Source organism: Streptomyces sp. NPDC007991 (assembly GCF_042958445.1).
In the GTDB taxonomy this organism is placed as follows: domain Bacteria; phylum Actinomycetota; class Actinomycetes; order Streptomycetales; family Streptomycetaceae; genus Streptomyces.
This window is the reverse complement of the sequence record NZ_JBIBJD010000008.1, coordinates 1-114,163: the sequence shown is the minus strand read 5'-3', so window position 1 is coordinate 114,163 and position 114,163 is coordinate 1. Positions and strand designations below refer to the sequence as shown.

103 protein-coding genes and 2 riboswitches (1 of these 105 cut by a window edge) are annotated in these 114,163 nt (G+C 71.3%); of the genes, 36 read left to right on the top strand and 67 right to left on the bottom strand.

What is annotated here, in order from left to right:
• From ACFZDA_RS23670 to ACFZDA_RS23655, 4 genes are all read right to left on the bottom strand, one after another.
• A protein-coding gene (locus tag ACFZDA_RS23670; RefSeq protein WP_391084929.1) for an AAA family ATPase crosses the window boundary here: on the bottom strand, positions 1–567 show its 5' portion. It extends 147 nt beyond the left edge of the window; 567 of the gene's 714 nt are visible here — the first part of the coding sequence; the start codon lies at positions 565–567; its stop codon lies off the left edge, out of view.
• Between the two features lie 56 nt (positions 568–623).
• Positions 624–1,445, bottom strand: coding sequence for an ABC transporter permease (locus tag ACFZDA_RS23665; RefSeq protein WP_391084927.1), 822 nt, complete (start codon positions 1,443–1,445; stop codon positions 624–626).
• Positions 1,446–1,581: 136 nt separating this feature from the next.
• Entirely contained in the window at positions 1,582–2,556 is a 975-nt protein-coding gene (locus ACFZDA_RS23660) for an ATP-binding cassette domain-containing protein (RefSeq protein WP_391085716.1), read from the bottom strand.
• Between the two features lie 123 nt (positions 2,557–2,679).
• A complete protein-coding gene (locus ACFZDA_RS23655; protein WP_391084925.1) occupies positions 2,680–3,891 on the bottom strand; it encodes an NYN domain-containing protein in 1,212 nt (403 codons plus the stop codon).
• Between the two features lie 222 nt (positions 3,892–4,113).
• Between ACFZDA_RS23655 and ACFZDA_RS23650 the strand changes: the two genes are divergently transcribed.
• Complete coding sequence (locus ACFZDA_RS23650) at positions 4,114–4,278, top strand: hypothetical protein (RefSeq protein ID WP_391084922.1); 165 nt, start codon at positions 4,114–4,116, stop codon at positions 4,276–4,278.
• Positions 4,279–4,379: 101 nt separating this feature from the next.
• Here the strand turns inward: ACFZDA_RS23650 and dnaE are convergent, their stop codons facing one another.
• Positions 4,380–7,919: a DNA polymerase III subunit alpha gene (dnaE, locus tag ACFZDA_RS23645; RefSeq protein ID WP_391084919.1), complete on the bottom strand. Its 3,540-nt coding sequence runs from the start codon at positions 7,917–7,919 to the stop codon at positions 4,380–4,382.
• Positions 7,920–8,135: 216 nt separating this feature from the next.
• On the opposite strand from dnaE, the gene ACFZDA_RS23640 reads away from it, so the two are divergent.
• The 4 genes from ACFZDA_RS23640 to ACFZDA_RS23625 all read left to right on the top strand — a co-directional run bounded on the left by ACFZDA_RS23640 (position 8,136) and on the right by ACFZDA_RS23625 (position 12,935).
• Positions 8,136–9,485: a DUF2252 family protein gene (locus tag ACFZDA_RS23640; protein WP_391084916.1), complete on the top strand. Its 1,350-nt coding sequence runs from the start codon at positions 8,136–8,138 to the stop codon at positions 9,483–9,485.
• A gap of 93 nt (positions 9,486–9,578) precedes the next feature.
• Positions 9,579–10,274: a hypothetical protein gene (locus ACFZDA_RS23635; RefSeq protein ID WP_391084913.1), complete on the top strand. Its 696-nt coding sequence runs from the start codon at positions 9,579–9,581 to the stop codon at positions 10,272–10,274.
• Positions 10,275–10,352: 78 nt separating this feature from the next.
• Positions 10,353–11,171: a thioredoxin domain-containing protein gene (locus tag ACFZDA_RS23630; RefSeq protein WP_391084910.1), complete on the top strand. Its 819-nt coding sequence runs from the start codon at positions 10,353–10,355 to the stop codon at positions 11,169–11,171.
• A gap of 93 nt (positions 11,172–11,264) precedes the next feature.
• On the top strand, positions 11,265–12,935 hold the full coding sequence (locus tag ACFZDA_RS23625; protein WP_391084907.1) for an alkaline phosphatase D family protein: 1,671 nt from the start codon (positions 11,265–11,267) through the stop codon (positions 12,933–12,935).
• On the opposite strand, the gene ACFZDA_RS23620 is transcribed toward ACFZDA_RS23625, so the two are convergent.
• Positions 12,920–13,501, bottom strand: a complete 582-nt coding sequence (locus ACFZDA_RS23620) for a dienelactone hydrolase family protein (protein ID WP_391084904.1) — start codon at positions 13,499–13,501, stop codon at positions 12,920–12,922. The two genes, ACFZDA_RS23625 and ACFZDA_RS23620, sit on opposite strands and share 16 nt — an antisense overlap.
• A gap of 107 nt (positions 13,502–13,608) precedes the next feature.
• On the opposite strand from ACFZDA_RS23620, the gene ACFZDA_RS23615 reads away from it, so the two are divergent.
• Positions 13,609–14,712 (top strand): mechanosensitive ion channel domain-containing protein, encoded by a 1,104-nt coding sequence (locus ACFZDA_RS23615; RefSeq protein ID WP_391084900.1) that lies wholly within the window; start codon positions 13,609–13,611, stop codon positions 14,710–14,712.
• Between the two features lie 146 nt (positions 14,713–14,858).
• Here the strand turns inward: ACFZDA_RS23615 and ACFZDA_RS23610 are convergent, their stop codons facing one another.
• The 5 genes from ACFZDA_RS23610 to ACFZDA_RS23590 form a co-directional block, all read right to left on the bottom strand.
• Positions 14,859–16,445 (bottom strand): Na+/H+ antiporter, encoded by a 1,587-nt coding sequence (locus ACFZDA_RS23610; protein WP_391084897.1) that lies wholly within the window; start codon positions 16,443–16,445, stop codon positions 14,859–14,861.
• 141 nt (positions 16,446–16,586) lie between these two features.
• Complete coding sequence (locus tag ACFZDA_RS23605) at positions 16,587–17,057, bottom strand: GNAT family N-acetyltransferase (RefSeq protein ID WP_391084894.1); 471 nt, start codon at positions 17,055–17,057, stop codon at positions 16,587–16,589.
• Positions 17,054–17,998 carry an RluA family pseudouridine synthase gene (locus tag ACFZDA_RS23600; RefSeq protein ID WP_391084891.1) on the bottom strand — a complete coding sequence of 315 codons (945 nt, stop codon included), beginning with the start codon at positions 17,996–17,998 and terminating at the stop codon, positions 17,054–17,056. The genes ACFZDA_RS23605 and ACFZDA_RS23600 overlap by 4 nt, the downstream gene beginning before the upstream one ends.
• Before the next feature lie 86 nt (positions 17,999–18,084).
• A complete protein-coding gene (gene lspA / locus ACFZDA_RS23595; RefSeq protein WP_391084888.1) occupies positions 18,085–18,702 on the bottom strand; it encodes a signal peptidase II in 618 nt (205 codons plus the stop codon).
• Positions 18,703–18,791: 89 nt separating this feature from the next.
• Positions 18,792–19,970: a TraR/DksA C4-type zinc finger protein gene (locus ACFZDA_RS23590; RefSeq protein ID WP_391085714.1), complete on the bottom strand. Its 1,179-nt coding sequence runs from the start codon at positions 19,968–19,970 to the stop codon at positions 18,792–18,794.
• Between the two features lie 1,120 nt (positions 19,971–21,090).
• Here ACFZDA_RS23590 and ileS point away from each other — a divergent pair.
• Complete coding sequence (gene ileS, locus ACFZDA_RS23585) at positions 21,091–24,234, top strand: isoleucine--tRNA ligase (protein ID WP_391084885.1); 3,144 nt, start codon at positions 21,091–21,093, stop codon at positions 24,232–24,234.
• A 218-nt stretch (positions 24,235–24,452) separates the two neighbouring features.
• Here the strand turns inward: ileS and ACFZDA_RS23580 are convergent, their stop codons facing one another.
• The 17 genes from ACFZDA_RS23580 to rsmH form a co-directional block, all read right to left on the bottom strand.
• Complete coding sequence (locus ACFZDA_RS23580; RefSeq protein ID WP_338777624.1) at positions 24,453–25,583, bottom strand: DivIVA domain-containing protein; 1,131 nt, start codon at positions 25,581–25,583, stop codon at positions 24,453–24,455.
• A 53-nt stretch (positions 25,584–25,636) separates the two neighbouring features.
• Complete coding sequence (locus ACFZDA_RS23575) at positions 25,637–25,921, bottom strand: YggT family protein (RefSeq protein ID WP_391084880.1); 285 nt, start codon at positions 25,919–25,921, stop codon at positions 25,637–25,639.
• 59 nt (positions 25,922–25,980) lie between these two features.
• Positions 25,981–26,622 (bottom strand): cell division protein SepF, encoded by a 642-nt coding sequence (locus ACFZDA_RS23570; RefSeq protein ID WP_010039366.1) that lies wholly within the window; start codon positions 26,620–26,622, stop codon positions 25,981–25,983.
• Between the two features lie 129 nt (positions 26,623–26,751).
• Positions 26,752–27,471 carry a YggS family pyridoxal phosphate-dependent enzyme gene (locus ACFZDA_RS23565; protein ID WP_391084877.1) on the bottom strand — a complete coding sequence of 240 codons (720 nt, stop codon included), beginning with the start codon at positions 27,469–27,471 and terminating at the stop codon, positions 26,752–26,754.
• Between the two features lie 6 nt (positions 27,472–27,477).
• The gene (pgeF, locus tag ACFZDA_RS23560) at positions 27,478–28,209 is read right to left on the bottom strand and encodes a peptidoglycan editing factor PgeF (protein ID WP_391084874.1); all 732 of its coding nucleotides are present in this window, start codon (positions 28,207–28,209) and stop codon (positions 27,478–27,480) included.
• Positions 28,210–28,219: 10 nt separating this feature from the next.
• The gene (gene ftsZ, locus ACFZDA_RS23555) at positions 28,220–29,413 is read right to left on the bottom strand and encodes a cell division protein FtsZ (RefSeq protein ID WP_391084870.1); all 1,194 of its coding nucleotides are present in this window, start codon (positions 29,411–29,413) and stop codon (positions 28,220–28,222) included.
• 288 nt (positions 29,414–29,701) lie between these two features.
• The gene (locus tag ACFZDA_RS23550; protein ID WP_391084867.1) at positions 29,702–30,496 is read right to left on the bottom strand and encodes an FtsQ-type POTRA domain-containing protein; all 795 of its coding nucleotides are present in this window, start codon (positions 30,494–30,496) and stop codon (positions 29,702–29,704) included.
• A 26-nt stretch (positions 30,497–30,522) separates the two neighbouring features.
• Entirely contained in the window at positions 30,523–31,620 is a 1,098-nt protein-coding gene (murG, locus tag ACFZDA_RS23545) for an undecaprenyldiphospho-muramoylpentapeptide beta-N-acetylglucosaminyltransferase (RefSeq protein WP_391084864.1), read from the bottom strand.
• Positions 31,621–31,626: 6 nt separating this feature from the next.
• Positions 31,627–32,991: a putative lipid II flippase FtsW gene (gene ftsW / locus ACFZDA_RS23540; RefSeq protein ID WP_391084861.1), complete on the bottom strand. Its 1,365-nt coding sequence runs from the start codon at positions 32,989–32,991 to the stop codon at positions 31,627–31,629.
• A gap of 132 nt (positions 32,992–33,123) precedes the next feature.
• Positions 33,124–34,575: a UDP-N-acetylmuramoyl-L-alanine--D-glutamate ligase gene (gene murD / locus ACFZDA_RS23535; protein WP_391084857.1), complete on the bottom strand. Its 1,452-nt coding sequence runs from the start codon at positions 34,573–34,575 to the stop codon at positions 33,124–33,126.
• Positions 34,557–35,648, bottom strand: a complete 1,092-nt coding sequence (gene mraY, locus ACFZDA_RS23530; protein ID WP_190904418.1) for a phospho-N-acetylmuramoyl-pentapeptide-transferase — start codon at positions 35,646–35,648, stop codon at positions 34,557–34,559. The genes murD and mraY overlap by 19 nt, the downstream gene beginning before the upstream one ends.
• Positions 35,648–37,063, bottom strand: coding sequence for a UDP-N-acetylmuramoyl-tripeptide--D-alanyl-D-alanine ligase (gene murF / locus ACFZDA_RS23525; protein WP_391084854.1), 1,416 nt, complete (start codon positions 37,061–37,063; stop codon positions 35,648–35,650). Before murF ends, mraY begins: the two co-directional genes overlap by 1 nt.
• A 28-nt stretch (positions 37,064–37,091) precedes the next feature.
• Positions 37,092–38,612 (bottom strand): UDP-N-acetylmuramoyl-L-alanyl-D-glutamate--2,6-diaminopimelate ligase, encoded by a 1,521-nt coding sequence (locus ACFZDA_RS23520; protein ID WP_391084851.1) that lies wholly within the window; start codon positions 38,610–38,612, stop codon positions 37,092–37,094.
• 267 nt (positions 38,613–38,879) lie between these two features.
• The gene (locus ACFZDA_RS23515; protein WP_391084848.1) at positions 38,880–40,847 is read right to left on the bottom strand and encodes a penicillin-binding transpeptidase domain-containing protein; all 1,968 of its coding nucleotides are present in this window, start codon (positions 40,845–40,847) and stop codon (positions 38,880–38,882) included.
• 211 nt (positions 40,848–41,058) lie between these two features.
• On the bottom strand, positions 41,059–41,397 hold the full coding sequence (locus ACFZDA_RS23510; RefSeq protein ID WP_391084845.1) for a hypothetical protein: 339 nt from the start codon (positions 41,395–41,397) through the stop codon (positions 41,059–41,061).
• Positions 41,398–41,709: 312 nt separating this feature from the next.
• A complete protein-coding gene (locus ACFZDA_RS23505; RefSeq protein ID WP_391084842.1) occupies positions 41,710–42,159 on the bottom strand; it encodes a septum formation initiator family protein in 450 nt (149 codons plus the stop codon).
• 45 nt (positions 42,160–42,204) lie between these two features.
• Entirely contained in the window at positions 42,205–43,206 is a 1,002-nt protein-coding gene (gene rsmH / locus ACFZDA_RS23500) for a 16S rRNA (cytosine(1402)-N(4))-methyltransferase RsmH (RefSeq protein ID WP_391084839.1), read from the bottom strand.
• 380 nt (positions 43,207–43,586) lie between these two features.
• Here rsmH and ACFZDA_RS23495 point away from each other — a divergent pair, with 380 nt between their 5' ends.
• The 4 genes from ACFZDA_RS23495 (at position 43,587) to ACFZDA_RS23480 (ending at position 49,211) form a co-directional block, all read left to right on the top strand.
• The gene (locus tag ACFZDA_RS23495) at positions 43,587–44,138 is read left to right on the top strand and encodes a carbonic anhydrase (RefSeq protein ID WP_391084836.1); all 552 of its coding nucleotides are present in this window, start codon (positions 43,587–43,589) and stop codon (positions 44,136–44,138) included.
• A gap of 278 nt (positions 44,139–44,416) precedes the next feature.
• Positions 44,417–45,457 (top strand): AAA family ATPase, encoded by a 1,041-nt coding sequence (locus tag ACFZDA_RS23490; RefSeq protein ID WP_391084833.1) that lies wholly within the window; start codon positions 44,417–44,419, stop codon positions 45,455–45,457.
• The gene (locus tag ACFZDA_RS23485) at positions 45,457–46,818 is read left to right on the top strand and encodes a DUF58 domain-containing protein (RefSeq protein ID WP_391084830.1); all 1,362 of its coding nucleotides are present in this window, start codon (positions 45,457–45,459) and stop codon (positions 46,816–46,818) included. Before ACFZDA_RS23490 ends, ACFZDA_RS23485 begins: the two co-directional genes overlap by 1 nt.
• Entirely contained in the window at positions 46,818–49,211 is a 2,394-nt protein-coding gene (locus ACFZDA_RS23480; protein ID WP_391084827.1) for a transglutaminaseTgpA domain-containing protein, read from the top strand. Before ACFZDA_RS23485 ends, ACFZDA_RS23480 begins: the two co-directional genes overlap by 1 nt.
• Positions 49,212–49,372: 161 nt before the next feature.
• Here the strand turns inward: ACFZDA_RS23480 and ACFZDA_RS23475 are convergent, their stop codons facing one another.
• From ACFZDA_RS23475 to ACFZDA_RS23465, 3 genes are all read right to left on the bottom strand, one after another.
• Positions 49,373–49,780, bottom strand: a complete 408-nt coding sequence (locus ACFZDA_RS23475) for a DUF3040 domain-containing protein (RefSeq protein WP_391084824.1) — start codon at positions 49,778–49,780, stop codon at positions 49,373–49,375.
• Between the two features lie 284 nt (positions 49,781–50,064).
• A complete protein-coding gene (locus ACFZDA_RS23470) occupies positions 50,065–50,865 on the bottom strand; it encodes a methyltransferase (RefSeq protein ID WP_391084821.1) in 801 nt (266 codons plus the stop codon).
• A gap of 209 nt (positions 50,866–51,074) precedes the next feature.
• Positions 51,075–51,638, bottom strand: coding sequence for an SAV_6107 family HEPN domain-containing protein (locus ACFZDA_RS23465; RefSeq protein ID WP_391084818.1), 564 nt, complete (start codon positions 51,636–51,638; stop codon positions 51,075–51,077).
• A gap of 178 nt (positions 51,639–51,816) precedes the next feature.
• Here ACFZDA_RS23465 and ACFZDA_RS23460 point away from each other — a divergent pair, with 178 nt between their 5' ends.
• From ACFZDA_RS23460 to ACFZDA_RS23445, 4 genes are all read left to right on the top strand, one after another.
• Complete coding sequence (locus ACFZDA_RS23460; RefSeq protein ID WP_391084815.1) at positions 51,817–52,599, top strand: ATP-binding cassette domain-containing protein; 783 nt, start codon at positions 51,817–51,819, stop codon at positions 52,597–52,599.
• A complete protein-coding gene (locus tag ACFZDA_RS23455) occupies positions 52,571–54,655 on the top strand; it encodes a YhgE/Pip family protein (protein WP_391084812.1) in 2,085 nt (694 codons plus the stop codon). Before ACFZDA_RS23460 ends, ACFZDA_RS23455 begins: the two co-directional genes overlap by 29 nt.
• A 71-nt stretch (positions 54,656–54,726) precedes the next feature.
• Positions 54,727–55,356 carry a TetR/AcrR family transcriptional regulator gene (locus ACFZDA_RS23450; RefSeq protein WP_307174672.1) on the top strand — a complete coding sequence of 210 codons (630 nt, stop codon included), beginning with the start codon at positions 54,727–54,729 and terminating at the stop codon, positions 55,354–55,356.
• A 532-nt stretch (positions 55,357–55,888) separates the two neighbouring features.
• A complete protein-coding gene (locus ACFZDA_RS23445; protein WP_391084807.1) occupies positions 55,889–57,403 on the top strand; it encodes an FAD-dependent oxidoreductase in 1,515 nt (504 codons plus the stop codon).
• Positions 57,404–57,430: 27 nt separating this feature from the next.
• Here the strand turns inward: ACFZDA_RS23445 and ACFZDA_RS23440 are convergent, their stop codons facing one another.
• The 6 genes from ACFZDA_RS23440 to ACFZDA_RS23415 all read right to left on the bottom strand — a co-directional run bounded on the left by ACFZDA_RS23440 (position 57,431) and on the right by ACFZDA_RS23415 (position 62,524).
• A complete protein-coding gene (locus tag ACFZDA_RS23440) occupies positions 57,431–58,381 on the bottom strand; it encodes a hypothetical protein (protein ID WP_391084804.1) in 951 nt (316 codons plus the stop codon).
• A gap of 56 nt (positions 58,382–58,437) precedes the next feature.
• Positions 58,438–59,361: a methylenetetrahydrofolate reductase [NAD(P)H] gene (gene metF, locus ACFZDA_RS23435; RefSeq protein WP_391084801.1), complete on the bottom strand. Its 924-nt coding sequence runs from the start codon at positions 59,359–59,361 to the stop codon at positions 58,438–58,440.
• A gap of 95 nt (positions 59,362–59,456) precedes the next feature.
• A complete protein-coding gene (thiE, locus tag ACFZDA_RS23430) occupies positions 59,457–60,137 on the bottom strand; it encodes a thiamine phosphate synthase (RefSeq protein WP_391084798.1) in 681 nt (226 codons plus the stop codon).
• Between the two features lie 320 nt (positions 60,138–60,457).
• On the bottom strand, positions 60,458–60,823 hold the full coding sequence (locus ACFZDA_RS23425; protein ID WP_020274483.1) for an Rv2175c family DNA-binding protein: 366 nt from the start codon (positions 60,821–60,823) through the stop codon (positions 60,458–60,460).
• A gap of 77 nt (positions 60,824–60,900) precedes the next feature.
• A complete protein-coding gene (locus tag ACFZDA_RS23420) occupies positions 60,901–62,142 on the bottom strand; it encodes an FAD-dependent oxidoreductase (protein ID WP_391084793.1) in 1,242 nt (413 codons plus the stop codon).
• Between the two features lie 28 nt (positions 62,143–62,170).
• Positions 62,171–62,524, bottom strand: a complete 354-nt coding sequence (locus ACFZDA_RS23415; protein WP_391084790.1) for a hypothetical protein — start codon at positions 62,522–62,524, stop codon at positions 62,171–62,173.
• 55 nt (positions 62,525–62,579) lie between these two features.
• A riboswitch (TPP riboswitch) is annotated at positions 62,580–62,691 on the top strand.
• Here ACFZDA_RS23415 and thiO point away from each other — a divergent pair.
• The 5 genes from thiO (at position 62,689) to ACFZDA_RS23390 (ending at position 67,908) form a co-directional block, all read left to right on the top strand.
• The gene (gene thiO, locus ACFZDA_RS23410) at positions 62,689–63,858 is read left to right on the top strand and encodes a glycine oxidase ThiO (RefSeq protein ID WP_391084786.1); all 1,170 of its coding nucleotides are present in this window, start codon (positions 62,689–62,691) and stop codon (positions 63,856–63,858) included. (Overlaps the previous riboswitch by 3 nt.)
• Positions 63,855–64,055: a sulfur carrier protein ThiS gene (gene thiS, locus ACFZDA_RS23405; protein ID WP_086565092.1), complete on the top strand. Its 201-nt coding sequence runs from the start codon at positions 63,855–63,857 to the stop codon at positions 64,053–64,055. Before thiO ends, thiS begins: the two co-directional genes overlap by 4 nt.
• Positions 64,056–64,057: 2 nt before the next feature.
• Positions 64,058–64,855, top strand: a complete 798-nt coding sequence (locus ACFZDA_RS23400; protein WP_391084783.1) for a thiazole synthase — start codon at positions 64,058–64,060, stop codon at positions 64,853–64,855.
• A 174-nt stretch (positions 64,856–65,029) separates the two neighbouring features.
• Positions 65,030–66,967 (top strand): Stk1 family PASTA domain-containing Ser/Thr kinase, encoded by a 1,938-nt coding sequence (gene pknB / locus ACFZDA_RS23395; protein WP_391084780.1) that lies wholly within the window; start codon positions 65,030–65,032, stop codon positions 66,965–66,967.
• A 59-nt stretch (positions 66,968–67,026) separates the two neighbouring features.
• Positions 67,027–67,908 carry a deoxyribonuclease IV gene (locus tag ACFZDA_RS23390; RefSeq protein WP_391084777.1) on the top strand — a complete coding sequence of 294 codons (882 nt, stop codon included), beginning with the start codon at positions 67,027–67,029 and terminating at the stop codon, positions 67,906–67,908.
• 15 nt (positions 67,909–67,923) lie between these two features.
• On the opposite strand, the gene ACFZDA_RS23385 is transcribed toward ACFZDA_RS23390, so the two are convergent.
• Positions 67,924–68,574 carry a molybdopterin-dependent oxidoreductase gene (locus ACFZDA_RS23385; RefSeq protein WP_391084774.1) on the bottom strand — a complete coding sequence of 217 codons (651 nt, stop codon included), beginning with the start codon at positions 68,572–68,574 and terminating at the stop codon, positions 67,924–67,926.
• Positions 68,575–68,749: 175 nt separating this feature from the next.
• On the opposite strand from ACFZDA_RS23385, the gene bfr reads away from it, so the two are divergent.
• The gene (gene bfr, locus ACFZDA_RS23380) at positions 68,750–69,226 is read left to right on the top strand and encodes a bacterioferritin (RefSeq protein WP_391084770.1); all 477 of its coding nucleotides are present in this window, start codon (positions 68,750–68,752) and stop codon (positions 69,224–69,226) included.
• Between the two features lie 16 nt (positions 69,227–69,242).
• Here bfr and ACFZDA_RS23375 read toward each other — a convergent pair whose 3' ends face one another.
• A complete protein-coding gene (locus ACFZDA_RS23375) occupies positions 69,243–69,476 on the bottom strand; it encodes a (2Fe-2S)-binding protein (protein ID WP_391084767.1) in 234 nt (77 codons plus the stop codon).
• A gap of 149 nt (positions 69,477–69,625) precedes the next feature.
• The gene (locus ACFZDA_RS23370) at positions 69,626–70,978 is read right to left on the bottom strand and encodes a class II 3-deoxy-7-phosphoheptulonate synthase (RefSeq protein ID WP_086565086.1); all 1,353 of its coding nucleotides are present in this window, start codon (positions 70,976–70,978) and stop codon (positions 69,626–69,628) included.
• A 110-nt stretch (positions 70,979–71,088) separates the two neighbouring features.
• On the opposite strand from ACFZDA_RS23370, the gene ACFZDA_RS23365 reads away from it, so the two are divergent.
• A complete protein-coding gene (locus ACFZDA_RS23365; RefSeq protein ID WP_082319877.1) occupies positions 71,089–71,145 on the top strand; it encodes a trp operon leader peptide in 57 nt (18 codons plus the stop codon).
• A gap of 112 nt (positions 71,146–71,257) precedes the next feature.
• Positions 71,258–73,123 (top strand): chorismate-binding protein, encoded by a 1,866-nt coding sequence (locus ACFZDA_RS23360; protein WP_391084764.1) that lies wholly within the window; start codon positions 71,258–71,260, stop codon positions 73,121–73,123.
• Positions 73,124–73,174: 51 nt separating this feature from the next.
• Here the strand turns inward: ACFZDA_RS23360 and ACFZDA_RS23355 are convergent, their stop codons facing one another.
• From ACFZDA_RS23355 to ACFZDA_RS23340, 4 genes are read right to left on the bottom strand one after another with little or no spacing between them, the layout of a single operon-like run.
• Positions 73,175–74,203 (bottom strand): ATP-dependent 6-phosphofructokinase, encoded by a 1,029-nt coding sequence (locus tag ACFZDA_RS23355; protein WP_391084761.1) that lies wholly within the window; start codon positions 74,201–74,203, stop codon positions 73,175–73,177.
• Positions 74,204–74,255: 52 nt separating this feature from the next.
• Positions 74,256–74,945 (bottom strand): response regulator, encoded by a 690-nt coding sequence (locus ACFZDA_RS23350; protein ID WP_391084759.1) that lies wholly within the window; start codon positions 74,943–74,945, stop codon positions 74,256–74,258.
• Positions 74,942–76,168, bottom strand: coding sequence for a MacS family sensor histidine kinase (macS, locus tag ACFZDA_RS23345; protein WP_391084756.1), 1,227 nt, complete (start codon positions 76,166–76,168; stop codon positions 74,942–74,944). Before macS ends, ACFZDA_RS23350 begins: the two co-directional genes overlap by 4 nt.
• 27 nt (positions 76,169–76,195) lie before the next feature.
• Positions 76,196–77,017: a 1-acyl-sn-glycerol-3-phosphate acyltransferase gene (locus ACFZDA_RS23340; protein WP_391084753.1), complete on the bottom strand. Its 822-nt coding sequence runs from the start codon at positions 77,015–77,017 to the stop codon at positions 76,196–76,198.
• Positions 77,018–77,219: 202 nt separating this feature from the next.
• Here ACFZDA_RS23340 and ACFZDA_RS23335 point away from each other — a divergent pair, with 202 nt between their 5' ends.
• Entirely contained in the window at positions 77,220–78,017 is a 798-nt protein-coding gene (locus tag ACFZDA_RS23335; RefSeq protein ID WP_391084751.1) for an alpha/beta fold hydrolase, read from the top strand.
• Positions 78,010–78,660 carry a hypothetical protein gene (locus tag ACFZDA_RS23330; protein WP_391084748.1) on the top strand — a complete coding sequence of 217 codons (651 nt, stop codon included), beginning with the start codon at positions 78,010–78,012 and terminating at the stop codon, positions 78,658–78,660. The genes ACFZDA_RS23335 and ACFZDA_RS23330 overlap by 8 nt, the downstream gene beginning before the upstream one ends.
• Here the strand turns inward: ACFZDA_RS23330 and ACFZDA_RS23325 are convergent.
• The 6 genes from ACFZDA_RS23325 to ACFZDA_RS23300 form a co-directional block, all read right to left on the bottom strand.
• Entirely contained in the window at positions 78,657–79,403 is a 747-nt protein-coding gene (locus tag ACFZDA_RS23325; protein WP_391084746.1) for an endonuclease/exonuclease/phosphatase family protein, read from the bottom strand. The two genes, ACFZDA_RS23330 and ACFZDA_RS23325, sit on opposite strands and share 4 nt — an antisense overlap.
• A 133-nt stretch (positions 79,404–79,536) precedes the next feature.
• Positions 79,537–80,490, bottom strand: coding sequence for an ROK family glucokinase (locus ACFZDA_RS23320; protein WP_391084742.1), 954 nt, complete (start codon positions 80,488–80,490; stop codon positions 79,537–79,539).
• A 134-nt stretch (positions 80,491–80,624) separates the two neighbouring features.
• Positions 80,625–81,125: a DUF5304 family protein gene (locus tag ACFZDA_RS23315; protein ID WP_391084739.1), complete on the bottom strand. Its 501-nt coding sequence runs from the start codon at positions 81,123–81,125 to the stop codon at positions 80,625–80,627.
• A gap of 56 nt (positions 81,126–81,181) precedes the next feature.
• Positions 81,182–82,357, bottom strand: a complete 1,176-nt coding sequence (locus ACFZDA_RS23310) for an ArsA-related P-loop ATPase (RefSeq protein WP_391084736.1) — start codon at positions 82,355–82,357, stop codon at positions 81,182–81,184.
• A gap of 134 nt (positions 82,358–82,491) precedes the next feature.
• On the bottom strand, positions 82,492–82,932 hold the full coding sequence (locus ACFZDA_RS23305; protein ID WP_391084733.1) for a DUF2505 family protein: 441 nt from the start codon (positions 82,930–82,932) through the stop codon (positions 82,492–82,494).
• A 111-nt stretch (positions 82,933–83,043) separates the two neighbouring features.
• Positions 83,044–83,841 carry a metallophosphoesterase gene (locus tag ACFZDA_RS23300; RefSeq protein ID WP_391084730.1) on the bottom strand — a complete coding sequence of 266 codons (798 nt, stop codon included), beginning with the start codon at positions 83,839–83,841 and terminating at the stop codon, positions 83,044–83,046.
• A gap of 297 nt (positions 83,842–84,138) precedes the next feature.
• Here ACFZDA_RS23300 and ACFZDA_RS23295 point away from each other — a divergent pair, with 297 nt between their 5' ends.
• Positions 84,139–85,935 (top strand): AMP-binding protein, encoded by a 1,797-nt coding sequence (locus tag ACFZDA_RS23295; RefSeq protein WP_391084727.1) that lies wholly within the window; start codon positions 84,139–84,141, stop codon positions 85,933–85,935.
• A 13-nt stretch (positions 85,936–85,948) separates the two neighbouring features.
• On the opposite strand, the gene ACFZDA_RS23290 is transcribed toward ACFZDA_RS23295, so the two are convergent.
• Together ACFZDA_RS23290 and ACFZDA_RS23285 are read right to left on the bottom strand one after the other, a co-directional pair.
• Positions 85,949–87,535, bottom strand: a complete 1,587-nt coding sequence (locus ACFZDA_RS23290; protein ID WP_391084724.1) for a GMC oxidoreductase — start codon at positions 87,533–87,535, stop codon at positions 85,949–85,951.
• A gap of 190 nt (positions 87,536–87,725) precedes the next feature.
• Positions 87,726–88,868, bottom strand: a complete 1,143-nt coding sequence (locus tag ACFZDA_RS23285; RefSeq protein ID WP_391084721.1) for a glycosyltransferase — start codon at positions 88,866–88,868, stop codon at positions 87,726–87,728.
• A 118-nt stretch (positions 88,869–88,986) separates the two neighbouring features.
• Here ACFZDA_RS23285 and ACFZDA_RS23280 point away from each other — a divergent pair, with 118 nt between their 5' ends.
• On the top strand, positions 88,987–90,225 hold the full coding sequence (locus ACFZDA_RS23280; RefSeq protein ID WP_391084717.1) for a glycosyltransferase 87 family protein: 1,239 nt from the start codon (positions 88,987–88,989) through the stop codon (positions 90,223–90,225).
• Here the strand turns inward: ACFZDA_RS23280 and ACFZDA_RS23275 are convergent.
• Entirely contained in the window at positions 90,183–91,508 is a 1,326-nt protein-coding gene (locus ACFZDA_RS23275) for an MATE family efflux transporter (RefSeq protein ID WP_391084714.1), read from the bottom strand. The genes ACFZDA_RS23280 and ACFZDA_RS23275 overlap by 43 nt on opposite strands.
• A 97-nt stretch (positions 91,509–91,605) precedes the next feature.
• Here ACFZDA_RS23275 and ACFZDA_RS23270 point away from each other — a divergent pair, with 97 nt between their 5' ends.
• Complete coding sequence (locus ACFZDA_RS23270; protein WP_391084711.1) at positions 91,606–92,136, top strand: helix-turn-helix transcriptional regulator; 531 nt, start codon at positions 91,606–91,608, stop codon at positions 92,134–92,136.
• Between the two features lie 16 nt (positions 92,137–92,152).
• Here the strand turns inward: ACFZDA_RS23270 and ACFZDA_RS23265 are convergent, their stop codons facing one another.
• From ACFZDA_RS23265 to ACFZDA_RS23245, 5 genes are all read right to left on the bottom strand, one after another.
• Positions 92,153–93,337: a hypothetical protein gene (locus tag ACFZDA_RS23265; RefSeq protein WP_391084708.1), complete on the bottom strand. Its 1,185-nt coding sequence runs from the start codon at positions 93,335–93,337 to the stop codon at positions 92,153–92,155.
• Between the two features lie 33 nt (positions 93,338–93,370).
• A complete protein-coding gene (locus ACFZDA_RS23260; protein ID WP_391084705.1) occupies positions 93,371–94,384 on the bottom strand; it encodes an NlpC/P60 family protein in 1,014 nt (337 codons plus the stop codon).
• A 221-nt stretch (positions 94,385–94,605) separates the two neighbouring features.
• Positions 94,606–95,646 (bottom strand): NlpC/P60 family protein, encoded by a 1,041-nt coding sequence (locus ACFZDA_RS23255; RefSeq protein WP_391084702.1) that lies wholly within the window; start codon positions 95,644–95,646, stop codon positions 94,606–94,608.
• A gap of 245 nt (positions 95,647–95,891) precedes the next feature.
• Complete coding sequence (locus tag ACFZDA_RS23250; RefSeq protein WP_391084699.1) at positions 95,892–97,241, bottom strand: NYN domain-containing protein; 1,350 nt, start codon at positions 97,239–97,241, stop codon at positions 95,892–95,894.
• 34 nt (positions 97,242–97,275) lie between these two features.
• Positions 97,276–97,515 carry a hypothetical protein gene (locus ACFZDA_RS23245; protein WP_391084696.1) on the bottom strand — a complete coding sequence of 80 codons (240 nt, stop codon included), beginning with the start codon at positions 97,513–97,515 and terminating at the stop codon, positions 97,276–97,278.
• A gap of 159 nt (positions 97,516–97,674) precedes the next feature.
• On the opposite strand from ACFZDA_RS23245, the gene ACFZDA_RS23240 reads away from it, so the two are divergent.
• The 7 genes from ACFZDA_RS23240 (at position 97,675) to ACFZDA_RS23210 (ending at position 103,998) form a co-directional block, all read left to right on the top strand.
• Positions 97,675–98,427, top strand: coding sequence for a rhomboid family intramembrane serine protease (locus ACFZDA_RS23240; protein WP_391084693.1), 753 nt, complete (start codon positions 97,675–97,677; stop codon positions 98,425–98,427).
• Positions 98,424–98,705 (top strand): Lrp/AsnC family transcriptional regulator, encoded by a 282-nt coding sequence (locus ACFZDA_RS23235; RefSeq protein WP_010048935.1) that lies wholly within the window; start codon positions 98,424–98,426, stop codon positions 98,703–98,705. Before ACFZDA_RS23240 ends, ACFZDA_RS23235 begins: the two co-directional genes overlap by 4 nt.
• 97 nt (positions 98,706–98,802) lie before the next feature.
• Positions 98,803–99,129, top strand: coding sequence for a small secreted hydrophilic protein (locus tag ACFZDA_RS23230; RefSeq protein ID WP_391084689.1), 327 nt, complete (start codon positions 98,803–98,805; stop codon positions 99,127–99,129).
• The gene (locus tag ACFZDA_RS23225; protein WP_391084686.1) at positions 99,053–100,570 is read left to right on the top strand and encodes an ATP-binding protein; all 1,518 of its coding nucleotides are present in this window, start codon (positions 99,053–99,055) and stop codon (positions 100,568–100,570) included. The genes ACFZDA_RS23230 and ACFZDA_RS23225 overlap by 77 nt, the downstream gene beginning before the upstream one ends.
• Complete coding sequence (locus ACFZDA_RS23220; RefSeq protein WP_391084682.1) at positions 100,567–101,226, top strand: winged helix-turn-helix domain-containing protein; 660 nt, start codon at positions 100,567–100,569, stop codon at positions 101,224–101,226. The genes ACFZDA_RS23225 and ACFZDA_RS23220 overlap by 4 nt, the downstream gene beginning before the upstream one ends.
• Positions 101,227–101,361: 135 nt before the next feature.
• Positions 101,362–102,777, top strand: a complete 1,416-nt coding sequence (locus ACFZDA_RS23215; RefSeq protein WP_391084679.1) for an SLC13 family permease — start codon at positions 101,362–101,364, stop codon at positions 102,775–102,777.
• 12 nt (positions 102,778–102,789) lie between these two features.
• A complete protein-coding gene (locus ACFZDA_RS23210) occupies positions 102,790–103,998 on the top strand; it encodes a glycerate kinase (RefSeq protein ID WP_391084677.1) in 1,209 nt (402 codons plus the stop codon).
• Here ACFZDA_RS23210 and ACFZDA_RS23205 read toward each other — a convergent pair.
• The 6 genes from ACFZDA_RS23205 to ACFZDA_RS23180 all read right to left on the bottom strand — a co-directional run bounded on the left by ACFZDA_RS23205 (position 103,953) and on the right by ACFZDA_RS23180 (position 111,046).
• Positions 103,953–105,320, bottom strand: coding sequence for an aminotransferase class V-fold PLP-dependent enzyme (locus ACFZDA_RS23205; RefSeq protein WP_391084674.1), 1,368 nt, complete (start codon positions 105,318–105,320; stop codon positions 103,953–103,955). The genes ACFZDA_RS23210 and ACFZDA_RS23205 overlap by 46 nt on opposite strands.
• A 134-nt stretch (positions 105,321–105,454) precedes the next feature.
• Positions 105,455–105,571, bottom strand: a riboswitch (SAM riboswitch).
• Positions 105,572–105,645: 74 nt separating this feature from the next.
• The gene (gene trpD, locus ACFZDA_RS23200; protein WP_391084671.1) at positions 105,646–106,710 is read right to left on the bottom strand and encodes an anthranilate phosphoribosyltransferase; all 1,065 of its coding nucleotides are present in this window, start codon (positions 106,708–106,710) and stop codon (positions 105,646–105,648) included.
• Positions 106,711–106,846: 136 nt separating this feature from the next.
• Positions 106,847–108,469: a cytochrome b N-terminal domain-containing protein gene (locus tag ACFZDA_RS23195; protein WP_391084668.1), complete on the bottom strand. Its 1,623-nt coding sequence runs from the start codon at positions 108,467–108,469 to the stop codon at positions 106,847–106,849.
• Positions 108,466–109,539 (bottom strand): Rieske 2Fe-2S domain-containing protein, encoded by a 1,074-nt coding sequence (locus tag ACFZDA_RS23190; RefSeq protein ID WP_391084665.1) that lies wholly within the window; start codon positions 109,537–109,539, stop codon positions 108,466–108,468. The genes ACFZDA_RS23195 and ACFZDA_RS23190 overlap by 4 nt, the downstream gene beginning before the upstream one ends.
• A complete protein-coding gene (locus ACFZDA_RS23185) occupies positions 109,536–110,348 on the bottom strand; it encodes a c-type cytochrome (protein ID WP_391084662.1) in 813 nt (270 codons plus the stop codon). The genes ACFZDA_RS23190 and ACFZDA_RS23185 overlap by 4 nt, the downstream gene beginning before the upstream one ends.
• Before the next feature lie 77 nt (positions 110,349–110,425).
• Positions 110,426–111,046: a heme-copper oxidase subunit III gene (locus tag ACFZDA_RS23180; RefSeq protein ID WP_020272940.1), complete on the bottom strand. Its 621-nt coding sequence runs from the start codon at positions 111,044–111,046 to the stop codon at positions 110,426–110,428.
• Positions 111,047–111,191: 145 nt separating this feature from the next.
• On the opposite strand from ACFZDA_RS23180, the gene ACFZDA_RS23175 reads away from it, so the two are divergent.
• Positions 111,192–111,593 carry a hypothetical protein gene (locus ACFZDA_RS23175; RefSeq protein ID WP_391084658.1) on the top strand — a complete coding sequence of 134 codons (402 nt, stop codon included), beginning with the start codon at positions 111,192–111,194 and terminating at the stop codon, positions 111,591–111,593.
• A 76-nt stretch (positions 111,594–111,669) separates the two neighbouring features.
• Here ACFZDA_RS23175 and ACFZDA_RS23170 read toward each other — a convergent pair whose 3' ends face one another.
• From ACFZDA_RS23170 to ACFZDA_RS23160, 3 genes are all read right to left on the bottom strand, one after another.
• Positions 111,670–112,920: an Ig-like domain-containing protein gene (locus ACFZDA_RS23170; RefSeq protein WP_391084655.1), complete on the bottom strand. Its 1,251-nt coding sequence runs from the start codon at positions 112,918–112,920 to the stop codon at positions 111,670–111,672.
• 131 nt (positions 112,921–113,051) lie between these two features.
• Positions 113,052–113,450 (bottom strand): cytochrome c oxidase subunit 4, encoded by a 399-nt coding sequence (locus ACFZDA_RS23165; protein ID WP_391084652.1) that lies wholly within the window; start codon positions 113,448–113,450, stop codon positions 113,052–113,054.
• On the bottom strand, positions 113,447–114,163 hold a 717-nt coding region (locus tag ACFZDA_RS23160), incomplete at its 5' end, for a cbb3-type cytochrome c oxidase subunit I (RefSeq protein ID WP_391084650.1). The genes ACFZDA_RS23160 and ACFZDA_RS23165, both read right to left, overlap by 4 nt.

Here is a 114,163-nt window from a genome sequence, read left to right as displayed (position 1 = left end):
CGCGGAGAACGTCACCCCCCGCCCCACATCCCGCGCACGCGCGACGACATCCTCCGCGGGCCCGAGCCACACCCCGACCCGCCAGGCCAGCAACGACCCGAGCAGCCCCCCGACGGCCAGCCCCACCACCAGCGGTACACCCCCGCGCCGCCGCAGCAGGAACACGACCAGGGCGCTGACAACCCCGAAGGCCAGCCCGAGCAAGGCGAACGTGCCGTCGACCCCGACGGCCTGCTCCCCCTCGGTGTCCTTCAGGTAGACGATCCACTTCCCCTCGACCACGTCCCCGACCAGCGGCACATGTGGCGCGAGCCACCACCACAGCACACCGAGCAGCACCCCGCCGAGCGCCACCGCCACGGCGACCAGGCCGGCCTCGCGCACTTCCGTCTTCATGCCCGGCCCGTCCTGCCCGTACCAGCCGTGCCCGGTGTACGCGGCGTACTCGGCGTGCTGAGACCCGGGAGCCTGGGGTCCGTGCGCCCCGGACCCGGCGCCCGGCGGCGGCCACGCATCCTGTGCGGAACGTTCATGCGGCGGCGGTGGCGGATTCAGTGGTGCGGTCACCCTGCCATCGTGCCAGGCCTGCCTGTGTCCCGCGTCACCGGACGATCCCTCCCCGCTCACCGCACGGCCGCCCGGCGGTACGCCCAGGTCGCCACGGCCAGCGAGACGACACCCACCAACCCGCACACGGCGAGGTCACCGAGCACGAAGGCCCAGTCGGGACGCGGCCCGAACGTCCGCGCGAAGGCCTCCACGCCGTACGTCGACGGCAGCAGGTCCCGCGTGAACCGCACCGCCTCCGGCATCCGCTCGGCCGGCAGCACGCCCAGCAGCAGCGCCGCCGACATGCCCAGCTGCCCGAGCAGCGTGGCCAGCTCCGGCCGGGGCGCGAGCAGCCCGAGCGCCGCCCCCAGCCCGGCGAGCGCGGCGCCCGCCAGCGGGATCACGGCCGCCAGGACCCACAGATGGGCCAGCGGCAGCCCGAAGAGCACACAGCCGAACACCGCCGTCACGACGGTCCCCGGCACGGTGAACGACGCGTACGCGCCCGCCGCGCCCAGCACCACCGCCGCCGGCGGCACCGGCAGCGTCGCGTAGTGGTCGAGCCCGCCGCTGGCCCGCAGCTGCCCGAAGTACTGCGCGAGCAGGTTCAGCGCCACGAAGGCCACCACCAGCACGGACGACCCGGCGACGACGGCCTGCGCCTCCGCCCCGTCGTCCACGACCCCGCGCATCAGGACCATGATGCCGACCGACTGGAACGTCGCCACGAACAGCAGCGGGATCCGCGCGACCCGCGCCCGGGACAGCTGCGCCCGGTACACGGCCGCCAGCGACGGCCACAGCCGCGCCCGGGGTCCGAGCTCGGCCGCGCACACGGCGGGCTCGTCCACGGCCAGGGCGCTGCCCGGCAGGACATCGGCGGGTACGACACTCACGTCGCGCTGCTCCCCTTCGTCGGGTCCACTGCGGCAGTCGCCCTGTTCGGCACGTATGCGTTCGGTGCGTATCCACACGGTACGTACGTGCTCGGTACGTACGCACCGGCCCGCGTACTCAAAGCCTTCATACTCCTCACGCCTTCACCAGCCCCTGCTGCGCGGCACCGCCCAGGGCCAGGTACACGTCCTCCAGGCTCGGCGTGGCCAGCGTGAAGTCGTCCAGGGCGGCGAAGGCGGCTCCTCCGGTGACGGTGGCGACGACCGCCCTGGCCTCCTCGGGCCCGAGCCGGAGCGTCCACAGGCGGCCCGACTCCACGACCCGGTCCCGCAGCGCGGCCACCTCGGGGACGTGTACCGGCGCCGTGTCCCGCCACACCAGGTCCACCCGCACCTCACCGGCGACCTGCTCCTTGAGCCCGGCCGGGGTGTCGCAGGCGATCACCCGTCCACGGTCGAGGACCGCCACCCGGTCCAGCACGGTCTCTGCCTCGATGACGTTGTGGGTGACGAGCAGCACGGTCGTCCCGCGCTCGGCCCGCCGCCGGTCGACGGCGGACCACACGGCCCGCCGCGCCACCGGGTCCATGCCGGTGGTCGGCTCGTCGAGCACGAGCAGCGGCCGCTCCCCCACCAGCGCCGCGGCGAAGCACGCCAGGCGCCGCTGGCCCCCGGAAAGCTTCTTCAGCGGCCGCCCGGCGAGGGGCGCGAGCCCCAGCTCGTCGAGGACGTCGTCCCGCTCGGCCCGGGCCCGCCGGACGTCCAGGCCGCGCAGCCGCCCGGTGGTCTCGGCGGCGAGCGACACGGTCAGCTCGTCGAGGGCGGTCGACTCCTGACCGAGGTAGGCGAGGATGCGCGCGGCCCGCTCCGGGTGGCGCACGATGTCGTGCCCGAGGATCTCCACGCTGCCGCGGTCGGGCCGCATCAGCCCGGTGAGCTGCCGTACGAGGGTGGACTTGCCGGCGCCGTTCGGCCCGAGCAGGCCGAAGATCTCGCCGCGCCGGATGTCCAGCGTCACGTCGTCCGTGGCACGGACCTCGGGTGTTCCGGGCGCGCCGCGCCGGCCGCGGACGGCCGGGTAGGTCTTGGTCAGCCCGCGCACCGCGCACACGATGTCACCACCGTGCCGAAATGCCTGTGCCGCGCGCTTACTCACAAGCAACGAGACTACGGGGTCGACAGCCCCGGTCCGCTCTCGGGTCGGTCCACAACGGGAAATCCGTCGGCAAAGTCCTCATTCGCCGACGGGGGCGTGCTCCACTCCCGTGCGCACGCCGATCTCCTTCCAGAAGCCGGCCCGGATGGCGTACCGGTCGCGCTCGTCGATCTGGTCGTCCTTGTGGGCGAGCAGGCCGAAGCGGGCGGCGTAGCGCAGCAGCTCCCCGTCGACGCGGTGCGGGATGCGCGGGTACATCCCGGACAGCTTCTGCAGGTGGCTCTGGTCGCCGAGGCGCTCGACCCAGCGCCGGGCGAAGACCTGCCCGACCTCGTAGGGGTCGCCGCCGACGGTGGTGATGTCCTCCTCGCGGTCGGCCCACCGCTGCTCGGCCGTGGTCAGCTGGGCGAGCGTCGGCATCAGGGCGGCCTCGGGGGGCTCGGCCGTGGGCCGGTCGACCCAGCCCTTGTCGGAGGACCAGCGGAGAGTGGCGGAGGCGGGCTGCTGGGCGGACTGGGGGCCGGGGGCGCGCAGGGCGGCCAGGTCTTTGGGCGTGGGGACGCCTTTGGCGGCGGGCGCCCGTTCCTCCGCGCCGTTGTGCCCGGGGCCGGCCGCGGGGTGCTGCGGCTGTGGGGCGGGGCGCTCGGCCGCGGCGGCGAGCGCGGACTCGGGCAGCGGGGCGGAGAGGATCGCGGCGATCTCGGGCCGGGGCGCCGGCTGCGGGGCGCACACGGCGGTGTGCTCCTTGGCGCGGACGGCCTTGGTGATCCAGGTCCGGTCCAGGACGCGCCGCTCGTCGGCCTCGGCGACCAGGTCCTCGGACTGGTTGTAGTCGCCGTCGGCGGCCTGCACGGCCCACAGGTGGACGGCGACGCCGTGCTCCTTGGCGGCCATCATGCCGGGCAGCAGATCGCCGTCCCCGGTGACGAGGACGACGTCGGAGCAGGCGCGGTTGCGGGCCAGCTCGGTGAGCTCGGCGTGCATCGCGGCGTCCACGCCCTTCTGCGCCCAGCGGCCGTCGCTGCGGGTCAGGGCGCCCAGCCGGACGGTGACCCGGGGCATCACGCGCAGCCTGCGGTGCTCGGGCTGCGGGACGCGGTCGGGGGCGCCGTCGAACCAGTAGATCCGCAGCAGCGGCTGCTCCGTGTCCGACTCGGCGCGTTCGCGCAGGCCCTGGATGAGGGCGGTGTGGTCGACGGTGATCCGGGATCGTGAGGGCTCCCCGGCGAGGAGACTCGCCGCCGCCCCCAGCAGATACCCCGCGTCCACCAGGACGATGCAGCGGTCCACACGACTCACCCTCTTCCCGGGAGGTTTGCTTCGGGCTTGCTTCGAGTCTGCCCGACGGCGCGGAGGTTAACGGCCGGAACTCGATCTTCGGCGTGGCGTTTCGCGCCGGCCTGCTCCGACTGCCCCTGTCACGCAGGGTAATTGTCCGACATGCGATCGTTGTCGGCCTGTGTGAATCTGGTCCCGGCCCTGGCCCCTAGATCCCCCACAGGAGGCATCACCATGGCCAAGAACAAGAACCGTGACCGTAAGCAGCAGCGTCCGACCGAGCGCGGGCAGCGGGCGGACCGCCGCCCCGCGGCCGAGGCGGAGCCCCAGCCCGAGGTCGAGCTGACCCCCGGCGACGTGGCGTCCCGCAAGCGGAAGCGCAGCTTCGGCCACAACTGACATCCGCGGAACGGGTTGTTGAGACCCACGCACCTACGTGAGGGGCGTACCAGGTACCGGGTACGCCCCTCACGCGCGTCAAGAGCCGTGCGCGGCCTCCGTCAGCCCGCCAGGCAGGACGGCCCGAGCAGCACCTTCAGATCGCCGAAGAGCGCCGGGTCGGGCTTCACCCGGTGCCGGTCCAGGCGCAGCACGGTCGTCTTGGTCGGTCCCTGGAGCTTGATCCGGACCTCGCTGTCGCCCTTGTGGTGACTGAGGACCTCGCCGAGGCGGCTGACCAGCGGCGGGGTGACCCGGGTGGCCGGGATGGTGAGGATCACGGGCGCGTTGGTGCCCGCGTTCGACAGGTCGGGGACCTGCAACTCCATCGCGACCAGCCGCGGCACGTCCTCGCGCTTGTCGAGGCGGCCCTTGACGAACACCACGGCGTCCTCGACGAGTTGGGTCGAGACGAGCTGGTACGTGGCGGGGAAGAACATGCACTCGATCGAGCCGGCGAGGTCCTCGACGGTGGCGATGGCCCAGGCGTTGCCCTGCTTGGTCATCTTGCGCTGGAGGCCGGAGATGATGCCGCCGATGGTGACGACCGCGCCGTCGGAGTGCTCCCCGCCGGTCAGCTGGGAGATGCCCGCGTCTGCCTTGTCGGACAGGATGTGCTCCAGGCCGAACAGCGGGTGGTCGGAGACGTACAGACCGAGCATCTCCCGCTCCTGGGCGAGCAGATAGGTCTTGTCCCACTCCTCGGTGGTGAACTCCACGTCGAGCCCGAAGCCGGGCTCGCTGGTCTCGGCCTCGCCCATGCCGCCGAAGAGGTCGAACTGCCCCTCGGCCTCCTTGCGCTTGACCGCGACCACGTTGTCGATCATCGGCTCGTAGTGCGCGGTGAGGCCCTTGCGGGTGTGCCCCATGGCGTCGAAGGCGCCGGCCTTGATCAGTGATTCGGTGGTGCGCTTGTTGCAGACCACCGCCTCCACCTTGTCGAGGTAGTCCGGGAAGGAGACGTACTTCCCCTTGGCCTTGCGGCACCTGATGATCGACTCGACGACGTTCGTACCGACGTTGCGGACGGCGGAGAGGCCGAAGAGGATCACGTCGTCGCCCTGGGCCGCGAAGTTGGACATCGACTCGTTGACGTCCGGCGGGAGCACCTTGATGCCCATGCGGCGGCACTCGTTGAGGTAGACGGCCGACTTGTCCTTGTCGTCCTTCACGGACGTCAGGAGCGCGGCCATGTACTCGGCGGGGTGGTTCGCCTTGAGGTACGCCGTCCAGTACGAGACGAGTCCGTACGCGGCGGAGTGCGCCTTGTTGAAGGCGTAGCCGGCGAAGGGGACCAGCACGTCCCACAGCGCCTGGATGGCCTCGTCGCTGTAGCCCTTCTTGCGGGCGCCCTCCTGGAACAGCACGAAGTTCTTCGCCAGTTCCTCGGGCTTCTTCTTGCCCATCACGCGACGGAGGATGTCGGCTTCGCCGAGCGAGTAGCCGGCGATGATCTGCGCGGCCTTCTGCACCTGCTCCTGGTAGACGATCAGGCCGTGGGTGACGTCCAGGACCTCCCTGAGCGGCTCCTCCAGCTCGGGGTGGATCGGCGTGATCTCCTGCTGGCCGTTCTTGCGCAGCGCGTAGTTCGTGTGGGAGTTCATGCCCATCGGGCCCGGGCGGTACAGGGCCGACACGGCGGAGATGTCTTCGAAGTTGTCCGGCTTCATCAGCCGGAGCAGGGAGCGCATGGGGCCGCCGTCGAACTGGAAGACGCCGAGGGTGTCGCCGCGCTGGAGCAGTTCGAAGGTCGTGGGGTCGTCGAGCGGGAGGCTCAGGAGATCGATGTCGATCCCCTTGTTGGACTTCACCATCTTGACGGCGTCGTCCATGATCGTCAGGTTGCGCAGGCCCAGGAAGTCCATCTTCAGCAGGCCGAGCGACTCACAGCTCGGGTAGTCCCACTGCGTGATGGTCACGCCGTCGGTGTGCCTGACCCAGACCGGGACGTGGTCGGTGATGGTCTCGCTGGACATGATCACGCCGGCGGCGTGCACGCCCATCTGCCGGACCAGGCCCTCGACGCCCTTGGCGGTGTCGATGACCTTCTTCACGTCCGGCTCGTTCTCGTACATCGCCCGGATCTCGCCCGCCTCGGAGTAGCGGGGGTGCTCGGGGTTGGTGATGCCGTCGAGGTTGATGCCCTTGCCCAGGACGTCGGCGGGCATGGCCTTGGTGAGGCGGTCGCCCATCGCGTACGGGTAGCCCAGCACGCGCGCGGAGTCCTTGATCGCGTTCTTGGCCTTGATGGTGCCGTACGTGCCGATCATGGCGACCTTGTCGGCGCCGTACTTCTCCGTCACGTAGCGGATCACCTCGACGCGCCGGCGCTCGTCGAAGTCGATGTCGACATCGGGCATGGAGATGCGCTCGGGGTTGAGGAACCGCTCGAAGATCAGGCCGTGCGGGATGGGGTCGAGGTCGGTGATGCCGAGGGCGTAGGCGACGATCGAGCCGGCCGCGGAGCCCCGTCCGGGGCCGACCGCGATGCCCTGCTTCTTGGCCCACATGATGAAGTCGGCGACCACGAGGAAGTAGCCCGGGAAGCCCATCGAGATGATGGTGTCCATCTCGTACTCGACCTGCTTCATGCGGTCGTCCGGGATGCCGTCGGGGAAGCGGCGGTGCATGCCGCGGATGACTTCCTCGCGGAACCAGCTGACCTCCGTGTACCCCTCCGGGATGTCGAACTTGGGCATGAGGTCGCGCTTTTCGAACATGCCCGTGGTGTCGACCATCTCGGCGATCAGCCGGGTGTTGGCGCAGCCCTCCTGCCAGGCGTCCGAGGAGTCGATGGCGTACATCTCGTCCGTGGACTTCAGGTAGTAGCCGGTGCCGTCGAACTTGAAGCGGTCGGGGTCGGAGAGGTTCTTGCCGGTCTGGATGCACAGCAGCGCGTCGTGGGCGCTCGCCTCGTGCGCGTACGTGTAGTGCGAGTCGTTGGTGACCAGCGGGGGGATGCCGAGCTTCTTGCCGATCTCCAGCAGACCGTCGCGGACGCGGTGCTCGATCTCGATGCCGTGGTCCATCAGCTCCAGGAAGTAGCGGTCCTTGCCGAAGATGTCCTGGTAGTCGGCGGCGGCCTTGAGGGCCTCGTCGAAGTGGCCGAGGCGCAGCCGGGTCTGGACCTCGCCGGAAGGGCAGCCGGTGGAGGCGACGATCCCCTCCGACCACTGGGCGATGGTCTCCTTGTCCATCCGGGGCCACTTCTGGAGCCAGCCCTCGGCGTACGCGTCCGAGGAGAGGCGGAAGAGGTTGTGCAGGCCGGTCCTGTTCACCGCCCACATCGTCTTGTGGGTGTAACCACCGGAACCGGAGACGTCGTCCCGCTTCTGGTGCGGCTGGCCCCACTGGATCTTGCGCTTGTTGCGGCGCGACTCGGGCGCGACGTACGCCTCGATGCCGATGATCGGGGTGACCCCGGCCTTCTGCGCGGAGTGGAAGAAGTCGTACGCCCCGTGGAGGTTGCCGTGGTCGGACATGGCGATGTGCGACATGCCCATCTCGTTGCACGCGTTGAACATGTCCTTCAGCCGCGCGGCACCGTCCAGCAGCGAGTACTGGGTGTGGACGTGCAGGTGCGTGAACGGCGGCTTTGACACGGCTGCGGCCTCCAGGGAAAACATACGTCGAATGGGGCCCGACAGGCTGCGGACAGTCTGGGGGACAGCGTCGAAGTCTATGCCTCGGCACTGACACTGCGAGGCCTGACCCGCGTACCTTCATGCGAGGGTCGCGGGCACTCCCGCAGACCACCGCACGTTAGCCGGAGGGCGGACCTGCCGCCCCGAGACGTACGCACCAGGAGGCACCCAGCGATGTCGTTCCCGCAGCTCGACGACGAGCACCGCGGCGAGGAGATCCTCGCCGTCTTCGACACCGCCTTCGGCGAGCTCCTGGCCGCCGACCCGGCCGCGTTCCGCGTGAAGTTCCGGAAGATGGCGGCCTCGGCCTTCGCCTTCTACCGGGGCACGGCGTGCCTCTTCTACCACGATCTCGACGAGGAGAACGCCGGGCACGGCGGCGGGAAGGCACTCAGCGGGCCGTTCCTGGACGAGCGCACCTCGCGCGTGTGGATCCACGGCGACCTGCACGCGGAGAACTTCGGCACGTACATGGACGCCACCGGCCGTCTGATCTTCAACGTCAACGACTTCGACGAGGCCTACGTCGGCCCCTTCACCTGGGACCTGAAGCGCTTCGCCGCCTCCATCGCCCTCATCGGGTACGCGAAGGCGCTCAGCGACGAGCAGATCTCCGAGCTGGTGACGATCTACGCGGTCGCCTACCGCGAGCGGATCCACGCCCTGGCCACGGGCGCCAAGAGCGACGAGGTGCCGCCGTTCACGCTGGACACCGCGCAGGGCCCGCTGCTGGACGCGCTGCGTGACGCCCGGTCGCTGACCCGCTTCGGGCTGCTGGATTCGATGACGGAGATCCGCGACTTCGAGCGCCGCTTCGCGTCCGGGGGCGGCTCCGTCGAGCTGGACGCGGCCACGCGCTACAAGGTCCTCGCCGCCTTCGACGGCTATCTGGAGACGCTCCCGGACAGCTCGCTGGCCCGCCCGGACTCCTACCGCGTGAAGGACGTCGTCGGCCGGCGCGGCATCGGCATCGGCTCGGCGGGGCTGCCGTCGTACAACATCCTGCTGGAGGGCCACAGCGACGCCCTGGAGAACGATGTGGTGATCTACATCAAGCAGGCCCAGACCCCGGCCGTCTCCCGGCACATCACGGACCAGGCGATCCGCGGCTACTTCCAGCACGAGGGGCACCGCACGGTCATCTCCCAGCGCGCCCTCCAGGCGCACGCCGACCCGTGGCTGGGCTGGACGGAGCTGGACGGCGCGGGCCAGCTGGTCGCCGAGGTCTCGCCGTACGCGGTGGATCTCGACTGGGGCGACATCGACGACGCGGAGGAGATCGCCCAGGTGGTGGCCGACCTCGGCCGGGCCACGGCCACGATGCACTCGGCGGCGGACGACCAGTCCGGTGAGTCCCTGGTGCCGTTCTCCACGGAGCGGGCCATCGACGCGGCGATCGCGGCGGACGAGGAGGGCTTCGCGCCGCTCCTGATCGACTTCGCGCACAGCTACGGCGCACGCGCGCGTGCCGACCACCAGACCTTCGTGGACCTGTTCCGCAACGGCCGGATCCCGGGTCTGTAAGGACCCCCTGAGCCGGGGCTTTGGCTGTCGGCTCACTCACAGGCATCCTTTAGGGGTCCCTTACCGGCCCCCGTGACAGACTCTTCTCTCGCTATGGACATATCCGGGATCCAGCTCAGAGCCGTACGCGCGGCGCTGTTCACGGCAGTGGTCGTGACGCTCAGCACCGCGTCGCACGTGCTGCTGTCCCAGGTCCCGCTCCCGATGGGCACGGTGGCGGCGGTCGGCGCCACCGTGTTCGTGATCGCGTACGCCCTGGCGGGCCGCGAGCGCTCCTTCGGACGGATCGCGGCCCTGCTGATCCCGCTGGAACTGGCCGCCGACACGGTGTTCACCACGGGACAGCACGCCTGTTACGGCCGGTCGGGCGGCCCGGTCGCCGGCCCGCTGCGGTCGGTCGGCCTGGACGTGCTGTGCGGGGGCGGCGAGATCGGCACGCCCCTGGCCCGGATGGCCGGGGCCACCGGCACCGACCGGCTCGCCGCCGCGGTGGCGCACGCCGACCCGGCCACCGCCTGGCTGCTGCTCGGCGCACACATCGGCGTGGGACTGGCCGCCGCCGTCTGGCTGCGCCGGGGCGAGCGGGCCCTGGCCCAGCTGCTGCGGGCCGTGGGAGCGACCACGTTCCGGCCGCTGCTGCTGGCGGTCGCCGCGGTGACGGTGACGCGGGCCCCGGCCGGGCGCCGGCTGCCGTCGCGGGCCGCCGACCGCACGCCCACCGCCCGCGAGCGGATCCTCGCCCACTGTCCGGGACGACGTGGACCGCCGTGCTCGCCCGCCTTCGCGTGAGGCACCTTTCGAGCACCGGCAGTCCCCCTTACGTATCCCGCACACGACCTGTGCGCGTCCCCGACGGAGAACATCACCATGAGCAAGCGGAACAGCCAGACGGCGAAGACGGCGGCCCGTGAGCGGCTGCGCGCCGAGCGCGAGCGCGAGGCGAAGCGGGCGAAGGCCAAGCGGCAGATCATCGTCGCCGCCTCCATCGTCGGCGTCCTCGCGATAGCCGGCGGCATCGGCTACGCGGTCGTCCAGGCCAACAAGCCCACGCACTGGGAGGCCCAGAAGGACGCCAAGGTCGTCGCCCCGGCCAACACCACGGGCGCCAAGGGCACCACGGTCGTCATCGGCAAGGAGTCGGCCAAGAAGACCCTGAAGGTCTACGAGGACCCGCGCTGCCCCGTCTGCGCCCAGTTCGAGCAGACCGTCGGTTCGACCGTGAAGAAGGACATCGACGACGGCAAGTTCAAGATGCAGTTCATCGGCGCCACCTTCATCGACAACAAGGACAACGGCGAGGGCTCCAAGAACGCGCTGAGCGCCCTGGGTGCCGCGCTGAACGTCAGCCCGGAGGCGTTCCTCGACTACAAGGCCGCGCTGTACTCGACGAAGTACCACCCGGAAGAGACGACCGACAAGTTCAAGGACGACAGCTACCTCATCAAGGTCGCTGACACCGTCCCGGCGCTGAAGGGCAACAAGAAGTTCCAGGACGCGGTCGAGAAGGGCACCTACGACGCCTGGGCGATGGCCATGTCGAAGACCTTCGACGACAACAAGGACGGCGTCACGGGCACCCCGGGCTTCGTCATGGACGGCAAACAGCTCACCGCCGACAACCAGGGCACGCCGCCGATGACGGTGGCCGACTTCAACAGGGTGGTGGGCGAGGCCCTCAAGAAGTGACGGCGGGTCCGGGACCGGCCACCACGTGAAGAGCGGGCGAACTTCCTTCAGTTCGCCCGCTCTGGTGCATACCGATCAGTAACCTGATCGTCCGTGACCAGTCGATACAGATCATCGAAGCCGTCAGAGGACCTCAACTCCCGCACCCCGCGCCGCCGTACGGTCGTCAAGGCCGCGGCGGCGACCGCTGTCCTGGCCGGGCCGCTGGCAGCGACCCTGCCCGCGCGCGCCGTCGACCAGGCCCCCGCATTCCTGCACGGCGTGGCCTCCGGTGACCCGCTGCCGGACGGCGTCCTGCTGTGGACCCGCGTCACCCCGGTCCCGGAGGCCATACCCGGCTCCGGACTCGGCCCGGACACCGAGGTGAGCTGGACCGTCGCCACGGACCGGACGTTCAGCACCGTCGTCGCCAGGGGCTCCACCACGGCCACGGCCGCCTCCGACCACACCGTGAAGGCCGACATCCGCGGCCTGGAGCCGGGCACCGACTACTGGTTCCGCTTCTCCGCCGGCGGCACCGACTCCCCCGCCGCCCGCACCCGCACCGCCCCGGCGGCCGACGCGGCCGTCACCGGTCTCCGCTTCGGCGTGGTCTCCTGCGCCAACTGGGAGGCCGGCTATTTCTCCCCGTACCGCCACCTCGCGGCCCGCGGCGACCTGGACGCGTGGCTGCACCTGGGCGACTACATCTACGAGTACGGCACCGGCGAGTACGGCACCCGCGACACGGTCGTCCGCCCGCACGCCCCGGCCCACGAGATCGTGACCCTCGCCGACTACCGCGTCCGGCACGGGCGTTACAAGACGGACCCCGACCTCCAGGCGCTGCACGCGGCGGCCCCGGTCGTGGCGATCTGGGACGACCACGAGTTCGCCAACGACGCCTGGTCGGGCGGCGCCGAGAACCACACGGAGGGCGCCGAGGGCACCTGGTCCGCCCGCCAGGCCGCCGCCAAGCAGGCCTACTTCGAGTGGATGCCGGTGCGCCCGGCGATCGCGGGCACCACCTACCGGCGGCTGCGCTTCGGCAAGCTGGCCGACCTCTCGCTGCTGGACCTGCGTTCGTTCCGCTCGCAGCAGGTCAAGGTCGGCAACGGCCAGGTCGACGACCCGGAGCGCACGCTCACCGGCCGCGCCCAGCTCGACTGGCTCAAGGCGGGCCTGAAGGCGTCCGACACCACCTGGCGGGTGGTCGGCAACTCCGTGATGATCTCGCCGTTCGCCATCGGCTCGCTCTCCGCCGACCTGCTGAAGCCGCTGGCCAAGCTGCTGGGCCTGCCGCAGGAGGGGCTCGCCCTCAACACCGACCAGTGGGACGGCTACACCGACGACCGGCGCGAACTCCTCGCCCATCTGCGCGCGCACGCGATCCGCAACACGGTCTTCCTCACCGGCGACATCCACATGGCCTGGGCCAACGACGTGCCGGTGGACGCCGGTACGTATCCGTTGTCCCCGTCGGCCGCCACGGAGTTCGTCGTCACCTCGGTCACCTCCGACAACCTGGACGACCTGGTCAAGGTCCCTCAGGGCACGGTCTCGGCGGTCGCGGCACCCGTCATCCGCGCCGCCAACCGGCACGTCCACTGGGTCGACACCGACCGCCACGGCTTCGGTGTCCTGGACATCACGGCCGAGCGGGCGCAGATGGACTACTACGTGATCTCCGACCGGCGGCAGCGCGACGCGACCGCCACGTGGTCCCGCTCGTACCGCACGCGCAGCGGCACGCAGAAGGTCGAACGGACCTACGACCCGGTCTGAAGCGTTTCGAGGAAGCCGAGCGCCACCCGCCAGGTGGCCTCGGCGGCCTCCTCGTCGTAGTCCGGCAGGTCGGGGTCGGTGTAGAGGTGACCCGCCCCCGCGTAGCGGTACACCTCGACGTCCGCGCCGGTCCGGCCCATCTGGAGGTACCAGGCGCTGAGCCAGTCGTCCGTCTCGAACGGGTCGGGCTCCGCCACATGCAGCTGGACCGGCAGGTCGTCCGCCGTGACGCCCGGCGCGATGTCCGACGTGCCGTGCAGGAGCAGCAGCCCGCGCGCCTTGTCGTCGCCGAGGGCGAGGGTCTGGGCGATGGAGGCGCCGAGCGAGAACCCGGCGTACACCAGCCCGCGCTCCGAGTAGGGCGCGGCGGCCAGCACGGCCCGCTTCAGCAGCTCGTCCTTGCCGATCTTCTCGTTGTGCTCCATGCCCTCCTCGACCGAGTCGAACGTGCGTCCCTCGAAGAGGTCGGGCGTCCACACCTCGTGTCCGGCCGCGCGCAGCCGGTCGGCGGCCTGGAGCACCGCGGGCCGCAGCCCCTGGGTCGAGTGAAAGAGCATGATGTTCATGAGCCCATGGTGCCAGCCGGGTGTGACAGCCCGGGATCACGGCATTACCCAGGACGCCGCCGAAGTCACATGTTCAGGTGCCCCGCGAGCCGGTTAGGTTCGGGGGCATGGAAAACCTGCTGCGACCGCTGATCGTGGTCGGTGGCTCGGTCGTGCTCACGCTGGTGATCGGCTGGGCCACCGACTTCCTGCTGCGCAAGGCCGACGAACGCCACCACGAGACCCCGCTGTGGGGGCTGCTCCGCCGCGGCCGCATCCCCTACCAGCTCGTGCTGCTCGCGGCCCTGCTGAGAGGGTCGTACGACGAGGCACAGCTGCTGGAGAGCCGCAGGGAGGGCATCGGCCAGACGCTGACGCTGGTACTGATCGGGTCGACCGCCTGGCTGGTGATCCGGATCGCGTCGGCGATCGTCGAGACGTCGTACAGCCGGTATGCCCATTCCCGGGCCCAGCGGGACCCGGCCAGGGTCCGCCGGGTGCGCACCCAGGTGACGCTCATCATGCGGGTGGTGTCGGCGATCGTCGGCGTGGTGGCCGCGGCGAGCATGCTGCTGACGTTCCCGGCGTTCCGCGCGGCGGGGGCCTCGCTGCTGGCCTCGGCCGGCATCCTCGGCATCGTCGCCGGTGTCGCCGCGCAGTCCACGCTGAGCAACATGTTCGCGGGGTTCCAGATCGCCTTCGGCGACATGGTGCGCATCGGGGACACCGTCGTCGTGGACGGCGAGTGGGGCACGGTCGAGGAGATCACCCTGACGTTCCTGACGGTGCGCACCTGGGACGAGCGGCGGATCACCATGCCGGTGTCGTACTTCACGTCCAAGCCGTTCGAGAACTGGTCGCGCGGCACGCCGCAGATGACCGGCACCGTGTTCTGGCACGTCGACCACACGGCCCCTGTGGACGCGATGCGCGAGAAGCTCCGCGACATCCTGCGCGAGTGCCCGGCCTGGGACGGCCGCGCCTACAACCTGTGCGTCACGGACACCACCCCGAACACCATGCAGGTGCGGGCCCTGGTGACCGCCAAGGACGCGGACGACATCTGGACGGTGCGGGTCACGGTCCGCGAGCAGATGATCCACTGGCTCACCGCGGAGCACCCCTACGCCCTGCCCCGGGTCAACACGGCGGACGCGACCCCGCCCCCGTCCCACAACGGCGTGCCACACCAGCAGCGCCGCTACCACGGCTCTGCGAGGCCGGAGCGCTGAGGCAGGAGTCCTGGAAACCCGTCAGCCTCCGACGGCGAGCGTCCCCACGAAAAACCAGGACCCCTGGGCCGACAGCTACGGGCGTCGCGCGGGCGGGGAACAAACCGAACAGCAACCCCCACCCACGGAAAGCCGGACCGTAAACGTCACCGCATGGACCGCACATCAAGATGCCGCAGCACCCGGTCCACCACCTCGGGATCCGCCCCCGGCTCACTCCGCGCCGCCAGCACCTCATGCCGCGCAGCGCTCAGCATCTCCTGCTGGATCCGCCGCACCCGCTTCAGCCGCCGGGCCCGCTCCCGATAGGCCTCACGCCGCTCGTCCTCGGCCACCGCGGGACTGATCCGCACCGCGATGTCGAACGCCCGCCGCACCATCTGCTCGGACAGCTCCTCCGGCAGCTCCTCGGTCTCCTCGATCTCCCGGAGCCTGCGCTTGGCCGCCTTGGACGCCCGGATCGCCAGCGCCTTCGCGAACTCCTTCTCGACGTCCGTGTCGGCCCGCACGCCCAGCCGCCGCACCAGCCACGGCAAGGTCAGCCCCTGCACCACCAGCGTCACCACGATCACCCCGAACGCGATGAAGATGATCTCGTCCCGGCTGGGGAACGGCGCCCCCGCGTCGGTCTCCAGCGGAATGGCCAGCACCAGCGCGACCGAGGCCACCCCCCGCATCCCCGACCACCACATCACCACGGTCTCGCGCCAGCTCACCGGGATGTCCTCGTCGTAGTCCCGCCGCGCGTGCAGCCGCTTCGTCAGCCAGGTCGCCGGCAGCAGCCACAACAGCCGTACGAGCACGACCACGCAGACGACCACCGCCGCCCAGCCGAGCAACTCGCCCCACCGGCCGGACGCCGTGTGGATCGCGTTGTGCAGTTCCAGTCCGACCAGCCCGAACGCCACACCGGTGACGAGCGTGTCGACGATGTTCCAGAACGTGTGCCCGGCCAGCCGCGTCATGACGTCGTCGGCATCGGAGCCGTACTCCGCGAGGAACAGCGCGGTGGTGAGCACGGCGAGCACCCCGGACCCGTGCATCTCCTCGGCCAGGACGTACGAGGCGTACGGCACCAGCAGGGTCAGCCCGATCTGGAGGGTCGCGTCCCCGAGCAGTTCCATCAGCTTGTTCGCGCCCCAGCCCAGCGCGAGGCCCACGGCCAACGCCACCACGGCCGACAGCACGAGATCGAGCCCGGCCTTCCAGGGGGAGAACGTCCCGCTGACGGCGGCGGCGATCGCCACGTGGTAGAGGACGATGGCCGTCACGTCGTTGAACAGCCCCTCGCCCTCCAGGATCGACACCAGCCGCCGCGGCAGCCCCAGTTGCCCGGCGACGGCGGTCGCCGCGACCGGGTCCGGCGGCGCGACCAGCGCGCCGAGCGCGAACGCCGCGGCCAGCGGCAGCCCCGGCACGATCGCGTTGGCCGCGGCGGCCACACAGGCCATGGTGACGAACACCAGCGCCACGGCCAGCAGGAAGATCGGCCTCTTGTTGGCCGCGAACTGCCGCCAGGACGTGCGCCGTACGGCGGCGTACAGCAGCGGCGGCAACAGCAGCGGCAGGATCAAATCCGGCGGGATCTCGACGTTCGGTACGAAGTCGAGCAGCGCGAGGACTATGCCCAGCAGCGTCATCAGCACCGGCGCGGGCACGCTGAACCGGTCCCCGACCGGGACGCTGATCACGGCCCCGAGCAGCAGCACGAACAGCAGGGCCAACTGATCCACGGTCAGCGCTCCGGAAGGTCAAACGTTCACACGACTGACCTCAAGCCTGCCACGCAACTCCGGGGACAAACCGTTTCGGCATCCGTCATGACGGGCCAAAGCGAACGCCGCGTCCTCGCTGGAGCGAACGCCGCATGCCCACTAGAGCGAACGCCGCATGCCCTGGTGTGGAATGCCCGCTTCCACGTACTCCGGCCCGTACGGCTCGTAGCCGAGCCGCTCGTAGAAGCCCAGCGCGTGCGTCTGCGCGTGCAGGTCCACGGCCGCGAGACCACGCGCGCGTGCCGCGTCCTCGACGGCCCGCACCAGAGCGGCGCCGACACCGAGTCCGCGCGCGTGGGCGGCCACGGCGAGCCGGCCGAGAGAGCCCACGGACGGGTCGGCTCCGGTCTGCGCCACGGCCGCCTCCCCGAGCAACAGCCGCCCCGTCCCGAGCGGCACGCCGTCCTCACGGACCGCCAGCACATGGACGGCCCCCGGGTCGTACGCGTCGTACTCGATGTCCTCCGGCACGCCCTGCTCGCCGACGAACACCTCCTTGCGCACCGCGAAGCACGCCTCGCGGTCGGCCGGGCCCTCGGCGACGCGCACCACGTACGAGGGGACGCTCATGCGTAGGTCTCCTCCCGGACCTGGTCCAGGGCCTTCTGCAGGTCCTCCGGGTAGTCGCACGCGAACTCCACCCACTGCCCGTCCCCGGGGTGTTCGAAGCCGAGCCGCACCGCATGAAGCCACTGGCGGGTCAGATGGAGCCGCTTGGCGAGCGTCGGGTCGGCGCCGTACGTCAGGTCGCCGACGCAGGGGTGCCGGTGGGCGGCCATGTGGACGCGGATCTGGTGCGTGCGGCCGGTCTCCAGCTTCACGTCGAGCAGGGACGCCGCGCGGAAGGCCTCGATCAGGTCGTAGTGCGTGACGGACGGCTTGCCCTCGGCGGTGACCGCCCACTTGTAGTCGTGCTGCGGGTGGCGGCCGATGGGGGCGTCGATGGTGCCGCTGGTCGGGTCGGGGTGGCCCTGGACGAGGGTGTGGTACCGCTTGTCGACCGTGCGCTCCTTGAACTGGCGCTTGAGCGACGTGTACGCGTACTCCGACTTGGCGACCACCATCAGCCCGGACGTGCCGACGTCGAGCCGGTGCACGATGCCCTGGCGCTCCGCGGCGCCGGAGGTGGAGATGCGGTACCCGGCGGCGGCCAGGCCTCCGATGACGGTCGGGCCGGTCCAGCCCGGCGACGGGTGCGCGGCCACGCCCACCGGCTTGACGATCACGACCACGTCATCGTCGTCATGCACGATCTCCATGCCCTCGACCGGCTCCGCCACCACCTGCACCGGCGCGGGCGCCTGCGGCATCTCGACCTCCAGCCAGGCGCCGCCGCGCACCCGCTCCGACTTGCCGACCACCGATCCGTCGACCGCGACCTTCCCCGCGGCGGCGAGCTCGGCCGCCTTCGTCCGGGAGAAGCCGAACATGCGGGAGATGGCGGCGTCGACGCGCTCGCCCTCCAGGCCGTCGGGCACGGGCAGGGTACGGATCTCGGGAATCGTGCTCACCCGTCGAGTATGCCGGACGGGTCCGACAGCCCCGTACGGAGCCTGTGGAAAACCCCTCGCGGGCCTCTCGCGGGCCCCCCGGGGGCTCAGTCCTTGTGGACGGTCCCGTCGGGGTCGAGCCCCCGGAACGACAGCAGCACGATCAGGATGCCGCCGCACACGATCGCCGAGTCGGCCAGGTTGAAGACGGCGAAGTGCTTGGGCGCGATGAAGTCCACGACCGCGCCCTCGAACACACCCGGTGCCCGGAAGATCCGGTCGGTGAGGTTGCCCAGCGCACCGCCGAGCAGCAGGCCGAGCGCGATCGCCCAGGGCAGGCTGTAGAGCTTGCGGGCCAGCCGGGCGATCACCACGATCACCGCCGTCGCGATCACGGTGAAGATCACCGTGAAGGCCTCGCCGAAGCCGAAGGCCGCGCCCGCGTTGCGGATCGCCTCGAACTTCAGCCAGTCCCCGATGATCTCGATGGGCGGGTGGTGCTCCAGCTTGGCCACCACGATCATCTTGCTGATCAGGTCGAGGGCGTACGCGAACGTGGCGACCGCGAACAGCACCGCGATCCGGCGCTTGCCCCGGGGCCGCCCGGCCGCCGGCTCGTCCGCGCCGGACGCCCCGGCGGCCGTCGCCTCGTCGGGGCGCTCCCGCCCGTTGCCGGTCGCGTCCGGTGTGTCCGGCGTACCGATGATGCGCTCCGCCTCTGCCACGTGAGTCCCTCAACCTAGGTGCCTGACTGAGGACGAGGGTACGGCACAGGCCGGGCGTCCCACGTGCTCAGGAGGCATTCGGCGGCCGGTCAGTACCGGCGCTCCTGCTTCTGCTTGCACTCCACGCACAGGGTCGCCCGGGGGAAGGCCTGCATGCGGGCCTTGCCGATGGGATTGCCGCAGTTCTCGCACAGGCCGTAGGTGCCCGCGTGCAGGCGTTCCAGGGCGCGCTCGGTCTGGACGAGCATCTCGCGCGCGTTGGCGGCCAGGGCCAGCTCGTGCTCACGGGTGATGTTCTTGGTGCCGGTGTCCGCCTGGTCGTCGCCCGCGCCGTCCCCGGAGTCCCGCATCAGACCGACGAGCGACCGCTCCGACGACGTGATCTCCTCACGCAGCCGGATCTCCTCGGACGTCAGCTCGGCGCGCGCCTCCTCGACCTCCGCCTCCGTCCAGGGGTCCTCGCCCGGGCGGACCGCGAGCTCACCGGGCTCCGCCGCTGCCGCCCGTGCCTTCGGAACAGCGGTCTTGGCCGCCGTCGCCGCGCCAGGAGTCTTCTTCGCACCCACGGTCGTCGCTCCCGTCTGCTGCGCGGCCTTTGCCGCGCCCGCCTTCTTGGCCGTGCTGCTCCCGGCCGTGTCCTGTGTGACCGCGCCGGTCCGGGCTGCGCCCTTCCCGACAGCGCCCTTGGTGGTGCTCTCGCCTCCGGCGCGAACGCCCTCGGCCTCGACGCCCTTCTTCCCGGCACCGGCCTTCTCCGCGGCACCGGCCTTGGCAGCCTTCGCCCTTGCGACAGCAGCCTTCTTCACCGCCGCCTCCTCGGCTACCGCTTTCTTGCCCGGGGCCTTGGCTGCGGTCTCCTTGGCCGCCGCCTTCCTGCCCGGAGCCTTCTTGGCCGGGGCCTTGGCAGCCGTCTTCCCGGACGGAGCCTTCTCGGCCACCGCCTCCCTGCCCGGGACCTTCTTGGCCGCAGCCTTGGCCCCCGTTTCCTCGGCCGCCGCCTTCCTGGACGTAGCCTTCTCGGCCGCAGCCTTGGCCGGGGCCTCCTTGGACGCCGCCTTCCTGGCCGGGGCCTTCTCGACCGCAGCCCCAGCCGCCGCCTCCTTGGACGCCGTCTTCTTGGCCGATGCTCTCTCGCCCGCGGCCTTGCCTGCCGTCTTCTTGCCCGCAGTCCTGCGGACCGCCGTCTTCCGGACCGCCGCCTCCTTGGCAGCCGCCTTCTTCGCCGGCGCCTTCTCGACCGCGGCCTCGACCGCCGTCCTCCTGGCCACCGCTCCCTTGGCAGCTGCCTTCCCTGCCGGGGCCTTCTTCGCCGGTGCCGTCTCGGCCGCCTCGACCGCCCCCTCGGCCGCCGTTTTCCTGGCCGTCGTCTTCCTGACCGCCGTCTTCCTGGCAGCCACCCCCTTGGCAGCCGCCTCCTCAACCGTCCCCTTCTTCTCAGCCGCCGCCTCCTCCACCGGAGGTTTGGTCGCCGCCTTCCCCGCCGGAGGCTCCGTCGCCGCCTTCTTGGTCACGGCCTTCCCGGCCCTGGCCACCGCTTCCTCGGCCACGGCCTTCTTGGCCGTCACCCTCTTGACGGTCGCCTTGGTCTTCTTGACAGCCGCCTTCGTCCCCTCCGTCGCCTTCCCGGCCGCCCCCTTCGCCGCCCGCCCCGCCGAGCCCCCCTGCGTGGTCTTCTTCCCGCCCAGGTCCTTGGCCGCACCGCCGGAGGCCTCCGCGGACCTGCCGGACGCCGGCTGCTGTACGGCGGTCTTCTTCGCCACCATGGCCGCGGCCCCTTCACATATTGTGATCTTGCTCGCGAATCGTGCTGGGACGATAAATCGACTTGAGTCCCGCGGCAACGGGGCACACCGCCCGATTCGCCCGCCTCGCGCACGCCGCGCAGCGAACCTGCATCCGTTGTGCCCAGCTCCCCGTCCGGTAATCCGCCGAGCCGGACGTCCCGGGATCCGAACACCCATACCACTCCATTCAGGTCATCAAACCCATACGCCGCCAACAAAGCCGCCCCTTACGCCCCTCTGTCCCCGCCCGCCCCGAAAAGCGGTCGGCCGCTGTCCCCCGGCGCCGTACACTGGGCGGAGCGAAAAGCGTGGATGGGGACGAGTAGCGGCGTACGCAGCCCAGAGCGACCCGGGGACGGTGGAAGCCCGGGGGCGAGCGCGACGTGAAGATCACCCCGGAGCCGCCGGAAGAAAACCGCCGCCGAGCGCGGCGGCCAGTAGAACCGGCATCGCGACCCCAATGAGGGGGCTCCTCGGCGCACACCCCGCGCCGGAGGGCCAAGGAGGGTGGTACCGCGGGAGCGCGCCGAAGTCGGCGCAGGCACAGACGTAGCTCTCGTCCCTCCGGACGGAAGGCAGCAAGTCCGCCGGAGGAAGCCCGCTGATGACATCGCCGACGTACCGCCAGGTGCCCGCCCAGGTCGACCTGCCCGCCCTCGAGCACGCCGTGCTCGACTTCTGGCGCGAGCAGAAGATCTTCGCCAAGAGCCTGGAGCAGTCCGAGGGCCGCCCCGAATGGGTGTTCTACGAGGGCCCGCCCACCGCCAACGGCATGCCCGGTGCCCACCACATCGAGGCCCGCGTCTTCAAGGACGTCTTCCCCCGCTTCCGCACCATGCGCGGCTACCACGTGGCCCGCAAGGCCGGCTGGGACTGCCACGGCCTCCCGGTGGAGCTCGCCGTGGAGAAGGAGCTCGGCTTCTCCGGCAAGCAGGACATCGAGGCGTACGGCATCGCCGAGTTCAACGCGAAGTGCCGCGAGTCGGTGACCCGGCACACGGACGCCTTCGAAGAGCTCACGACCCGCATGGGCTACTGGACCGACCTCACCGAGCCCTACCGCACCATGGACCCCGAGTACATCGAGTCGGTCTGGTGGTCGCTCAAGGAGATCTTCAACAAGGGCCTGCTGTCCCAGGACCACCGCGTCGCCCCCTGGTGCCCCCGCTGCGGCACGGGCCTGTCGGACCACGAGCTGGCGCAGGGCTACGAGACGGTCGTCGACCCGTCGGTCTTCGTCCGCTTCCCGCTCACCTCCGGCCCGCTGGCCGACGAGGCCGCGCTCCTGGTGTGGACGACCACGCCCTGGACGCTGGTCTCCAACACCGCGGTCGCCGCGCACCCCGAGGTCACCTACGTGGTCGCGACGAACGGCGAGGAAAAGCTCGTCGTCGCCGAGCCGCTCGTGGCCAAGGCCCTAGGCGAGGGCTGGGAGACCACCGGCCGGACGTTCACGGGCGCCGAGATGGAGCGCTGGACGTACCGGCGCCCGTTCGAGCTCGTCGAGTTCCCGGAGCCGGCGCACTTCGTCGTCAACGCCGAGTACGTCACCACCGAGGACGGTACGGGTCTGGTCCACCAGTCCCCCGCCTTCGGTGAGGACGACCTCAAGGTCTGCCGCGCGTACGGCCTGCCCGTCGTGAACCCGGTCCGCCCGGACGGCACCTTCGAGGAGGACGTCCCCCTGGTCGGCGGCGTCTTCTTCAAGAAGGCAGACGAAAAGCTCACCGAGGACCTCCAGCAGCGCGGCCTGCTCTTCAAGCACATCCCGTACGAGCACAGCTACCCGCACTGCTGGCGCTGCCACACCGCGCTGCTCTACTACGCGCAGCCCTCCTGGTACATCCGCACCACGGAGGTCAAGGACCGCCTCCTCGCGGAGAACGAGAACACCAACTGGTTCCCGGACACGGTCAAGAACGGCCGGTACGGCGACTGGCTGAACAACAACATCGACTGGGCGCTGTCCCGCAACCGCTACTGGGGCACGCCGCTGCCGATCTGGCGCTGCGAGGACGACCACCTCACCTGCGTCGGCTCCCGCACCGAGCTGACCGAGCTGACCGGCACCGACCAGTCGGACCTGGACCCGCACCGCCCGTTCATCGACGAGGTCACCTTCGCCTGCCCGCAGGACGGCTGCGGCAAGACGGCCACGCGCGTGCCCGAGGTCATCGACGCCTGGTACGACTCGGGTTCGATGCCGTTCGCGCAGTGGGGCTACCCGTACAAGAACAAGGACCTGTTCGAGGCCCGGTACCCGGCGCAGTTCATCTGCGAGGCCATCGACCAGACCCGCGGCTGGTTCTACACACTGATGGCGGTCGGCACGCTGGTCTTCGACAAGTCCAGCTACGAGAACGTGGTCTGCCTCGGCCACATCCTCGCCGAGGACGGCCGCAAGATGTCCAAGCACCTGGGCAACACCCTGGAGCCGATCCCGCTCATGGACCGGCACGGCGCGGACGCGGTCCGCTGGTTCATGGCGGCCGGCGGCTCGCCCTGGGCGGCCCGCCGCGTGGGCCACGGCACGATCCAGGAGGTCGTCCGCAAGACGCTCCTCACGTACTGGAACACGGTCGCCTTCCAGGCCCTCTACGCCCGTACGACGGGCTGGGCCCCGTCCGAGGCCGACCCGGCCCCGGCGGACCGTCCGGTCCTGGACCGCTGGCTGCTGTCCGAACTGCACGCGCTCACCGACCAGGTCACCCAGGCCCTCGACGCCTATGACACCCAGCGCGCCGGCAGGCTGCTGTCCGCGTTCGTCGACGACCTGTCGAACTGGTACGTGCGCCGCTCCCGCCGCCGCTTCTGGCAGGGCGACAAGGCCGCGCTGCGCACACTGCACGAGGTCGTCGAGACGGTGACGCAGCTGATGGCCCCGCTGACTCCGTTCATCACCGAGCGGGTGTGGCAGGACCTGATCGTTCCGGTCACCCCGGGCGCCCCGGAGTCGGTCCACCTGTCCTCCTGGCCGGAGGCGGACCTCGGCGCCATCGACCCGGAGCTGTCGAAGCAGATGGTGCTGGTGCGCCGGCTCGTGGAGCTGGGCCGTGCCACGCGCGCGGAGTCGGGCGTCAAGACCCGTCAGCCGCTGTCCCGCGCCCTGATCGCGGCGACGGGCTTCGAGACGCTGGACTCCGAACTGCGCACGCAGATCACGGAGGAGCTGAACGTCGAGGCCCTGGCGACGCTGAGCGAGGTCGGCGGCTCCCTGGTGGACACCACGGCGAAGGCCAACTTCCGCGCGCTGGGCAAGCGGTTCGGCAAGCGCGTCCAGGACGTGGCCAAGGCCGTCGCCAACGCGGACGCGGCCGCGCTGTCCCTGGCCCTGCGCGAGGGCACGGCGTCGGTCGAGGTCGACGGCGAGACCATCACGCTGGCTCCCGACGAGGTGATCATCACGGAGACGCCGCGCGAGGGCTGGTCCGTGGCGTCCGACGCGGGCGCGACGGTCGCCCTGGACCTGGAGATCACCGAGGGGCTCCGCCGTGCGGGCCTGGCCCGTGACGCGATCCGCCTGATCCAGGAGGCCCGCAAGAACAGCGGCCTCGACGTGGCCGACCGCATCGCACTGCGCTGGACCGCCACGGACCCGGCGACGGTCGCGGCCCTCACCGACCACGCCGGCCTGATCGCCGACGAGGTCCTGGCGACCGACTTCGCCCAGGGCGACGCGGACGACAGCTACGGGGACCCGTTCACGGACGAGGGGCTGACGCTGACGTTCCGCCTGCGCAAGGCGTAACCCACAGGGGGTAAGCCACGGACCGAAGGCCCGGTCCCGCCAAAAATCTTGGCGGGACCGGGCCTTCGGCGTTGTGTGCGCACGAACGCGTGTGGCAAAGGGGCGGCTCGTGCGACAAAGAGGCGGCGCGTGCGGCAAAAGGCGGGGCCCCGGGTTCAACCCGGGGCCCCGCCCTGAACGCTGCCGACGTCTACGCCGTACTACTGGCCATCAGGCCGTCAGTTGTCATCCTCGTCGATCAGGAAGCCCCGCATGGGCGAGGGCGCCTGACCCATCGGCGAGGGGCCCTGCGGACGCACCGGCGCCATCGGCTGGGTCATCGCCGGGGACATCTGCTGCTGGCCGCCGTAGGACGGACCGGACGGCGAGGGACCGCCGCCCATCGTCTGGTTGCCACCGCCGTACGACGGGGCGCTCGCGCCGGCCGGTGCCATGGAAGGCGCCGGGGACGGCGGCAGGGACGCGGTCGCCGGAGTGCGCGGCGGGGCCAGCGAGTCGTCGGCCTGGGTCTCCAGCTGACGCAGCTGCGACTCCAGGTACGACTTCAGGCGCGTGCGGTACTCGCGCTCGAAGCCGCGCAGGTCCTCGACCTTGCGCTCCAGCGTGGCGCGGGCGGACTCCAGGGAGCCCATCGCGACGCGGTGCTTCTCCTGCGCGTCCCGCTCCAGGGCATCGGCCTTGGCACGGGCGTCACGCTCCAGACCCTCGGCACGCGAACGCGCCTCGCCGACGATCTTGTTGGCTTCGGAACGGGCCTCGGCGATCGCCTGGTCGGCGGTCTGCTGGGCCAGCGAGAGGACACGGGCGGCGCTGTCGCCACCGGGGCCTCCTTGACCGGGGCCGCCCATCGGACCGCCCATGGGGCCGCCCATCGGACCACCCATCTGCTGCTGCATGGGGGGCTGGCCCATCGGGCCCGGACCGCCCGGACCCTGGCCCATCGGGCCGGGACCCTGCGGGCCACCCTGACCGCCGGGACCGGCGGGCAGCTGCGGGGCACCGCTCGGCAGCTGGGGCGGACCACCCATGGGGCCACCCATCTGCTGCTGCGGCGGGCCCGATATGCCGGCGGGTACGGGACCACCAGGACCGCGCATGCCCTGCTGCTGCTGTTGCTGCTGCTGATCCTGCTGCTGCTCCGGAGGCTTGCGCATGTTCTGCTGGTTCTGGGCAGCAGCGCGCGTGGCCGCGGCCAGCTTGGCGCGCAGATCCTCGTTCTCGCGGAGCAGGCGGGTCAGTTCGGCTTCGACCTCGTCGAGGAAGGCATCGACCTCGTCCTCGTCATAGCCTTCTCGGAGGCGGACGGTCGTGAACTGCTTGTTCCGCACGTCCTCGGGGGTCAACGGCATCTCTTCACCTCAACGTAGTCGTCGGCATTCGGCAAGACCGTAGTTCACATCGCTCACAGCCGGCTCACGATCGAGATCAGGATGTAGACGATGATCATCAGCACGAAGAAGGACAGGTCGAGCGCCACGCCCCCGAGACGCAGCGGCGGAATGAACCGCCGCAGAAGCTTGAGCGGTGGATCCGTGACAGTGTAGGTGGCCTCCAGTACGACCACCATCGGCTTGCCTGGTTGCCATGAGCGGGCGAACTGGAAGACGTAGTCCATGACCAGCCGGAAGATGAGCACGACGAGGAAGCACATCAGCGCGATGTAGACGACATCCAAAACCACGCTCATGACCTGTTGCTTCCCTCTCCCCTGTGCCCTGCTGTTGCTGCTGCTTCCGGTGTTACGTCTCAGCTCTGGTTGAAGAACCCGCCCTCTGCGATGCGGGCCTTGTCCTCCGCCGTGACATCGACGTTAGCAGGCGACAACAGGAACACCTTCTGCGTCACCCGCTCGATACTGCCGTGAAGACCAAACACCAAACCAGCCGCAAAGTCGACAAGTCGCTTCGCGTCTGTGTCATCCATCTCAGTCAGATTCATGATCACCGGAGTGCCTTCACGGAAGTGTTCCCCGATGGTACGGGCCTCGTTGTAGGTCCGTGGGTGGAGCGTGGTGATCCGGTAAGGCTCTCGTTCGGACACGACCTTGGGCATGATCACCGGTGCGTTCTTCTCCAGACTTGCGCGTTCTTGTGTGATGGATGCCACGGGCGCGATACGCGCCGGGCGGCCGGATTCCGCGGGTAGCGAAGCGGAACGGGCGGCCGGTTCACGAGGTGCGGACGGCTGTACGACTCGTACCTCTTCGTCCCTTTGGGGCTGATGTGAGCCGTGTGGCTGGTGGGACGGCTCGTGCCGTCGGTGGTCCCGCTCGGGTTCCGGGTCCAGTTCGGGTTCGAAGTCGTCGTCGGGGTCAAATCCGCGGCCGTCGTACCCATCGTCCTCCACGAGGCCGAGGTAGACCGCCATCTTGCGCATCGCGCCGGCCATGCTCTGAGTCCTCCGCTCTGTGGTGGATCGGCTGACGACTGCCAAGTGCCCGCGATCCACGAGGTCCTTGAATCCGCCTTTCGGCGGCAATGACCATATTTTCTGCTGTGGTCCGACTTCTTGGCGACGTTACCCGAGCCTGGGGCGGACTCCGAGTACCGCGCTGCCGACGCGCACATGTGTCGCTCCGGCCGCCACGGCCTGTTCGAGGTCCGCACTCATCCCTGCCGAGACCATGGTGGCAGCCGGATGACTCCGGCGCAGGTCAGTCGACAAATCCATCAACCGCCCGAACGCCGCCTGTTCGCGACCCGCGTACTCACCGGTGAGCGGCGCGACGGTCATCAGCCCACCGAGCCGCAGCCCCGGCGCCCGCGCGACGAGGTCGGCCAACTCCTCGACCCCGGCGGGTGCGACGCCTCCCCGCTCACCCCGCTCGCTCTCGCCGGCGTCGAGTGCGACCTGGATGAGGCACCCCAGCTCCCGCCCGGCGCGGACGGCCTCCTTCGACAGAGCTGTGACGAGCTTGGAACGATCGACGGACTGCACGAAGTCCGCGTATCCGACCACGGATCGCACCTTGTTGGTCTGGAGTTGACCCACAAAATGCCAAGTAAGGGGCAGATCCATACATGCGGCGGCTTTCGGCGCCGCGTCCTGGTCGCGGTTCTCGGCGACGTGCCGCACGCCGAGTTCCGCGAGGGTCCGCACGTCGGTCGCGGGATAGGTCTTGGTGACCACGATCAGGGTCACCTCGTCGCGCCCCCGCCCCGCGGCCGCGCACGCGTCGGCGATGCGCCGTTCCACTTTCGCCAGATTCGCGGCGAGTTCATCCTTGCGGTCCGTCATGCCCTATCAGTCCAGCCACACATAGCCCGCGAGCCGACCGGTGGTGCGGTCGCGGCGGTACGAGAAGTGATCGTCCGACTCCAGCGTGCACACCGGCGATTGCGCCCGGTCACGCACTCCGAGCCGGTCCAGTTGTGCGTGCACTCCGGCGCTCACGTCGACCGCCGGCGTGCCCCAACTCGTCTCGGCGTATGCCGCCGGCTCGACGGCGGACACCTCGGCGCGCATCGCCTCGGGCACTTCGTAACACCGGCCGCAGACGGTGGGCCCGGTGCGGGCGACGATCCGGGAGGGCTCGGCGCCCAGCTCCGTCATCGCGCGTAGCGCGGCCGGGACGACTCCGGCGATCATGCCGGGCCGGCCCGCGTGGGCCGCGGCGGCGATTCCGGCGACGGGGTCGGCGAGCAGCACCGGCACACAGTCGGCGGTGAGCACGGCGAGGGCGAGCCCCCGCCGCGTCGTGACGATCGCGTCGACCGACGGGATCCCGGGCGAAGATCCCCACGGCCCGTCCACCACCGCCACGTCGGCCCCGTGCACCTGGTTCATCCAGACCACCCGGTCCGGCTCGACGCCCAGGGACTTGGCGGCCAGTTCGCGGTTGGTGCGTACGGCGTCCGGGTCGTCACCGACCGCGCCGCCGAGATTGAGCTCCTCATACGGAGCGGCGCTCACCCCGCCCCACCGGTCGGTGAAGGCGAAGTGGGCGCCGCTCACGCTTTCGCGCTGTCCTATCACGTCAGAAGGATCACTTGAGGAAGTCCGGTACGTCCAGTTCCTCGGCCGCGCTGTCCGAGTAGGTCCGCGGCGCCGGCGGGACCGGCGGGGCGACCGGGATGTCCTCGACCGGCTTCGGCGCGGGCTCCGGGTCCTCCTTCGGGGTCACGCTGCCGAGCGAACCGAAGGACGGGCGGCTCTCGGTCTGCCGCGCCGGTGCCGGCTCCTCGCGCTTGGCCGAGGTGGAGCCGATCACGTTCTCCCGGCGGGCCGGGGGCTGGCCGCCGTCGAAGCCGGCCGCGATCACGGTGACCCGGACCTCGTCGCCGAGGGCGTCGTCGATCACCGCGCCGAAGATGATGTTGGCCTCGGGGTGGGCGGCCTCGCTCACCAGCTGGGCGGCCTCGTTGATCTCGAACAGACCGAGGTCCGAGCCACCGGAGATGGAGAGCAGCACACCGCGGGCGCCGTCGATGGACGCCTCCAGCAGCGGCGAGGAGATCGCCATCTCGGCGGCGGCCACCGCGCGGTCGTCGCCGCGGGCGGAGCCGATGCCCATGAGAGCCGAGCCGGCCTCGGACATGACCGACTTGACGTCGGCGAAGTCGAGGTTGATCAGTCCGGGGGTGGTGATGAGGTCGGTGATGCCCTGGACACCGGAGAGCAGGACCTGGTCGGCCGACTTGAAGGCGTCCAGCACCGAGACCTGGCGGTCCGAGATGGACAGCAGCCGGTCGTTCGGAATGACGATGAGGGTGTCGACCTCTTCGCGGAGCTCCGCGATGCCGTCCTCGGCCTGGTTCGCGCGGCGCCGCCCCTCGAAGGTGAACGGGCGCGTGACCACACCGATGGTGAGGGCACCGAGCGAGCGGGCGATGTTGGCCACGACGGGCGCGCCGCCGGTGCCGGTGCCGCCGCCTTCACCGGCTGTCACGAAGACCATGTCGGCCCCCTTGAGGACCTCCTCGATCTCCTCGCGGTGATCCTCGGCGGCCTTGCGGCCCACGGCCGGGTTGGCTCCGGCGCCGAGTCCGCGGGTGAGTTCACGGCCGACGTCCAGCTTGACGTCGGCGTCGCTCATCAACAGAGCTTGCGCGTCGGTGTTGATGGCGATGAACTCGACGCCCTTGAGACCGACCTCGATCATCCGGTTGATGGCATTGACACCACCGCCGCCGACACCGATGACTTTGATGACTGCGAGGTAGTTCTGCGGTGCTGCCACGTCGAAGGCCTCTCGCCTCGAGTTACGTGTCGCCGAATCACCGTGGCGCGCTGCGCCCCGCGACTCGACGACTGATGCCGAATGGGACGGTCCGTATCGCCGACCCGAACCCTAACCCTGAAGTTTAGGGTTACCAGTGTGTCTGTTCCTTGGAGTCTTCTGAACAGGACACTAAGTCGACAAGTGGCGCTCCTTCAACGAACACGCCGAACCTCCCGTTTTTCTTTTCACCCTATGTGATCAGCCGTAGCACTGCCCAACCAGGGTGCTGGCCTGCGCGGATGTGCGTCAACTCCCTGATGACGCGGGGGCGGTGGGAACGCTCACGTCGAAGTACCGGGCACCGGGCGAGGCTTTCATCAGGGCCGTGAGCGTACGGGCCTTCGCGGCACCCTTCTCGCTGCTTCCCCAGGCGACCGTGCGGCCGTCCTTCAACTCCAGCGAGATGTCGTCGTAGGAACGGACCTTGACGGTCCGTGTGTCGCGTGCGACGGCGGCCGGGACGGCACGGGCGACGCCCACCGCCTCGCGCACCAGCCGGGCCTCGCCGAAGCGGCGCAGGCTCGCGGCGGCGGAGCTGGACCGGGAGAGCGTCAATTCCAGCGCGGGCACGCCTTTCGGCGCCTCGGAAACCGTGGCGAAACGGACACCTTCATCGTCCACTTCGACGAACTTTCCGGCCTTTTGGACCACTAGAACCGGAGTCCGCTCAACCACTTTCAGGTCGATTCCATGGGGCCAGGAACGGACCACGTCAACCGAGTCAATTCGGGGCAATTTTTGCCGCAGTCGCGTCTCGATCGCATCGGTGTCGACGGAAATCAGCGGCTTCCCCAGGGGGACGTCGGCGGCCGCCTCGACCTGATCCGGAGTCAGGACCCGTGTCCCCGACACGGACACGTGCTCGGCGCGCAGCCAGTCGGAGCCGTAGAACAGCCAGACCGTCGGGATGCCGAGGAAGACCAGGGCGAGTCCCAGGATGACGATCACACGAAGGTGACGTCGCCTCAGACGCCTGACGGGCGGCGGGCCGGACGACTCCCGCTGGCGTTCACCGCGCTCGGCGGTGGTCGATCCGGCCACGCTCCCCTGCCTTCCGTCATACGGTCCTAGCGGTGTGCACGAGCCGCGGCGATCGCCTCGTACACCATGCCGACGAGCAGGTCGTCGGCGTCCCGGCGGCCGAACTCGGCGGCGGCGCGGGACATCTGGTACAGCCGGTGCGGGTCGGCGAGCACGGGCAGCACGTTCTGCTGGACCCACTCGGGGGTCAGCTCCGCGTCGTCGACCAGCAGGCCGCCGCCGGCCTTGACCACCGGCTGGGCGTTGAGCCGCTGCTCGCCGTTGCCGATGGGCAGCGGGACATAGGCGGCGGGGAGCCCGACGGCGGACAGCTCGGCGACGGTCATCGCGCCCGCGCGGCAGAGCATCATGTCGGCCGCGGCGTACGCGAGGTCCATCCGGTCCAGGTAACTTACCGGGATGTAGGGGGGCATTCCCGGCATCTGCTGGACCTGCGGCAGTTCGTTCTTCGGGCCGACCGCGTGCAGGATCTGGATTCCGGCCTGCTGGAGCCAGGGCGCGACCGTCTGCACGACCTCGTTGAGGCGGCGGGCGCCCTGGGAGCCGCCGGAGACCAGCAGCGTGGGCAGGTTGGGGTCGAGCCCGAACGCGGCGCGGGCCTCGGGGCGTACGGCGGCCCGGTCCAGGGTGGCGATGGAGCGGCGCAGCGGGATGCCGATGTAGCGGGAGTTGCGCAGCTTGCTGTCCGGCGTGGAGACGGCGACCTGGCTGGCGTACCGCGAGCCGATCTTGTTGGCCAGGCCCGGGCGGGCGTTGGCCTCGTGGATGACGATCGGCACGCCCAGGCGCTTGGCCGCGAGGTAGCCGGGCAGGGCGACGTAGCCGCCGAAGCCGACCACGGCGTCCGCCTTGGTGCGCTCCAGGATCTGCTCGGTCGCCTTGATCGTCCCGCGCAGCCGGCCCGGGACGGTGATCAGCTCGGGGGTGGGCTTGCGGGGCAGCGGGACGGCGGGGATCAGCGCGAGTTCGTACCCGCGCTCGGGTACGAGACGGGTCTCCAGGCCCCGCTCCGTGCCCAGGGCCGTGATGCCCACGGTCGGATCCTGCCTGCGCAGGGCGTCCGCGAGGGCGAGCGCGGGCTCGATGTGGCCCGCGGTTCCTCCGCCGGCGAGTACGACATGCACCGAAATTCACCGCTCTCCGGACGAACGCGCCGCCGAGGCGCGCCGTCGCATCGTGTTCCATCTCCGGGGGCTCCGGCCGGAACCGGTTCCCCCAGCCCCCCGTTTTCTACCAAAGCGGGGTTGCCGCATCGCAAGCGCTGCCCGCGCAGCGGGCTCGTCGCGCGCGAAGGCGATCAGCAGCCCGATGGCGAACATGGTCGGCAGCAGGGCGGATCCCCCGTAGGAGAACAGCGGGAGGGGGACGCCGGCGATCGGCAGCAGACCGAGCACCGCACCGATGTTGATCACGGCCTGGGCCGTGATCCAGGTGGTCACGCCTCCCGCGGCATACCTCACGAAGGGGTCCTCCGTGCGTCCGGCCACGCGGATACCCGCATAGCCTAGAGCCGCGAAGAGGGCGAGTACCGACAGCGTCCCCGCCAGGCCCAGTTCCTCACCGGTGACGGCGAAGATGAAGTCGGTGTGGGCTTCGGGGAGTTGGCCCCATTTCTCCACACTCGCACCCAGTCCGGAGCCGAAGATTCCGCCGGAGGCGAGGGCGTAGATGCCGTGCACGGCCTGCCAGCAGTCGACCGGTCCCGACTGGGGTTCGGTGGCGCCGAGGCACTGCAGGCGTGCCATGCGGTTCGCGCTGGTCTTGATCAGGATCAGGCCGAGTACGGCGGCGATCGACAGCACTCCGGCGAACAGGCGCGTGGGCGCCCCGGCCAGCCAGAGCAGGCCGAACAGGATGGCCGTGAGAATGATCGCGGTGCCCATGTCGCCGCCGATCATGATCAGCCCGAGCAGCATGAAGGCGGCCGGCACGAGCGGGACCAGCATGTGCTTCCACTGGTTCAGCAGCTTCTTGTCCTGCTTGCGGGCGAGCAGGTCGGCGCCCCACAGCACGAGCGCGAGCTTGCCGAACTCGCTGGGCTGGATCTGGAAGGAGCCGCCGACCGCGATCCAGTTCTGGTTGCCGTTGACCGACACTCCTATCCCGGGGATCTGTACCAGGACCATGAGGAAGACGGCGCCGGCGAGGATCGGGTAGGCCAGGGCCCGGTGCAGCTTCACCGGCATCCGCGAGGCGACGAACAGCAGCCCGGCGCCGATCACGGCGGCCAGCAGCTGCTTGCGGAAGAAGTACGAGCCCGGCAGCGACATCTGGAGCGCGGTGATCTGGGACGCCGAGTAGACCATCACCAGGCCCAGCACGGTGATCAGCAGACTGCCGCCGAAGATGAGGTAGTAGGCGGTCAGCGGCCGGTCCCAGCCCCTGCGCGCACGGCGGTAGAAGGCCAGGACGCGGTTCTCGCGGGCGAGCCGGGGCGCGGCGGGGCGCTTGGGAGCGCGGGGGACGGGAGGCCGTCCGGTGCGGCTGGTGGGCATCGCCGCTCACCCCGCCTTGCCGGAGGGGAACGTTCCGCTGCGAACCTTCCCCGGCCGCTCGGGCACCAGCCACATCCGTGTCACGTGTCCCTCCCAGATACGCCCGGCGCCGCCGGGCGAGGCGGACCCGGGTCAGCCGTCGGCGGAGCCGAGCTCGCGAACGGCGTCCGCGAAAGCGTCCCCGCGCTTGTTGTAGTTGGCGAACATGTCCATGGAGGCGCAGGCCGGAGCCAGCAACACCGTGTCACCGGCCTGAGCGAGCCGCCGCGCCTCCTGGACCGCCGCGCGCATCGCCCCAGTGTCGGTCCGGTCGAGGTCGACGACGGGTACCTCGGGGGCGTGTCGCGCCAGGGCTTCGCTGATCAGCGCGCGGTCCGCGCCGATCAGCACGGCCCCGCGCAGCCGGGGCGCCGACGTGGCGACCAGCTCGTCGAAGGTGGCGCCCTTGGCGAGCCCGCCCGCGATCCACACGATCGACTCGTAGGCCGCCAACGAGGCTTGTGCGGCGTGGGTGTTGGTGGCCTTGGAGTCGTCGACGTACGCGACCCCGTCCACGTCGGCCACGTGCGCGATGCGATGGGCGTCCGGGGTGAACGCCCGCAGGCCGTCCCGTACGGCCTTGGCGGGCACGCCGTAGGCCCGCGCGAGGGCCGCCGCCGCGAGGGCGTTGGCGATGTTGTGCGGGGCCGGCGGCCTGACGTCGGCGACCTCGGCGAGCTCCTGGGCGTTCTTCTGCCGGTTCTCGACGAAGGCGCGGTCGACGAGGATGCCCTCCACGACGCCGAGTTGGGAGGGCGCGGGGGTGCCGAGGGTGAATCCGACGGCCCGGCAGCCCTCCTCGACGTCGGCCTCGCGGACGAGGTCCTCGGTGGACGGCTTGTCGGTGGCATCGGCGTTGTAGACGCAGGCGACGCGATTGCCCTCGTAGATACGGCCCTTGTCGGCGGCGTACGCCTCCATGGAGCCGTGCCAGTCGAGGTGGTCGGGGGCGAGGTTGAGCACGGCGGCCGAGTGGGCGCGCAGCGACGGCGCCCAGTGCAGCTGGTAGCTGGACAGCTCCACGGCCAGCACGTCGTACTGCTCCTCGCCGAGCACGGCGTCCAGCAGGGAGACGCCGATGTTGCCGACGGCGGCCGTGCGCAGACCCGCGGCCTTCAGGATCGAGGCGAGCATCTGGACGGTGGTGGTCTTGCCGTTGGTGCCCGTGACGGCGAGCCACGGGGCCGCGTCGGGCCCGCGCAGGCGCCAGGCCAGTTCGACGTCGCCCCAGACGGGGACGCTCGCCCGCTCGGCCGCCGCGAACAGCGGCTTGTCGGGCTTCCAGCCGGGCGCGGTGACGATCAGCTCGGTGCCCTCGGGCAGGGTGTCGCCGTCACCGAGGCGCACGGTGATGCCGAGCGCCTCCAGCTCGGCGGCCTGCGCCCGGGCTCGCTCGTCGGCGCCGTCGTTGACGGCCGTGACGATCGCGCCGAGGCCGTGCAGCACCTTGGCCGCCGGGACGCCGGAGACGCCGAGCCCCGCGACGGTGACGTGCTTGCCCTGGAAGTCGAAGGGCTCCGGGGAGGTCACTTGTCCGCTGCCCATCCTGCGTAGAAGAGGCCCAGTCCGACAATCACACAAATGCCCTGAATGATCCAGAAGCGGACCACGACGAGCACTTCGGACCAGCCCTTGAGTTCGAAGTGGTGCTGAAGTGGCGCCATCCGGAAGACGCGCTTGCCGGTGAGGCGGAAGGAGCCGACCTGGATCACCACGGACATGGTGATCAGGACGAACAGGCCGCCGAGGATGGCCATCAGCAGCTCGGTGCGTGAGCAGATCGCGAGGCCGGCGAGCACACCGCCGAGCGCGAGCGAACCGGTGTCGCCCATGAAGATCTTGGCCGGTGAGGTGTTCCACCACAGGAAGCCCAGGCAGGCGCCCATCAGTGCGGAGGCCACCACCGCGAGGTCGAGCGGGTCGCGCACCTCGTAGCACGCGCCCGGGTTGGTCAGCGTCTGCGCGTTGGCGCAGGACTCCTGGAACTGCCAGACGCCGATGAAGGTGTAGGCGCCGAAGACGAGCACGGAGGCGCCGGTGGCCAGACCGTCCAGACCGTCGGTCAGGTTCACGCCGTTCGACATCGCGAGGATCATGAACAGCGCCCAGACCACGAACAGCACGGGTCCGATCGTCCAGCCGAAGTCCGTGATGAACGACAGCTTCGTGGAGGCGGGGGTGTTGCCGCGGTTGTCCGCGAACTGCAGCGAGAGCACCGCGAAGGCGATGCCGACGATCAGCTGGCCGGCCATCTTCGCCTTGGCCCGCAGACCCAGCGAACGCCGCTTGACGATCTTGATGTAGTCGTCGAGGAAGCCGACCAGGCCCATGCCGACCATCAGGCCGAGCACCAGCAGTCCGGAGAAGGTCGGCGCCGCGTCGACGTCCGGGTCGAGATAGCCCGTGATCACCTTGGCCAGGAAGTACGCGGCGACCGTCGCCAGGATGAAGGCGATACCGCCCATGGTCGGCGTCCCGCGCTTGCTGGCGTGCTCACGCGGGCCGTCGTCGCGGATGTACTGGCCGTAGCCCTTGCGCGCGAGGAGCTTGATCAGCAGCGGGGTGCCGACCAGCGTCAGGAAGAGGCCAATGACTCCCGCGAACAGGATCTGCTTCATCATCGGGCGGAAACCTCACCCTCGGCACCGGTCTCGAGCAGCGCCTGGGCAACGCGCTCGAGGCCGACCGAACGGGACGCCTTCACGAGTACGACGTCTCCCGGGCGCAACTCGCTGCGCAACAGGTCGACCGCCGCCTGTGCGTCGGACACGTGCACCGACTCCTCACCCCACGAACCCTCGTTATATGCGCCCAGTTGCAGCCAGGCGGCTTCCCTGCCACCGACCGCGACGAGCTTGCTGACGTTGAGCCGGACGGCGAGCCGTCCGACCGCGTCGTGCTCGGCGAGAGCCTCGTCCCCGAGCTCGGCCATCTGGCCGAGCACCGCCCACGTACGACGCCCCTTGCCGATGGCCACCAGCGCGCGCAGCGCGGCCTTCATGGACTCGGGGTTCGCGTTGTAGGCGTCGTTGACGACCGTCACGCCGTCCGGGCGCTCGGTGACCTCCATCCGCCAGCGGGAGAGGGAGCCCGCCTCGGAGAGCGCGACGGCGATCTCGTCTGCGGACATGCCCAACTCGTGGGCGACGGCGGCCGCGGCGAGCGCGTTCGACACGTGGTGCTCACCGTACAGGCGCATGGTCACATCGCTTGCACCGGAGGGTGTGTGAAGCCTGAACGAGGGCTGTCCGGTGTCCGTGAGTCGCACGTTCTCAGCCGACACGTCCGCTTCGCCGGACTCTCCGAAAAGGATCACCTTCGCCTTCGTACGGGTGGCCATGGCCCGGACGTAGGGGTCGTCCGCGTTGAGGACGGCCGTCCCGCCGTCGGCCTCCGACGGCAGGGACTCGACCAGTTCCCCCTTGGCCTGGGCGATCTGCTCCCGGCCGCCGAACTCGCCGATGTGGGCGCTGCCGACGTTGAGCACGAGGCCGATCTTCGGGGGCGTCAGACTCGTGAGGTAGGAGATGTGCCCGATGCCGCGAGCGCCCATCTCCAGGACGAGGAACCGGGTCTCCTCGGTGGCGCTGAGCGCGGTCAGGGGCAGGCCGATCTCGTTGTTGAGCGAGCCGGGCGTGAACACCGTCGGCGCCTTGCGCTGGAGCACCTGCGCGATGAGGTCCTTGGTGCTGGTCTTGCCCGCCGAGCCGGTGAGGGCGACGAGCGTGGCACCGAGGCGCTGTACGACGTGCCGGGCGAGCGCGCCGAGGGCGGCCTGGACGTCGTCCACGACGATCGCGGGCACGCCGACGGGCCGGGTGCCGAGCACGGCCACCGCTCCCGACTCGACGACCGCCGCCGCGAAGTCGTGGCCGTCCACGCGCTCACCGGCGAAGGCCACGAACAGGCTGCCCGGCCCCGCCTCGCGGGAGTCCCGGACGACCGGGCCGGTGACCTGGACGGCCGGATCCGGTATGTCGTACGTCTGCCCGCCGACGACTTCTGCGATCTCGGCGAGGGAGAGGGCGATCACAAGTTCATCCCCTGGATCATGCGGGAATTCATCCCTGGGTCTTCTGAATGGCTTCGCGAAGCACCTGGCGGTCGTCGAAGGGACGGACCACCCCGGCGATGTCCTGGCCCTGCTCGTGGCCCTTGCCCGCGACCAGCACGGTGTCGCCCGGCTCGGCGCGGGCGACTGCGGCGGCGATCGCGGCGGCCCGGTCCTCGAAGACCTGCACCTCGCCGCGCTCGTGCGCGGGCACGGAGGCCGCGCCCTGGAGCATCGTGGCGAGGATCGCGAGGGGGTCCTCGGAGCGGGGGTTGTCGGAGGTCAGTACGGCGGTGTCGGCGAGCCGGGCCGCAGCGGCCCCCATGGGCTCGCGCTTGGTCTTGTCCCGGTCGCCGCCGCAGCCGAGGACGATGTGCAGCTTGCCCTCGGTGACCTTGCGCAGGGCGCGCAGCACGGACTCGACGGCGTCGGTCTTGTGCGCGTAGTCGACGACGGCGAGGTACGGCTGTCCGGCGTCCACGCGCTCCAGGCGGCCCGGTACGCCGGGTACGGCGGCGACACCGTCGGCGGCGGCCTGCGGGTCGAGACCGGCGACGGCGAGGGCGACGATCGCGGCGAGGGTGTTGGCCACGTTGAAGGGGCCCGGCAGCGGCGACTTGGCGCTGATCCGCTCGCCCTTGGGTCCGACGACGGTGAACGTCGAGTCGAGACGGCCGACCTCGACGTCCTCGGCGCGCCAGTCGGCGTCGGGGTGGCCCTCGGCGGAGTAGGTGACGACCGGGACGGTGGCCTCGTTCGCCAGCCTGCGGCCGTACTCGTCGTCGACGTTGACCACGCCGAGTTTGCCGCGTTCCGGCGTGAACAGCTGTGCCTTGGCCCGGAAGTAGTCCTCCATGCCGGAGTGGAACTCCATGTGTTCCGGGCTGAGGTTGGTGAAGACGCCGATGTCGAAGACGCAGCCGTCGACGCGGCCGAGGACCAGGGCGTGGCTGGACACCTCCATGGCGACCGCCTCGACGCCGCGTTCGCGCATGACGGCGAACAGGGCCTGGAGGTCGGTGGCTTCGGGCGTGGTGCGCTCGGACTTGATGCGCTCGTCGCCGATGCGCATCTCGACCGTTCCGATCAGGCCGGTGGACCTGACCGTCTTCAGGCCGCCCTCGACGAGGTAGGCGGTGGTGGTCTTGCCGGAGGTGCCGGTGATGCCGATCTGGAGCAGGTCCCGGCCGGGGTGGCCGTAGATCGTGGCGGCCAGCTCGCCCATCCGGCCGCGGGGGGTGTCGACGACCAGGACCGGCAGCCCGGAGGCGGCGGCGCGCTCGGCGCCGGTGGGGTCGGTCAGCACGGCGGCCGCTCCGAGGCTCGCGGCCTGCTCGACGAAGTCGGCGCCGTGCACGCGGGCGCCCGGGAGGGCGGCGTACAGGTCGCCGGGGCGCACGGCGCGTGAATCGTGGGTGATGCCCGTGACGTCGGCGGCGCCCTCCGGCGCTGGAGCACCCAGCTGGTCGGCCAGTTCCGCGAGGGGTGTGGCGGAGACCTGCGCCGGCCTGGGCGGCCCGGGGTATGTCACGGGATGGCCCTTCTGGGTGGTTTGGGACTGATCAGCGTGTGGCACGGCGGTGAGCGTACCGGGCGTACCCGCCTGCGGGCGAAGTGAGGGGCGGGGGGAGCTCTGGTTCCCGGGATCGGGGGTGATCGTTGTCACGGCTGCGGTCCTGGTGGCTCGGTGGTGCTCGGTGCTGATCAGGGGCTTGGCGGGTCGGTTCGGTTCTCGGGGGGGTCGGTTCTCGGGGGGCGGTTCGGTTCTCGGGGAGGGCGTCCAGTCCTCGGGGCCGGTTCAGTTCTTGAACGTGACGGGCAGCCTCGCGGGCTTGGCCCCGGTCGGCGGGACCTGGAGGGACTTCAGCGCGAACTCCATGACCTGCTTGTAGACGGGGCCGCAGATCTGTCCGCCGAAGTAGTTGCCCTGGGTGGCGTTCTGGATGGCGCAGTAGACGGTGATGCGGGGCTTGTCGGCGGGCGCGAATCCGGCGAACGACGACGTGTAGCCCTTGTACTTGCCGGTGGCCGGATCCACGCGGTTGGCGGTGCCCGTCTTGCCCGCGACGCGGTAGCCGGGGATGCGCGCCTTGGCGCCCGTGCCCTCCTCGTCGTCCACGACCGACTCCAGCATCCGGGCGAGGGTCTTCGCCGTCTTGGCGCTGACGACCCGGGTCTTCTCGGGCTTGGGGGCCGGGGTGAAGCGGCCGTCGGGGCCCTTGGTGCCGCGCACGAGCGTGGGTTCGACGCGGACGCCGCCGTTGGCGATGGTCGAGTACACCGACGCCGCCTGCATGGCGTTGATGGAGACGCCCTGGCCGAAAGGGATCGTGTACTGCTGCGAGGTCGACCACTTGTCGGGCGGGGCGAGGATGCCCTTGGTCTCGCCGGGGAAGCCGAGGCCGGTGTAGTTGCCGAGGCCGAACTTGCGCAGGTAGTCGTAGAGGACCTTGTTGGACTGGGTCTGGGTCCTGCCGAGCTGTCCGGTGGCGAGGATGGTGCCGATGTTGCTGGACTTGGCGAGGACGCCGTTGAGCGTCAGGTGCCAGGTGGGGTGGTTGATGTCGTCCTTGAAGAGCCGGTCGCCGCGGTGCAGCCGGTTGGGCACGACGACGTGGGTCAGCGGGGTGGCGGCGCCCTCCTGGAGGACGGCCGCCATCGACATGACCTTGGCGGTGGAGCCGGGCTCGAAGGCGTCCTGGAGGGCCGCGTTGCCGAGGGCCGCGGGGTCGGCGTCGGACAGGTCGTTGGGATCGAACCCGGGCGAGTTGGCCATGGCCAGAACCTGCCCGGTGCGGGTGTCCTGGACGATGACGTAGCCGCGGTCGGCAGCGGACTCCTTCACCTGGTCGCTGATGGCCTTCTGGGCGGCCCACTGGATGTCGCGGTCGATGGTGAGCTCGACATCGCTGCCGGGCACGGCGGGTGTCTCGGTGGAACCCGCGGTGGGGACGAGCCGGCCGCCGGACTGGGCGTAGCGGATCTTGCCGTCCTTGCCGGCCAGTTGCTTGTTCAGCTGGAGCTCGATGCCGCCGCCGGGCTTGCCCTCGCCGTTGACCCAGCCCAGTATCCCGGCGGCGAGGTCACCGCCCGGGTACACGCGCTTGCTGGTGGCGACGGAGAAGACGCCCCCGAGGACGTTGTGCGCGGACTTGTCGGTCTGCTCCTTCTGGGCGAGCGCGGACTTCAGGTCCTTGATCTGCTTCCAGACCTGCGGGGTCTGGCGGGAGGCGAGCTTGACGTAACGCAGTGCCTTGTTCTTCGGCCGGAGCTTCTTGACCAGGGTCTCCTGCTCCTGGCCCAGGATCGGCGCGAGCAGCGCGGCCGCCTGCTCGGGCCCGTCCCCGATCTTCAGCTGGTCGGGGGCGAACATCGTGGGGTCGGCCGTGATGTCGTAGGCGTCCTCACTGGTCGCCAGGGCCACACCGGACCGGTCGGTGATCTCGCCCCGGTCGGCGGCCAGGACCTGCCCGACGTAGCGGTTCTGTTCGGCCTTGGCGGCGTACGTGCTCGCGTCGACGGCCTGCACCTGGAACAGCCGTACGACGAAGGCGATCAGCACCAGCGTCAGCGCGAGCCCGACCAGACGCAGCCGGGGGCGCGGGCTGCCCAGCCGGAGATGCTTGGGCGCCGCCGGCCGCGCCGGCCCCGGGCGACGAGCCGGCCGGGCCCCGGGCCCGGGACGACGCCGGCCATCGGACCGAGCGGGCCTGGCGGGCCTGGCGGGCCCGGGCACACGACGGCGCGGGGGTTCCCTGTCGGTCACTTCCGTCACCTGCCTGGGGTCGGGGTGGGCTGGGAACCGGCGGCTGCGGCACCGGTCGGACGCGGGCTGGGGCGACACCCGACAGCGCGGACGGCGACCGGACCCGGACGGGAAAGGCACCTGCCCGCGCCGTCCGGCGCCCTGAGCGCCGCCGGGTCGAGCGCGGCCAACTGCGCCTGGAAGTCGACGGTCCAACGGCCCCGGTCGGCGATCAGCCCCGGACCCGGACGGCACCCCACCGCGCGGACGGCGAACAGCCCCGGACCCGGTCGTCGGCACCAGGCAGCGCCATCGGCGATCCCGCGCGGACCCGGACCGCGCCCCAGCGCGCGGACGGCGACCAACCCCGGACCCGGACGGCACCCCACAGCGCGGACGGCGAACAGCCCCGGACCCGGTCGTCGGCACCCGACAGCGCCATCGGCGATCCCGCGCGGACCCGGACGGCGCCCCACAGCGCGGACGGCGACCAACCCCGGACCCGGTCGTCGGCACCCGGCAGCGCGGACGGCGACCAACCCCAGACCCGGACCGCACCCGACAGCGCCATCGGCGATCCCGCGCGGCCCCGGACCGCGCCCAGTAGCGTCGGTGGCGGTCGGCGACGGCCGCTCCGCGGCTGCAAGGGGCGCATCGCGCCAGCCGCGGGCCTCGGGACCGGCGGCCCTGGCGGGGCCGGACACCGGGCAGTGCGGCGACTGCCCGGCAGGCACCCCCGTCACCCGGCCGGAAACCCGCCCCACCGCGCGCCGAGAAGCACAAGCCGCGCCGAGGAGCGGACGGACGCCGGGACCAGGAGGGCAGCCGGGCCCGGCGAGGCCCGGCACACGACGGCGCGGGGGTTCCCTGTCGGTCACTTCCGTCACCTGCCGGAGGTTGGGGTGGAGCCGTTGGGCATGGCCTCGGGGGCCAGGACCAGGGGGATGTGGGCGGAGGTCTGCCGGACGCCGGGGGCGGGGCTGGGGACGCCCTTGACGGTGCCGTCGGGGGCGAGGAAGGCGGGGTCGCCGCCGGGGACCATGCCGAGTTCGCGGGCGCGGCGCTGGAGGGCCTCGGGAGCGGAGTAGGCGTCGATGTCCCGCTGGAGGGCCTGTTCCTCGTCGGTGAGGCTCTTGGTCTGGCGCTGGAGGTCGTCGAGCTTGAACGCGCCTTCGCTGAGGGCCGAGTTCAGCACCAGGAGGCAGATGAGACCACCGCCGAGGAGGAAGACCACGAGGACGACGAAGGGGGTGCGGGCCGCCTGCCCGGGGCCGGTCGGGAAGAGCTGCGCGAGACGCGCCGCCCTCCCCTTCAGTTCGGGTTTACTGCTCACTCACGCTCCCTCGGGTCCGGGACACCCGCCCGCCCTGCACGTGGCTCACTCGATGTCCTCCCTGATGCGCTGGGCGCCGCGCAGCCGTGCCGGTGCCGCCCGCCGGTTCTCGGCGATCTCCTCCTCGGTGGGGAGTTCGGCACCACGCGTGAGCAGCTTGAGCCGCGGCTGGTAGCGCTCGGGCACGACGGGCAGCCCGGGCGGCGCCGTGGTGGCGGCACCCGCCGCGAACACCTGCTTGACCAGCCGGTCCTCCAGCGAGTGGTACGACAGCACGGCGATCCGCCCGCCCACGTCCAGCGCCTTCACGGCCGCCGGGATCGCCCGCTCCAGGACGGCGAGTTCGCCGTTGACCTCGATGCGCAGGGCCTGGAAGGTCCGCTTGGCCGGATTGCCGCCGGTGCGCTTGGCGGCCTGCGGCAGCGCGTCCCGGATCAGCTCGACCAGCCGCGCGCTGGTGCTGAACGGCTCCTTGTCGCGCTCGCGCACGATCGCGGACACGATCCGCTTGGCCTGCTTCTCCTCGCCGTACGCCCGGAGGATGCGCACCAGCTCGCCCGGCGGGTACGTGTTGAGGACCTCGGCGGCGCTGACTCCGGACGTCTGGTCCATGCGCATGTCGAGCGGGGCGTCCTGGGCGTAGGCGAAGCCGCGGTCGGCCTCGTCGAGTTGCATGGAGGAGACTCCGAGGTCGAACAGCACGCCCTGCACGCGCGCGATACCGAGCTTGCGCAGCACCTCGGGGAGTTCGTCGTACACCGCGTGGACGAGGGTGGCGCGCTCCCCGTAGGGCGCGAGGCGCTCACCGGACAGGCGCAGGGCCTCCTTGTCACGGTCGAGGGCGACGAGACGGACGCCGGGGAACTGCTCCAGGAGCGCCTCGCTGTGGCCGCCGAGACCGAGGGTGCAGTCGACGACCACGGCGTCCGGGCCCTCCAGGGCGGGTGCCAGCAGATCCAGGCACCGCTGGAGCATCACCGGGACATGTCGGCTCTGTCCCTCCTGTCGCCCGCCACCACCCTCATTCGAATGCGCTTCGCGCCCCATTGGTCCTGGGCCCTCTCAGATCCGGCGCGGCCCCTACGCACCGCCGGGTCCCCGCCCGCTCGTGAAGGGGAGGCCCGCCGGCGCCGGAAGCGTCAGCCGACCGGGAGCGGGAGGAGGCCGAGCCGTACGTACGCGCCGCGCACGTGGGGAGATCTCCGGTCGTCGCCGGGGTCTCCGGGGAAAACAGTCCAGCGGGGAGAGTCTCGCCTCCCGCTTCGCGTCACTTTAGTCCACCCTGTCTTCCGGTCAATCAACCGGCCTGCGCGTCGCGACCGCCGGCACACCACCCTTGTGGGTTACCTCACACCACAGTCTGGCTGGCATTCTTTGTCCACTCTCACAAGAGGCTCGGACGGGGTGTGACCAGTAACGTCATGGATATGACGACTTCTGCATCGGTTCCCACAGCCTCGGAGAACGCCCCGACCGGCGGCGACACGGTCACCGACCGCCTGGTCGACGCCAACGCCCGGTACGCCGCCGACTTCACCGATCCGGGCATGGACGCCCGGCCCGTGCTGCACGTCGCCGTCGTGGCCTGCATGGACGCCCGCCTCGACCTGCACGCGGCGCTCGGTCTCGAACTGGGCGACTGTCACACGATCCGCAACGCGGGCGGCGTCGTCACCGACGACGTGATCCGCTCCCTCACCATCAGCCAGCGCAAGCTGGGGACGCGCAGCATCGTCCTCATCCACCACACGGGCTGCGGCCTGGAGAGCCTCACCGAGGACTTCCGCAACGAGCTGGAGACCGAGGTCGGCCAGCGCCCGGCATGGGCGGTGGAGTCCTTCCGGGACGTCGACCAGGACGTACGGCAGTCGATGCAGCGCGTGCGCACCTCGCCGTTCCTGCCGCACACCGACGACGTGCGGGGCTTTGTCTTCGACGTGAAGACCGGCCGGCTGCGCGAGGTCGACCCCGCCGCCTGACCTGGCCGCCCGCCCCGCCCACAACCTGCAGGAGCTGTCGAAAGCCTGTCAGTCACACGTTCGAATGGTCGCAAGGCCGACATATCGCGGCCAGTTATCCACAGTCGAGTGACACGAATCGGTAACGGCAGCAAGAATGCGGGAGTGGCGTCACGCGGAACTTTCCACGCGTGGTGTCCGTGGTTCGGGGTGGGCCGGCCCGCGTCTTGGGGCGTCGGCCCGGGAAAATGGGGTATCCCGTGCTCCCTGGGAGCAAGGGAAAGGCCGAGGAGGGCCGGGTGACGACCTATGACGATCGAGCGAGCCTCACTGATCTGACCGCCGTGGTGGAACGCGTGCGGGAGTCGGTGGAAGGCGTGATCGAGGGCAAGCCCGAGGTCGTACGGCTCTCGCTGACCGTACTGCTCGCCGAGGGACATCTGCTGATCGAGGACGTCCCGGGCGTCGGCAAGACGATGCTCGCCAAGGCACTGGCGCGGTCCATCGACTGCTCGGTGCGGCGCATCCAGTTCACGCCCGACCTGCTGCCCTCGGACATCACCGGTGTGTCCATCTGGGACCAGCAGCGCAGCGACTTCGAGTTCAAGCCGGGCGCGATCTTCGCGCAGGTCGTGATCGGCGACGAGATCAACCGCGCCTCGCCCAAGACGCAGTCCGCGCTCCTGGAGTCCATGGAGGAGCGCCAGGTCACCATCGACGGCCAGACCTACGAGTTGCCCAGCCCCTTCATGGTGGTGGCGACGCAGAACCCGGTCGAGATGGAGGGCACATACCCGCTGCCCGAGGCCCAGCGCGACCGCTTCATGGCCCGGGTCTCGGTCGGCTACCCGAGCGCCGAGGCCGAGCTGCGGATGCTGGACGTGCACGGCGGCGTCTCGCCGCTGGAGGACCTCCAGCCCGTGGCCCACGCGCACGAGATCCTCAAACTGATCGAGGCGGTGCGCGGCGTCCACGTCGCCGATCCGGTCCGGCGCTACGCGGTCGACCTGGTCGGCGCCACGCGCACGCACCCCGACCTGAGACTGGGCGCCTCGCCGCGCGCGACGCTGCATCTGCTGCGCGCGGCGAAGGCGTCCGCGGCCCTGAGCGGCCGGGAGTACGCGCTGCCGGACGACATACAGGCACTCGCCGTCGCCGTCCTGGCCCACCGTCTGCTGCCCACCGCCCAGGCCCAGCTCAACCGACGTACGGCCGAGCAGGTCGTCGAGGAGATCCTCCAGCGCACCCCGGTGCCGGCCGCGCCCCAGCAGCCCAGCGGGTTCGGCGGCCTGGGCCGGGGCGTGCCGGCGTATCCCCAGCAGCCGCCGCGGAGGTTGTGATGACCACCGCGGGGACGGGGCAGGCGGAGACCGACCGGGGCGAGAAGAGCGGCATCCGCACCGCCCTGGCCGGTCTGACCACCCGCGGACGCTCCTTCCTGGCCGCCGGCGTCGCGGCCGCCGTCTGTGCGTATGTGCTCGGGCAGAGCGACCTGCTGCGCGTGGGCCTGCTGCTGGCGGTGCTGCCGCTGGTGTGCGCGACGGTCCTGTACCGCACGCGCTACCGGGTCGCGGGCAGCCGCCGCCTCTCCCCCGCGCGCGTGCCGGCCGGCAGCGAGGCCCGGGTCCACCTGCGGATGGACAACGTCTCGCGACTGCCCACGGGCCTGCTGATGCTCCAGGACCGGGTGCCGTACGTGCTCGGTCCCCGGCCCCGTTTCGTGCTCGACCGGGTGGAGGCGGGCGGCCGGCGCGAGGTGTCCTACCGGGTGCGCTCCGACCTGCGCGGCCGCTACCCGCTGGGCCCGCTCCAACTGCGCCTGACCGACCCGTTCGGCATGTGCGAACTGACCCGGTCCTTCTCGACGTACGACACCCTGACGGTGATCCCGCGCGTGGAGGCGCTGGCGCCGGTGCGCCTCAGCGGCGAGGCGAAGGGCTACGGCGACGGACGGCAGCGCTCGCTGGCGCTGGCCGGCGAGGACGACGTGATCCCGCGCGGGTACCGCTACGGCGACGACCTGCGCCGGGTGCACTGGCGCTCCACCGCCCGCTACGGCGAGCTGATGGTGCGCCGCGAGGAGCAGCCGCAGCGCGCCCGCTGCACGGTGCTGCTCGACACCCGGGGCATCGCCTACCAGGGCGCGGGCCCCGACTCGGCCTTCGAGTGGGCCGTGGCGGGCGCCGCGTCCGTGCTGGTGCACATGCTGGAACGGGGCTACTCGTTGCGGCTGCTGACGGACACCGGCAACGCGGTGCCCGGCGACGGGGGAGACGGCTTCGCGGGCGCGAGCCAGGAGTCGGCGGACGCGGCCGGGCTGATGATGGACACCCTCGCGGTGATCGACCACTCCGACGGCGCGGGTCTGTCCCGGGCCTACGACGTGCTGCGCGGCGGGAACGAGGGGTTGCTGGTGGCCTTCCTCGGCGACCTGGACGAGGAGCAGGCGGCCGTGCTGGGCCGGATGCGGCAGCGCAGCCCGGGCGCGGTCGCCTTCGTGCTGGACAGCGACACCTGGGTGCGGGAACCGAGCGATGTGCCCGGTCCGTTGGACTGGAGCGGGGAGCGGCTGCGCATGCTGCGCGAGGCGGGCTGGACGGCCCTCGGCGTGCCGCGGGGAGCCTCAGTGGACGACTTGTGGCGGCAGGCCGACCGAGAGCGCAGGGGCGTGGCCGTCGCGGGCGGCGGGGAGGGGCCGTGATGAGCGGGCGGGTACGACTGACGCTGGGCGCGTGGGCGGCCACACTGATGGCCGCGTGCGCCCTGCTGCCCCTCGTCAAACCGGCGACGTGGATCGTGCAGGCGGCCTTCCTGCTGGCCGTGCAGGCGGGCGTGGGCGCCGCGGCCCGCCGGGTGCCGCTGGCGCGACCGCTGACGGTGGCGGCCCAGGCCGTGGTCACGGCGGTGCTGCTGACGTTCGTGTTCGCCCGTGAGCAGGCCCTCGCCGGGCTGGTGCCCGGGCCGGAGGCCCTCGACCGTTTCGCGCTGCTGCTCCGGCAGGGCGGGGACGACATCGCGCGGTACGCGATCCCCGCGCCCCTGGAGTCCGACGGCATCCGTCTGATGCTGATCGGCGGCGTCCTGGTCATCGGGCTGGTGGTGGACACCCTCGCGGTGACCTTCCGCAGCGCCGCCCCGGCCGGACTGCCGCTGCTCGCGCTGTACTCGGTGGCCGCGGGGCTGTCCGACGGGGGCACGGACTGGCTGTGGTTCCTGGTCGCGGCGGCCGGCTATCTGATGCTGCTGCTGGCCGAGGGCCGGGACCGGCTGTCCCAGTGGGGCCGGGTCTTCGGCGGGGCCCCGCGCACGGCCGGAGGGGAACCGAGCGGCGCCATCGCCCCGGTCCGCACCGGCCGGCGCATCGGCGTGGTCGCGCTGGGCATCGCCCTGGTGGTGCCGCTCGCCCTGCCCGCGATGAACGGCGGCCTGCTGGACTCCGTGGGCCCGGGCGCGGGCGGCGGCTCGGGCAGCGGCGGCACGATCTCCGCCGTGAACCCGCTGGTGTCGCTGCGCGACAACCTGAACGTGGACGAGGACCGGCAGGTCCTCTCCGTGAAGACGAAGATGGCCGACGTCTCGGACCTCTATCTGCGGATCGTGTCCCTGGACGACTTCGACGGCACCACCTGGAAGCCGTCCCGGCGCTCCATCACCGCCGTGCCCGACGGCGCCTTCCCGACGCCGATCGGCCTCGGCCCCGACGTCAAGCGCACAGAGGTCGACAGCACGATCACGGCGGCCGGCTGGTACGCCCAGGACTGGCTGCCCATGCCGTACCCGCCGAGCGGCGTCAGCATCCGGGGCAACTGGCGGTACGAGCCCCTGGGCATGACGCTGGTCGGCGATCACGGCCAGAACACCCGAGGGCTGACGTATCGGGTCAAGAGCCTGGACGTGCAGCCGACGGCGGATCAGCTGGCCTCGGCCGGACCCGCGCCGGCGGCCATCGAGCGCGACTTCACCAAGCTGCCCGACTCCCTGCCGTCGGTGGTGGGCCGCACCGCCCGCCAGGTCACGGCGGGCGCCGCCAACCCCTACGACCAGGCGGTCAAGCTCCAGGACTGGTTCGCCGTGACCGGCGGCTTCGAGTACGACACGCAGGTACAGGTCGGCAGCGGCTCGGAGGGCATCGCCCGCTTCCTGAGGGACAAGCAGGGCTTCTGCGTGCACTTCTCCTTCGCGATGGCGGCGATGGCCCGCTCCCTGGGCATACCGGCCCGGGTCGCGGTGGGCTTCGCGCCCGGTTCCCCGCAGGCGGACGGCTCGGTGTCGGTGGGGCTGCGCGACGCCCACGCCTGGCCCGAGCTGTACTTCGAGGGCGTGGGCTGGACCCGCTTCGAGCCGACCCCCAACCGCGGTTCGATGCCGCAGTACACCCTGCCGGACAACCCCGGCAGCTCGGTGCCGGACCAGGCGCGCCCGTCCCAGACGTCGTCCGCGGCGCCGTCCCCGACGCCCTCGACGAGCGAAAGCTGCACGCCGGAGCAGAAGAAGCTGGACGGCGGGTGCGCGAGCAAGTCCCCGCAGGCGGTGCTGCCCACCGGCGACGACGGCCCGAGGTGGTACGCGATCGCGGCCTGGACCCTGGGCGGCCTCGCCGTCCTGGCCCTCCCGCTGGCCCCGATGCTGTGGCGCCGGCGGACCCGAGCGGTCCGGCTGGGGGCGCACGGCCGCGGCGAGGCGGACGCACTGCCGCACACGCTGGCCGTGTGGCAGGAGCTGACCGACACGGCCTGGGACTTCGGCATCGCGCCGGACGAGTCGCAGACGCCGCGCAAGGCTGCCGCCCGTATCGTCCGGCTGGGCTCCCTCGACGCGACGGCCGCGGCCTCGGTGCACCGGGTGGCGAACGCGGTGGAGCAGGTCCTGTACGCACCGCACCCCCGCCCGACAGCGGGCCTCACGGACGACGTCCGCCGTGCGGCAGCGGGCCTGAGCGCCGGGGCCGGCCGTGGTGCCAGGCTCCGTGCGGTCCTGGTCCCGCGCTCCACCGTGGGCGTGGTGTGGGCGGTGTCGGCCTGGTGGTCGCGCGTGCGGGCACGTGCCGTGGCGCTGCGGCCGACGTGGCGCAAGGCATCGGGCCAGCAGGGCTGACGGACGGAGGCAGTCCCGTCTGGTCTGGTACCTGGTCTGGTACGCGGAGCTCAGGGCTCGGTGCACGGCATCAGGCCCGGTACGCATGCGTCAGGGGTGACCACCTGGTCGGTGGTCACCCCTGACTCATGTCTTCGCTTGTCCTGGAGAGCTGCGCTCGGCTAATGGCCGCCCTGCTCGTCGCGGCGCTTCTGCCAGCGCTGCTCGATGCGGTCCATCATGGAGCGCCGTTGCCGGCCCTGTCGGCGGGCGGCCTGCTGTCCGCCGGTCCCGGCCCCCGCCGCCTGTTCGCCCGGCTTCGGGGCCTTGCGCCAGCCGGTCACGGCGAGCACCGCACAGCCCAGCATGACGAGGAAGCCCACAACGCTGAGCCAGACCTGCTTGGCGACCATACCGGCCATGAGGAGCGCAATACCTACGAGGAAGCCCGCGACCGCCTGGTAGACCCGCCGCCGGGTGTACGTACGCAGCCCGCTTCCCTCAAGCGCCGACGCGAACTTGGGATCTTCGGCGTACAGCGCTCGCTCCATCTGCTCGAGCATGCGCTGCTCGTGCTCCGAGAGCGGCACGGAGTCCTCCTCATCGTGCAGTCGCCGGGGCGACCCGGGGGGTCTCTTCAGGATAGGCAGGGAATCGCCCCCGTGAAACCCGCCCCTCTGCGCCAATTGGCCAACCGGAATCCGCCATGGACGACCCGGCTCGCTGAGGCTTCCATTCCCCGGCGGCCGACCCGTCATGCCGGAACGGTCTCCCTCGATCATACGGCGCCAAGCCGCCGTTCGGGGGGCCTGTGGCGTACTCCATGCACAGCCAAGGCGCTGATCAGCGGCGGTACCTCAGGAGGAGCTCAGGCCTAGGCAGACCCACCAGTCTCGATCGCCTCGCCGGTCTCACCGGGCTCAGGGGCCTCGCCGAGCACATGAAGCTGCGTCGCCACCGAGTGGAAGGCGGGGAGCTCGGCGGCGGCCTCCTCCAGCTTCAGCAGCGCCTCCAGGGCGCCGGGCTCGGTGTCGACGAGGACGCCGGGCACGAGGTCGGCGAAGACCCGCACGCCGTGCACGGCGCCGACCCGCAGGCCCGCGCCCTCGACCAGCCCGGTGAGCTGTTCGGCGGTGAAGCGGCGCGGGACGGGGTCACCCGAGCCCCATCGACCGTTCGGGTCGTCGAGCGCCTGCCGGGCCTCCTTGAAGTGGCCGGCGAGGGCCCGGGCCAGCACCGCACCGCCGAGACCGGCGGCGAGCAGGCTGAGGACGCCCTCCGCACGCAGCGCGGCCACCGCGTTGCGGACGCCCTCGGCCGGGTCGTCCACGTACTCCAGGACGCCGTGGCACAGCACCACGTCGTAGCCACCGCGCTCGGCCACGTCGAAGAGGCCGTGGGCGTCGCCCTGCACGCCCTTCACCCGGTCGGCGACTCCCGCCTCGGCGGCGCGGCGCTCCAGGGCGAACAGCGCGTTGGGGCTGGGGTCGACGACGGTGACCCGGTGGCCGAGACGGGCGACGGGCACCGCGAACTTGCCGCTGCCGCCCCCGGTGTCCAGGACGTCCAGCGACTCCCGACCCGTGGCCTTGACCCGGCGGTCCAGGGCGTCCTGGAGGACCTCCCAGACCACGGCGGTACGGAGTGAGGCGCGGGGGCGCATCGGGTCCGACACGGCAGTTGACTCCTCGGCGCGGCACCGCCTCTTGCGCGGCGGAGCGAACGGGACGTCCTCCCCGGCCCCGGCGACGGGGAGGGAAGACTTCAGGCGTCCCCCACCCTATTGCCTCCGGCCTGCCGGCCGGCATGGCCCGGCACTCACCCGGACACGCGTCGGCACGGCCGGGCGGACACGCACCGCTGGTGTCCGCTCAGCCCGCCCGCTCAGCCCGCGTCCGGCATGTCCCGCCCCTGACCCGGTTCCCCGGGCCGGTCCTGGTCCGGGCGGGGCTGCGGGAGGACCGGCTGGAGAACCAGCATGCGCTCGACGAGGCGGAGGAACATCGCCACGTCCCGTATCAGGTCGTCGGCGTCCCGGCTGCCGGCCGCGTCCTGGATGCCCGCCTCGGCCCGGGCGCGGCGTCGGGCGCCGGAGGCGAACAGGGCGCTCCACTCGGACAGTTCGGGTGCGATCTCGGGGAGCACTTCCCAGGCGCTCCTGATCTTGGCCCGGGCCCGGGGCGAGGTCTCCGGCCGGCCCCGGGCCGCGAGGACGGCGGCGGCGGTGCGCAGGGCAGCGAGGTGGGCCGTCGCGTAGCGCTCGTTCGGTGTCTCGAGGGCGGCGGCCTCGTCGAGGGCGGCGTGGGCCTGGGCGAGCAGGTCGAGGGCGGCGGGCGGGGCCGTGGCCCGGCGCAGGACGGGGTGCACGTCGCTCGCCGGTCCGGTCAGTGAGGGGGCAGGGCCGGTGGCGCGGCGCCGGCGGGCGGCTGCTGCGTGGTAGCTGGCCATGACGAACCTCCTGTCGTCTGTGTGACGGCACGTCCGGCTAGGAGTGCCGTATGTGACCCATCGTGAGGTATGGCACTGACAATCCGTTCTGACCTGCGGTTTTGCTTCGATCGTAGGTTCGGAGTAGTTTTTGCACTGACCAGTCAGTTCAAATTCTCCGACCGAACGAGGGAGACTCGTGGGGGAACGAGTGGGAGGGGCGCGGATCGCCGCCGCGGGCCTTGGAGTCAAAGGGCCGCGCGGGTGGGCGTTCCGCGGGATCTCCGTCGACGCCGAGCCGGGATCGCTCGTCGCGGTCGAGGGCCCGTCCGGGTCCGGCCGTACGTGCCTGCTGCTCGCGCTGACCGGGCGCATGAAGATCGCGGAGGGCACCGCCGCGGTCGGCGGGGCCAGGCTCCCCAAGCAGTTGTCGGCGGTGCGCCGGGTCAGTGCCCTGGCCCATGTGCCCGGGGTCAGTGAGCTCGACCCGGCCCTGACCGTCGGCGAGCACCTGCGGGAACGGGCCCTGCTCCAGCGGCGGTTCGGCGACTCCCTGCGCGGGCTGCTGCGGCCCCGCGGAGAGCGGGCGGCCGAGGCCGGGCAGCGCGTCGACGCGGCACTGGCCGCCGTCGGCCTCGACCTGGAGGCGCTGCCCAAGGGGCCCCGTACCGCCGTACGCGATCTGGAGCGTCCGGAGGCGCTGCGGCTGTCCCTCGCTCTCGCGCTCGTCGGCCGGCCCCGGCTGCTCGGGGTCGACGACACCGACCTCAAGCTCTCCGACGGCGAGCGGGACGAGATCTGGTCCCTGCTCAGGTCTCTCACCGGCGCCGGGACGACGGTCGTGGCGGTGTGCAGTGAGGCCCCCGAGGGCGCCGTCAGGGTGTCCACCGAGGTGAACCAGGACGACCCGGCCGCCGAGGACGAAAAGGCCGGCCAGGGAGAGGAGAAGGCCGATGCGTTCGCCGAAACTGGCCGCGCTTGAGCTCCGCCGCTTCGGCCGGGGCAAGCTGCCGCGCGCCGCGCTGGTCGCGCTGCTGGTGCTGCCGTTGCTGTACGGCGCGCTGTACCTGTGGTCGTTCTGGGACCCGTACGGCCGTCTGGACCGTATCCCCGTGGCGCTCGTGAACGACGACAAGGGGGCGACGGCCGGCGGGAAGAAGATCACGGCGGGCGACGACATCACCAAGGGCCTGCACGACAGCAAGACCTTCGACTGGCACGAGGTGAACGCCGCCGAGGCCCGCAGGGGTGTCGAGGACGGCACCTACTACCTGTCGCTCACCCTGCCCGCCGACTTCAGCGAGCGGATCGCCTCCAGCTCCGGGAACTCCCCGGAGACCGGCGCCCTCCAGGTGCGCACGAACGACGCGAACAACTACATCGTCGGGCAGATCTCCCGGACGGTGTTCAGCGAGGTGCGCCAGGCCGCCTCCACGAAGACGTCGCGGTCCTTCCTGGACAGGATCTTCGTCTCGTTCTCCGACATCCACGGCAAGACCGTGAAGGCGGCGAAGGGCGCCGACCAGCTCAAGGGCGGCATCGGCAAGGCCGAGAAGGGCTCCAAGGACCTCGCCGACGGCCTGAAGGACGCCAAGGACGGCAGCGGCAAGCTGTCCACGGGCCTGAAGAAGCTCCACACGGGCGCGGGCGACCTGGAGGACGGCTCGAAGCAGGTCGCGGACGGCACGCAGAAACTCGCCGACCGGGTCAACACGACCGCAGGGAAGGTCGGCCCCTTCCTCAAGGGCAACGAGAAGACCATCGAGGACACGGCCCGGCTCGTCGCCGACTCCTCCGGTGCCGTCCGCAAGCACCTGGACACCCTGGCGAAGACGGCCCCGACCGCCGCCAAGGGCGCCCGTACGGCGTCGGACACACTGAACGGCGTCTACGCCAGGCGCTGCGACGACCCCGTCCTGCCCGACGCCGCCTGTGCCGACCTGAGGAAGGCCAAGGACGCGGCGGCCGACGTGGCCGTCATCGCCGGCGACGTCAACACGCTGATCGCGGACCAGAACGGCGATCTGACGAAGCTCGACAAGAACCTCGCCGCTCTCCAGAAGCAGTCCGAAGCCCTCGCCGAGCGCGCGCCGCACCTCTCCGAGGACCTCGATGACGCCGTGAAGAAGATCAACAAGCTGAACGACGGGGCGGCCGAGGTCGCCGCGGGCGCGAAGAAGCTGCACAAGGGGCTCGGCACGGCCAAAACCGGCGCCGTCGACCTGAACAAGGGCGTCGGCCGGCTGAAGACGGGCGCGGACGACCTCAGCGGCGGCATGTTCAAGCTCGTCGACGGCTCCGGCAAGCTCGCCGGCGGGCTGCACGACGGCGCGGAGCGGATCCCCGACTACGACAAGCAGGACCGTGACCAGCGCACCGAGGTCATGGCCGACCCCGTGCGGCTCGCCTCCCAGGACCTGCACAAGGCGCCCAACTACGGCACCGGATTCGCCCCCTACTTCATCCCGCTGTCGCTGTGGGTGGGCGCGATGGTGGCCTACATGCTGATCGCGCCGATGAACCGGCGCGCGCTCGCCGCGGGCGCCCCGGCATGGCGGATCGCGCTGGCCGGCTGGCTGCCGGTGGTGGCGATCGGGGTGCTCCAGACGGTGGCCCTGATGTCGGTGCTGCACTGGGCGGTCGGCCTGGAGATGGCGCGGGCGGCCGGGACGGTGGGCTTCCTGTTCCTGGTGACGGCGTGCTTCGCGGCGATCGTGCAGTGGCTGAACGCGCGCTTCGGGGCGGCGGGGCGGATCCTCGTCCTCGCCCTGCTGATGCTCCAGCTGACCTCGGCGGGCGGCACCTACCCGGTGCAGACCAGCCCCGGCTTCTTCAACGCGCTCCACCCGTTCCTGCCGATGAGCTACGTCGTCGAGGCACTGCGCCGGCTGATCACGGGCGGCGGTCTGGAACCGGTGTGGCACGCGTGCGTGGTGCTGACGGCGTTCACCGCCGGCGCCCTCGCGCTGACCGCCGTGGCGGCCCGCCGCCGCCAGGTGTGGACGCTGGACCGGCTGCACCCGGAACTGAGCCTGTGAGCCCTGCGGTGACATCCCGGTGCCGCCCTTCGGTGACATCTCCCGGAAAGGTTCCTGTGACAATCAGGGCCATGGAAAGCAGCAGTGCCGCGTCGGGCGGCAGCACGCGCCGCGAGGCCACCCGGCAGAAGCTCTACGAGGCGGCCGTCACGCTCATCGCCGAGCAGGGCTTCTCCGCCACGACCGTGGACGAGATCGCCGAGCGTGCCGGGGTCGCGAAGGGCACGGTCTACTACAACTTCGCGAGCAAGTCCGTCCTCTTCGAGGAACTGCTGCGGCACGGGGTCGGCCTCCTCACCGCCTCCCTGCGGGAAGCGGCCGAGCGGACCGCCCGGGAGGGCGGCACCAAGGTCGACGCCCTGGACGCGATGGTCCGCGCGGGGCTGGTCTTCATCGACCGCTACCCGGCCTTCACGCAGCTGTACGTGGCGGAACTGTGGCGCACGAACCGGGCCTGGCAGTCGACGCTGATGGTGGTCCGGCAGCAGGCCGTCGCGGTCGTGGAGGACGTGCTGCGCGCGGGCGTGGCGGGCGGCGAGTTCAGCGACGAGATCGACGTCCCGCTGACGGCGGCGGCACTGGTCGGCATGGTCCTGGTGGCCGCGCTGGACTGGAAGTCCTTCCAGCCGGAACGCTCCCTGGACGATGTCCACGCGGCGCTTTCCCGGCTGCTCCAGGGACGGGTGAGCGGCTGCCGCTGAAGGCCCGACGCGAGCGGCTCCGCCGAGGGCACGCCCCGAGCGGCTCCGCCGAGGACCCGCCCTGAGCGCTGCCGCTGACCGCGCCCCGACGCGAATATGAAAGCGCCGGTCCGCTGTGGCCGCGTCCCCCGCGGGCCACCTCGAACCGGCGCCTTCCTCGCTCCCCCGTTTTCCTGCTCCCCCGTACGTTCCCCCCGCAGGACCCCCGTTCGGTCGTCCCCCGGTTCTCCCCCGTGCCTCGCTCCCGCCGACGGCGTCGGCGGAAGGAGCGGATCGTGGGCCCGGTCCCGTTCCGGCGCCCCGTGTCGCCGGTACCGGGGCCGTGGCCCCCTCTCCGTGCCTCCACTCTCTCGTTCTCGCAGATCCTCTCCCATCCGCGCGCCTACTCAACTCCCTCCCTAGGTACGGGTACTCAGCCCTGCGCACGCGGCCCCAGAACGCTCCGTGGCCCGCTGGTCACGATCACCTCCGCGCCCGTACCCGAAAGGCGGCCGCGCGAGGGCTGTCAGTGGGGGCCGATAAAGTCCCTGGCATGGCACGGATTGCGGTGATCGGCGCCGGGATGGGCGCGCTGGCGGCGGCCGCCCGGCTGGCCGTCGCGGGCCACCGGGTGGTGGTGTACGAGCGGACGGACACCTACGGCGGAGCGCTGCGCCGCTTCGAGCGCGACGGGTTCTCCTTCGACACCGGCCCCGGCCTGCTCCCGCTGCCCGCCGTCTACCGCGATCTGTTCGTCAAGACCGGCAAGGAACCGCTGGAGGCCTGCGTCGACCTGGTCCAGGTCGACCCGTCGTCCCGGCACGTGTTCGCGGACGGCACCCGGGTCTGTCTGCCGAACGCCTCGCGCGCGGGCGTCGTGAGGGCCCTGGACGAGGCGCTCGGTGCCGGGGCCGGGAAGCGGTGGGGCGACTTCCTGGTGCGGGCCCGCGAGGCCTGGGACCGCACGCGCCGGCCGCTCCTGGAGGAGCCGCTGTGGCCGAACTGGCAGGTGCTGGCCGAGCGCGAGCCCTACCCGGCGGTGCCCCACAAGCGGCTGCTGCGCACCCGCAGGGCCGGCACGCTGGCCGAGGTCGGTGCCTGGGAGCTGCGGGACGCCCGGCTCACCGCGCTCCTGGAGAGCCACGCCCTGGCGTACGGCCTGGACCCCCGGACCACCCCGGCGAGCGCGGCCGTACTGCCGTACCTGGAGCACGCCTTCGGCACCTGGTACGTGCGCGGCGGTCTGCGCGAGCTGGCCCGCGCGGTGTACGAGCGGTGCGTGGCCCGAAAGGTCGAGTTCCGTTTCGGCGCCGACGTGACCGGGGTGCTGGAGAAGGACGGCCGGGCATCGGGGGTGGAACTCGCCGACGGCACGGTCACGGAGGCGGACTTCGTGGTCGCCGGTGTCGCGCCCGGCACGCTGGACCGGCTGTCGGCCCAGGCCGTGGTGCGGGGGGAGGGCGACGTGCCGCCGCAGCCCCCGGTGGCGAGCCGGGTCACGGTGCTGCTCGCCCTGCGCGGCGCCCGCCCCGAGGGCACGGCACACCGCACGGTGGTCCACGCGGCGGACCGCGAGGCCGAGTTGGACGCCCTGTTCGGCACGACGGCGCACAGCCCCCGTACCGCGACGCACAGCCCCCGTCCCACAGTCACGGTCCTGCGGCCCGACGACCCGCGACTGGTCCCGGACCCGGACCACGAGGCGGTCACCCTCACGACGGTGGTGCCCGCGCGGCCCGGCGAGCCCTGCGACGCCCTCACCGAGAACATGATCACGGTCGCCGAAAGCGCCGTACCGGACCTGCGCGACCGCCTCCTCTGGCACGAGGTGCGCACCCCGGCCGACATCGCCGGGGCGACCGGGGCGGAGGGCGGAGCGGTGCCGGTGCCCGCCCTGGCGGCGGACGGCGGGCGGCTGCTGCATCCGTCCAACGGCACGCGTGTGCCCGGCCTGTTCACCGTCGGCGGCTGGGCGCATCCCGGTGGCGGATTGCCGCATGCCGGTATGTCGGGCGCGCTGGTGGCGGGACTGATCGTGGAGGGACCGGAGTTCCGGGGCTCTCAGTGAGCGCGCCGCCCCGGCGGCGTTCAGGCTTCAGAAACGGTACTGCTCGTCGAAGCCGTTCCCGGGCGTCTGCTGCTGCCCATTGCCCTGGTACGGGTACGGCTGCTGCTCCGGCGGCAGCTCCTGGCCGTACTCGTCGGTGGTGCGCTGCTGCGGGACCCACACGCCGCCGGGCGGGGTCTCGCCGCCGTAGGTGCCGGCGTACTGGTCCTGGCCGTAGCCCTGCTGGGCGTAGTACTGCTGATCGCCGTAGGACGTGTCGTACGAGGCCCCGCCGTAGGTCGGCGTGCCGATGTACGGGTCGGAGTAGGCGGCGTACTGCTGCTGGTCCGTGGCGTCGTAGCCCTGCTGCTGGCCGTAGCCCGAGTAGTCGTAGGCGTAGGGCTGGTCGGTGCCCTGGGCCGTGGCGGCGTACTGGTCGTGGGGCGGGCCCTGCTGGTACCCGGTGTCGCCGTACACGCCGTAGGAGCCGGTGTCGTCGGGCACGGGCTGCGGCTCGTAGACGGCGGTGGTCTCGGCGGCCGTCGGGTGCACCGGGCGGGACGGGGTGAAGACGTCGTCGCGGTCGTAGTCGTCGTCCTGGCCGTAGGCGGGGGCGGCGGTGTCGCGGCGGTAGTCGGCGCCCTCGTCGCCGTAGCCGCCGTCGGCCGCCTCCATGCCGGAGACCTCCAGGCTCGGGTCCTGACGGCCGCGCTCGCCGCGGCGGCTCCTGCCGCCGCCCAGCATCGGCGCGTTCATCGCCCAGCCGGCCGAGAAGCCGCTGCGGAACGACAGGGTGACGTACGTCTGCCCGACCGCGAAGGCGGCCGCACCCAGCCCGATCACGATGACCGACGGGATCAGCACACCGACCACGACACCGAGGAAACCGGCGAAGGCCAGCAGCCGCCAGCGCAGCCGCGCCTTGTACTGCAGCAGCACCTCGCCCAGCAGCCACAGCGCGACGATGCCGAACGCGATGTAGAGGACCGCCCAGCCCATGTACGCCCCTCTCCCAGTCGCCGCTACGCAGTGTGTCGTATACCGGTGCGAACGGTCTAGGCCTGCGGTCGGTGGTGCAGGCCCAGGTTCTCGTAGATTTCCAGCGTCGCCGTGGAGTTGTTGAGCGTGATGAAGTGCAAGCCGGGCACACCCTCGGCGAGCAGCCGCGCACAGAACTCCGTGGCGAATTCGATACCAATGGAGCGTACAGCGGCCGGATCGTCTTTTGCTGTGAGGATCCGCTCTTTCAGGGCGGCCGGGAACGCGGCGTTGGTGAGGGACCCGATCCGTTCCAGCGAACGCACGCTGGCGATCGGCATGACCTCGGGAATGATCGGGGTGTCGCAGCCAGCGGCCGAGACGCGGTCGCGCAGCCGGAGGTAGTCCTCCGGGTGGAAGAACATCTGCGTGATGGCGTAGTCCGCGCCGGCACGGCACTTGTCGACGAAGTGGCGGACGTCGGTGTCCCAGTCGGCGGAGCGGGGGTGCATCGCCGGGAAGGCGGCGACGCCCACGCAGAAGTCACCCGACGCCTTGATCAGCTCGACGAGTTCGGCGGCGTAGGCGAGCCCCCGGGGGTGCGGCACCCACTCGCCCATCGGGTCGCCGGGCGGGTCGCCGCGCAGGGCGAGCATGTTGCGGATCCCGGCGTCGGCGTACTGGCCGATGATGTTGCGCAGGTCGGCCACGGAGTGGTCGACCGCCGTGAGGTGCGCGATGGGCGTGAGAGTGGTGTCGGAGGCGATCGCCTCGGTCGCCTTGACCGTGCCCGCGCGGGTGGAGCCGCCCGCGCCGTAGGTCACGGAGACGAAGTCGGGCGCCACCGCCTCGACCCGGCGCAGCGCGTTCCACAGGTTCCGCTCGCCCTTCGGGGTCTTGGGGGCGTAGAACTCGAACGAGTACGTCGTTTTGCCGGTCGCGAGCATGTCTCGGACGGTGCGCGCGTGGTCCGACCTGATGGATGCGGTGCCGAGGGCCATACCGGCAGGTTAGCCAGGGGCGGTCGGTCCCCCAACCAGACCCCGGACTTTTGCCTGATTTGTGCGCTTGTTGTCCACCCCTTGGACAAAGGGGCCTACACAGCGGTCTCCCGCTGCTCCCGCAGCCTCTTGGCGAATTCGGCCGCCGCCGCGCCCGGATCGTCGGCCTCGGTGATCGCCCGTACGACGACGGCACGCCGGGCTCCGGCTTCCAGGACCTGGTCGAGGTTGCCGAGGTCGATGCCGCCGATGGCGAACCAGGGCCGGTCCGTGCCGAGGGCGGCGGTGTACCGGACGAGGTCGAGGCCGGGGGCGTGCCGGCCGGGCTTGGTGGGGGTTGGCCAGCAGGGGCCGGTGCAGAAGTAGTCGACGCCGTCCTGGACGGCGGCCGCGGCGGCCTCGGACTCGGCGTGCGTGGAGCGGCCTATCAGGACGTCGTCGCCGAGGATCGCCCGGGCCGCGGGGACGGGGAGGTCGCCCTGGCCGAGGTGCAGCACGTCGGAGCCGGCGGCGTGGGCGACGTCCGCGCGGTCGTTGACCGCGAGCAGCTTGCCGTGCCGGGCGCAGGCCTCGGCGAAGACGGCCAGGTGCTCCAGCTCCTCGGCCGCCTCCATGCCCTTGTCCCGCAACTGCACGATGTCGACGCCGCCCGCCAGGACGGCGTCCAGGAACTCCACGAGATCGCCCTGCCGCTTGCGCGCGTCGGTGCAGAGGTAGACCCGGGCGTCGGCGAGCCGGGCGCGGGTGGTGGCGGTGGTGCCGGTGGTGGCGGCCATGCGGGTCGTCCCCCTGGGTGGTGGCGTACGGGTGCGGGTGTGCCCATGGTGGCGTACCCGCGCGAGGCGCACCCGTGACGGTGGCATGACGAGGCGCCGGGGCGCCCCCGTCAGCGGCGGGCGGGCAGGCGGGTACGGCGCCTCTGCGCACCGCATGCGGCAGGGCACCAGACACCCGGCCCCCACCGCCCCTGCCGGGCGCAAGCCACCCTGTGGCCGGGCCCCACGGGTCGCCCCACGGGCCCCGGCCCACACACCGGGCGGTTGTTCGAGTCCGGGCCGCTCGCACGGCACCGGACCGTTGTTCGGTCGTGGTCGGGTCAGACCGCGAGCGCCTGGGCGCGGCGCTTCACCTCCGTGCCGCGGTTCTCGCTCAGGGCCTGGGCCGGTGTGCCGGGCAGGCTCGGGTCGGGGGTGAAGAGCCACTCCAGCATCTCTTCGACCGTGAAGCCGTCGTCCCGCAGGAGCGTCAGGGTCCCGGACAGGCCCTTGACGACCTTGTCCCCGTCGATGAAGGCCGCGGGGACGTGCAGCGCGCGGTTCTCACCGCGGCGTACGGCGATGAGCTGGCCCTCCTTGACCAGCTGCCGCACGCGCGTCACCTCGACGCCGAGCTGTTCGGCGATGTCGGGGAGGGTGAGCCAGGCAGGGACGAGAGCATCGATCTTTGCGTCAATCTCGGTCACGGAAACCAGCCTGCCATCCCCCACTGACAGTCGGAAGTCGGGACCGCCCACCTGGGCGGACCCGCGCGCCTCGACCGCTATGCCGCCGCCGCCTTCAACGGCCTCGCCGGGTCCGCCAGCAAGGCCGGGTTCATGGGCGTGCCCGACTCGATCAGGCGGCGGCCCTGCGCCAGGTCCCGGGGCCGGCCCACCGCCAGCAGCGCGACCAGCCGGTCGCCGCGCAGCCAGCAGACCGTCCAGGCCGGTCCGGCCGGGTCGCCCCGCCACAGCGTCGTGTCGGCGGCCGCGTGATGCCCGGCGTACTGCACGAACCGCCCGAACTGCTCCGACCAGAAGTACGGCACGGGGTCGTACACCGCCGGGGTCTCCCCCGAGGCCCGGCCGACGATGTTCACGGCGACCGTGCGCGGCCCCTGGAGGGCGTTGTCCCAGTGGTGCACCAGCAGGCGCTCGCCGTACCGGCCCGAGGGGAAGGAGGCGCAGTCGCCGACCGCGTACACGTCGGGCACCGACGCACGCAGGTGCTGGTCGGCCACGATCTCGCCGTCGCCGCCCAGCTCGATCCCGGAGCCGGTCAGCCAGGCCGTGGCGGGACGGGCGCCGATGCCGACGACCACCGCGTCCGCGGGCAGCCGCGAGCCGTCGTCGAGAATCACCGTGCCGGGTTCCACGCGCTCCACGCGCGCGTGCGTCCGCAGCACGGCGCCCGCGTCGGCGTACCAGCGGGTCATCGGCGCGGCGACCTCGGCGGGCAGCGCCCCGGCGAGGGGCCGGTCGGCGGCCTCCACGACGGTCACCGCGCAGCCCGCCTCGCGCGCGGCCGTGGCGAACTCCGCGCCGATCCAGCCGGCACCGACGACCACGATGTCCTGCCGTCCGGCCAGCACCGGCCGCAGCCGCTCGGCGTCGTCCAGGGTGCGCAGCAGATGCACGCCCGCAACGCCCTCCGCCCCGGGCAGCCGGATCGGTTCGGCGCCGGTGGCGACGACCAGGACGTCGTACGGCACGGGCCCGTCCTCGGTGTCCAGCTCGTGGTCGCCCGGGCGCAGGCCGCGCACCTCGCAGCCGAGCCGCAGTTCGATGCCGAGGGCCTCGAAGTCGACGTCGAAGGCGGAGCCCTCGGCCTTGCCGAGCAGCACGGCCTTGGACAAGGGGGGCCGGTCGTAGGGCTGGTGGGGCTCGGCGCCGATCAGGCTCACGGTGCCGGTGAAGCCCTGCTCGCGCAGCGCGACCGCGGTCTGGACACCGGCCATGCCCGCACCCGCCACGACCACGCGCCGGGGCGCGGACGAACCTGGTTCCTGCGTCTGCTCGCTCACCTGATCACCATAGACAACTGACATTTTGTCAGTCAGTGCTCACCGCAGTGACCTGCTCCACAACGCTCGTCCCGCTGCCCGCCTGGGACTCCCACTGCCAGCTCTCCTCCAGCCGCACCCGCCCGTCGGACAGTTCCACGACCGTCGACACGCAGTGCCCGCAGGAGGTGGTGCCGTCCCCCTTGAGTTGGACGTACCGGAAATCCAGCCTGTCGCCTTCCCGGGTACCCACGAGATGTCCGCGTACGACGTCGCCGCCCGCGTACTCGGCCCAGATCTCACCGTCCTTCTCGTGGTACGTGAACCGGGTGCGGGTCCCCACCTGGCCGGGTGCCTGGTCGGCGACCGGGGCGAGGACCACTCCGTCGAGGGATCGGGCCATGGCGGTGGCTCCCTTACTGCGGCGTACGGCATCGGGCTAGGGTGGGTGGCCAACGTAAGGCACTCGCGGGAGCCCGGACGCACCGGGCTGAGAGGGAGGCTGGCGGCCTCCGACCGTACGAACCTGATCCGGGTCATGCCGGCGAAGGGAGGGGCTGGACGCCCATGTCGCGTACGCGAACCTCAGACGTCCTCGTCGTCGGGGGCGGGATCATCGGCCTGGTCACCGCGTGGCGGGCCGCGCAGCGCGGGCTCGCCACCGCCGTGGTGGACCCGGAGCCGGGCGGCGGAGCCGCACAGGTGGCGGCCGGGATGCTGGCCGCCGTCACGGAACTGCACTACGGCGAGCAGACCCTGCTCGGGCTGAATCTGGCCTCCGCCCGGCGCTATCCGGACTTCGCGGCCGAGCTCACCGAGGAGACCGGCCACGACCTCGGCTACCGCCGGTGCGGCACGCTCGCCGTGGCGCTGGACGCCGACGACCGGGCCCATCTGCGCGAACTGCACGCCTTGCAGCAGCAGTCGGGCCTGGAGTCGCAGTGGCTGTCGGGCCGGGAGTGCCGCCGCCTGGAGCCGATGCTCGCGCCGGGCGTGCGCGGCGGGCTGCGGGTCGACGGGGACCACCAGATCGACCCGCGGCGGCTGGCCGGGGCGCTGGTCGCCGCGTGCGAGCGGGCCGGTGTGGTCTTCCACCGGGCGTGGGCCAAGCGGCTCACCGTCGTAGGGGACCGGGCCACGGGCGTCGTCACGGACGACGGCACCCCGCTGGACGCCGGGCAGGTCGTACTGGCCGGGGGCAGCCTCAGCGGGCGGCTCGCGGGCGTCCCGGAGGAGGTGCTGCCGCCCGTGCGGCCGGTGAAGGGGCAGGTCGTACGGCTGACCATGCCGCAGCGGCACGGGCCGTTCCTGAGCCGGACCGTGCGCGCGGTCGTACGCGGCAGCCATGTCTACCTGGTGCCGCGCGAGAGCGGCGAGCTGGTCGTCGGGGCGACCAGCGAGGAGCTGGGCTGGGACACCACCGTGACCGCGGGCGGCGTGTACGAGCTGCTGCGTGACGCGCACGAGCTGGTCCCGGGCATCACCGAGCTGCCCCTGACCGAGACCCGGGCCGGACTGCGCCCCGGCTCCCCCGACAACGCGCCCCTGCTCGGCCCGACCGGGCTGGAGGGGCTCCTGCTGGCCACCGGGCACTACCGCAACGGCGTCCTGCTCACGCCGGTCACCGGCGACGCCCTGGCGCACGCGCTGGCGACGGGCGAACTCCCCGAGGAGGCCCGGCCCTTCACGCCGAAGCGCTTCAGCACCGCCACCGCACTCACGGAGCAGCCCGCATGAACATCTCCGTCAACGGGGAGCCCCGGGACGTCCGGCCCGGCACGGCTCTCGACGCCGTCGTGAAGTCCCTCACCGCCGCACCGTCCGGCGTGGCCGCCGCCCTGAACGAAACCGTCGTCCCGCGCGCGCAGTGGCCGTCCACGCCCCTCACCGAGGGGGACCGCGTGGAAGTCCTCACCGCCGTCCAAGGAGGCTGATCATGGCCGACGATCCGTTTGTCCTCGGTGGTACGTCCTTCACGTCCCGCCTGATCATGGGTACGGGCGGAGCGCCCAGCCTCGACGTGCTGGAGCGGTCGCTGGTCGCGTCCGGGACGGAGCTGACGACGGTCGCGATGCGCCGGGTGAACGCCTCGGTGCACGGCTCGGTGCTGTCCGTCCTCGACAAGCTCGGCATTCGCGTCCTGCCCAACACCGCGGGCTGCTTCACCGCCGGTGAGGCCGTCCTCACGGCCCGGCTCGCGCGCGAGGCCCTCGGTACGGACCTGGTCAAGCTGGAGGTCATCGCCGACGAGCGCACGCTGCTGCCGGATCCGATCGAGCTGCTGGAGGCGGCCGAGACGCTGGTCGACGACGGGTTCACGGTGCTGCCGTACACCAATGACGACCCCGTGCTGGCGCGGAAGCTGGAGGACGCCGGCTGCGCGGCGATCATGCCGCTCGGCTCGCCGATCGGCTCCGGGCTGGGAATTCGCAATCCGCACAACTTCCAGCTGATCGTCGAGCACGCGCGTGTGCCGGTGATTCTGGACGCGGGGGCCGGTACGGCGTCGGACGCGGCGTTGGCGATGGAGCTGGGGTGTGCGGGTGTGATGCTCGCCTCGGCGGTGACGCGGGCTCAGGAGCCGGTGTTGATGGCTGACGCGATGCGGCATGCGGTGGAGGCGGGGCGGTTGGCGTACCGCGCCGGGCGTATTCCACGACGGCATTTCGCGGAGGCGTCCTCGCCGGTGGAAGGGCTGGCCAGGTTGGATCCGGAGCGGCCTGCTTTCCAGTGATCCGGCGGTGGTGCCGCCCTGGGGGCACCACCCAGGCCCTTAAGGGGTCCTTGCACTGGGAGAGGCACGACTGCCCGGAGCCGGGTGGGACACACGTCACAGGTCCGCTTCAGTCGCGCTCCGAAACTGACGGGGCGAATGGAGCTGTCAGTCATGGCTCGTACACTCGCCTGCGTGGACACGACCCTTCAGGACCCCTTGGCCGGGCAGGTGCTCGACGGCCGGTATCGCATCGACGCGCGGATCGCCGTCGGCGGGATGGCCACGGTCTACCGGGCCGTGGACACCCGGCTCGACCGGGTCCTCGCCCTCAAGGTGATGCACCCCTCGCTCGCGGTCGACGGCTCGTTCGTCGAGCGGTTCATCCGCGAGGCGAAGTCGGTGGCCCGGCTGGCGCACCCGAACGTGGTGCAGGTCTTCGACCAGGGCACCGACCGCGGTTACGTCTACCTCGCCATGGAGTACATCGCGGGCTGCACCCTGCGGGACGTGCTGCGCGAGCGCGGGGCCCTGCAGCCGCGTGCCGCCCTGGACATCCTGGAGCCGGTGCTGGCCGCGCTGGGCGCCGCGCACCGCGCCGGGTTCGTGCACCGGGACATGAAGCCCGAGAACGTCCTGATAGGGGACGACGGCCGGGTCAAGGTCGCCGACTTCGGCCTCGTACGGGCCGTCGACACGGTGACGAACACCACCGGCACCGTCCTCGGCACGGTCTCGTACCTCGCCCCCGAGCAGATAGAGAGCGGCACCGCCGACCCCCGCGTCGACGTGTACGCGTGCGGCGTGATGCTGTACGAGATGCTCACCGGCGACAAGCCGCACGACGGGGACTCCCCGGCCGTGATCCTCTACAAGCATCTGCACGAGGACGTCCCGCCGCCCTCGGCCGCCGTGCCCGGTCTGGCGTACGAGCTGGACGAGATGGTGGCCTCGGCGACCGCCCGCACCCCGGAGATCCGCCCGTACGACGCGGTGGCGCTGCTCGCGCAGGTCCGTGACGGGCGCGGCCGGCTGACGGTGGAGCAGCTGGACGCGGTGCCGCCGCAGGCGCTCGCGGCGGACCATGTCAACGCGGACGACCGTACGAGCGTGATCCCGCGGGTGCCGGCCACGCCGCGACCGCTGCCCGTCAACGAGGACGAGGAGGAGGGCTCCGCGGCCGCGATCAACCGCACGAGCCGCTTCGAGTCCCCTCCGCCCCCGCCGTCCCGGCGCCGCTCGGGTCCCCGGCGCGGTCCGATGGCGATCGTCGCCGCCGTCCTGCTCGTGCTCGGACTCGGCGCCGGCATCTGGTACATCAACTCCGGCCAGTTCACCAAGGTGCCCCCGCTGCTGGCGAAGACCCAGGCGCAGGCCGAGGACCGGCTGAAGGATGCCGGGCTCGAGGTCGGCAAGGTCAGCCACGCCCACAGCGACACCGTCAAGCGCGGCACGATCATCGGCACCAACCCTGAACCGGGCTCCCGTATCCGCCTCAACGATTCCGTGTCGTTCACCATCTCCGACGGCCCCGAGACCGTGCGCGTGCCCGCCCTCGCGGGCCGGAAGCTGGGCACGGCGCAGGACCAGCTGAGGGACGACGGGCTGGAGCCGGGCATGGTCACCCGGGAGTTCAGCGAGGACGTGCCCAGGGGCTCGGTGATCTCCGCGCGGCCGGCGGACGGCACCAAGGTGCGCGCGGGCTCGGCGGTCGCGCTCGTCGTGAGCAAGGGCAGCCCGATCGACATCCCCGACGTCACCGGTGACGACCTGGCCGACGCCAGGGCCGAGCTGATTGACGCCGGTCTCAAGGTGAAGGTCGCCGCCGAGCGGGTCACCTCCTCCGAGTTCGGCAAGGGCCAGGTCGCCCGGCAGAGCCCGAAACCCGGCGGCCGGGCGGCCGAGGGTGACACGGTGACGCTGACGGTGTCCAAGGGCCCCGAGATGATCGAGGTCCCGGACGTGGTCGGTGACAGCGTCGACGACGCCACGCGGGAGCTGCGGAGCGCCGGGTTCCAGGTCGACGAGGACCGCGGACTGCTCGGCCTGTTCGGCGACACGGTGAAGGACCAGTCCGTGAAGGGCGGCGAGACCGCTCCCAAGGGCTCGACGATCACCATCAAGATCAGGTGACGGATGCGGGCAGGGAGCCCGTGGACGGGACGGGGCCGGGCGCATGACACCCTGAACGGGTGAACCATCAGCTGTCCTCCGGCCCCTCCCGCAACCCTGTGGGCGGCCACGTCCCCGTGGCCGGTGGCCTGCACTCCGTCGGCCTGACCTACGCCCGTGACCTGAAGGCCGAGACCGTCCAGGTCTTCGTCGCCAACCCGCGGGGCTGGGCCACTCCAGTCGGCAATCCGAAGCAGGACGAGGCGTTCCGCGCCGCGTGCGAGGCCGAGTCGGTCCCGGCGTACGTGCACGCCCCCTACTTGATCAACTTCGGCTCGCACACCGAGGCGACCGTGGAGCGGTCGGTGGAGTCGCTGCGGCACTCGCTGCGCCGCGGACGGGAGATCGGGGCGCTGGGCGTGGTCGTGCACACCGGCAGCGCGACCGGCGGCCGGGAGCGGTCGGTGGCGCTGAAGCAGGTACGGGAGCATCTGCTTCCGCTGCTCGACGAGCTGACCCACGACGACGACCCGTTCCTGCTCCTGGAGTCGACGGCCGGGCAGGGCGCCTCGCTCTGCTCACGGACCTGGGACTTCGGCCCGTACTTCGAGGCGCTGGACGCGCATCCGATGCTGGGCGTGTGCCTGGACACCTGCCACATCTTCGCCGCCGGGCACGACCTGACCGGCCCCGGCGGCATGCACCGGACACTGGACCTGCTGGTGGACACGGTGGGCGAGGGCCGGCTGAAGCTGATCCACGCCAACGACTCCAAGGACGTGGTGGGCGCGCACAAGGACCGGCACGAGAACATCGGTGTCGGCCACATCGGCGAGGATCCGTTCCGGGCCCTGATGACGCACCCCGCGACCGAGGGCGTGCCGCTGATCATCGAGACACCGGGCGGCAAGGAGGGGCACGCGGCGGACGTGGAGCGGCTGAAGAAGCTGCGCGACTGCTGAACGACCTCGAAGGCGTCAGAGGCCGGGGCCGTCCCCCGGCCCCTCCTGGTACGAGTAGCGCTGTTCCCGCCATGGATCGCCGATGTTGTGGTAACCGCGCTCCTCCCAGAAGCCGCGCCGGTCGGCGGTCATGTACTCCACGCCGCGCACCCACTTGGGGCCCTTCCAGGCGTACAGGTGGGGCACGATCAGGCGCAGCGGGAAGCCGTGCTCGGCGGTGAGCAGCTCGCCGTCCTTGTGGGTGGCGAACAGGACGTGCTCGGAGGCGAAGTCGGACAGCCGGAGGTTGGAGCTGAATCCGTACTCGGCCCACACCATCACATGGGTGACGTCGTCCGCGGGCGGCGCGATGTCGAGGATCGTGCGCGCGGGGATACCGCCCCACTCGGCGCCCAGCATGCTGAACTTGGTGACGCAGTGCAGATCGGCCATGACGGTGGTGTACGGCAGGGCCGTGAACTCCTCGTGGGTCCAGCAGTGCTTGCCGCCGTCCGCCGTGGCGCCGAAGACCCTGAACTCCCAGCGCTCGGGCCGGAACCTGGGGACGGGCCCGTAGTGCGTGACCGGCCAGCCGCGCTGCACCCGCTGTCCCGGCGGAAGTCCGGGCTGCGTCGCTCCTGCCGGATCGCGCCCTTCTCCCGATTCGTGTCCCACCGGCTGACCCATGCCTCCATCCTGACAGACCCCCGGTGATGCCCCCGACCAGGGCAACCCCAAAACGGGCAATGAGGACTAAGCATGCCCTTACTTAGTAAGTGAAGACTTACTGGACGATCTTCGTCGCCGATGGAATCATGCGGCGCAACCTGCCAGTTCCCCCCGCGCGGAAGGAGCCTCTGCGATGCAGGGCGACCCCGAGGTCCTCGAATTCCTGAACGAGCAGTTGACCGGCGAGCTGACGGCGATCAACCAGTACTGGCTGCACTACCGGATCCAGGACAACAATGGCTGGACCAAGCTGGCCAAGTACACGCGTGAAGAATCCATCGACGAGATGAAACACGCGGACAAGATCACCGAGCGCATCCTCATGCTGGACGGTCTGCCCAACTACCAGCGGCTCTTCCATGTCCGGGTCGGCCAGACGGTCACCGAGATGTTCCAGGCGGACCGGCAGGTCGAGGTCGAGGCGATCGACCGCCTCAGGCGCGGTATCGAGGTGATGCGCGGCAAGGGCGACGTCACGTCCGCGAACCTCTTCGAGTCGATCCTCGAGGACGAGGAGCACCACATCGACTACCTGGACACGCAGCTGGAGCTCATCGACAAGATCGGCGAGGCGCTGTACATCGCGCAGCAGATCGAGCAGCCTAGCTAGCCGGACCCCTGCGGCTCTAGGCGGCGTCTTCCAGTTCCGCGAGCACCGGCTCGCTCCGGTCCGCCAGCTCACGACGAGGGCACGAACCCCTGCCGAGGAGTGCCTGGATGCGGCGTACGCACGACCCGCAGTCCGTGCCCGCCTTGCAGGCGGACGCGATCTGCCGAGGGGTGCAGGCGCCGCCGTCCGCGTGCTGCTTGACCTGCTGCTCGGTGATCCCGAAGCAACTGCAGACGTACACGCGGTTCACCTCCAGGGCGGGTTCGATCCTTGGCGCCGTCCCCGTTGATCGGTGAGGCTAACCTAACCTTACCCGCCGGGTGGGAGGCAGAAAAGCGGAGAGGGGCGCGGATCGTGTGATCCGCGCCCCAGTCCATGCCCGGGTAACAGGCGGACCCGTTACTGGTCCCTGTACATCTCGGCCACGAGGAACGCCAGGTCCAGCGACTGGCTGCGGTTGAGCCGCGGGTCGCAGGCCGTCTCGTAGCGCTGGTGCAGATCGTCGACGAAGATCTCGTCGCCGCCGCCCACGCACTCGGTGACGTCGTCGCCGGTCAGCTCCACATGGATGCCGCCCGGGTGGGTGCCGAGCGCCTTGTGGACCTCGAAGAAGCCCTTGACCTCGTCGAGCACGTCGTCGAAGCGACGGGTCTTGTGCCCGGAGGCCGCCTCGAAGGTGTTGCCGTGCATCGGGTCGGTGACCCAGGCGACGGTGGCGCCCGAGGCGGTGACCTTCTCGACCAGCTCCGGAAGCTTGTCGCGGACCTTGTCGGCGCCCATGCGGACGATGAAGGTCAGCCGGCCCGGCTCACGCTCCGGGTCGAGGCGCTCGATGTACTGCAGCGCGTCCTCGGCCGTGGTCGTCGGACCCAGCTTGATGCCGATCGGGTTGCGGATCCTCGAGGCGAACTCGATGTGCGCGTGGTCCAGCTGCCGGGTGCGCTCGCCGATCCACACCATGTGCGCGGAGACGTCGTACAGCTGCCCGGTGCGCGAGTCGACCCGGGTCAGGGCGGACTCGTAGTCGAGCAGCAGCGCCTCGTGCGAGGAGTAGAACTCGACGGTCTTGAACTCCTCCGGGTCGGCCCCGCAGGCGTGCATGAAGTTCAGCGCGTTGTCGATCTCGCGCGCCAGCTGCTCGTAGCGCTGCCCCGACGGGGACGACTTCACGAAGTCCTGGTTCCAGGCGTGCACCTGGCGCAGGTCGGCGTAGCCGCCGGTGGTGAAGGCGCGCACCAGGTTCAGCGTGGAGGCCGAGGCGTGGTACATCCGCTTCAGCCGCTCGGGGTCCGGGATGCGGGCCTCTTCGGTGAAGTCGAAGCCGTTGACGGAGTCGCCCCGGTACGTCGGCAGCGTCACGCCGTCGCGGGTCTCGGTCGGCTTGGAGCGCGGCTTGGAGTACTGGCCGGCGATACGGCCGACCTTCACGACCGGCACGGACGCGGCGTACGTCAGCACGGCGCCCATCTGGAGCAGCGTCTTGAGCTTGTTGCGGATGTGGTCCGCGGACACCCCGTCGAACGCCTCGGCGCAGTCGCCGCCCTGGAGGAGGAACGCCTCTCCCTTGGCGACGGCCGCCATCCGGGCGCGCAGCTGGTCGCACTCGCCCGCGAAGACGAGCGGCGGATACGACTCGAGGTCCGCAACGACTGCGCGCAGAGCCTCGGTGTCGGGGTACTCGGGCTGCTGCGCCGCGGGCAGGTCTCGCCAGGTGTTGCCAGCACTCGTGCTGGTCTTAGCGTTCACGGTCACGGCCCCAACATTACGGGGTCGTGTCGGGCGTCCTGGCCCATGCCCAGCAATTGAGACACGGGGTACACGACTCGGACACGGGGTCTCGGGCATGGGGTAGGGTGCCTGCCATGTTCGCGCACTCGATCCAGACCTGGTGGTGGACCGCTCATCCGGCGGCCCACTGACTGCGCGTACGACAGACTTCGCGAAGGCCGCCCCAGGGGCGGCCTTCGGCGTTTCCCTAGGTCCGCTCCTCACCGACATCGATCGCCGTCGATCGACAGCCCCGGAGGAACCATGGACCTGACACAGCTGCCGCACGAGCCCCGCCCCTTCGCCCTGCTCCGCCGCCGCACCCCGGGCCACGACCAGGACCTGATCGAGGTCCTCATCGGCCCGGTCACCAGCTACGACCGCCTCGCCGACCTCCCCGACGAGGGCCTGGCGCTCGTCCCCTTCCGGCAGATCCGCGAGCGCGGCTTCGACGTCCGCGACGACGGCACGCCACTGTCGGTGCTGACCCCCGTGGAGTCCTACGCCGTCCCGCTCGCCGATGCCCTGGAGCAGCTCCCGGGACACGACGTGCGGGTCGAGGGCGGCGGTTTCGACGTCGGTGACGAGGAGTACGCGGAGATCGTCGGGCGGGTGCTGCGGGAGGAGATCGGGCGGGGCGAGGGAGCGAACTTCGTCATCCGGCGGACGTACCAGGGGGAGATCCCCGGGTTCGGCCGGGCCGACGCTCTGGCGCTGTTCCGGCGGCTGCTGGAGGGCGAGCGGGGCGCGTACTGGACGTTCGTCGTGCACACCGGGGACCGGACGCTGGTGGGGGCGAGCCCCGAGGTGCACGTGCGGATGTCCGGCGGCACGGTCGTCATGAACCCGATCAGCGGAACCTACCGCTACCCCGCCGAGGGGCCGACGCCCGAGCACCTGCTGGACTTCCTCGCCGACGGCAAGGAGATCGAGGAGCTGTCGATGGTCGTCGACGAGGAGCTCAAGATGATGTGCACCGTCGGCGACCGGGGCGGGGTCGTCGTAGGGCCCCGGCTGAAGGAGATGGCGCACCTCGCGCACACCGAGTACGAGCTGCGCGGCAAGTCCTCGCTGGACGCGCGTGAGGTGCTGAAGGAGACCATGTTCGCGGCGACCGTGACGGGCTCGCCGGTGCAGAACGCCTGCCGGGTCATCGAGCGGCACGAGGTCGCGGGGCGCGGGTACTACGCCGGTGCGCTGGCCCTCCTCGGGCGGGACTCGGGTGGCGCCCAGACCCTCGACTCCCCCATCCTCATCCGCACGGCCGACATCGACGCCGGCGGCCGGCTGCGGGTGGCGGTGGGCGCGACGCTGGTGCGCGGCTCCGACCCGGCGGGCGAGGTCGCGGAGACGCACGCGAAGGCGGCCGGGGTGCTGACGGCGCTGGGTGTACGGCCGGGCCGGCAGCGCGAGGAGTCCGTACGGCCCCGGCTGGCCGACGATCCACGCGTGCGGGCCGCGCTCGACGGGCGCCGGGCCTCGCTCGCGCCGTTCTGGCTGCGGATGCAGGAGCCGTCCGAGGAGCTCACAGGACACGCCCTGGTCGTCGACGGCGAGGACACCTTCACGGCGATGCTCGCGCATGTGCTGCGGTCGGGCGGGCTGGAGGTGACCGTCCGGCGGTACGACGAGGACGGGCTCCGCGAGGCGGTGCTCGCGCACGAGGGCCCGGTCGTGCTCGGCCCGGGCCCCGGTGACCCTTGCGACCTCACCGATCCCAAGATGCGGTTCCTGCGCGACCTCACCGCCGAGGTCGTCCGTGATCACCCGCACGGTGTGCTCGGCGTCTGCCTCGGGCACGAGCTGATCGCGGCCGAGCTGGGGCTGGAGATCGTCCGCAAGGAAGTGCCGTACCAGGGGGCGCAGACGACGATCGACCTGTTCGGGCGGCCGGAGACGGTCGGTTTCTACAACAGCTTCGTGGCGCGCTGCGACGAAGGCGCCCGTCAGGAGCTGGCCGCGCACGGCGTGGAGGTCAGCCACGCGGCGAACGGAGAGGTGCACGCGCTGCGCGGGCCCGGATTCGCTGGAGTGCAGTTCCACCCGGAGTCGGTGCTCACCCTCTGCGGCGCGGCGGTCGTGCGGGACCTGGTGGGGCAGCTGCGGGGCACGAGCGCGCCCTCGGTGTAGCCCGGGGCCGGTCGGGGCCGCGCGGTCCCGACCGGCACCTGGCACGGACGGTCAGCCGAAGAACACACCGACCTCCTCGTACAGCGTCGGGTCCACCGTCTTCAGACGGGCCGTCGCGTCCGCGAGGGGGACGCGGACGATGTCCGTGCCGCGCAGGGCGACCATCGTGCCGAAGTCGCCGTCGCGGACGCAGTCGATGGCGTGCAGGCCGAAGCGGGTGGCGAGCCAGCGGTCGAAGGCACTGGGGGTGCCGCCGCGCTGGATGTGGCCCAGGACCGTGGTGCGGGCCTCCTTGCCCGTGCGCTTCTCGATCTCCTTGGCGAGCCACTCGCCGACACCGGACAGGCGGACATGCCCGAAGGAGTCCAGCGACCGGTCCTTGAGGACCATGTCGCCGTCCTTGGGCATGGCCCCCTCGGCGACGACGACGATCGGCGCGTACGACGCCCGGAAACGGGACGTCACCCAGGCGCACACCTGCTCGACGTCGAAGCGCTGCTCGGGGATGAGGATGACGTTCGCGCCGCCGGCGAGGCCCGAGTGCAGGGCGATCCAGCCGGCGTGCCGGCCCATCACCTCGCAGACCAGGACCCGCATATGGGACTCGGCGGTGGTGTGCAGCCGGTCGATGGCCTCGGTCGCGATGCCGACCGCGGTGTCGAAGCCGAAGGTGTAGTCCGTGGCGGACAGGTCGTTGTCTATCGTCTTCGGCACGCCCACGCAGGGCAAGCCGTACTCGCCGGACAGCCGCGCGGCCACGCCCAGGGTGTCCTCGCCGCCGATGACGACGAGCGCCTCCACCTCCAGCGCGGCGAGGTTCTCCTTGATCCGGCGGATGCCGTCGCGCTCCTTCAGGGGGTTGGTCCGGGAGGAGCCGATGATGGTGCCGCCGCGGGGCAGGATGCCGCGCACGGCGGGGATGTCGAGGCGGACGGTGACACCTTCCAGTGGACCGCGCCAGCCGTCCCGGAAGCCGGTGAAGTCATAGCCGTACTCCTGTACGCCCTTGCGGACGATGGCCCGGATGACGGCGTTGAGTCCGGGGCAGTCGCCGCCTCCGGTCAGTACTCCGACCCGCATGGCATGTCCCTTCGCAGCAGGTGCCTGGCGAAGGGTCAGTGTGGCGTGGGTCTCACTCGTCGTCGAGTCCGCGCTCTATCGCATATCTGACCAGCTCCACGCGGTTGTGCAACTGGAGCTTGCCGAGGGTGTTCTGGACGTGGTTCTGCACCGTGCGGTGGGAGATGACCAGGCGTTCGGCGATCTGCTTGTAGCTCAGGCCCTTGGCGACGAGGCGCAGTACCTCGGTCTCGCGGTCGGTGAGCCGGGGCGCGTCCGGTTCGCCGGTGTCGGGGGCGGGGGCGGGTTCGGAGGCCAGGCGGCGGTACTCGCCGAGGACCAGCCCGGCGAGGCCGGGGGTGAAGACGGGGTCGCCGACGGCCGTGCGGCGGACCGCGTCCTGGAGTTCCTCGGTGGAGGCCGACTTCAGCAGATAGCCGGTCGCGCCGGACTTCACGGCTTCCAGGACGTCGGCGTGCTCGCCGCTCGCGGACAGCACCAGGACGCGCAGCGCGGGGTTCGCGGCGACGACCTCCTTGCAGACCTGGACGCCGGGCTTGCCGGGCAGGTTCAGGTCGAGCACCAGGACCTCGGGTGCGGCGGCCTTGGCGCGGCGCACGGCCTGGTCGCCGTCGCCCGCGGTGGCGACGACCTCGAAGCCCGACTCGGCCAGGTCACGGGCGACCGCGTCGCGCCACATGGGGTGGTCGTCGACCACCATGACCTTGATCGGGTCCCGCCGGTCCGCAGTGGTCTGAGTCATCGCTGCTCCGCCTTCCCCCGTACGGTTGTCACGTCCTTCGGTACCTTCAGTTCGACCTCCGTGCCCTGTCCCGGCACCGAGATCAGCTCCGCGCTGCCGCCGAGGTCGCGCAGCCGGCCGCGGATCGACAGGGCGACGCCGAGCCGCCCCTCGCCCTCGGCCTGGGCGAGCCGCCCTTCCGGGATGCCGGGTCCGTCGTCCCGTACGGTGACGATCACCTCGTCCGGCTCGTCCTCGACGAGGATCCACGCGCGCGCCTGTTCCCCGGCGTGCTTGCGGACGTTGTCCAGGGCCGCCCCGACAGCGGCGGCCACCTCCCGGGCGGCGGCCGGCGCCAGCGGTACGGGCGCGCCGGGCTCGGCGAGGCTGACCTTGGCGCCGGCGTACGGCGCGAGCAGGGCGCGCAGGTCGACGGGGCCGCTCTCCTCCGGCTGTTCGTCGACGGCCCGGACGACGGCTCCCTCGGCGGCGTCCTCCGAGAGCCGGGAGACGGGCACGAGTCCGCCGGAGACCAGGGTGCGCAGCGCGACCTCCTGTTCACCGGCCATCCGGCCCAGCTCGGCCGCCTCGCCGCCGATCACCGCGCCGCGCCGCTGCACCATCGCCAGCACCTGGAGCACGCTGTCGTGGATGTCCCGGGCCAGGCGCTCCCGCTCACGGGTGGCGGCCTCGATCTCCAGGGCGCGGGCGAGGGTGCGCTCGGAGGCGCGGGCGACCTCGACGACGTAGCCGATGGCGATGGAGGCGATGCAGACGAGGATGACGTTGTGGACGGTGTCACGGGCCGGGCTGCCACGCTCGACCAGGTTGGCGGCGGCCACGAGGCTGGAGGCGAGGGCCGCCCAGCGCCAGCCGCCCTTGACGGCGAAGGCCAGGACGGAACCGGCGGTCCATATCGACGGCAGGGTCGGGCCGCCCGCCAGGACCCGCTCGTGTGTGTCGGCGACGGGTGTGAGCAGGATGCCGGCGACGGCGATGGTGAGGTCGGCGGCGAGGAACCGCTTGGTGCAGCGGGCGGCGTTCGCGACCCGGGGCAGGGTGGCCAGGGTCCACACGGCCAGCACGGCGTAGTAGGCGACGGCGACCCAGGGCCGGACGAACTCCTCGTAGGCGGTGGCGAACAGGCCGACCGCGTACAGCATCGTGAGCACCCGGTAGGCGGTCAGCGCACGCCACAGCGGCTGCTCGACCGACATCCTCATGACTCGCTCGCGCTCGGCCATCTCCCCCGCCCCCCGGACGAGCCCCGACTAGGGCTCCGTCCGCCTCTTCTCCGGCTCGTCCCGCTCGGGCTTTTCCTGGTCCGCCTGTTCCTTCTCGGCGTGTTCCTTCCCGGCCTGTTCCTTCTCCGCACGGGCGAGCGCGGCCTTCGCCGCCTTCTCGGCTTCCTTCTCCGCCTTCGCCGCCTCCGCGAGCTGCCGCTTCATGGCCGTCGCGTACATGTCGACGTACTCCTGGCCGGAGAGCTTCATGATCTCGTACATGACCTCGTCGGTCACCGCGCGCAGCACGAACCGGTCGTGCTCCATGCCCTGGTAGCGGCTGAAGTCCAGGGGCTTGCCGATCCGGATGCCGGGGCGCATCAGCTTCGGCATGACCTTCCCGGGCGGCTGGATCTTCTCCGTGTCGATCATGGCCACGGGGATGACGGGCGCGCCGGTCGCCAGCGCTACGCGCGCGAGGCCGCCCGGCTTGCCGCGGTAGAGCCGCCCGTCGGGCGAGCGCGTCCCCTCCGGGTAGATGCCGAACAGCTCGCCGCGCTCCAGTACCTCTATGCCGCTCTTGATGGCGGCCTCGCCCGCGCCGCGCGCGCCGGAGCGGTCCACGGGCAGCTGGCCGACTCCCTTGAAGAAGGCGGCCGTCAGCCGGCCCTTCACCCCGGGCGTGGTGAAGTACTCGGCCTTCGCGATGAACGTGACCTTGCGGTCCAGGACCGCGGGCAGGAAGAACGAGTCCGAGAAGGACAGGTGGTTGCTCGCCAGGATCGCGGGGCCCTCGGCGGGAATGTTCTCCAGGCCTTCCACCCACGGCCTGAAGGCGACCTTCAGCGGTCCCCCAACAGCGACCTTCATCGCGCCGTACAACAACCGAGTGCCTCCTGTATGTGTCGATCAGACCATAACCCGGCGCGCCGTCAAAGGCGCCGACGGCCCTGGTCGGTGTCAGTGCCGTCGCGTACCGTGAAGGTCCCGCGAACGCCGTGCGTCCCCTGCCATGACGTTCCGTGACATTCCGTGATCGTGTCCGTCCCTTCTCATGACCAGGAGGCCGAAGGTGCCGGTCCTTGCCGGAGCCGAGCCGTTTCACCACGAGGGCGGGGAAACCGCCGTGCTCCTCTGCCACGGTTTCACCGGTTCACCGCAGTCGCTGCGCCCCTGGGCGGAGCATCTCGCCGCACGCGGCATGACCGTCTCGCTGCCGCTGCTCCCCGGGCACGGCACGCGCTGGGAGGACCTGCGGATCACCGGCTGGCAGGACTGGTACGCGGAGGTGGAGCACGAGCTGCGCCTCCTGTGCGAGCGCCGCGAGCAGGTGTTCGTGGCCGGTCTGTCCATGGGCGGCGCCCTGGCCCTGCGGCTCGCCGCGCGGCACGGCGACGCCGTCAGCGGAGTGGTGGTCGTCAACCCGGCGAACAAGGTGCACGGCCTGGCCGCGCACGCCCTGCCGGTGCTCCGCCACCTCGTCCCCGCGACCAAGGGCATCGCCAGCGACATCGCCAAGCCGGACAGCAGGGAGCTGGGCTACGACCGGGTGCCGCTGCACGCCGCGCACTCCCTGCGCCAGTTCTTCCAGGTCGCCGACCGCGAGCTGCCGCAGGTCACCCAGCCGGTGCTGCTGCTGCGCAGCCCGCAGGACCATGTGGTGCCGCCGGCCGACTCGGCCCGTGTCCTCAGCCGCATCTCGTCGACCGACGTGAAAGAGGTCCTCCTGGAACAGAGCTACCACGTCGCCACGTTGGACCATGACGCGGACCGGATCTTCGAGGAGAGCACAGCTTTCATCAGCCGGCTCGCGTCCGGCCTCGGCAAGGAGCCCGGTCTCGGCAAGGAAGGGACGACCGCAGGTGGCTGAGCACGACTCCGACCGCGAGGGCCGCGAGCCGGACGAGAAGGGCGTCCCGTTCGACGAGGAGGCCGCCTGGGCGGCGATCGTCGCCGGGTACGGCGAGGAACCGCCGGACCCGCCGGGCGCCAAGCCGTTCAAGTCGGTCGAGGACCTGGCGCTGCTGGAGCCTCCGACCAACGACGGCCGGGGCGACCGGGGCGACCGGCTGGACACGCCCGCGGAGGCCGCGTCGGCCCCCGCGGAGGCCGCGAAGCCCGGCGAGCCGGACGGCCCGGAGCCGAAGGGATCCGGCGACAAGCCGGCCAAGCCGCTGGGCGGCTCCGTCTCCTTCGCGCCCGGCGTCGGCCCGCGCGACTACACGGCGCCCGAGCCCGCCGAGGACGACTTCGACGAGGACGACGAGGGGCATTTCGTGCCGCCGGAGCCGCCCCCGCTGCCGTCCGCCGACCCGACCGCGAAGTTCGCCTGGCTCGGTGTGCTGGGCGGGCCGGTGCTGCTCCTGCTGGCCGTGCTGCTCGGCTGGGAGATGACCTGGTGGCTGACCACGCTGGGCATCGGCGGGTTCCTCGGCGGGTTCGCGACGCTGGTGATGCGGATGCGGACGGATGACGAGGAGGACGACGACCCGGGGCGGGGTGCGATCGTCTAGGAAGCGGGCACTCTGAGGGCGGCCAGGACCGGGAGATGGTCCGTGGCCGCCCTCAGGTCTGCCTCGGTCACCCCAGGCTGTGCGGACGGCACACCGCAGCCCAGCACCTCGATGCCCTCGGTCGCGAAGATCGCGTCGATGCGCTGGTAGGGGTCGGCGGGGGTCCAGGTGTACTCGCCGCCCCAGGGGGACGCGGCCCGGCAGTCGGTCAGGGTGCCGGCCAGCCGGCGGAAGGCGGGGCCGTCGGGGCGTTCGTTCAGGTCGCCGCCGGCGATCGCGTGCTCCACGCCCAGGCCCGCGAGCCGGTCCAGGAGCATGCCGGCCTGGGCGTAGCGCTCGTCCTTCTGCAGCGACAGGTGACAGCTCAGCACGCCGAGGCGGGTGCCGGCGAAGCGGACGACGGCCGTGGCGAAGCCGCGGCGGTGCAGGCCGGGGGTGGGGGGCAGGAGAACGTCCTCCGTGCGTTCGACGCTCGCCCGGAGCGAGCTGAGGATCGCCGGGCCTGTGGTGGTGGCGCCCCCGGTGACGACGACCAGGTCGGATGCGCGGGCCAGACGGGCGAGTTTCTTGCGCCAGCGGAAGAAGCGGGGGGCTTCCTGGATCAGGACCAGGTCGGGTTCGCAAGCGCGGATGACACGGGCCAGGGCGTCGGTGTCGTCCCGCATGGAGCGGATGTTGTAGCCGAGGACCCTGATGACCGCGGAACCGTCGGGTTCGGTACGGGAGTTGGGGAGCAGGGGCATGTGATCAATTTACGCCCCATGGCTCGGGGCGCGGGGTTGTGCGCGAGTACCGGTTGTTCGTGGCTGTTCGCGCCCACGCGGCAAAGCCGCACATCGACACAGCCCCGCGCCCCTGAAAACACAAAACGAGGCGTTACATGATCGGGTCGGGTTCCCTCGCCAGGTCCGCCGCGCCCACCAGCCCGGCCTTGTTGCCCAGTTCCGCCGCGCGGACCTCGGCGACCGGGCGCCAGTTGCCGCCGACCAGCCAGCGCTTGTAGGACTTTCGGATCGGGCCCAGGACCAGTTCGCCCTCGTCGGAGAGTCCGCCGCCGACGATGAAGGCGGAGGGGTCGAAGAGGGAGGCGAGGTCGGCGAGGCCCGCGCCGACCCAGCGGGCCAGTTCGCGGTAGGAGTCGACGGCCACGCGGTCGCCCTGGCGGGCGGCCATGGAGATGTGCTTGCCCTCGATGCCGTCGGGCGAGCCGTTGCCGAGGCCGAGGAGGATCTCGGCGTTCTCGGGGGTGGCGTTGGCGCGCTGCTTGGCGTACCTCACCAGCGCACGCCCCGAGGCGTACTGCTCCCAGCAGCCCTGCGAGCCGCAGCCGCACAGCAGGCCGTCCGGCACCATGCGGATGTGGCCGAACTCGGCGGCCACGCCGAAGTGCCCGCGGCGCAGCTTGTTGCCGATGATGATGCCGCCGCCGAGGCCGGTGCCGAGCGTGATGCAGATGACGTTGCGGTGGCCCTTGCCGGCGCCGAACTTGTACTCGCCCCACGCCGCGGCGTTCGCGTCGTTCTCGACGACCACCGGGAGGCCCACACGGGCCTCGACCTTCTCCTTGAGCGGCTCGTTGCGCCAGTGGATGTTGGGCGCGAAGTAGACCTCGGAGCGCTGCCGGTTCACATAGCCGGCCGCGCCGATGCCCACGCCGACGATGTCGTGCCCGACGCGTGCGCCTTCCACCGCCGAGGCGATGGCGTCCACGATGCCCTCAGGCGTGCCCGGGGTCGGCACCTTGAAGGTCGAGAGGATGTTGCCTTCCTCATCGACCACGCCGGCCGCGATCTTCGTGCCGCCGATGTCGACGCCGATGGTGAGTCCCATGAATCCCTCAGTTTCGGTCGAGCCCCGCTACGGCCAACGGTACCCGAGGCACGCCGTCGGGTTCGCTGTCGTCCGCACGCTGGGCAGGACCGGCGGCGGCACGCCGGTCGGGGCTCGTGACGAGGAGGCGGGGCTCAGTCCAGGTCGATGCGCTCCCCGGGACCGGCGTCGTCGCCCCGGTCATGGCGTTCGTCGAGGTCACGCGGGTCGATCCGGTCGTCGCGGCCGGTCCAGCGGCGCTCCTGGGACTCGACGGCGGAGCGGTAGGCGGCGAGCAACTCGTTCCCGGCGGCGGCCAGGTGGTCGAAGACGTCCGGGTTGCGTTCGATGACGGGTTCCACGGCGGCCTTGGCCTGCTGGACGACCTGGCGGACGACCTGCTCGGCGGCGGGCCCCGCGACGGCGCCGAACAGCGGGGACTGGATCCCCGACAGCTTGTCCGCGACGGCGTGGACGAGCTTCTTCAGTTCCTCGGCCGCGGAGCCCGGGGGCGGGCCGTACGCGGCGCGGCGGCGGGCCGTCTCCGCTTCGAGGTCCTCGGCGCACGCGGTCGCCCAGGCGTCGGCGTCGGTCGCCCGCACCTCGTCCGCGGCCTCGTCGCGGGCGGCGTCGGACGGGGGGAGCTCTTCGCTCATGACGGACTCCTGACTACGGTTCGTCCCTCCGACGTTACCCCCTCTCCCACCCCCTCTCACCGCGTCTGCGGCCAGAGCTTCGGGTCGGGCGCGAAGCGGATGCGCAGTTCGCCCTCGCGCAGGGCGGCCCCGTCGACGGTGCAGCGGCGCAGCGCGGAGGGCAGCGGAACGATACGGCGGAACCGCCCCGCCGTGACGACGAGTTCGTCGCCGCGCCGGACGAGGTCCAGTTCCTCGCGCAGGGCGCCGGGCAGCGGGATGTGCCAGACGAGCACCCCGTCCTCACCGAGCCGGTCGGCCACCGGCCACTCGACCGCCGGGACGGGCGCGTCCGGGTCGGCGCCGGGTACGGCGAGGGCGGCCAGGTCGTCGGCGCCGACGGGGTCGCGTCCGAGGTGGGCCACGGTCCGGACGTCGTACGACTCCCGCCACTCGTCCAGTGTCTTGCGCTGCTGGGCGACCGGTCCGGCCAGCCAGGTGTCCGGGGACGCCTCGGGCAGGACGCGGTTGGCGACCACGACATCGGTGCGCAGGCCGCGCAGCGCGAGTCCGAGGCGGGCTGCGCGCAGGGCGTCGGCGCCGGCGGGGCCTGGCTCGGCGACCAGGCGTACGACGGTGTCGCGGTCGGCGACGACGGCCTCGACGGCGGCCAGCTCCAGGTCCCAGCGGGCGGCGCTCTCGTAGAGCCACTCGGCGGGCATGGGGACGCCGGCGAGCCGGCCCAGGACGGGGCGCAGGGCGCGGGCGGCCTGCCGTTCGGGCGGGAGCAGGCGGCGCAGGTAGCGGCGGAGTTCCTCGGGCAGGGCGAGCAGGGCGAGGGCCCGCGGGGTCGGGGGCAGGTCGACGACGAGCAGGTCGTACGACCCCGACAGCGCGGCGTCGCGCAGGGCGCGCAGGAGGGCGAGTTCCTCGGCTCCGGGGAGGGGGCTGAGTTCCTCGGGGTCGAGGCGGGAGGCGCCGAGGAGGTCGAGGGCGGAGGAGGCGCGGTCCTGGAGGGCGGTGAAATCCGTGCGGAAGTCCTGGGCGGGGTCGGGGCGCCAGGCCGTGAGGCGGGGTGCGGCCTCGACCGGCTCGGGGCCGGTGCGGGTGCCCAGGACGGCGCCGAGGGTGTCGGCCGCGTCGGTGCCGAGGACGAGGGTGCGGGTGCCCTGCGCTGCCGCGGCCAGGGCGGTCGCGGCCGCGAGGGTGGTACGGCCGCTGCCGCCGGGGCCGGTGATCAGGATGGTGCGCATGGAGGTGAACGGTACCGGGCCTTGGCGCTCAGGCCGGGTGGGTGCTGAAGGCACCCCGGGGGCGCGGGGAACTGCGCGACCAGCCACCACGGCCCCGCACCCGGCACGGCGCAGGCACTGCTACGGCGCGACCCCTACGTGCCCGACTCCACGCGCTTCTTCAGGCCCGCCAGCGCCCGGTCGATGATGACCTTCTCCGCCTTGCGCTTGATCATGCCGAGCATGGGGATCTTGACGTCGACGGTCAGCGCGTACGTGACCTCCGTACCCCCCGCCCCCGCCGGCTTCAACAGGTACGTGCCGTCCAGGGAGCGGAGCATCTGGGACTTGACCAGGGTCCAGGAGACCTCGTTCTCGCCGGTCCAGGTGTACGCGAGGACCTGGTCGTCCTTGATCGCACCCGCGTCCATGACGAGCCGGACCTGTTCGGCACGGCCCCGCTCGTCGGTCTTGAGCACCTCGGCCTCCTTCACCTCGCCGGTCCAGTCCGGGTAGCGGGCGAAATCGGAGATGACCGCCATGACGTCGGCCGGGGCCGCCTCGATGGTGATGCTCGAGCTGGTGTGTTCCGCCATCGCCGTGGCTCCTCCAGATACGGGCCGGTATGAGGTCGTCGTACGCAAGCGTGTGCAGCGTGAAGGCTACCGCGCACGGGACCCGCCGATCTCATCCGACCTGGGGCATCCTCACCATTCCAGCGCCCACGGTGTCCCGGTCCCCGCGAAGTGCCCCACGTTCACACACTCGGTCGCCCCGATCCGCATCCGCCGCACCAGCGGCTGGTGGACGTGTCCGAAGAGGGAGTAGCGGGGCCGGGTGCGGCGGATGGCGTCCAGCAGGGCCCGGCTGCCGCGCTCGAAGCGGCGCGCGACGGTGTCGTAGACCAGTTCGGGAACCTCGGGCGGGATGTGCGTGCACAGCACGTCGACCTCGCCGACCGCCTCTATCTTCGCCGCGTACTCCTCGTCGCCGATCTCGTACGGCGTCCGCATCGGCGTGCGCAGGCCGCCGCCGACGAAGCCGAAGACCCAGCCGCCGATCTCGACGCGCTCGCCGTCGAGGACGGTCGTGCCAGGGCCGGCGTACTCCTGCCACAGGGGCGGCATGTCGACATTGCCGTAGGTCGCGTACGTAGGGGTGGGGAACGCGGCGAACATCTCGGCGTACTGCTTGCGCACCGCCTTCTCGATCACCGAGGCGCGGTCCGCGCCGATGCCGGCCCACAGCCGGGCCCCGAACTCCCGCGCCTCCTGGAAGCGGCGGGCGGTGCGCAGCGCGACGATGCGGTCGGCGTTCTCCACGCCGAACAGGTCGGGGAAGATGCCGCGCGAGTGGTCGGCGTAGTCGAGGAAGAGGACGAGGTCGCCCAGACAGATCAGGGCGTCGGCGCCCTCGCCGGCCCTGGCCAGGTCACGGGCGTTGCCGTGCACGTCACTGACCACGTGCACGCGCGTCCTGCGGTTTCCGGCTGGTGTGGGTGCCATGGTGATCAAGGGTAGGTCGAGCGGCGCAGTTGTGAACAGTGGCGGCTCTACCTGCGGTTACTGGCCAGTCAGTTAGTACGTGGACTACTGTGCGCGAAGGAATACCCAACTGTGTGACGCAGCGAACATCTCGATGGGACCCCCTGTCGGAGAACCCATACCGGCGGGTAACGTCCGGGCAGTCCAGTCGTGCTCTGCATTTCAACAAGTGAATGCCCGAGCACCTGCCCGAGCCTTGGACCGGACCGTCGCATCACACAACGTCGTGGCGCCGGCGCCCTATGAGGAGCAGCAGTCTTGCGCGAGTTCAGCCTTCCGGCTTTGTACGAGGTCCCTGCGGACGGCAATCTGACCGACATCGTCCGCAGAAACGCCGCGCAGCACCCGGACGTCGCCGTCATCGCCCGCAAGGTCGGCGGCACCTGGCAGGACGTCACGGCCACCGCCTTCCTCGCCGAGGTGCACACCGCCGCGAAGGGGCTGATCGCCGCCGGGGTCGAGCCGGGCGACCGGGTGGGCCTGATGTCCCGCACCCGGTACGAGTGGACGCTGCTGGACTTCGCGATCTGGAGCGCGGGCGCGGTGACCGTGCCGGTGTACGAGACCAGTTCGCCCGAGCAGGTGCAGTGGATCCTCGGCGACTCGGGCGCGACCGCGTGCATCGTGGAGTCGGACGGTCACTCGGCCGCCGTCGAGTCGGTGCGCGACCGTCTGCCAGCGCTCAAGCACGTGTGGCAGATCGAGGGCGGCGGCATCGACGAGCTGGCCCGGCTCGGGCAGGACGTCAGGGACCAGACGGTCGAGGAGCGCAGCTCGATCGCCAAGGCCGACGACCCGGCGACCATCGTCTACACCTCGGGCACGACCGGCCGCCCCAAGGGCTGTGTGCTCACCCACCGCAGCTTCTTCGCCGAGTGCGGCAACATCGTGGAGCGGCTGCGTCCGCTGTTCCGCACGGGCGAGTGCTCGGTGCTGCTCTTCCTGCCGCTCGCGCACGTCTTCGGGCGGCTCGTGCAGATCGCGCCGATGATGGCGCCGATCAAGCTCGGCTGCGTCCCGGACATCAAGAACCTCACGGACGAGCTGGCCGCGTTCCGCCCGACCCTGATCCTCGGGGTGCCGCGCGTCTTCGAGAAGGTCTACAACTCGGCGCGCGCCAAGGCCCAGGCCGACGGCAAGGGCAAGATCTTCGACAAGGCCGCCGACACGGCGATCGCGTACAGCAAGGCGCTGGACACCCCCTCGGGCCCGTCCCTCGGCCTGAAGATCAAGCACAGGACGTTCGACAAGCTCGTCTACAGCAAGCTCCGCGCGGTCCTCGGCGGCCGGGGCGAGTACGCGATCTCCGGCGGCGCCCCGCTGGGCGAGCGCCTCGGCCACTTCTTCCGCGGCATCGGCTTCACGGTCCTGGAGGGCTACGGCCTGACCGAGTCCTGCGCGGCCACCGCGTTCAACCCCTGGGACCGGCAGAAGATCGGCACGGTCGGCCAGCCGCTGCCCGGCTCGGTGGTGCGGATCGCCGACGACGGCGAGGTGCTGCTGCACGGCGAGCACCTGTTCAAGGAGTACTGGAACAACCCCGGCGCGACCGCGGAGGCGCTGGCCGACGGCTGGTTCCACACCGGTGACATCGGCACCCTCGACGAGGACGGCTACCTGAGGATCACCGGCCGCAAGAAGGAGATCATCGTCACCGCGGGCGGCAAGAACGTCGCCCCGGCCGTCATCGAGGACCGCATCCGGGCCCACGCCCTGGTCGCGGAGTGCATGGTGGTGGGCGACGGGCGGCCGTTCGTGGGCGCGCTGATCACCATCGACGAGGAGTTCCTGGGCCGTTGGTGCGCGGACCACGGCAAGCCGGCGGGTTCCACCGCGGCGTCGCTGTGCGAGGACCCGGACCTGCTGGCCGCGATCCAGGCGGCGGTCGACGACGGCAACGCCGCGGTGTCGAAGGCGGAATCGGTGCGGAAGTTCCGCATTCTGTCCTCCCAGTTCACGGAGGAGTCGGGCCACCTGACGCCCTCACTGAAGCTGAAGCGGAACGTGGTGGCGAAGGACTACGCGCACGAGGTCGAGGCGATCTACGCGAAGTGACCCACGGGGTCGTCTATGGCGCGGTGTCCTCGGCGAGGACCCGCGCCATCGTGCGTTCGGCGAGCGCGGTGATGGTCATGAAGGGGTTGACCCCGATCGACCCGGGCACGAGCGAGCCGTCGGTGACGTAGAGCCTGCGGTAGCCCTTCACACGCCCGTAGTCGTCCGTCGCCCGGCCCAGTACGCAGCCGCCGAGCGGGTGGTAGGTGAAGTCGTCGGCGAAGACCTTGCTGCTCGATCCGAACAGGTCGTAGCGGTAGATCGTCGAGTTGGCCGCGTTGATCCGGTCGAACAGCTTCTTGGCCATGGCGACGGAGACCGCGCTGTGGGCGGCCGTCCAGCCGAGCCGCACCTCACCCGAGCCGGTGTCGTACGAGAAGGACGCCCGCTGCGGGTTCCCGGTGATCGCCAGATAGAGGCTCACCCAGTGTTCCAGCCCGGCCGGCAGCGGGGCGATCTCGGCGAACACGCGGTTGGCGGCGTTGGCCCAGTCGTCGATGCCCATGACCGGCATGGTCGACTGGTTCGCGCCGACCGTGTCCCACAGGTGGTTGGCCCGGCCGAGCATCACGTTGCCGTTGGTGCCCCAGCCGGCGCCGACGCTGGGGTCGAGATCGGGCAGGGTGCCCGTCTCCCGGGCGCGCAGCAGCAGTTCGGTGGTGCCGAGGCTGCCGCCGCCGAGGAAGAGGTACCTGCAGCCGTACTCCTTGGTCTCGACGACCCGGCCGGTCTCGTCGACGCGGTCGGCGGTCAGGACGTAGCTCCCGTCCGGCGCCCGGCTGATCGCTCGGACCTTCTCCAGGGTGTGGATCGTGACGTGGCCGGTGCCGAGCGCGGTGGCGAGGTAGGTCTTGTCGAGGCTGCGCTTGCCGTGGTTGTTGCCGTAGATGACCTCGCCGGCGAGGGCCGACTTCGGGGCGGTGCCGGCCGCCTCGCGCGCCATGTGGCCGAAGTCGTAGACGTTCGGCACGAAGGTGGTCCGCAGGCCGGCCTCCTCGGCGTGGCGGCGGGAGACACGGGTGAAGCGGTACCACTCCGTCGACTCGAACCAGGCCGGGTCGACGGTGTTCACGCCGAGGGCCGCGCGGGCGCGCGGGAAGTACGTGCCGTACATCTCGTCGGCGTCGACGGTGGGGAACTGCTCGGCGAAGTAGGCCCTGGGCGGCGTGACCGCCATGCCGCCGTTGACGAGTGAGCCGCCGCCGACGCCCCGGCCGACGTAGACGGACATCTGTGCGAAGTGCACGCGGTCCAGGACGCCCGGGTAGCGGCCGATGTCCTGGTTGACGACGTCCAGCCAGAGGAAGGTGCCCAGGGGGGCCTCGGTACGGGTGCGGAACCACATGGAGCGCTGGTCCGGGGTGCGGGTGGAGCAGAAGATCTTTCCGTCGGGGCCGGGGGTGTTCCAGAGCCGGCCCATCTCCAGGACGAGGGTGCGGATGCCGGCCTGGGCGAGACGGAGGGCGGCTACGGCGCCGCCGTAGCCGGAGCCGATGACGATGGCGGGGGCGGTGTCGACCGCGTCGGGCTGCGCCGCTCGGGCGGAGTCGAGGCCGATGCGGGTGAATCCCAGGGTGGCTGCGGTTTGGAGGGCGGCCATGCCGAGAATTTGACGTCTTGTCAGGTGACGATGCGTCAGGTTTGATGTCATGGGTGCAGCATCGGCGGTAGTTGGGGTTCCGCCTAGTGGGGTGCCGCTTGATCCTTGTGGGCGGGTGCGGGTGGTGTGTGGCTTGTCGCGCCCACGCGGCGGAGCCGCACATCGATACAGCCCCGCGCCCCTGAGGCACCTACAGCAAGTTTTTCAGGTGCTCCGCGAGGAGGTCCCAGCGCCACTTTTCCTCGACCCACTCGCGGCCTCGCTCGCCCATTCTGCGGCGCAGCTCGGCGTCGCCGAGGAGGGTGGTGATGCGGTCGGCTACGTCTTCGGAGGAGCCGCCTCTCACCACCCAACCCGTTTCGCCGTCCAGGACCGCGTCCGGGGCGCCGCCCGAGTCGCCGGCCACGACGGGCAGCCCGGTCGCCGACGCCTCCAGGTAGACGATGCCGAGGCCCTCGACGTCCAGGCCGCCGCGGCGGGTGCGGCAGGGCATGGCGAAGACGTCGCCGGCGCCGTAGTGGGCGGGCAGCTCCGACCAGGGCACCGGGCCCGTGAAGCGGACGGAGGCGGCGACGCCCGCGTCCTGGGCCAGCCTGCGGAGGTCCTTCTCGTACGGGCCGCCCCCGACGATCAGCAGCACGGTGTCCGGCTCGGCCGCCAGGATCCGGGGCATGGCCCGGATCAGGGTGTCCTGGCCCTTGCGCCGGACCAGCCGGGAGACGCACACCACGACCGGGCGGTCCGTCAGGCCCAGTCGGGCCCGTACCTCGTCGCCGCCCGAGCCGGGGTGGAAGGTCTTCTCGTCGACGCCCGGCGGCAGCTGCCTCATCCGCGCGGCCGCCTGCGGGCTCAGCGCGCCGGCGATCCGGGAGCGCGTGTACTCGCCGAGGTAGGTGATCGTGTCCGTGGAGTCGCCGATCCGGCGCAGCAGCTGCCGGGCGGCCGGCAGTTGCGCCCAGCCGGCCTCGTGGCCGTGCGTGGTGGCCACCAGCCGTTCGGCGCCCGCGCTGCGCAGCGCCGGTGCCATCAGGCCGAGGGGGGCCGCCGCCCCGAACCACACCGAGGTGCACCCGTGCTCCCGCAGCAGGCCGACGGCCCGCCGGGTGGCGCCCGGCGTCGGCAGCAGCATGGTCGTGCGGTCCCGTACGACGGTGAAGGGCTGCTCGGCGTCGAAGGCGGCGGTCGCCTCGACGCCCTCCCGGCTCCGCTTCCAGGTCGACGCGTAGACGACCAGCCGCTGGGGGTCCAGCCGCAGCGCCATGTTGTGCAGAAACGCCTGGATGCCGCCCGGCCGGGGCGGGAAGTCGTTCGTCACGATCAGGGTCTTGCGCACGCCGCCGACCCTACCGAACCGCCCCGCACGGCCATGCGCGCCGGCAGGTGTGGCACGCTCACAGCTGTCGGGGACATCATGGCCTCCTCGACACGGCACGCGGACAGGCGGGGATTCGGTGAGGACGACGGGCGCGAAGCGGTCCCTGATATGGCTGCTGGTGGCCTGGGGGCTCACGAGACTGGTGCTGCTGCTGTTCGTGCTGAAGGTGTACGTCTTCCCGGGCCCGGACGTGACGAGCGACGTGTCCGTGATCTACCAGGGCTGGTACGACGTCCTGCGCGGCGGAACGTTCCCCCGGGACGATGTCACCTGGCAGTACCCGCCCGCCGCCGCCCTGGCGATCCTCTCCCCCGGCCTGCTGCCCTTCCTGCCCTACGCGACCGCGTTCTTCGTGCTGGTCTGCGTCACCGACCTGGCCGTCCTGGCCCTGCTGGCGTACGCGGGCCGGCGCCCCGGCAGGTCGCTGCGCGGCGCCTGGGTGTGGGTGGCGGGGGTGCCGCTGCTCGGGCCGACGGTGTACGCGCGCTACGACGTGATGGTCACGGCGGTGGCCGTGGCGGCGCTGCTCGCGGGCGCCCGGCACCCCAGGGTGATGGGGGTGCTGGCCGCGTTCGGCGCGCTGCTGAAGGTCTGGCCGGCGATGCTCCTGCTGGCGGTCCGCCGGCCCGCCTCCTGGGTGTCGGCCCTGGTCACCGGCGTCGCGGTGACGGGCGTGTGCGCCCTGGCCGCGCCGGGAGCGTTCACCTTCCTGACCTCCCAGCGGGACCGGGGCACCGAGGTGGAGTCACTGGGTGCGCTGGTCTTCCATGTCGCCCGGCACTTCGGCTGGCGGGGCGAGGTGCGGCTCAACTACGGCTCGATCGAGTTCCTCGGGCCGTACGTGAGCGAGGTGAGCACGGGCGCGCTGTTCCTGACGGGGGCGGCCTTCGGCTGGCTGGTGCTGTGGCGGCTGCTCGCCCGGACCTTCGAGGAGCACACGGTCGCCGACGCGGCCTTCGTGGCGGTGCTGATGTTCACCACCACCAGCCGGGTGATCAGCCCGCAGTACATGGTGTGGCTGGTCGGGCTGGCCGCGGTCTGCCTGTACTTCCCCGGGAGCCGGATGCGGCTGCCGGTCGGGCTCGTCCTGGTGGCGTGTTTCGTGACGGTGCTGGAGTTCCCGCTCTACTTCGCCAACGTGGTGGCCAGCGACGGCCTCGGCCTGACCCTGCTGTTCCTGCGCAACGGCCTCCTGGTCGCCGCCGCGCTCCTCGCGGCCCGCGCCCTGTGGAAGGCGACGGTACCGCGCACGGCCCCCGCTCCCGTGCCCGCTCAGCCCACCACCCGCACCGACGAGGCCCCGGTCTCCACCTGAGCCGGGGCCCGCCGGAACAGCAAGCCCGCCAGCGCACACTGCACCGCCGCCGCCACCGCCAGCGCGAGGCACACACCGGGCAGCCCGAGCCCCGTCAGGCCGTACGCGAGGGCCAGTTGTGCCGCGGTCCCGAGCACGGTCACACGCAGCAGCTTCGGGGCGTCCCCGCCGCCCTCGAAGACCCCGCCGAGCGCGATGAGGCCGGCCATCAGCAGCAGGTAGGGCCCGACGCAGCGCAAGAAGAGCACGCCTTGGCCCGCGACCCCGCCTCCGGCGCCGAAGGCGGCCATGAGCCACGGGGCGGTGACGGCCAGCAGGACGGCCGCGGCGAGGCCGATGGCTCCGGAGAGCAGGACGGCCTGGCGCCCGATCTCCCGCCGCGCGTCGCTCCCCTCGCCACGGGTGTGCGCGGTGTGGATGGACGCGGCCTGGCGGACGGCGTAGAAGGCCATGGTCGCCACGTACATGACCTTGTAGGCGATCGAGTACGCGGCCACCGCCGTCACCCCGAGCCGGGCCACGATCGCGACCAGGATCAGGGCGCCCGTCTGCCGCACGGTGAAGTCGGCGGACATGGGCAGGCCGGTCGTCAGCGTCCGGCGCAGGGAGACGGCCAGGGGCTCGGCCGGTGCCGCGCCGCGGGCGCTGCGCAGCAGTGCGGTGCGCCGGACGGCGACGAGCCCGGCTCCCAGCGCCACGGTCCGGCACAGCACGGTGGACGCGGCGGCGCCCTGGACGCCGTAGAGGTGGATGAGGAAGGGGTCGAGGGCCAGGATCAGGCCGTTCGACAGCAGGGCGAGCCGCATCGGGGTCCGGGTGTCGCCGGTGCCCTTGAGGATGCCGTCGACGAGTTGCTGGGCGAAGAAGACGGCCATGCCGGGCATGGAGAGCGTGAAGTAGGCGACGGCGAACGGGAGGGCGGCGCTGTCGGCCTCGCCCAGCACCAGCCGGGCCAGCGGTTCGCGCGCCGGCAGGCCGCCCGCCACCACCAGGGGCGTCACCAGTGCCCACAGTGCCCAGCCGCCGCGCACGGCGGCCCGGACGGCGGCGGGCTCGCGGGCGCCCCGGGCGTGGGCGACCAGCACGGTCGTGCCGGAGCCGAAGACCAGGGCGATGCCCAGCAGCACGTTCTCCGTGGTGGTCGCCACGGCCACGGCGGCCACGGCCGGACCACCGAGCCGGGCGACCCAGACGGTGTTGATGATCCCGGCGGCGACGGACGCCAGGAGCGAGAAGTAGACGGGGCGGGCGAGCCGGAGGAGCTGCTCGCGGTGGGCGTTCACAGTGACTGTCCCCCTGAGACCAGTAACCTCGATTCGAGGTAGCTCGGTTAGAGGTAACATGTGATCTCACGCCCCCGCAAGGAGGACGAGGAGGATCATGCTGGAGCTGTCGATCCTGGGCTTCCTGGCCGAGGAACCGCTGCACGGCTACGAGCTCAAGGAGCGCATCAAGGCGCTGACCGGCCATGTCCGGCCGGTGAGCGACGGCGCGCTCTACCCGGCGATCACCCGCCTGGTGGGGGCGGGCCTGCTCGACCAGCGCACCGAGCCCGGCGCCGGCGCGGCCCCCCGCCGGACCCTCGCCCTCACCGGCAAGGGCCGCGAGGAGCTGCGGGAGCGGCTGCGCCGTCCGAAGCAGACCGAGATCACCGACCAGGTCCGCTTCAACACGGTCCTGGCGTTCCTGCGCCACCTCCCCGACCGGCATGAGCAGGCCGCGGTGCTGCGCCGCCGGCTGGACTTCCTCGAGACGCCGTCGAGCTTCTTCTACGCGTCCGGCAAGCCGGTCCGCGCCGAGGAGGCCGACGACCTGTTCCGCCAGGGCATGCTGCGGGTCGCCCGGGCGACGGGCGAAGCGGAACGGGCCTGGCTGCGGGAGGCCGTCGCACTGCTCGAACAGCCGGGTTGAGTGAGACCGCGGGCGGTCAGCCCAGCTGGTCCCGCAGATAGTCACGCCACTGTGCCGTGAAGGCCTCCGGCGTCGTCCCCAGTACCTCGCGCATCGCCTCCTCCACCGCCCCGGCCCGCTTGCGGTGTTCCCCGACGGCCCGGTAGAACGCGCCCAGCCGGGTCTCGCCCCAGCGGTCGGCGATCAGCCGGCATGCCGTCCAGCCGCTCTCGTAGGCCCGGGCGAGGCGGCTCGCGTCGCCGGTGAAGCCGAAGTCGCTGTCGTCGGGGAGGGCGGACGGGATCCGGTCCTGGGTGACGGCGCGGGACAGTTCGGGCGCGGCCTCGGGCGCGGTGCGGCCGGCGGTGCGATAGCCGACCCAGTCCGCGTAGCCCTCGGACAGCCAGAGCGGGGTGGCGGGGGTGGTGTGGGCGCGGGTGGCGACATGGGTCGTCTCGTGGGTGACGACGACCTGCTCGCCGAGGGTGCCGAGGAGTGCGAACGCGTCCGGGTTGACGATGACGCGGTCCGCGGGCGCCCGCGCCGGTGCGCCCGTCTCGCCCGTGGTGACGGCCGCGATCCCGCGGTAGGAGGAGGCCGGTGAGCCGAGCAGCCCCGCCATCCCCTCCAGCGACTTCGGGACGAGCAGGACGACGCGCCGGCCCCAGTCCGTTCCCCACGCCTCGGAGACGGCGGGCACCGCACGGTCGGCCAGGTCCGCGAAGCCGCGCAGCGACCGGCCGGACTGTCCGACGCCGAGGACCAGGCTGCGCTCGCCCCGGACGGCCTGTACGGCGCCCTGGTCCCACAGTTGCTGCGCGGACTTCCTCGCGGGCCGGTCCGCGTCGACGGACCACTGCCCGTCCGCGTCGCGGCTCAGCCGCAGGGTGCGGCCGGCGGTCACCGGCGCCCGGTCGTAGCCCGCGACGCGGTAGCGCAGTTCGGCGTCGGCGGTGGCGGTGTCGCCGGTGCGGCGCAGGGCGGTCACGCGGTACGACCAGGCGGCCAGGGGCAGCGCACGCACCTGGGAGAAATCCGCGTCCTTGCCCGTGCGCGCGTAGGCCCGCTCGTCGTGGCCGAGGAGCGCGGCGGACCGCCGGTCGAGGAGCCGCTGGACGTCCGCCGTGGCGCTGTCGGCGGCGGACCGGCCGCCGCATCCGGTCAGGACGACGAGCAGCACGACGAGCGCCACCACCGGGGACGCCGACCTTCGACCAGCCACGGTCCCGATCGTACGGGCGCCGGCCCGCGCCGGTCAGACCCTGGTGACCGACGAGACGGGCATCATCCCGACCGGGTCGTAGCGCACGGGTGCGCCGGGGTAGGGCGCGTGGATGACCTGGCCGTTGCCCATGTACATCCCGACATGGCTGGCGTCGCCCCGGTAGACGACCAGGTCGCCTGGGCGCGCCTCGGACAGCGGGACCTGCCGGCCGGCGTACCGCTGGGCCTGCGAGGTACGCGGCAGCCAGACCCCGGCCTGCGCGTACGACCACTGCATCAGGCCCGAACAGTCGAAGCCGGAGGGGCCGTTGGCGCCCCAGATGTAGGGCTTGCCGAGCGCGCTGCGGGCGGCGGCGACGGCGGCGGCCCCGCGTCCCGAGGCGGCGGTGGCACCGTCGAGGCCGGGAATGCCGTCGCGGCCGGAGCGGGAGGCGCGGCCGTAGGCGCCACGCTCGCTGTCCGGAAGGGAGTCGAGCAGCCGACGGGCCGTGGCGAGCTTGTGCTCGACGGTCTTCTTGTGGGCGGCGACGGCCTTGCGGCTCTTCTCCAGTTCGCGGAGCTTCTCCGCGGCCACCTCGCGGTCCTGGGCGAGTTCGCGCATGGCCTGGCGAAGCTCCTTCAGCTCACCGGCCTGACGGGCCGTGACGCGGTCGAGCCGGGCGGCCTTGTCGAGGTAGTCGTCCGGGTCGTCGGAGAACAGCAGGGCGAGGGACGGGTCGATGCCGCCCGACCGGTACTGGGCGCCGGCGAGCGAACCGAGCGACTCCCGCATGGAGTTGACGCGCTGCTGCTGCCGGGCGATCCGGTCCCGGGCGGTGCCGACCTCGTCGCGCAGCCGGTCGGCGCGCTCGTCGGCCTCGTTGTAGGCCTCTGTCGCCTTCTCGGCCTGCTCGTAGAGGAGGTCCACGGTGGCCCGGGCGTCGTCGTACGGCGCGGCCACGGCCGGTACCGCGCCCAGGGCGGCGGCCGCGACGGAGAGGAAACTGACCGTGACACTGGCGCCCCGGTCGGACCCGGACGGTGCAAGGCGGCGATGGGACCCCACGGGAAGCCGCTCTCCTTCCGCTGGCGGACTAGGAAACGCGGCAGACAGTAGCCCCGCGACGCGGGGCCGCCAACGACCATCCGTGGGTGTGCGGCACGACGCCCCGCAAGTGACGCAGGTCACCGGCGGGGCGTGGGCTCAGTCGAGATTGCCGTGATTCGCCTGAACGGCGGACACCGTGTCCTGATCTTGGAGACGCCAGGGGCTCCCGGGCGCCGGGGTCAGACGCGGACGCCGAACATGAACGGGCCGCCAATGGTGTCCATCGACTCGTAGCGGACGACCGTGCCGGTGCGCGGGGCGTGGATGATCTGCCCGTTGCCGGCGTAGAGGCCGACGTGGTGCAGGTCGTTGAAGAAGAAGACCAGGTCGCCGACCTTGAGCTGGCTGACCGAGTAGATCTTGGTGCCGATCTGGGCCTGCGCCTCGGAGGTACGCGGGATCTGCACGCCGGCCGCCGCGTACGCCCGGGAGGTGAGGCCGGAGCAGTCGTAGGAGCTCATGCCGGTGGCGCCGTAGACGTAGGGCTTGCCGAGCTGGCTCTGCGCGAAGGCGTAGGCAGCGGCGGCGCGGCCGGAGCCGGGCGGGATGTTGCCGGTGAGGGCGTCGCGCTGGCTGTCGCGGCTGGCGCGGTCCTGCTCGGCGGCGAGTGCCTGCTTCTCGGCGGCGGTGAGGCTGTTGAGCAGCTTCTGCGCGGAGGCGAGCTTGCTCTGGACTTCCTTCTTCTTCTTGCCGAGTTCGGTGCGGGTGGAGGCGAGGTCCTTGAGCTTCTCGGAGGCCTCGGCGCGCTCCTGGGCGAGTTCGCGCTGCTTCTCCTGGACCTTCTTCAGCGCCTCGACCTGCTGGCTGCTCAACTGGTCGAGCGTGGAGGCCTTGTCGAGGTAGTCCTCCGGGTCCGCGGAGAGGAAGAGCTGGACGGAGGGGTCGATGGAGCCGGTCCGGTACTGCGACGCGGCCGCGAGGCCCAGGCTGTCGCGCAGCTCGTTGAGCTCCTCCTGGCCGCGGGCGACGTTGTCCTGGATGGTGGAGATCTCCTTCTGGAGCTTCTCCTGCTTCTCCTTGGCCCCGTTGTACTTCTCGGTGGCCTGCTCCGCCTGCTCGTAGAGCTTGTCGACCTTGGCCTTGACCTCGTCCTTGCTCGGCTTCTCGCTGGGGGCGGCGTTGGCGGCCTGCGAGCTGAAGGCGACGGCAGCGGCGGCGGCGGTGGTCAACACGGTCACACGTGCGCGGCTCGGCTGCTTGGGACGACGGTGGGACGCCACGGGTGAAAAGCTCCTTCTGGCCCCTCCGCCGTCTCTCCCGATGAGTGATCACCCGAGCGGAGGTTCGGCCCGACCCTAGTGACCTTCCTGTGATCAGTTCAAATCCTCAGCTGAAAAATTGCGTCACGGTGAGCCATCTTTTCACCTTGACTCACAGGCGGTGAGTCACACTTGACGCAACGTGGCACACAGGCGCCATCAATTCGGGCATCGAGCCCGTAAGTTACGAACGGCGTGAATGACCGCTAGCCCCGCGAAAGGCGCTTCAGCAGCATCGCCGAGGCCACCGGGCGGGCGCCCGCGCGGGCCACGCCGTCGGCGACCTCGCGGTCGGTGGAGGCGACGATCACCGGCCGGCCGGGCGGTTCGGCGCGCACCAGCTGGCGGATCAGCTCGTCGGCGGTGACGCCCGGCTTCGAGAACAGCACCCGGACCCCGCGCGGCGGCGCGAGCAGGACCGGCGCGGCCAGTTCGGCCCCGTCGAAGACGCACGTGACCTCGGCGCCGCTCTGCGCCGCGAGTTGCGAGAGCTGCCCCAGCAGCCGCAGGCGCTGCTTCTCCAGCGGCATCTGCGGATAACCCGTTTTGGTGACGTTGTAGCCGTCGACGACGAGATGGGCCTGCGGCAGCGCCAGCAGCTGGTCGAGGACCTGCGGGTCGTCCTCGGACAGGGCGCGGGCGGCGATGTCCTTGGGGCTCATCCGGCCCGGCTCGACGGCGTCCACGGTCTCGGCGGGCCGCACGGACACCGGCGGCAGGGCCAGTTCGCGCCGGAGCCCCTGGGTGGCGTCCAGCAGGGTGTCCAGCAGCAGCCGTACCCGCATGTCCTCGACGCTGCGGCCCTCGCGCGCGGCCCGGCGCGTGGCCTCCAGGGCGGCCTCGGTCTCCCCCAGCCGGGCCTTGAGCCGCCGGCTCTCGCTCTCGGCGGCGGACACCTGGGCCTGCCCCTCGGCACGGACGGCCTCGATCTCGCCGTGCGCCTTGCGCAGGGCGGCCTGGCCGCGCTTGACGTCACTGAGGGCGGCACGCAGTTTGCGGTGCAGCGACTCGGCTTCCTTCTTGGCCGAATCCAGCTCCGTGCGCAGCCGCTCCGTCTCGGCCCTGGTGTGGTCGCGGGCCCGGGCCAGCTCGGTGCGCAGCCGCTCCAGCTCGGCCCGGTTCTCCTCGTCGGCCCGCTCGGCGTCGGCCCGCTGGGCCTCCTCGCCGGCGGCGGTCACGAGCTTCACCCAGCCGAGGGGCCGCAGTACGTAGGCCGCGGCCGCCACGTCGAGCGGGTCCGCGGCCGGGGGCGGGGAGCCTGAGTCGAGGGCGCCGGTCAGTTCCGGCTGGGTCTCTCTGAGCTTCTCCCCGATGCGCTGCCGGAACAGCGGGTCGGTCTCCAGCGCCGCGGCCATGGCGTTGCCGGCGAACTTGGCCCGGCGGTTCGGGGCGAACCGGGCGTACTGCCTGAGCTGCGCGGGCAGCTCCCCGACCGTCAGCGAGCCGAAACCGTCGGAGACGATCTGCACGACCCTGCGGCGCACGCCGTCGGGCAGCGGACGGTCGAGCACCTCAGCGGCGCCGTCGCCCGGCCCCCCGCCTGTGGTCTCCACCATCCGTCACACCCCAATTCCGTGCGGGGCCCCATCCTCAGGAGCCGGCACCCGGCCTGTCCACGAGTTCCACCTGGTCCATCGCGTTGCACCAGCGGCAGCGCACCGACTCGATGGTCTCACTGAGCACCTCGCGCTCCTCGACCTTCGGCTCTCCGGCCAGGTCGAGGTGGACGTACTCGACGACCTTCGACGAGCGGGTCACGTCGAACCTCGTGAGGTTGCCGCAGAGGGTGCAGCGCCACCGCGTCTCGGCGGTCGGCAGGGGAACCGTCATCGTGGCCTGTTCTCTTTCCTTCTAGTGTCCGTGACGCCACCGGCATCCCCGGTGCGTGTGGCTCGTAACCCTACGGCCTGGCGGGTCCCCGCCGCCCACGCGTCCACGGCGGCGAGGCGGTCTGTGACGTTGCGTCCGGTTACGTCATGCTCTGTAGCCATGATCAGCAAGTGGAGTGCGCCGATCGTCCGGGCCGGCCGATGGGTCCGGGGGTCGTCGGCGCCGGTGACGTACGCACTGATCGCCCTGTGCTGCGCGGTCTTCCTGGCCGGCCCCGCCTCGGGGCTCGGTCCGGCGTACGGCACGGGCGACGAGCTGCTCGCCGCGCAGCGGGCCTATTTCCGGCGCTGGGGCGTGATCCCCGCAGAACTGTTCGAGGGGTCCGCCGGACCGGCCCTCACCCCGGCGACGGCCCTCTTCGTCCACGGCAGCTGGGTGCACCTGCTCGGCAACATGCTCTTCCTCTACGTCTTCGGGGCGATGACCGAGGAGCGGATGGGCCGGGTGCAGTTCACCCTGTTCTACGTCGGCTGCGGCTATCTCGCCCTGCTGGGCTACGCCGCCGCCAACGCGGACTCCGCGCAGTCCCTGGTCGGCGCCTCGGGGGCGATCTCGGCGGTCCTCGGTGCGTTCCTCTACCTGTTCCCCCGGGCCCGGGTGACCAGTCTCCTGCCGTTCCTGTTCTTCCTGCCGGTGCGCTTCCCGGCCTGGGTCGTGCTGCCGTTCTGGGCGGCGCTGCAGTGGCTGGCCGCCGGGCGGGCCCCGGACGGGCCGGGCGTGGCCTACCTCGCCCACCTGGTGGGCTTCGGCCTGGGCTTCGCCTACGCCTCGGTCCGCTACGGCCGTCCCACCAGCCCTACTAGAGTGAAGCCCGCCCCTGCTCCGGCCCCCGAGGGAGAGAACCAGCCGTGATCACCGCGATCGTCCTCATCAAGACCAGCGTGGACCGGATCCCCGAGATCGCGGAGTCGATCGCCGCGCTGGACAACGTCAGCGAGGTCTTCTCCGTCACCGGCACCTACGACCTGATCGCGATGGTCAGGGTGAAGGACCACGAGGACCTGGCGGAGGTCATCCCGGGCCGGATCAGCAAGATCCCCGGGGTGGAGGGGACCGACACGCACGTGGCGTTCCGTACGTACTCGCAGCACGACCTGGAGGCGGCGTTCTCCATCGGCCTGGACAACTAGGGCGTGTCCGCGAAGTCCCGCCTGCCGGACCCCGGATGAAGAGATCTTCATCCGGGGTTCATCATGCGCCCCGGGTTCCGTCCGCAGGATCGGGCACATGGCATTCTCCCGTCGTATGGCCGCCCTCTCCGCGGTCGTGCTGATCCCGCTGGGCATCGCCGCGACCAGTTACGCCCTCGCGGACAGCCCCGAGGCGCCCAAGGTCCCGTCCCAGCGGGTGGAGCTGGACCGCAGCACACCGCCCCCCACCTCCACGATCAGCCCCACGCCGAAGCCCACCCCGAAGCCCACGCCGGGCGACGAGGTCGTCTCGCGGCCCCCGGTGACCGACAGCTCAGCGAGTGACGATGACGACGACGACCGCGGCCGGGGAACCGGGGACGACGGGCCGGGCGACGACGACGGCGCCGGCTCCGACAACTGACCCGCGCCGCCGGCGGGTCTCCGCCCGGGTCCGCATCCTGCTCTGGCTGCTGCTCGTGATGGCGGTCGCGCTCGCCACCGTCGCCATGACCACCCGCTCGTTCCTGCTGCGGGACGTCGACAACCGGATCAACGGCCTGCTCGCCCAGGAGACCGGCGAGTTCGCCAACTTCGAGGAGCGGGGCGGGGATCCGCGCACGGGCCGGCCGTTCACCGACGCGGACCGGCTGCTGACGGTGTTCCTGGAACGGCAGAACCCCGACGCGGACGAGGAGCTGATCGGTCTGGTCCGCGGGGCGGACGGCACGCCCCGGCAGATCCGCCAGCGGCACGACCTGCCCGTCGCCCTGCCCCTGCACGAGGATCCCGCCGCCAGACGCGGCATCTTCGAGTCGGCCGCGTCCTCAGGCGTGCTGCACCGGCCGGAGGGCGAGATCCGGTGGGCCAAGGTCACCGTGGCCCAGCAGGGCCGGGAGCCGGACGCCGCGTTCGTCGTCGCCTTCCACCCCCAGCGCGAGCTGGCCCGCGTGAACAGCGTGTTCCGCACGCTGCTCGTCATCTCCGGAGTCGCCCTGCTGCTGACCGTCGGTATCGCCTGGGCGGTCGCCGGGCGGATCCTCAAGCCGGTGCGGGTGGTGCGCACCGCGGCGGCGCAGCTCACCGAGCAGGACCTCACCCAACGGATCCCGGTGCACGGCAACGACGACATAGCGGCCCTCGCCGAGACGTTCAACGGCATGCTCGACCGGCTGGAGCGGGCGTTCGCCGCCCAGCGCGAGTTCGTCGACGACGCGGGACACGAGCTGCGCACGCCCATCACCATCGTGCGCGGCCACCTGGAGGTGATGGGCGACGACCCGGCCGAACGCGAGGAGACGGTCCGGCTGGTGACCGACGAACTGGACCGGATGAGCCGCATCGTCGAGGACCTGCTGCTGCTCGCCAAGGCCGAACGCCCCGACTTCGTCTCCCCCGAGCCGGTCCAGGTCGCCGAACTCACCGCCGACGTCTACGTCAAGGCCCGCACGCTCGGCGACCGCGACTGGCAGCTCGCCGAGGTCGCCGACCTGGAGGCCGGGCTGGACCCGCAGCGGATCACCCAGGCGATGGTGCAGCTCGCGCAGAACGCCGTACAGCACACCACCTCCGGCCAGACCATCCGCATCGGCTCCCGCACCGACGGCCGGCACCTGGAGCTGTACGTCGCCGACTCGGGGCCGGGTGTGCAGCCCCAGGACACCGAGGTGATCTTCGAGCGCTTCCGGCGCGGCACGGCCCGCCGCGGCGCCCGGGGCTCCGGCGCCGGGCTCGGGCTGTCCATCGTCAAGGCGATCGCCGAAGGCCACCGAGGGCACGTACGGCTGCGCGACACGCCCGGAGGCGGCGCCACCTTCGCCCTCGTCCTGCACGCATCCCGGGCACCGGAAGGGGACCCCACGTGAACCGCATCCTCATCGTCGAGGACGAGGAGCGCATCGCCTCCTTCGTGGAGAAGGGCCTGCGCTCCAACGGCTTCACCACGACCGTCGTCACGGACGGCGACGCGGGCTGTGAGTACGCCCTGACCGGCGGCTTCGACCTCGTCGTCCTGGACATCGGGCTGCCCGGCCGGGACGGCTTCACGATCCTGCGCGAGCTGCGCGAGGCGCGGGTGACGGTGCCGGTGATCGTGCTGACCGCGCGGGACTCCGTACGGGACACGGTGGCCGGGCTGGAGGGCGGCGCCGACGACTGGATGACCAAGCCGTTCCGCTTCGAGGAGCTGCTGGCCCGGGTGCGGCTCAGGCTCCGCACGGCCGCGCGGGCGCCGGAGGTGACGGTACTCAGGTCGGGCTCCCTGAGCCTCGATCTCCGTACGCGGCGTGCCCGGTCCGGGGAGCGGACGGTGGATCTGACGGCCCGTGAGTTCGTGCTGCTGGAACTGTTCCTGCGGCATCCCGGGCAGGTGCTGTCCCGGGAGCAGATCCTGTCCCATGTGTGGGGGTACGACTTCGATCCGGGGTCCAACATCGTGGACGTGTACGTGCGCACGCTGCGGAAGAAGCTGGGGGCGGAGCGGGTGGAGACGGTGCGGGGGATGGGGTACCGGTTGCCGTAGCGGCACTCGGGCGCCGTTGCGGGGTGCGGGTTCGTTGTGGTTGTTCGCGCGGTTCCCCGCGCCCCTGAACGCATGTGAAAACTCCTTCATGTGAGGCTCATGGTCGGCTCACCGCCGCCGCGGATCCTCGATGACGTGACATGGAACCCCCGAGCTCTCACCGCCCTCTGCGTGGCGCTGTCGCTGTGCGCCCTGCTCGCGGTCCCCCAGAACTTCCCGGGACTGAGTGGCGACGCCCGTCTCACGCTCGTCGTGTTCGTGCTGGCGACCTGCGCCTGGATCGGGACGCCGATCGACGACACCTATATCGCCCTGGGCGCCGGGCTCGCCCTCACGGTGACCGGGGTGATCAGCAGCGACACCCTCTTCGGCACCCTCGGGGACGCCACGGTCTGGCTGCTGATCTGCGCGTTCGTACTGGCGGCCGCGGTGAGCCGGACCGGGCTCGCCGGGCGGGCGGCGGTGTTCCTGGTCAGCGGGGCGCGCACGGTACGGCAGCTCGTGCATCTGACGACGGCGGCCCTGGTCGTCACGGCGTTCGCGGTGCCCGCCACCTCCGGCCGGGCCGCGCTCGCGCTGCCGGTGTTCCTCGCGCTCGCCAAGGTCCTCGCCGACCGGAAGCGACTGGTCGTGATGCTGGCGCTGCTGTTCCCGACCGTGATCCTTCTGTCGGCGGTGGCGACCCTGATCGGTGCCGGCGCGCATCTGATCACCGTGTCGGTGCTGTGGGAGGCGACCGGGCAGCACATCGGCTTCACACAGTGGCTGCTGCTGGGACTGCCGCTGGCCGTGGCCTCCTCGCACCTGGCCGCCGAGCTGGTCCTGTTGACGACGACCCGGCGCTCGGACCGCCGCGGGCCGGTCCACATCACGCCCGAGGAGATCCAGCGACACAGCGAGCAGCCGGTGACCGGCCCCTGGAGCCAGGCCGAGAAGCGCTGCGCCCTGCTCATGGCCACGGTGGTGCTGCTGTGGTGCAGCGAGCCGCTGCACCGGGTGCCGCCCGCGCTGGTGGCGCTGACCGGCGCCGTCATCGCCTCCTCGCCCGCCCTGGGCACCGTACGCCTGAAGGACGCGCTGAAGACCGTCCCCTGGTCGCTGCTGCTGTTCATGGCGGCGACGATGGCGATGGGCGTCGCGCTCGCCGACTCCGGAGCGGCGAAGTGGCTGGTCTCCGGACTGCCGACGGGTGGTACCCCGGTGGTGTTCCTGGCGGTCGTGATCGCGGTGAGCACGGCGGCCCACCTGGTCCTCCAGTCCCGCTCGGCCCGCTCCTCGGTCCTGGTCCCGCTCGTCGTGGCCGCCTCCGTCGGCGTCGGGGTCAACCCGGTCGCCGCCGCGCTCGCCTCCACCGCCGCCGCCGGTTTCTGCCACACGCTGCCCGCCTCCGCCAAGCCGGTCACGCTCTTCGCGCAGGTCCCCGGCACCCCCACCTACACCCCGCCCGACCTGCTGCGGCTGTCCGCCGTCCTGGCACCGCTGACCGCCGCGCTCGTCCTGCTCTTCGCCGTCGCGGTGTGGCCGCTGCTCGGCGTGTCCGTCACCCGTTAAGGAGCCCCATCCATGCTGACCCGTGTCGTCGTAGCCCCCAGCGGCTTCAAGGAGTCCCTGTCCGCCGAGGCCGCCGCCGAGGCCATCGCCACGGGCGTGCGCCGGGTCCTGCCCGGCGCCGAGCTCGACCTCGTCCCGCTGGTGGACGGCGGGGAGGGCACGGCCGTCGCCCTGGCCGCCGCGACCGGGGGGCGGCTCGTCACCGCGCCCGCCACCGGCCCGGTCGGGGAGACCGTCGCCGCCCACTTCGCCCTCCTGGGCGACGGGGACACCGCCGTGGTGGAGATGGCGGCGGTCGCCGGCCTCTCCCTCGTCCCGCGCGACCTGCGCGACCCGGGCGCCACCACCACGTACGGCGTCGGCGAACTGATCCGTTCCGCGCTCGACCGGGGCGTGCGGCGGATCCTCGTCGGCTGCGGCGACTCGGGCACCTCCGACGGCGGCGCGGGCGCGCTCCAGGCGCTCGGGGCCCGGCTGCTGGACGAGCAGGGCGAGGAACTCCCGTTCGGGGGCAGGGAGTTGACGCGGCTGCACCGCATCGACTCCAGAGGCCTGGACGCCCGCCTGGCTGAGGTGGAGCTGCTCGTCGCCTGCAACCCGTTCAACGTGCTGTGCGGTGAACGGGGCGTGGCCCGGGTCTTCGGCCCGCAGAAGGGTGCGACGCCCGAGCAGGTCGAGCAGTTGTCGGCCGGACTGGAGAACTGGGCCTTCGTCCTCACCCGCGATGTCGCCGTCCCGGACACCGATCTCCGGTACGGTCCCGGAACCGGGGCCTCCGGCGGGCTGGGCGCCGGCCTCGCCGCCCTCGGCGCCCGGCTCCTGCCCCGCTTCGACGTACTGCTGGACCACCTCGACCTGGACGCCCGGCTGGCCCGTGCCGACCTGGTCGTCACCGCCGAGGGCGCCCTGGACCACCAGACGCCGCGCGGCAAGGTCCCCGCCGAGGTGGCCCGCCGGGCCAAGCTCTACGGCCGCCCGGTCCTGGCCCTGGCGGGCACGCTCGGCGAGGGCGCGCACGAGGTGCCGGGCGTGGACGCCTGCCACGGCATCCTGCCCGCCCCGATGGAGCTGGCCGAGGCACTGCTGCGCGCGAGCGAACTGCTCACCGACGCCACGGAACGCGCCCTGCGGATGATCGTCCTCGGCACTCGGCTCCCCCTGACCCTCAACGCGGTTCAGGCGGAGGTGTCCGGCACGCAGCGCCCGTCCTCCGTGCGGTAGTTCCACCGCGCCCCGTCCGTCACGAGCTCCCGCACGGCCCGCACGAACCGCTCCACGTGCTCGTCCGGCGTGCCCGCGCCGAAGCTGACCCGGATGGCGTTGAGGGACTTCTCACCGGGCGCGGCATCGGGCGACCCGCACTCGCCCTGCGTCTGCGGGTCGCTGCCGAGCAGTGTGCGCACCAGCGGGTGGGCGCAGAACAGCCCGTCCCGCACGCCGATGCCGTACTCGGCGGAGAGCGCGGCGGCGAAGTGCGAACTGTTCCAGCCCTCGACGACGAAGGAGAGCACACCGACGCGCGGGGCGTCGTCCCCGAACAGGGACAGGAACCGCACCTGGGGGACGTCGGCGAGCCCCTGGCGCACCTTCCCGACCAGGTACTGCTCACGGGCGACGAGCGTGTCGAAGCCGGCCTCGGTCAGCGCCTTGCAGGCGGAGGCGACGGCGTAGGCGCCGATGACGTTGGGCGATCCGGCCTCGTGACGGGCGGCGCCGTCGTGCCACTCGACGTCCACTCCCCCGTCCGTGCGCCGGGTGACCTTGCGGCTGGCGCCGCCGCCCGCGAGGTACGGCTCGGCCTCGCGCAGCCAGTCGGCCCGCCCCGCCAGCACCCCGGAGCCGAAGGGCGCGTAGAGCTTGTGCCCGGAGAAGGCGACCCAGTCGACGTCGAGGTCCTTGACGGACACGGGGTGGTGCGGGGCCAGCTGGGCGGCGTCGAGCACGATCCGGGCGCCGTGCGCGTGCGCGGCCGCCGCGAGTTCCCGTACGGGCCACAGCTCGCCGGTGACGTTCGAGGCTCCGGTGACGCAGACGAGGGCCGGGCCGTACGGGTCACGGCCGGCGAGGGCGCGCTCCAGGGTCTCGACGGCCTCGCGGGGGCTGCGCGGGGCGTCGAGGTACGTGACGCGGGCGTCGCGCCAGGGCAGCAGGGAGGCGTGGTGCTCGGTCTCGAAGACGAAGACCTGGCAGCCGGCCGGGAGCGCGGCGGCGAGCAGGTTGAGGGAGTCGGTGGTGGACCGGGTGAAGACCACCTGGTCACCGCCCCGGCAGTCGAGGAACTCCGCGACGGTCCTGCGGGCGTTCTCGAACAGGTCGGTCGACAGCTGGGACAGGTACCCGGCTCCGCGGTGGACACTGCCGTAGTACGGCGCGTAGGCGGCGACGTCGTCCCAGACCCGCTGGAGCGCCGGGGCGCTGGCGGCGTAGTCGAGCGCGGCATAGGTGACCTCGCCGCCGGTGACGAGCGGGACGGTGACGTCCCGGCCCAGAACGGGCAGGGGGGCGCACACGGACGGGTCGGCGGCGACAGTGAAGACGGACATGGGTGAACTCCCGTGAAGGCAGGTGGAATCCGCCCGCGAGCGCTTACGGCTCCAAGCGGGGGGTGAAGGAAAGAGGGATGCGGAGGCGGGGCTCTGCGGCCCTATCGCATTCGCTGGTTCACGAGAGACTCCTCGTCACGCGCTTGCCACAGACCTCGCTGCCTGCGGCCTGGTCTTCACCCGGGGCACCCCGCCACGGACGGAGGGTTGCCGGACAGTCGGCCGGGGCCTCATGACTGTCACTCATGACCTGATCAGGAACGTATGCGAAAAGATCGGCGTCCCGCAACCCGAGTCCGGATCGCGGGACGCCGTACGGAATCCGCTACGCGTTGCTCGCGGCCACCCAGCGCTCCAGCGTCCGCTTCGCCGCCCCCGAGTCGATCGACTCGGCCGCCTTCGCCATCCCGGCGCGGAGCTGCTCGGCCAGCGGGGCTGCGGTCGGCTCCAGGGCGACCAGCGCCGCCGCCGAGTTCAGCAGGACCGCGTCGCGCACCGGGCCCGTCTCGCCGTCCAGCAGACGGCGGGCGACCTCCGCGTTGTAGGAGGCGTCGGCGCCGCGCAGGGCCTCCACGGGGACGAGTTCGAGGCCCGCGTCGCGCGGGTCGAAGGCCTCCTCGGTCACCTTGCCGTCGTGCACGACCCACACTCTGGACGTGGCGGTGGTGGTCAGTTCGTCGAGGCCGTCGTCGCCCCGGAAGACCAGGGACGAGTGGCCGCGCTCGGCGAAGACGCCCGCGACGATCGGTGCCATGCGCGGGTCGGCGACACCGACGGCCTGGGCCCGCACCTTCGCGGGGTTGGTCAGCGGACCGAGGACGTTGAAGATCGTCCGGATGCCCAACTGGCCGCGGGCCGCGCCCACATGGCGCATCGCCGGGTGGAACTTCGCCGCGAAGCAGAAGGTGATCCCGGCCTCCTCGGCGACCTGGGCCACCCGGTGCGTCGGCAGCTCCAGGTTGACGCCGAGCTTCTCCAGCACGTCCGACGCCCCGGACGCCGAGGACGCCGCGCGGTTGCCGTGCTTGACGACCTTCGCGCCCGTGCCGGCGATGACGATCGCCGACATCGTGGAGATGTTGACCGTCTTCGCCCCGTCGCCGCCCGTGCCGACGATGTCGACGGCCGGACCGGGAACCTCGATCACGTTCGCGTGCTCGTACATCGCCCGGACGAACCCGGCGATCTCCTCGACGGTCTCGCCCTTGGCCCGCAGCGCCACCACGAGTCCGGCGATCTGGGCGTCCGTCGCCTCGCCGCGCATGATCAGGTCCATCGCCCACGCGGTGTCGTCGGCGGTCAGGTCCCGGCGGTCCAGCAGACCGTTCAACAGCAGGGGCCAGGAGCGGCCCGCCGCGGTGTCGCCTCCAGCGGGGGTCACAGCGCTCATAAGCCGCTCCAGGGTCAGGCGTCCCGCACTACGGGACGACAGTCTCAACGAGGTCCACCCTATCCAGCCCCGGGCACCGCGAAGGGCCCCGTCCGAACACCGGACGGGGCCCTTGTGTGGCGTGGCGAAGCAGTGATCAGTGGTGGCCGTGGCCGCTCGTGATCTCCCGGTACTCCTCGGCGGTCGGCTTCGGGATCTGGGCTCCCTCGCCGTAGTAGGAATCGCTGAGCTTGGCGCGCAGCTTCTCGGAGCCCTTCACCTTGCGCTCGACACCGTTCTCGTCGACCGTCGGGCCGATCTCGACCGGCTGGTACTGCTCGTGCGCCGTGAGCGTGTACATCTGCTCCTGGCTGAGCGGCTCGTGCACCTCGATGAACTCACCGTGCGGCAGGCGCTTGATGATGCCCGACTCGCGGCCGTGCAGCACCTTCTCCTTGTCCCGGCGCTGGAGGCCGAGGCAGATGCGCTTGGTGATGATGAAGGCGACGACCGGTCCGAGGAAGAACCCGATCCGGACGAACCAGGTGACCGAGTTGATCGACAGATGGAAGTGGGTGGCGACGATGTCGTTGCCACCGCCGATCAGCATGATCATGTAGCCGGTGACCCAGGCGACACCGAAGGCGGTGCGCGTCGGGGCGTTGCGCGGCCGGTCCAGGATGTGGTGCTCGCGCTTGTCCCCGGTGACCCACGACTCGATGAACGGGTAGAGGGCGATGATCCCGAGGAACAGACCGAAGAGGACCAGCGGGATGAACACGCCCAGGACGAGCGTGTGACCCCAGAGGTTGATCTCCCAGCCCGGCATCGCGCGGACCAGACCCTCGGCGAAGCCCATGTACCAGTCGGGCTGCGCGCCCGTCGACACCTGGTCGGGCCGGTAGGGGCCCAGCACCCAGATGGGGTTGACGGTCACGAGGCCGGCGATGGCCGCGATGACACCGAAGACCAGGAAGAAGAAGCCTCCGGCCTTGGCCATGTAGACCGGCAGCAGCGGCATGCCGACCACGTTCTTGTTGGTCCGGCCGGGACCCGCGAACTGCGTGTGCTTGTGGTAGAAGACCAGGATCAGGTGGCCGACCACGAGCCCGAGCATGATGCCCGGCAGCAGCAGGATGTGGATCGAGTAGAACCGGGCGACGAAGTCGGTCCCCGGGAACTCCCCGCCGAACAGGAACATCGAGATGTACGTGCCGACGATCGGCACGGACAGGATCGCGCCCTGGGTGAAGCGGACACCGGTGCCGGAGAGCAGGTCGTCCGGGAGCGAGTAGCCGGTGAAACCGGTGAACATGCCCAGGACGAACAGCAGGAAGCCGAACAGCCAGTTGATCTCGCGCGGCTTGCGGAACGCGCCGGTGAAGAAGACGCGCATCATGTGCACGAACATGCCGGCGAGGAAGATGATCGCCGCCCAGTGGTGGATCTGCCGGATGAGCAGACCGCCGCGGACGTCGAAGCTGATGTCCAGCGTGGAGGCGAACGCCTCCGACATCAGCTGCCCCTGGAGCGGGACGTAGCTGCCGTGGTACTCCACCTCGTTCATCGACGGGTGGAAGAACAGCGTCAGGTACACACCCGTCAGGATGATGATGATGAAGCTGTAGAGGCAGATCTCACCCAGCATGAAGGACCAGTGGTCCGGGAAGATCTTGCGCATGTTGGCCTTGGCCAGGGAGTAGATCCCCAGGCGGCCGTCGGCCCAGTCGGCGACCCGCTCTCCGGCGGGCGCCTTGCGGCGGTCGTCCTTGTTACTCATCCGCGCTCCCAGAAGGCAGGACCGACGGGCTCTTCGAAGTCGCCGAGCGCCTCGAGGTAGCCCTCGTCGTTCACGCCGATGCGCAGCTGCGGCAGGGCGTGACCGGCGGGACCGAAGATCACTCGGGCACCGTCGGACAGGTCGAAGGTGGACTGGTGGCAGGGGCAGAGCACGTGGTGCGTCTGCTGCTCGTACAGGGAGATCGGGCAACCGACGTGGGTGCAGATCTTCGAGTACGCGACGATGCCCTGGTGCGACCACTCGAGCTCGCGCTTGTCCTTGATGTTCTCCGGCTGGATCCGGACGATCATCAGGGCGGCCTTGGCGATCTCGTTCTGGAAGTCGTGGTCGTGCTCCTCCAGGCCCTCGGGCTTGGCGAAGGTCAGCGAGCCGACCGCGACGTCGGAGGGACGCAGCGGCTCGTTCGTGTTCATGTTGACGAGCAGCTTGCCCCTGGACCAGAGCGTGTGACGCAGCTTGTCCTCGGGCAGCGGGCCGAGGTCGCGCAGCAGCACGACACCGGAGAGCGGCACCAGCGTGAGCGCGCCGAACATGGTGTTGCGGATCAGCTTGCGGCGGCCGAGCGCGGACTCCTTGGCGCCCTGCTTGAAGTCCGCGAAGACCTTCTCGCGCACCTCGGGCTCCGCCTCGATCGGGTGCCGCTCGTCGGCGATCTCCACGTCCGACATCAGGGTGCGGGCCCAGTGGACCGCGCCCGCGCCGATGCAGAACAGCGCGATGCCGAGCGTCAGGCCCAGCGCGAAGTTCAGCGCGCTGATGTGGCCCAGCGGGAAGATGTAGACCGACTTGTCGACCGGGATCGCCACGAACGAGGCGATGAAGGCGATGGTGGCCAGCATCGACACCGTGAACATCAGGGCGACCGAGCGCTCGGACCGCTTGGCGGCCTGCTCGTCGACGTCCTGGATCCGGTGCTCGTGGGGAGGCAGACCCGGGTCGGCGAACGGGTGCTCGTCCGCCGGGGTCAGCGCCCCGTGCTCGTCATGTCCTGCGCTCTGCTCGGACTGCTCGGCAGGCAGGTTCTCTTCTGGAATGTCTTGGCTACTCATGACTTCTTGGCCTTTGCGGTCCGGGCGGCGACCCACACGGCGACGGCGATCAGCCCGCCGAGACCGAAGATCCAGCCGAACAGGCCCTCGCTGACCGGCCCGAGGCCGCCGAGCTCGAGGCCGCCGGGGCTCTCGGACGTGCTGCTGTTGACCGCGTCCAGGTACGCGATGATGTCCTGCTTGTTCTTCTCCGACAGCGTGGTGTCGGGGAAGGACGGCATGTTCTGCGGGCCGGTCTGCATGGCCTCGTAGATGTGCTTCGGGGCGACACCCTCAAGGGTCGGCGCGTACTTGCCGTGCGTGAGCGCACCGCCCTTGCCGGTGAAGTTGTGGCACTGCGCGCAGTTGGTGCGGAACAGCTCACCGCCCTTGGCGATGTCGGCTCCCTGGGGGCCGTACTGCTCCTCGGTCGGGATGGCAGGACCGGCGCCCAGCGAGGCGATGTAGGCCGCGAGCTGGTCGATCTCGGCCTGGCTGTAGATGTTCTTCTTCTTCGGGACCTGCGGGCCCTGGGAGGTGGCGGCCGGCATACGGCCGGTGCCCACCTGGAAGTCGACGGCGGCGGCGCCGACACCCACCAGGCTCGGCCCGTCGGAGGTGCCCTGACCGCCGGTGCCGTGGCAACTGGCGCAGCCGACCGAGTAGAGCTTCTTGCCCTCCTCGATGGTGAGTGACTGGGCGGTTTCGTCGGCCTCAGCCTTGCTCGTGGGTGCGAACACGGCGTACAGCCCCCCGCTGAAGAGCAGCGCGAGGAGTAGGACGACGACCGCCGCCAACGGGTGGCGTCGTCGTGCGGAGAGCTTTTTCACGGATTACCCCGGTGTCAGGATCTTCTGCGTCGGTGCTTCTGGGATGCGTGCCTCGTCGGGCGCGCGCTGCGGTCCCGCTACTTGATCATGTAGATCGTGGCGAAGAGGCCGATCCAGACGACATCGACGAAGTGCCAGTAATAGGACACGACGATCGCGGCGGTCGCCTGCTCGTGGGTGAACCTCCGGGCCGCGTAGGTCCGGCCCAGGACCAGCAGGAAGGCGATGAGACCGCCCGTCACATGCAGGCCGTGGAAGCCGGTGGTCAGGTAGAAGACCGAGCCGTACGGGTCGGAGGACAGGGACAGGCCCGCGTCCTTGACCAGCTCGGTGTACTCGAAGACCTGACCGCCGATGAAGATCGCACCCATCACGAAGGTGACGATGAACCACATCCGCAGCTTCTTCACGTCACCGCGCTCGGCGGCGAAGACGCCGAGCTGGCAGGTGAGCGAGGAGAGCACCAGGATCGTGGTGTTCGTCGCCGAGAACGGGAAGTTGAGATGGGCAGCCATCTCCTTCCAGTGATCGGGACCCGTCACCGATCGCAGGGTGAAGTACATCGCGAAGAGGGCCGCGAAGAACATCAGCTCGGAACTCAGCCAGATGATGGTTCCGACGCTGGTGAGGTTCGGCCGATTGACCGACGGGTGCGCGTGCCCGGTTTCTACTGTCGTTGCTGTCGCCACGACCGACATTATGTCGGTCGCTTATCCCGCCCTCACTCCGGGGGGTGCCGTTCGGAGTGTCTGACCCGGTCGTACCGGTGTTGACGTGGTGTTCAAGGGAGTAGCATCCGGCCCAACGGGCCTGTCCTTACGACGCTGACGTCACGGAGGAACAATGCAGCCGACCGCCACGGTGCTGGTCTACAGCGACGACTCCAACACCCGCGAGCAGGTGCGGCTCGCCACGGGACGGCGGCCGGCGCCGGACGTTCCTGTGGTGGAGTTCGTGGAGTGCGCGACTCCGGGTGCGGTGCTCAAGGAGCTGGACCGGGGTGGGATCGATGTCTGTGTGCTGGACGGTGAGGCCGTGCCGATGGGGGGCATGGGGCTCTGCCGGCAGATCAAGGACGAGGTGTTCAACTGTCCGCCGGTGCTGTTGCTCATGGGGCGGCCGCAGGACGCGTGGCTCGCGACCTGGAGTCGCGCCGAGTCGGCGGTGACGTTGCCGGTGGAGCCGGTGGAGTTCGCCACGGCCCTGGCTTCGCTGCTGCGGGAGAGGGCGGCTTTGAACGCCTAGGAGCTCGAAGGTCCTCGTCGTTCGGCGGGCGCGGGTGGTGTGTGGCTTGTCGCGCAGTTCCCCGCGCCCCTCGAGGTCAGGCGCTCTGCGGGCGCAGGCGGGCACTGTCGGCTGTTGTGGGGCCCTCTGGGGTGCCGGCGGTGAGGGCGCTGCCTGTGCGCCACTGCTTCCACTCGAGGTTCCAGTCGCCGAAGCCGTTGCCGAAGGGGGCCATCGTGTCGCCGCCGGAGTTGATGACCTTGACGACGTCGCCCTCGCGGACGGTGTCGTAGAACCAGGCGGCGTTCTCGGTGCTCATGCCGGTGCAGCCGTGGCTGACGTTGGCGTAGCCCTGGGAGCCGGTGGACCAGGGGGCGGCGTGCACGTACTCGCCGCTGTTGGTGACCCGTACGGAGTGGTGGACGACCAGGTCGTAGAAGTCCGAGGCGCCGATGCTCGCGCTGGTCATGCGGACGGTGCCCTCCTTGGCCAGGACGACCTTGACACCATTGCGGGTTTCGTAGCCGGGCTTGCCCGTGGTGACCGGGATCTGCCGGACGATCTCGTCGTTCTTGTAGACCGTCATCTGGTGGGCCGCGGCGTCCGTGACGGCGATGACCTTGTCGGCGGTGGTGATCGTCAGCGGCTTGGCCGTGCCGCCCCGTATCCGGTCGCCGATCTTGATGCCCTCGAGGTTGCTGCGGACCTGGATGGTGGCCTGTGCGGGCCAGTAGTCCTTCGGGCGGTAGTGGAGCTCCTTGTCGTCCACCCAGTGCCAGGCGCCCTCCGCGGCGGGCATGGAGGAGACCTTCAGGGCCCCTTCGACGACGGCCCGCTGGGACCTGTCCTTGACGGGGCGGCTCAGCTGGGCCGTGATGGGCTGGCCGACGCCGTAGGTGCCCGCCTTGGGGCCGAAGGTGACGTTCAGGCGCTTGTTGGCGGTGGTCTTGCCGGTGTCGAAGGTGAGGACCTTGCGGCCGGGCGCCCCGTCCTCGTCCTCGGTGCTCACCCGGACCGTGTAGCTGGCGTTGGCGGCGAGCGGTGTGGTGCTGTGCCAGCGGCCGCCGTCGGCGGAGAGTTCGCCGGCCACGTAGCGTCCGGCGGCGTCGTGGGCCGTGACGTCCGTGATGCGCCCGTCGGAGTCCTCGGCGACCACTTCCAGGGGCTTGTCCGGGTCTGCCTTCTTGCGGCCCTCCGAGGGGGCGTTGAAGGAGATCTGGTCCGCCGCGTCGTAGGGGCGGTGGGAGAGGGGGTTGCCGTCGGAGCCGCAGGCGGTGACGCCCGCGCAGAGGGCTATCACCAGCAGCGTGCAACTGACGACGGGGCGGGAGATCGCTGTGTGGCTCATGAGCTCACGCTAGGAAGCCACGTCAACCGCGGCACGCCGAGTGACTCGTTCGAGTGACATGGATTGCGGCAGAAGCAGGGGCCCGGACGCTCCGTGCGGAGTGTCCGGGCCCCTGGAGCGCTCGGCTCGTGTTACTGGGTGCGGTTCTCACCGCGGTAGTACTCGAAGACCCAGCCCCAGATTCCGACCAGGACGATCGGCAGCGAGAAGTACAGCAGCCACCAGCCGATCGCGATGGCCAGGAAGGCGAGGGCGCCACCGATGGCCAGGGAGAGCGGCTGCCAGCTGTGCGGGCTGAAGAACCCGACCTCGCCGGCGTCGTCCGCGACGTCCGCCTCCTTGTTGTCCTGCGCACCGACGTCGACCCGCCTGGCCGTGAAGCCGAGGTAGAAGCCGATCATGATGCACAGGCCGAAGGCCAGGAAGAGGGCCGTGGTACCGGCCGGCTCCTTCGACCACACGCCATAGACGACCGCCATGGCGAGGACGAAGACGCTCAGCCACATGAACATCTTGCCCTGGATCTTCACTTGCCGGCCTCCTTGCCACCAGCGATGGCCTTCTCGCCGTGACCGACGTTCTCGAGCGCGTCGAGGGCGGCGATCTCCGGGTGGTGCAGGTCGAACGCCGGGGATTCACTGCGGATCCGCGGCATGGTGATGAAGTTGTGCCGCGGCGGCGGGCAGGAGGTCGCCCACTCCAGGGAGCGGCCGTAGCCCCACGGGTCGTCGACGCCGACCGGCTTGCCGTACTTGGCCGTCTTCCACACGTTGTAGAAGAACGGCAGGATCGACATGCCGAGCAGGAACGAGCTGATCGTCGAGATCGTGTTCAGCGCGGTGAAGCCGTCGGCCGCGAGGTAGTCCGCGTACCGGCGCGGCATGCCCTCGGCGCCCAGCCAGTGCTGGACGAGGAACGTGCCGTGGAAGCCGATGAACAGCGTCCAGAAGGTGATCTTGCCGAGGCGCTCGTCCAGCATCTTGCCGGTCCACTTCGGCCACCAGAAGTGGAAGCCGGAGAACATCGCGAAGACCACGGTGCCGAAGACGACGTAGTGGAAGTGGGCCACCACGAAGTACGAGTCGGAGACGTGGAAGTCCATCGGCGGCGAGGCCAGGATGACACCGGTCAGACCACCGAAGGTGAAGGTGATGAGGAAGCCGGTCGCCCACAGCATCGGTGTCTCGAAGGACAGCGAGCCCTTCCACATGGTGCCGATCCAGTTGAAGAACTTCACACCGGT

What these genes read in the sequence shown, in the direction of transcription:
- ACFZDA_RS23650 (WP_391084922.1), top strand. Translation starts at nt 4,114, where the DNA reads ATGGCCAAGAACAAGAACCGTGACCGTAAGCAGCAGCGTCCGACCGAG.
- ACFZDA_RS23640 (WP_391084916.1), top strand. Translation starts at nt 8,136, where the DNA reads ATGTCGTTCCCGCAGCTCGACGACGAGCACCGCGGCGAGGAGATCCTC.
- ACFZDA_RS23635 (WP_391084913.1), top strand. Translation starts at nt 9,579, where the DNA reads ATGGACATATCCGGGATCCAGCTCAGAGCCGTACGCGCGGCGCTGTTC.
- ACFZDA_RS23630 (WP_391084910.1), top strand. Translation starts at nt 10,353, where the DNA reads ATGAGCAAGCGGAACAGCCAGACGGCGAAGACGGCGGCCCGTGAGCGG.
- ACFZDA_RS23620 (WP_391084904.1), bottom strand. Translation starts at nt 13,501, where the DNA reads ATGAACATCATGCTCTTTCACTCGACCCAGGGGCTGCGGCCCGCGGTG.
- ACFZDA_RS23615 (WP_391084900.1), top strand. Translation starts at nt 13,609, where the DNA reads ATGGAAAACCTGCTGCGACCGCTGATCGTGGTCGGTGGCTCGGTCGTG.
- ACFZDA_RS23605 (WP_391084894.1), bottom strand. Translation starts at nt 17,057, where the DNA reads ATGAGCGTCCCCTCGTACGTGGTGCGCGTCGCCGAGGGCCCGGCCGAC.
- ileS (WP_391084885.1), top strand. Translation starts at nt 21,091, where the DNA reads ATGACATCGCCGACGTACCGCCAGGTGCCCGCCCAGGTCGACCTGCCC.
- ACFZDA_RS23580 (WP_338777624.1), bottom strand. Translation starts at nt 25,583, where the DNA reads ATGCCGTTGACCCCCGAGGACGTGCGGAACAAGCAGTTCACGACCGTC.
- ACFZDA_RS23575 (WP_391084880.1), bottom strand. Translation starts at nt 25,921, where the DNA reads ATGAGCGTGGTTTTGGATGTCGTCTACATCGCGCTGATGTGCTTCCTC.
- ACFZDA_RS23570 (WP_010039366.1), bottom strand. Translation starts at nt 26,622, where the DNA reads ATGGCCGGCGCGATGCGCAAGATGGCGGTCTACCTCGGCCTCGTGGAG.
- ACFZDA_RS23565 (WP_391084877.1), bottom strand. Translation starts at nt 27,471, where the DNA reads ATGACGGACCGCAAGGATGAACTCGCCGCGAATCTGGCGAAAGTGGAA.
- ftsW (WP_391084861.1), bottom strand. Translation starts at nt 32,991, where the DNA reads ATGCCCACCAGCCGCACCGGACGGCCTCCCGTCCCCCGCGCTCCCAAG.
- murD (WP_391084857.1), bottom strand. Translation starts at nt 34,575, where the DNA reads ATGGGCAGCGGACAAGTGACCTCCCCGGAGCCCTTCGACTTCCAGGGC.
- mraY (WP_190904418.1), bottom strand. Translation starts at nt 35,648, where the DNA reads ATGAAGCAGATCCTGTTCGCGGGAGTCATTGGCCTCTTCCTGACGCTG.
- ACFZDA_RS23510 (WP_391084845.1), bottom strand. Translation starts at nt 41,397, where the DNA reads ATGGCGCTGTCGGGTGCGGTCCGGGTCTGGGGTTGGTCGCCGTCCGCG.
- rsmH (WP_391084839.1), bottom strand. Translation starts at nt 43,206, where the DNA reads ATGGGGCGCGAAGCGCATTCGAATGAGGGTGGTGGCGGGCGACAGGAG.
- ACFZDA_RS23495 (WP_391084836.1), top strand. Translation starts at nt 43,587, where the DNA reads ATGACGACTTCTGCATCGGTTCCCACAGCCTCGGAGAACGCCCCGACC.
- ACFZDA_RS23485 (WP_391084830.1), top strand. Translation starts at nt 45,457, where the DNA reads ATGACCACCGCGGGGACGGGGCAGGCGGAGACCGACCGGGGCGAGAAG.
- ACFZDA_RS23480 (WP_391084827.1), top strand. Translation starts at nt 46,818, where the DNA reads ATGAGCGGGCGGGTACGACTGACGCTGGGCGCGTGGGCGGCCACACTG.
- ACFZDA_RS23465 (WP_391084818.1), bottom strand. Translation starts at nt 51,638, where the DNA reads ATGGCCAGCTACCACGCAGCAGCCGCCCGCCGGCGCCGCGCCACCGGC.
- ACFZDA_RS23455 (WP_391084812.1), top strand. Translation starts at nt 52,571, where the DNA reads ATGCGTTCGCCGAAACTGGCCGCGCTTGAGCTCCGCCGCTTCGGCCGG.
- ACFZDA_RS23450 (WP_307174672.1), top strand. Translation starts at nt 54,727, where the DNA reads ATGGAAAGCAGCAGTGCCGCGTCGGGCGGCAGCACGCGCCGCGAGGCC.
- ACFZDA_RS23445 (WP_391084807.1), top strand. Translation starts at nt 55,889, where the DNA reads ATGGCACGGATTGCGGTGATCGGCGCCGGGATGGGCGCGCTGGCGGCG.
- ACFZDA_RS23440 (WP_391084804.1), bottom strand. Translation starts at nt 58,381, where the DNA reads ATGGGCTGGGCGGTCCTCTACATCGCGTTCGGCATCGTCGCGCTGTGG.
- metF (WP_391084801.1), bottom strand. Translation starts at nt 59,361, where the DNA reads ATGGCCCTCGGCACCGCATCCATCAGGTCGGACCACGCGCGCACCGTC.
- thiE (WP_391084798.1), bottom strand. Translation starts at nt 60,137, where the DNA reads ATGGCCGCCACCACCGGCACCACCGCCACCACCCGCGCCCGGCTCGCC.
- ACFZDA_RS23415 (WP_391084790.1), bottom strand. Translation starts at nt 62,524, where the DNA reads ATGGCCCGATCCCTCGACGGAGTGGTCCTCGCCCCGGTCGCCGACCAG.
- thiO (WP_391084786.1), top strand. Translation starts at nt 62,689, where the DNA reads ATGTCGCGTACGCGAACCTCAGACGTCCTCGTCGTCGGGGGCGGGATC.
- thiS (WP_086565092.1), top strand. Translation starts at nt 63,855, where the DNA reads ATGAACATCTCCGTCAACGGGGAGCCCCGGGACGTCCGGCCCGGCACG.
- ACFZDA_RS23400 (WP_391084783.1), top strand. Translation starts at nt 64,058, where the DNA reads ATGGCCGACGATCCGTTTGTCCTCGGTGGTACGTCCTTCACGTCCCGC.
- ACFZDA_RS23385 (WP_391084774.1), bottom strand. Translation starts at nt 68,574, where the DNA reads ATGGGTCAGCCGGTGGGACACGAATCGGGAGAAGGGCGCGATCCGGCA.
- bfr (WP_391084770.1), top strand. Translation starts at nt 68,750, where the DNA reads ATGCAGGGCGACCCCGAGGTCCTCGAATTCCTGAACGAGCAGTTGACC.
- ACFZDA_RS23360 (WP_391084764.1), top strand. Translation starts at nt 71,258, where the DNA reads ATGGACCTGACACAGCTGCCGCACGAGCCCCGCCCCTTCGCCCTGCTC.
- ACFZDA_RS23355 (WP_391084761.1), bottom strand. Translation starts at nt 74,203, where the DNA reads ATGCGGGTCGGAGTACTGACCGGAGGCGGCGACTGCCCCGGACTCAAC.
- ACFZDA_RS23350 (WP_391084759.1), bottom strand. Translation starts at nt 74,945, where the DNA reads ATGACTCAGACCACTGCGGACCGGCGGGACCCGATCAAGGTCATGGTG.
- macS (WP_391084756.1), bottom strand. Translation starts at nt 76,168, where the DNA reads ATGGCCGAGCGCGAGCGAGTCATGAGGATGTCGGTCGAGCAGCCGCTG.
- ACFZDA_RS23340 (WP_391084753.1), bottom strand. Translation starts at nt 77,017, where the DNA reads ATGAAGGTCGCTGTTGGGGGACCGCTGAAGGTCGCCTTCAGGCCGTGG.
- ACFZDA_RS23325 (WP_391084746.1), bottom strand. Translation starts at nt 79,403, where the DNA reads ATGCCCCTGCTCCCCAACTCCCGTACCGAACCCGACGGTTCCGCGGTC.
- ACFZDA_RS23320 (WP_391084742.1), bottom strand. Translation starts at nt 80,490, where the DNA reads ATGGGACTCACCATCGGCGTCGACATCGGCGGCACGAAGATCGCGGCC.
- ACFZDA_RS23315 (WP_391084739.1), bottom strand. Translation starts at nt 81,125, where the DNA reads ATGAGCGAAGAGCTCCCCCCGTCCGACGCCGCCCGCGACGAGGCCGCG.
- ACFZDA_RS23310 (WP_391084736.1), bottom strand. Translation starts at nt 82,357, where the DNA reads ATGCGCACCATCCTGATCACCGGCCCCGGCGGCAGCGGCCGTACCACC.
- ACFZDA_RS23305 (WP_391084733.1), bottom strand. Translation starts at nt 82,932, where the DNA reads ATGGCGGAACACACCAGCTCGAGCATCACCATCGAGGCGGCCCCGGCC.
- ACFZDA_RS23300 (WP_391084730.1), bottom strand. Translation starts at nt 83,841, where the DNA reads ATGGCACCCACACCAGCCGGAAACCGCAGGACGCGCGTGCACGTGGTC.
- ACFZDA_RS23290 (WP_391084724.1), bottom strand. Translation starts at nt 87,535, where the DNA reads ATGGCCGCCCTCCAAACCGCAGCCACCCTGGGATTCACCCGCATCGGC.
- ACFZDA_RS23270 (WP_391084711.1), top strand. Translation starts at nt 91,606, where the DNA reads ATGCTGGAGCTGTCGATCCTGGGCTTCCTGGCCGAGGAACCGCTGCAC.
- ACFZDA_RS23250 (WP_391084699.1), bottom strand. Translation starts at nt 97,241, where the DNA reads ATGGTGGAGACCACAGGCGGGGGGCCGGGCGACGGCGCCGCTGAGGTG.
- ACFZDA_RS23245 (WP_391084696.1), bottom strand. Translation starts at nt 97,515, where the DNA reads ATGACGGTTCCCCTGCCGACCGCCGAGACGCGGTGGCGCTGCACCCTC.
- ACFZDA_RS23240 (WP_391084693.1), top strand. Translation starts at nt 97,675, where the DNA reads ATGATCAGCAAGTGGAGTGCGCCGATCGTCCGGGCCGGCCGATGGGTC.
- ACFZDA_RS23230 (WP_391084689.1), top strand. Translation starts at nt 98,803, where the DNA reads ATGGCATTCTCCCGTCGTATGGCCGCCCTCTCCGCGGTCGTGCTGATC.
- ACFZDA_RS23225 (WP_391084686.1), top strand. Translation starts at nt 99,053, where the DNA reads ATGACGACGACGACCGCGGCCGGGGAACCGGGGACGACGGGCCGGGCG.
- ACFZDA_RS23210 (WP_391084677.1), top strand. Translation starts at nt 102,790, where the DNA reads ATGCTGACCCGTGTCGTCGTAGCCCCCAGCGGCTTCAAGGAGTCCCTG.
- ACFZDA_RS23205 (WP_391084674.1), bottom strand. Translation starts at nt 105,320, where the DNA reads ATGTCCGTCTTCACTGTCGCCGCCGACCCGTCCGTGTGCGCCCCCCTG.
- trpD (WP_391084671.1), bottom strand. Translation starts at nt 106,710, where the DNA reads ATGAGCGCTGTGACCCCCGCTGGAGGCGACACCGCGGCGGGCCGCTCC.
- ACFZDA_RS23195 (WP_391084668.1), bottom strand. Translation starts at nt 108,469, where the DNA reads ATGAGTAACAAGGACGACCGCCGCAAGGCGCCCGCCGGAGAGCGGGTC.
- ACFZDA_RS23190 (WP_391084665.1), bottom strand. Translation starts at nt 109,539, where the DNA reads ATGAGTAGCCAAGACATTCCAGAAGAGAACCTGCCTGCCGAGCAGTCC.
- ACFZDA_RS23180 (WP_020272940.1), bottom strand. Translation starts at nt 111,046, where the DNA reads ATGTCGGTCGTGGCGACAGCAACGACAGTAGAAACCGGGCACGCGCAC.
- ACFZDA_RS23175 (WP_391084658.1), top strand. Translation starts at nt 111,192, where the DNA reads ATGCAGCCGACCGCCACGGTGCTGGTCTACAGCGACGACTCCAACACC.
- ACFZDA_RS23170 (WP_391084655.1), bottom strand. Translation starts at nt 112,920, where the DNA reads ATGAGCCACACAGCGATCTCCCGCCCCGTCGTCAGTTGCACGCTGCTG.